The sequence below is a fragment of the Streptomyces prunicolor genome, from assembly GCF_045162825.1.
GTDB lineage: Bacteria > Actinomycetota > Actinomycetes > Streptomycetales > Streptomycetaceae > Streptomyces > Streptomyces prunicolor.
Genome location: NZ_CP108676.1, coordinates 10,450,741 through 10,566,083 on the forward strand (window position 1 = coordinate 10,450,741; position 115,343 = coordinate 10,566,083).

The 115,343-nt window shown below is 69.6% G+C and carries 96 protein-coding genes and 4 pseudogenes (2 of these 100 only partly in view); 61 read left to right on the forward strand and 39 right to left on the reverse strand.

Annotated features, from left to right (window positions below):
• Window positions 1-413: the 3' portion of a TetR/AcrR family transcriptional regulator gene (locus OG588_RS47245; protein WP_405952694.1), read on the forward strand. The gene continues 274 nt to the left of window position 1, outside the view; the window shows 413 of its 687 coding nt (coding positions 275-687); its start codon lies beyond the left edge, outside the window; its stop codon occupies window positions 411-413.
• A gap of 36 nt (window positions 414-449) precedes the next feature.
• Here the strand turns inward: OG588_RS47245 and OG588_RS47250 are convergent, their stop codons facing one another.
• The 5 genes from OG588_RS47250 to OG588_RS47270 all read right to left on the reverse strand — a co-directional run bounded on the left by OG588_RS47250 (window position 450) and on the right by OG588_RS47270 (window position 6,506).
• Window positions 450-2,249, reverse strand: a complete 1,800-nt coding sequence (locus OG588_RS47250; protein WP_405952695.1) for a CocE/NonD family hydrolase — start codon at window positions 2,247-2,249, stop codon at window positions 450-452.
• A 31-nt stretch (window positions 2,250-2,280) separates the two neighbouring features.
• The gene (locus OG588_RS47255) at window positions 2,281-3,015 is read right to left on the reverse strand and encodes an acetate uptake transporter (protein WP_405952696.1); all 735 of its coding nucleotides are present in this window, start codon (window positions 3,013-3,015) and stop codon (window positions 2,281-2,283) included.
• Window positions 3,016-3,390: 375 nt separating this feature from the next.
• Complete coding sequence (locus tag OG588_RS47260; protein ID WP_405952697.1) at window positions 3,391-4,044, reverse strand: TetR/AcrR family transcriptional regulator C-terminal domain-containing protein; 654 nt, start codon at window positions 4,042-4,044, stop codon at window positions 3,391-3,393.
• A gap of 152 nt (window positions 4,045-4,196) precedes the next feature.
• Window positions 4,197-5,180, reverse strand: a complete 984-nt coding sequence (locus OG588_RS47265) for an alpha/beta hydrolase (RefSeq protein ID WP_405952698.1) — start codon at window positions 5,178-5,180, stop codon at window positions 4,197-4,199.
• Window positions 5,181-5,885: 705 nt separating this feature from the next.
• Window positions 5,886-6,506, reverse strand: coding sequence for a PadR family transcriptional regulator (locus OG588_RS47270; protein WP_405952699.1), 621 nt, complete (start codon window positions 6,504-6,506; stop codon window positions 5,886-5,888).
• Window positions 6,507-6,770: 264 nt separating this feature from the next.
• On the opposite strand from OG588_RS47270, the gene OG588_RS47275 reads away from it, so the two are divergent.
• The 3 genes from OG588_RS47275 (at window position 6,771) to OG588_RS47285 (ending at window position 9,553) form a co-directional block, all read left to right on the forward strand.
• A complete protein-coding gene (locus tag OG588_RS47275) occupies window positions 6,771-7,337 on the forward strand; it encodes a hypothetical protein (protein WP_393038818.1) in 567 nt (188 codons plus the stop codon).
• 23 nt (window positions 7,338-7,360) lie between these two features.
• The gene (locus tag OG588_RS47280; protein WP_405952700.1) at window positions 7,361-8,728 is read left to right on the forward strand and encodes a carotenoid oxygenase family protein; all 1,368 of its coding nucleotides are present in this window, start codon (window positions 7,361-7,363) and stop codon (window positions 8,726-8,728) included.
• Window positions 8,729-8,854: 126 nt separating this feature from the next.
• Complete coding sequence (locus tag OG588_RS47285; protein WP_405952701.1) at window positions 8,855-9,553, forward strand: RNA polymerase sigma factor; 699 nt, start codon at window positions 8,855-8,857, stop codon at window positions 9,551-9,553.
• Window positions 9,554-9,590: 37 nt separating this feature from the next.
• On the opposite strand, the pseudogene OG588_RS47290 reads toward OG588_RS47285, so the two are convergent.
• Together OG588_RS47290 and OG588_RS47295 are read right to left on the reverse strand one after the other, a co-directional pair.
• A pseudogene (locus OG588_RS47290) lies at window positions 9,591-10,495 on the reverse strand (SDR family oxidoreductase).
• A gap of 254 nt (window positions 10,496-10,749) precedes the next feature.
• Window positions 10,750-11,604 carry a chitosanase gene (locus OG588_RS47295; RefSeq protein ID WP_405952702.1) on the reverse strand — a complete coding sequence of 285 codons (855 nt, stop codon included), beginning with the start codon at window positions 11,602-11,604 and terminating at the stop codon, window positions 10,750-10,752.
• A gap of 410 nt (window positions 11,605-12,014) precedes the next feature.
• Here OG588_RS47295 and OG588_RS47300 point away from each other — a divergent pair, with 410 nt between their 5' ends.
• From OG588_RS47300 to OG588_RS47330, 7 genes are all read left to right on the forward strand, one after another.
• Window positions 12,015-13,052: a LacI family DNA-binding transcriptional regulator gene (locus OG588_RS47300; protein ID WP_405952703.1), complete on the forward strand. Its 1,038-nt coding sequence runs from the start codon at window positions 12,015-12,017 to the stop codon at window positions 13,050-13,052.
• A gap of 222 nt (window positions 13,053-13,274) precedes the next feature.
• A complete protein-coding gene (locus OG588_RS47305) occupies window positions 13,275-14,663 on the forward strand; it encodes an ABC transporter substrate-binding protein (protein WP_405952704.1) in 1,389 nt (462 codons plus the stop codon).
• A 2-nt stretch (window positions 14,664-14,665) separates the two neighbouring features.
• Window positions 14,666-15,577, forward strand: a complete 912-nt coding sequence (locus OG588_RS47310; RefSeq protein WP_405952705.1) for a carbohydrate ABC transporter permease — start codon at window positions 14,666-14,668, stop codon at window positions 15,575-15,577.
• Window positions 15,574-16,509, forward strand: coding sequence for a carbohydrate ABC transporter permease (locus OG588_RS47315; RefSeq protein ID WP_405952706.1), 936 nt, complete (start codon window positions 15,574-15,576; stop codon window positions 16,507-16,509). Before OG588_RS47310 ends, OG588_RS47315 begins: the two co-directional genes overlap by 4 nt.
• Before the next feature lie 51 nt (window positions 16,510-16,560).
• Window positions 16,561-18,717, forward strand: a complete 2,157-nt coding sequence (locus tag OG588_RS47320; RefSeq protein WP_405952707.1) for a beta-galactosidase — start codon at window positions 16,561-16,563, stop codon at window positions 18,715-18,717.
• Between the two features lie 56 nt (window positions 18,718-18,773).
• Window positions 18,774-20,528, forward strand: a complete 1,755-nt coding sequence (locus tag OG588_RS47325; RefSeq protein WP_405953395.1) for an RICIN domain-containing protein — start codon at window positions 18,774-18,776, stop codon at window positions 20,526-20,528.
• Between the two features lie 63 nt (window positions 20,529-20,591).
• A complete protein-coding gene (locus OG588_RS47330) occupies window positions 20,592-21,026 on the forward strand; it encodes an NUDIX domain-containing protein (RefSeq protein WP_405952708.1) in 435 nt (144 codons plus the stop codon).
• A 14-nt stretch (window positions 21,027-21,040) separates the two neighbouring features.
• Here the strand turns inward: OG588_RS47330 and OG588_RS47335 are convergent, their stop codons facing one another.
• A complete protein-coding gene (locus OG588_RS47335; protein WP_405952709.1) occupies window positions 21,041-21,631 on the reverse strand; it encodes an ester cyclase in 591 nt (196 codons plus the stop codon).
• A gap of 48 nt (window positions 21,632-21,679) precedes the next feature.
• The gene (locus tag OG588_RS47340; RefSeq protein WP_405952710.1) at window positions 21,680-22,744 is read right to left on the reverse strand and encodes a medium chain dehydrogenase/reductase family protein; all 1,065 of its coding nucleotides are present in this window, start codon (window positions 22,742-22,744) and stop codon (window positions 21,680-21,682) included.
• 151 nt (window positions 22,745-22,895) lie between these two features.
• Between OG588_RS47340 and OG588_RS47345 the strand changes: the two genes are divergently transcribed.
• The 4 genes from OG588_RS47345 (at window position 22,896) to OG588_RS47360 (ending at window position 27,962) form a co-directional block, all read left to right on the forward strand.
• A complete protein-coding gene (locus tag OG588_RS47345) occupies window positions 22,896-23,543 on the forward strand; it encodes a TetR/AcrR family transcriptional regulator (RefSeq protein ID WP_405952711.1) in 648 nt (215 codons plus the stop codon).
• 127 nt (window positions 23,544-23,670) lie between these two features.
• Entirely contained in the window at window positions 23,671-24,174 is a 504-nt protein-coding gene (locus OG588_RS47350) for a hypothetical protein (protein WP_405952712.1), read from the forward strand.
• A gap of 290 nt (window positions 24,175-24,464) precedes the next feature.
• A complete protein-coding gene (locus tag OG588_RS47355) occupies window positions 24,465-25,637 on the forward strand; it encodes a DNA gyrase subunit B (protein WP_405952713.1) in 1,173 nt (390 codons plus the stop codon).
• Between the two features lie 267 nt (window positions 25,638-25,904).
• The gene (locus tag OG588_RS47360; RefSeq protein WP_405952714.1) at window positions 25,905-27,962 is read left to right on the forward strand and encodes a GH92 family glycosyl hydrolase; all 2,058 of its coding nucleotides are present in this window, start codon (window positions 25,905-25,907) and stop codon (window positions 27,960-27,962) included.
• On the opposite strand, the gene OG588_RS47365 is transcribed toward OG588_RS47360, so the two are convergent.
• Entirely contained in the window at window positions 27,951-28,433 is a 483-nt protein-coding gene (locus OG588_RS47365) for a winged helix-turn-helix transcriptional regulator (protein WP_405952715.1), read from the reverse strand. The two genes, OG588_RS47360 and OG588_RS47365, sit on opposite strands and share 12 nt — an antisense overlap.
• A 93-nt stretch (window positions 28,434-28,526) precedes the next feature.
• Between OG588_RS47365 and OG588_RS47370 the strand changes: the two genes are divergently transcribed.
• From OG588_RS47370 to OG588_RS47405, 8 genes and pseudogenes are all read left to right on the forward strand, one after another.
• Window positions 28,527-29,021, forward strand: a complete 495-nt coding sequence (locus OG588_RS47370; protein ID WP_405952716.1) for a PaaI family thioesterase — start codon at window positions 28,527-28,529, stop codon at window positions 29,019-29,021.
• A 359-nt stretch (window positions 29,022-29,380) separates the two neighbouring features.
• Window positions 29,381-29,665 carry a hypothetical protein gene (locus tag OG588_RS47375; protein ID WP_405952717.1) on the forward strand — a complete coding sequence of 95 codons (285 nt, stop codon included), beginning with the start codon at window positions 29,381-29,383 and terminating at the stop codon, window positions 29,663-29,665.
• A 21-nt stretch (window positions 29,666-29,686) separates the two neighbouring features.
• A complete protein-coding gene (locus tag OG588_RS47380; protein ID WP_405953396.1) occupies window positions 29,687-29,860 on the forward strand; it encodes a response regulator transcription factor in 174 nt (57 codons plus the stop codon).
• Between the two features lie 502 nt (window positions 29,861-30,362).
• Window positions 30,363-31,589 carry a cysteine desulfurase-like protein gene (locus OG588_RS47385; protein ID WP_405952718.1) on the forward strand — a complete coding sequence of 409 codons (1,227 nt, stop codon included), beginning with the start codon at window positions 30,363-30,365 and terminating at the stop codon, window positions 31,587-31,589.
• Window positions 31,590-31,957: 368 nt separating this feature from the next.
• Complete coding sequence (locus OG588_RS47390; protein WP_019056133.1) at window positions 31,958-32,845, forward strand: sugar phosphate isomerase/epimerase; 888 nt, start codon at window positions 31,958-31,960, stop codon at window positions 32,843-32,845.
• A gap of 141 nt (window positions 32,846-32,986) precedes the next feature.
• On the forward strand, window positions 32,987-33,835 hold the full coding sequence (locus OG588_RS47395; protein ID WP_405952719.1) for a sugar phosphate isomerase/epimerase family protein: 849 nt from the start codon (window positions 32,987-32,989) through the stop codon (window positions 33,833-33,835).
• 280 nt (window positions 33,836-34,115) lie between these two features.
• Window positions 34,116-35,129 carry a sugar ABC transporter substrate-binding protein gene (locus OG588_RS47400; RefSeq protein ID WP_405952720.1) on the forward strand — a complete coding sequence of 338 codons (1,014 nt, stop codon included), beginning with the start codon at window positions 34,116-34,118 and terminating at the stop codon, window positions 35,127-35,129.
• Between the two features lie 5 nt (window positions 35,130-35,134).
• Window positions 35,135-35,515 (forward strand): annotated as a pseudogene (locus tag OG588_RS47405) (ABC transporter permease subunit); the annotation flags it as partial.
• On the opposite strand, the pseudogene OG588_RS47410 reads toward OG588_RS47405, so the two are convergent.
• Both OG588_RS47410 and OG588_RS47415 read right to left on the reverse strand, forming a co-directional pair.
• Window positions 35,511-35,987, reverse strand: a pseudogene (locus OG588_RS47410) (SDR family NAD(P)-dependent oxidoreductase); the annotation flags it as partial. The pseudogenes OG588_RS47405 and OG588_RS47410 sit on opposite strands and share 5 nt — an antisense overlap.
• Window positions 35,988-36,016: 29 nt before the next feature.
• Window positions 36,017-37,195 (reverse strand): phytanoyl-CoA dioxygenase family protein, encoded by a 1,179-nt coding sequence (locus OG588_RS47415; protein ID WP_405952721.1) that lies wholly within the window; start codon window positions 37,193-37,195, stop codon window positions 36,017-36,019.
• A gap of 109 nt (window positions 37,196-37,304) precedes the next feature.
• Here OG588_RS47415 and OG588_RS47420 point away from each other — a divergent pair, with 109 nt between their 5' ends.
• A complete protein-coding gene (locus tag OG588_RS47420; protein ID WP_398843090.1) occupies window positions 37,305-38,351 on the forward strand; it encodes a LacI family DNA-binding transcriptional regulator in 1,047 nt (348 codons plus the stop codon).
• Between the two features lie 28 nt (window positions 38,352-38,379).
• On the opposite strand, the gene OG588_RS47425 is transcribed toward OG588_RS47420, so the two are convergent.
• From OG588_RS47425 to OG588_RS47445, 5 genes are all read right to left on the reverse strand, one after another.
• On the reverse strand, window positions 38,380-38,952 hold the full coding sequence (locus OG588_RS47425) for a YbhB/YbcL family Raf kinase inhibitor-like protein (protein WP_405952722.1): 573 nt from the start codon (window positions 38,950-38,952) through the stop codon (window positions 38,380-38,382).
• Window positions 38,949-39,524 carry a cysteine hydrolase gene (locus OG588_RS47430; protein ID WP_405952723.1) on the reverse strand — a complete coding sequence of 192 codons (576 nt, stop codon included), beginning with the start codon at window positions 39,522-39,524 and terminating at the stop codon, window positions 38,949-38,951. Before OG588_RS47430 ends, OG588_RS47425 begins: the two co-directional genes overlap by 4 nt.
• 63 nt (window positions 39,525-39,587) lie before the next feature.
• The gene (locus OG588_RS47435; protein ID WP_405952724.1) at window positions 39,588-41,345 is read right to left on the reverse strand and encodes an MFS transporter; all 1,758 of its coding nucleotides are present in this window, start codon (window positions 41,343-41,345) and stop codon (window positions 39,588-39,590) included.
• Window positions 41,346-41,374: 29 nt separating this feature from the next.
• Entirely contained in the window at window positions 41,375-41,815 is a 441-nt protein-coding gene (locus OG588_RS47440; protein WP_266866769.1) for a MarR family winged helix-turn-helix transcriptional regulator, read from the reverse strand.
• Between the two features lie 75 nt (window positions 41,816-41,890).
• A complete protein-coding gene (locus tag OG588_RS47445) occupies window positions 41,891-42,268 on the reverse strand; it encodes a hypothetical protein (RefSeq protein WP_405952725.1) in 378 nt (125 codons plus the stop codon).
• A 133-nt stretch (window positions 42,269-42,401) separates the two neighbouring features.
• Here OG588_RS47445 and OG588_RS47450 point away from each other — a divergent pair, with 133 nt between their 5' ends.
• From OG588_RS47450 to OG588_RS47465, 4 genes are all read left to right on the forward strand, one after another.
• Window positions 42,402-43,598 carry a histidine kinase gene (locus OG588_RS47450; RefSeq protein ID WP_405952726.1) on the forward strand — a complete coding sequence of 399 codons (1,197 nt, stop codon included), beginning with the start codon at window positions 42,402-42,404 and terminating at the stop codon, window positions 43,596-43,598.
• A gap of 50 nt (window positions 43,599-43,648) precedes the next feature.
• Complete coding sequence (locus OG588_RS47455; protein ID WP_405953397.1) at window positions 43,649-44,230, forward strand: LuxR C-terminal-related transcriptional regulator; 582 nt, start codon at window positions 43,649-43,651, stop codon at window positions 44,228-44,230.
• 268 nt (window positions 44,231-44,498) lie between these two features.
• The gene (locus OG588_RS47460; RefSeq protein ID WP_405952727.1) at window positions 44,499-45,725 is read left to right on the forward strand and encodes an MFS transporter; all 1,227 of its coding nucleotides are present in this window, start codon (window positions 44,499-44,501) and stop codon (window positions 45,723-45,725) included.
• A 9-nt stretch (window positions 45,726-45,734) separates the two neighbouring features.
• Window positions 45,735-48,866 (forward strand): ATP-binding protein, encoded by a 3,132-nt coding sequence (locus OG588_RS47465; protein ID WP_405952728.1) that lies wholly within the window; start codon window positions 45,735-45,737, stop codon window positions 48,864-48,866.
• Here the strand turns inward: OG588_RS47465 and OG588_RS47470 are convergent.
• The 3 genes from OG588_RS47470 to OG588_RS47480 all read right to left on the reverse strand — a co-directional run bounded on the left by OG588_RS47470 (window position 48,847) and on the right by OG588_RS47480 (window position 51,580).
• Window positions 48,847-49,638 carry an ABC transporter permease gene (locus OG588_RS47470; protein ID WP_366097608.1) on the reverse strand — a complete coding sequence of 264 codons (792 nt, stop codon included), beginning with the start codon at window positions 49,636-49,638 and terminating at the stop codon, window positions 48,847-48,849. The genes OG588_RS47465 and OG588_RS47470 overlap by 20 nt on opposite strands.
• A complete protein-coding gene (locus OG588_RS47475) occupies window positions 49,635-50,639 on the reverse strand; it encodes an ATP-binding cassette domain-containing protein (protein WP_405952729.1) in 1,005 nt (334 codons plus the stop codon). Before OG588_RS47475 ends, OG588_RS47470 begins: the two co-directional genes overlap by 4 nt.
• Before the next feature lie 95 nt (window positions 50,640-50,734).
• The gene (locus OG588_RS47480) at window positions 50,735-51,580 is read right to left on the reverse strand and encodes a helix-turn-helix transcriptional regulator (protein WP_405952730.1); all 846 of its coding nucleotides are present in this window, start codon (window positions 51,578-51,580) and stop codon (window positions 50,735-50,737) included.
• Window positions 51,581-51,776: 196 nt separating this feature from the next.
• Here OG588_RS47480 and OG588_RS47485 point away from each other — a divergent pair, with 196 nt between their 5' ends.
• From OG588_RS47485 to OG588_RS47495, 3 genes are all read left to right on the forward strand, one after another.
• Window positions 51,777-52,874, forward strand: a complete 1,098-nt coding sequence (locus tag OG588_RS47485) for an alpha/beta hydrolase family esterase (protein ID WP_405952731.1) — start codon at window positions 51,777-51,779, stop codon at window positions 52,872-52,874.
• A gap of 112 nt (window positions 52,875-52,986) precedes the next feature.
• Window positions 52,987-53,433: an SRPBCC family protein gene (locus tag OG588_RS47490; protein WP_405952732.1), complete on the forward strand. Its 447-nt coding sequence runs from the start codon at window positions 52,987-52,989 to the stop codon at window positions 53,431-53,433.
• A gap of 35 nt (window positions 53,434-53,468) precedes the next feature.
• Entirely contained in the window at window positions 53,469-54,212 is a 744-nt protein-coding gene (locus OG588_RS47495) for an MBL fold metallo-hydrolase (protein ID WP_405952733.1), read from the forward strand.
• On the opposite strand, the gene OG588_RS47500 is transcribed toward OG588_RS47495, so the two are convergent.
• The gene (locus OG588_RS47500; RefSeq protein WP_405952734.1) at window positions 54,196-58,269 is read right to left on the reverse strand and encodes a discoidin domain-containing protein; all 4,074 of its coding nucleotides are present in this window, start codon (window positions 58,267-58,269) and stop codon (window positions 54,196-54,198) included. The genes OG588_RS47495 and OG588_RS47500 overlap by 17 nt on opposite strands.
• Before the next feature lie 222 nt (window positions 58,270-58,491).
• On the opposite strand from OG588_RS47500, the gene OG588_RS47505 reads away from it, so the two are divergent.
• From OG588_RS47505 to OG588_RS47555, 11 genes are all read left to right on the forward strand, one after another.
• Window positions 58,492-60,648 carry a glycoside hydrolase family 27 protein gene (locus tag OG588_RS47505; RefSeq protein ID WP_405952735.1) on the forward strand — a complete coding sequence of 719 codons (2,157 nt, stop codon included), beginning with the start codon at window positions 58,492-58,494 and terminating at the stop codon, window positions 60,646-60,648.
• Between the two features lie 132 nt (window positions 60,649-60,780).
• Window positions 60,781-62,070 carry an ABC transporter substrate-binding protein gene (locus OG588_RS47510; protein ID WP_405952736.1) on the forward strand — a complete coding sequence of 430 codons (1,290 nt, stop codon included), beginning with the start codon at window positions 60,781-60,783 and terminating at the stop codon, window positions 62,068-62,070.
• A gap of 1 nt (window position 62,071) precedes the next feature.
• Window positions 62,072-63,007, forward strand: coding sequence for a carbohydrate ABC transporter permease (locus tag OG588_RS47515; RefSeq protein ID WP_405952737.1), 936 nt, complete (start codon window positions 62,072-62,074; stop codon window positions 63,005-63,007).
• On the forward strand, window positions 63,007-63,855 hold the full coding sequence (locus OG588_RS47520; RefSeq protein ID WP_405952738.1) for a carbohydrate ABC transporter permease: 849 nt from the start codon (window positions 63,007-63,009) through the stop codon (window positions 63,853-63,855). Before OG588_RS47515 ends, OG588_RS47520 begins: the two co-directional genes overlap by 1 nt.
• On the forward strand, window positions 63,852-65,918 hold the full coding sequence (locus OG588_RS47525; RefSeq protein ID WP_405952739.1) for an alpha-galactosidase: 2,067 nt from the start codon (window positions 63,852-63,854) through the stop codon (window positions 65,916-65,918). Before OG588_RS47520 ends, OG588_RS47525 begins: the two co-directional genes overlap by 4 nt.
• Before the next feature lie 84 nt (window positions 65,919-66,002).
• The gene (locus OG588_RS47530; protein ID WP_405952740.1) at window positions 66,003-66,776 is read left to right on the forward strand and encodes an SDR family NAD(P)-dependent oxidoreductase; all 774 of its coding nucleotides are present in this window, start codon (window positions 66,003-66,005) and stop codon (window positions 66,774-66,776) included.
• 34 nt (window positions 66,777-66,810) lie between these two features.
• Window positions 66,811-67,584, forward strand: a complete 774-nt coding sequence (locus OG588_RS47535; protein ID WP_405952741.1) for a FadR/GntR family transcriptional regulator — start codon at window positions 66,811-66,813, stop codon at window positions 67,582-67,584.
• Window positions 67,581-68,726 carry a galactonate dehydratase gene (gene dgoD / locus OG588_RS47540; RefSeq protein WP_366097626.1) on the forward strand — a complete coding sequence of 382 codons (1,146 nt, stop codon included), beginning with the start codon at window positions 67,581-67,583 and terminating at the stop codon, window positions 68,724-68,726. The genes OG588_RS47535 and dgoD overlap by 4 nt, the downstream gene beginning before the upstream one ends.
• Window positions 68,723-69,544 (forward strand): hypothetical protein, encoded by an 822-nt coding sequence (locus OG588_RS47545; RefSeq protein ID WP_405952742.1) that lies wholly within the window; start codon window positions 68,723-68,725, stop codon window positions 69,542-69,544. The genes dgoD and OG588_RS47545 overlap by 4 nt, the downstream gene beginning before the upstream one ends.
• A 30-nt stretch (window positions 69,545-69,574) precedes the next feature.
• Window positions 69,575-70,222 (forward strand): bifunctional 4-hydroxy-2-oxoglutarate aldolase/2-dehydro-3-deoxy-phosphogluconate aldolase, encoded by a 648-nt coding sequence (locus tag OG588_RS47550; protein ID WP_405952743.1) that lies wholly within the window; start codon window positions 69,575-69,577, stop codon window positions 70,220-70,222.
• Window positions 70,219-71,214 carry a sugar kinase gene (locus OG588_RS47555; RefSeq protein WP_405952744.1) on the forward strand — a complete coding sequence of 332 codons (996 nt, stop codon included), beginning with the start codon at window positions 70,219-70,221 and terminating at the stop codon, window positions 71,212-71,214. The genes OG588_RS47550 and OG588_RS47555 overlap by 4 nt, the downstream gene beginning before the upstream one ends.
• Before the next feature lie 19 nt (window positions 71,215-71,233).
• Here OG588_RS47555 and OG588_RS47560 read toward each other — a convergent pair whose 3' ends face one another.
• The 11 genes from OG588_RS47560 to OG588_RS47610 form a co-directional block, all read right to left on the reverse strand.
• Window positions 71,234-71,593 (reverse strand): hypothetical protein, encoded by a 360-nt coding sequence (locus tag OG588_RS47560; protein ID WP_266866800.1) that lies wholly within the window; start codon window positions 71,591-71,593, stop codon window positions 71,234-71,236.
• 28 nt (window positions 71,594-71,621) lie between these two features.
• Window positions 71,622-72,293, reverse strand: coding sequence for a SigE family RNA polymerase sigma factor (locus OG588_RS47565; protein WP_405952745.1), 672 nt, complete (start codon window positions 72,291-72,293; stop codon window positions 71,622-71,624).
• 154 nt (window positions 72,294-72,447) lie between these two features.
• Entirely contained in the window at window positions 72,448-72,849 is a 402-nt protein-coding gene (locus OG588_RS47570) for a hypothetical protein (protein ID WP_405952746.1), read from the reverse strand.
• 185 nt (window positions 72,850-73,034) lie between these two features.
• Window positions 73,035-74,762: an MOSC domain-containing protein gene (locus OG588_RS47575; RefSeq protein WP_405952747.1), complete on the reverse strand. Its 1,728-nt coding sequence runs from the start codon at window positions 74,760-74,762 to the stop codon at window positions 73,035-73,037.
• 118 nt (window positions 74,763-74,880) lie between these two features.
• Complete coding sequence (locus OG588_RS47580) at window positions 74,881-77,862, reverse strand: glycoside hydrolase family 2 TIM barrel-domain containing protein (RefSeq protein WP_405952748.1); 2,982 nt, start codon at window positions 77,860-77,862, stop codon at window positions 74,881-74,883.
• A gap of 57 nt (window positions 77,863-77,919) precedes the next feature.
• Window positions 77,920-80,652 carry an alpha-mannosidase gene (locus OG588_RS47585; protein ID WP_405952749.1) on the reverse strand — a complete coding sequence of 911 codons (2,733 nt, stop codon included), beginning with the start codon at window positions 80,650-80,652 and terminating at the stop codon, window positions 77,920-77,922.
• A gap of 29 nt (window positions 80,653-80,681) precedes the next feature.
• Window positions 80,682-81,488, reverse strand: coding sequence for a carbohydrate ABC transporter permease (locus OG588_RS47590; protein ID WP_405953398.1), 807 nt, complete (start codon window positions 81,486-81,488; stop codon window positions 80,682-80,684).
• Window positions 81,489-81,565: 77 nt separating this feature from the next.
• Window positions 81,566-82,513 (reverse strand): carbohydrate ABC transporter permease, encoded by a 948-nt coding sequence (locus tag OG588_RS47595; RefSeq protein ID WP_405952750.1) that lies wholly within the window; start codon window positions 82,511-82,513, stop codon window positions 81,566-81,568.
• Window positions 82,514-82,520: 7 nt separating this feature from the next.
• Entirely contained in the window at window positions 82,521-83,855 is a 1,335-nt protein-coding gene (locus OG588_RS47600; RefSeq protein ID WP_405952751.1) for an ABC transporter substrate-binding protein, read from the reverse strand.
• A 256-nt stretch (window positions 83,856-84,111) separates the two neighbouring features.
• Entirely contained in the window at window positions 84,112-85,119 is a 1,008-nt protein-coding gene (locus OG588_RS47605) for a LacI family DNA-binding transcriptional regulator (protein WP_405952752.1), read from the reverse strand.
• A 119-nt stretch (window positions 85,120-85,238) separates the two neighbouring features.
• Window positions 85,239-86,492, reverse strand: a complete 1,254-nt coding sequence (locus tag OG588_RS47610; RefSeq protein WP_405952753.1) for an ROK family protein — start codon at window positions 86,490-86,492, stop codon at window positions 85,239-85,241.
• Between the two features lie 139 nt (window positions 86,493-86,631).
• Between OG588_RS47610 and OG588_RS47615 the strand changes: the two genes are divergently transcribed.
• The 4 genes from OG588_RS47615 (at window position 86,632) to OG588_RS47630 (ending at window position 91,183) form a co-directional block, all read left to right on the forward strand.
• Entirely contained in the window at window positions 86,632-87,918 is a 1,287-nt protein-coding gene (locus OG588_RS47615) for an MFS transporter (RefSeq protein WP_405952754.1), read from the forward strand.
• Between the two features lie 58 nt (window positions 87,919-87,976).
• On the forward strand, window positions 87,977-89,413 hold the full coding sequence (locus OG588_RS47620) for a carboxylesterase/lipase family protein (RefSeq protein ID WP_405952755.1): 1,437 nt from the start codon (window positions 87,977-87,979) through the stop codon (window positions 89,411-89,413).
• Between the two features lie 69 nt (window positions 89,414-89,482).
• Window positions 89,483-90,079: a hypothetical protein gene (locus tag OG588_RS47625; RefSeq protein ID WP_405952756.1), complete on the forward strand. Its 597-nt coding sequence runs from the start codon at window positions 89,483-89,485 to the stop codon at window positions 90,077-90,079.
• 180 nt (window positions 90,080-90,259) lie between these two features.
• On the forward strand, window positions 90,260-91,183 hold the full coding sequence (locus OG588_RS47630; protein WP_405952757.1) for an expansin EXLX1 family cellulose-binding protein: 924 nt from the start codon (window positions 90,260-90,262) through the stop codon (window positions 91,181-91,183).
• 6 nt (window positions 91,184-91,189) lie between these two features.
• Here OG588_RS47630 and OG588_RS47635 read toward each other — a convergent pair whose 3' ends face one another.
• Complete coding sequence (locus OG588_RS47635; RefSeq protein ID WP_405952758.1) at window positions 91,190-92,083, reverse strand: helix-turn-helix transcriptional regulator; 894 nt, start codon at window positions 92,081-92,083, stop codon at window positions 91,190-91,192.
• Between the two features lie 97 nt (window positions 92,084-92,180).
• Between OG588_RS47635 and OG588_RS47640 the strand changes: the two genes are divergently transcribed.
• Both OG588_RS47640 and OG588_RS47645 read left to right on the forward strand, forming a co-directional pair.
• Entirely contained in the window at window positions 92,181-92,879 is a 699-nt protein-coding gene (locus OG588_RS47640) for an SDR family NAD(P)-dependent oxidoreductase (protein ID WP_405952759.1), read from the forward strand.
• Window positions 92,880-93,015: 136 nt separating this feature from the next.
• Window positions 93,016-94,794 (forward strand): FAD-binding dehydrogenase, encoded by a 1,779-nt coding sequence (locus tag OG588_RS47645; protein ID WP_405952760.1) that lies wholly within the window; start codon window positions 93,016-93,018, stop codon window positions 94,792-94,794.
• Window positions 94,795-94,863: 69 nt separating this feature from the next.
• Here OG588_RS47645 and OG588_RS47650 read toward each other — a convergent pair whose 3' ends face one another.
• Together OG588_RS47650 and OG588_RS47655 are read right to left on the reverse strand one after the other, a co-directional pair.
• On the reverse strand, window positions 94,864-95,520 hold the full coding sequence (locus tag OG588_RS47650; RefSeq protein WP_405952761.1) for a maleylpyruvate isomerase N-terminal domain-containing protein: 657 nt from the start codon (window positions 95,518-95,520) through the stop codon (window positions 94,864-94,866).
• A 62-nt stretch (window positions 95,521-95,582) separates the two neighbouring features.
• Window positions 95,583-96,308 carry a TetR/AcrR family transcriptional regulator gene (locus tag OG588_RS47655; RefSeq protein ID WP_405952762.1) on the reverse strand — a complete coding sequence of 242 codons (726 nt, stop codon included), beginning with the start codon at window positions 96,306-96,308 and terminating at the stop codon, window positions 95,583-95,585.
• A gap of 214 nt (window positions 96,309-96,522) precedes the next feature.
• Between OG588_RS47655 and OG588_RS47660 the strand changes: the two genes are divergently transcribed.
• From OG588_RS47660 to OG588_RS47670, 3 genes are read left to right on the forward strand one after another with little or no spacing between them, the layout of a single operon-like run.
• On the forward strand, window positions 96,523-98,742 hold the full coding sequence (locus tag OG588_RS47660) for an MMPL family transporter (protein WP_405952763.1): 2,220 nt from the start codon (window positions 96,523-96,525) through the stop codon (window positions 98,740-98,742).
• A gap of 46 nt (window positions 98,743-98,788) precedes the next feature.
• A complete protein-coding gene (locus OG588_RS47665) occupies window positions 98,789-99,241 on the forward strand; it encodes a MarR family winged helix-turn-helix transcriptional regulator (RefSeq protein ID WP_405952764.1) in 453 nt (150 codons plus the stop codon).
• Window positions 99,241-100,173: an NADP-dependent oxidoreductase gene (locus tag OG588_RS47670; RefSeq protein WP_405952765.1), complete on the forward strand. Its 933-nt coding sequence runs from the start codon at window positions 99,241-99,243 to the stop codon at window positions 100,171-100,173. The genes OG588_RS47665 and OG588_RS47670 overlap by 1 nt, the downstream gene beginning before the upstream one ends.
• Window positions 100,174-100,185: 12 nt before the next feature.
• Here OG588_RS47670 and OG588_RS47675 read toward each other — a convergent pair whose 3' ends face one another.
• Entirely contained in the window at window positions 100,186-101,148 is a 963-nt protein-coding gene (locus tag OG588_RS47675) for a GlxA family transcriptional regulator (RefSeq protein ID WP_405952766.1), read from the reverse strand.
• A 115-nt stretch (window positions 101,149-101,263) separates the two neighbouring features.
• Here OG588_RS47675 and OG588_RS47680 point away from each other — a divergent pair, with 115 nt between their 5' ends.
• Window positions 101,264-101,560 (forward strand): putative quinol monooxygenase, encoded by a 297-nt coding sequence (locus tag OG588_RS47680; protein ID WP_405952767.1) that lies wholly within the window; start codon window positions 101,264-101,266, stop codon window positions 101,558-101,560.
• A gap of 96 nt (window positions 101,561-101,656) precedes the next feature.
• Here the strand turns inward: OG588_RS47680 and eno are convergent, their stop codons facing one another.
• Entirely contained in the window at window positions 101,657-102,940 is a 1,284-nt protein-coding gene (gene eno, locus OG588_RS47685) for a phosphopyruvate hydratase (RefSeq protein ID WP_405952768.1), read from the reverse strand.
• 100 nt (window positions 102,941-103,040) lie between these two features.
• Here eno and OG588_RS47690 point away from each other — a divergent pair, with 100 nt between their 5' ends.
• Both OG588_RS47690 and OG588_RS47695 read left to right on the forward strand, forming a co-directional pair.
• Window positions 103,041-103,907 carry a winged helix-turn-helix transcriptional regulator gene (locus tag OG588_RS47690; protein WP_405952769.1) on the forward strand — a complete coding sequence of 289 codons (867 nt, stop codon included), beginning with the start codon at window positions 103,041-103,043 and terminating at the stop codon, window positions 103,905-103,907.
• A 245-nt stretch (window positions 103,908-104,152) separates the two neighbouring features.
• A complete protein-coding gene (locus tag OG588_RS47695) occupies window positions 104,153-104,890 on the forward strand; it encodes a dienelactone hydrolase family protein (protein WP_405953399.1) in 738 nt (245 codons plus the stop codon).
• Window positions 104,891-104,986: 96 nt separating this feature from the next.
• Here OG588_RS47695 and OG588_RS47700 read toward each other — a convergent pair whose 3' ends face one another.
• Entirely contained in the window at window positions 104,987-105,763 is a 777-nt protein-coding gene (locus OG588_RS47700; RefSeq protein ID WP_405952770.1) for an SDR family oxidoreductase, read from the reverse strand.
• 136 nt (window positions 105,764-105,899) lie between these two features.
• Window positions 105,900-106,835, reverse strand: a complete 936-nt coding sequence (locus OG588_RS47705) for a hypothetical protein (RefSeq protein ID WP_405952771.1) — start codon at window positions 106,833-106,835, stop codon at window positions 105,900-105,902.
• Between the two features lie 144 nt (window positions 106,836-106,979).
• On the opposite strand from OG588_RS47705, the gene OG588_RS47710 reads away from it, so the two are divergent.
• The 7 genes and pseudogenes from OG588_RS47710 to OG588_RS47740 all read left to right on the forward strand — a co-directional run.
• Complete coding sequence (locus OG588_RS47710; protein WP_405952772.1) at window positions 106,980-107,810, forward strand: phosphotransferase enzyme family protein; 831 nt, start codon at window positions 106,980-106,982, stop codon at window positions 107,808-107,810.
• Window positions 107,811-107,998: 188 nt separating this feature from the next.
• On the forward strand, window positions 107,999-109,027 hold the full coding sequence (locus OG588_RS47715) for a hypothetical protein (RefSeq protein WP_405952773.1): 1,029 nt from the start codon (window positions 107,999-108,001) through the stop codon (window positions 109,025-109,027).
• 240 nt (window positions 109,028-109,267) lie between these two features.
• Window positions 109,268-110,263, forward strand: a complete 996-nt coding sequence (locus OG588_RS47720) for a LacI family DNA-binding transcriptional regulator (protein WP_405952774.1) — start codon at window positions 109,268-109,270, stop codon at window positions 110,261-110,263.
• A 489-nt stretch (window positions 110,264-110,752) separates the two neighbouring features.
• The gene (locus OG588_RS47725; protein ID WP_405952775.1) at window positions 110,753-112,282 is read left to right on the forward strand and encodes an ABC transporter substrate-binding protein; all 1,530 of its coding nucleotides are present in this window, start codon (window positions 110,753-110,755) and stop codon (window positions 112,280-112,282) included.
• Window positions 112,283-112,372: 90 nt separating this feature from the next.
• Window positions 112,373-113,314 (forward strand): ABC transporter permease, encoded by a 942-nt coding sequence (locus OG588_RS47730; RefSeq protein ID WP_405952776.1) that lies wholly within the window; start codon window positions 112,373-112,375, stop codon window positions 113,312-113,314.
• Window positions 113,311-115,161: a dipeptide/oligopeptide/nickel ABC transporter permease/ATP-binding protein gene (locus OG588_RS47735; RefSeq protein ID WP_405952777.1), complete on the forward strand. Its 1,851-nt coding sequence runs from the start codon at window positions 113,311-113,313 to the stop codon at window positions 115,159-115,161. Before OG588_RS47730 ends, OG588_RS47735 begins: the two co-directional genes overlap by 4 nt.
• 20 nt (window positions 115,162-115,181) lie before the next feature.
• Window positions 115,182-115,343, forward strand: a pseudogene (locus OG588_RS47740) (ABC transporter ATP-binding protein) (it continues 754 nt past the right edge of the window).

Consider the following 115,343-nt stretch of genomic DNA (forward strand, 5'->3'; position numbering starts at 1 on the left):
CCGATCCCTGGGAAGGGTTCGTGGACTTCCTGGCGGAGATGGGCGCCGACCTCGCCGAGAACCGTGGCCTGCAAGAAGTGATCATGCTGGGCAGCCACAGTTCCGAGCCCATCGAGACGGTGCGGGGCGGGATGCTCCCCTTCCTGGAGGCCCTGATCAAGCGGGCGCAGGAGAGCGGGGATCTGCGTACGGAGATCACTCCCTCCGACATTCCCGTCGTCGTCCAAATGCTCAGTGCGGCAAGCCAGTTCACCCAGGGCAAGCGGCCCGATGTCTGGCGCCGCTACTTCGAGATCATCCTGAACGGCATCCGGCAGCGGCCCGACAACCTTCCGCTGACGACACCGAGTTTGAGCAACGAGACGGTGGAGCAGGTGATGGGTCTGGTCCGGCCCGCCTCGGCACAGGAGTAGCAGGTCTGCCGTACGTACAGACCTGCCACCCGTGTTTCAGGAGGACGGTCCCCAGTCGGTGTCGCTGGGCGTGGCCGAACTCGGCGTCGTCAGAGGCAGGTTGACGAAGGACGCCGCCTGCGGGGAGCGCTCGACGGTGTAGCTGCCGCCGGCCAGGTTCGCCAGTTCCTGCGGGGTCGGGGCGACGGGGAAGTGGAAGTCGGCCGGCGGTTGGCTGTTGATGCTGATCTGGATCCGGTAACCCGCCGGGATCTTGGTGAAGTTGGAGAGCAGGGAGATGTCGTAGCGGGTCGTCTGCCCGGGTGTCACGGGGTGTTGCGACGCCTGGGTGAAGGGGTGAGCGGGTTTGAGCAGGGTGCCGTTGTCGCCGTACCAGCTCTCCTCGGTGTCCAGGGCGCGTTGGCTGCCCAGGAGGATTCCGTCGGCCTGCTTGGTCACCGTCCCGTCCGGCGCGACGATGCTCAGCTTGGCCGACAGTTCGGTCTCCGGTGTCGTCGACTTGGCGTAGAGGGTGACGTCGGTCGGGCCGTTGAGCAGGGCCGCCCTGGTGAGCGGGGCGGTCGTGTAGGTCAGCGTGTTGGCCGTGGTCGCCGCGCTCCAGGAGAGCGTGTCGCTGCCCTCGTCCGTCGGTTTGCTGGGGGTGAGGGAACCGTCGCCGAGGTAGTAGGTGCGGGTGTCGGAGGACAGGGGCCAGGCGGCGCTGTCGACCCAGGTGTTCGCGCCGTTCTCGAACAGGTGCAGGGGAGTCGATGTGTTCGCCATGCCGGTGGGCGCGTTCTTGAGCCAGGTGTCGAACCACTCCAGGCGGATGCCCTGCAGCGTCGCCTCGTTGACGTGCTCGCCGTGGGTCCAGGGTCCGACGATCGCCTGATAGCGGCCGGTGACGGGGTCGTCCGACGAGATCGGATCGGTCAACGGCCGGTGGTAGTAGGCATTTTGGGCGGACACGTACGCACCGAGGTTGCCGCCGGGGAAGAGGTCGTTCCAGCCGGCCTCGGTCAGTGCCGGAATGTTGTTGCCCACGATCTTCGGCACGAGCTTCTTCTGGACGTTCAGGGACTGCCAGTAGGCATCGTTGTACGAGCGTGAACCGCCCGAGGCCTGCTGGGCGATGGTCACCGACTGAGGGTCAGTGGCGGGATCGTCCTCGGGGCCGCGCGGCTCGGCCTGGGCGATGCCGGCCACGAAAGGGGTCGGGATGCCGCCGTTGCCCGTGAGGTCGTTGTAGAAGTCCGAGTCGGTGCAGAACGGTGTGATGGCCTTCAGCGCGGAGCTCTTGCCCACGGCCGCCGCCGTGAACCACTGGTCGACCCCGAGATAGGAGCAACCGTCAAGCCCCACCTTGCCGTTGGAGCCCGACAGGGTGTGGGCCGCCCAGTCGACGAGGTCGGCTCCGTCCTTGCCCTGCCGGTCCCCGAACCAGTCGACCTGCCCGCCGGACTCACCGGTGCCGCGCACCGCGGAGGCCACGTAGATGTAGCCCCGCTGCACGAAGTAGGTGCCGCTGTCGGTGGGGTCGGAGCGCTGGGCGCCGTAGGGATTCTGGGTCAGGAGCACGGGGAACGGGCCCGACGCGCGGGTGCCGGTGCTCGGGTCGGTCGGATAGACGACCTCGACGGCGATCTTCACGCCGTCGTCCATGGTGACGGTGGTGTGGACGGGCGCGCTCGCCGCGTAACTGGCCGCCGGTGGCTGCCAGTTGGTCGCGTGTGCGGGGAGCGCGGTAGCCGTCGTCTGGCCTGCGGCCACGAGCAGGAGCACCGCGGATGCGCTGCTCAGTATGGAGAATCTGTGCGGCAGCTTGATCCGGGGGTCTGCTGCCTTGGGCGTATTCATGCGGCTCCTTGAGACGGGTGGGGGTTCCGCGTCACGCCGCCTGCGCGGCGGCCTGCGGGGCGCGGTTCAGGGCGAAGAGCGGGAGCACGGCACGCCCGCGGATGTCGTTGGTCAGCTCCGCCAGGACCAGATAGAAGGCGACGGCGGCCAGCACGATCTCGACGTAACCGGCGGTGTGCAGTACCGAATCGCTCGGGACGCCCGCACTCGAAGCGCCCAGGTAGGCGGTCACCAGCAACACGATCGTCAGCGTCAGCAGGGAGAACGCGCTCACGATCACCGCGTTCGTGCCCAGACTCGCGATGCCGAAGACCAGCGTGACGACCAGCCAGCCGATGAGGAACAGTCCCAGCGACTGCATCACGGCGTGTCCGCCCGCCGCTGCCGACGCCTCCGCCGACGCCCCGCCTGCCTTCGCCGCTGCCGCCGCGGCGCCCGCGATGTGGGGTGCCGCCCAGAACTCGATGACGGTGTAGCCGAACCAGAACGCCCCGTACGCCGTCAGGAACGCGGCCGCGAACGTCGCGCCGGACGCCAACGCGAAGAAGCCCGCGATGAGTTGGACGAGGCCGCCGTAGAAGAAGGTCCCCGCCAGGATGATCGTGCCGTCGGCGGCGTCGATGATCCCGGCGGTGTGCAGGCCGAGGATGAGCGAGCACCACGCGAATCCGGCCGCCCCCACGGCTGTCGCGTGACCGATGTGGGAGGTGGTGGTGACGGTCGGGACCGGCGGGCTCTGGGCAGCATGAAGCGACACTTCGGTCATGGTGATCAACCCTTCTGGAATGTCGACAGCGGGGCGCTCGGCCCGAGCCGTCTACCGAATGGTCGGTAGTTTGGGAAGGCCGGTTGGGGCTGTCAAGGGATCGAACCGAAGTGGAAAACGGCCTGGATGCCGCCTCGGTGGCGACTGTCGGCGGGTCGAACGCGGCGCGTGGGCGGCTTCAGGGGTGCGCCCTCGGTGCGCGGATCTCAGGCATCGTCCCTGGTGAGGAGGGGTTCCTGAGACGCCGACCAGAGTTGCCGGGTGGGTGGTGAGTGATCGTTCGGGAGGGGTGAGTCGCGGGGCTTCCCGGGTCGAAGAAAGTGGAGATATATTCTCCGAAACGAGGGTGGGGAGTCCTCGAAACGCGGGGCGGTGCTACTGGGCGAGCTGCCCGCGGAGGCCGCCGAGGATGAGCCCGAGTCCGAACTCGAAGCGGTCGTCGAAGTCGAGGATCTTCTCGACGGGGGTGGAGAACAGTTGCGGGTACGTCTCGCTCGCGTCCGGGAACGGGAGTCTGTCGCGCGCGTCGTCGGTGAGGCCCTGCTGCTCCAGGGCTTCCCCGAGGACGTAGCAGAAGACGGTGGACGTGGCCCAGAGCGCGGCGACCCCGTTGAATCCCGCGCGTTGCATGACGCCGACGAGGCGCTCGGCGAGCGTCAGGCTGTGTCGTTTCGCGGCGTAGCTGCCGCCGACGATCCTGGCTCCCTCGCGCTGTGCCAGCAGAGCCTGCCGCAACTGTCCTGCGAGGAGGGCGACTTCGGCCTCCCAGGCGCTCTCGCGGCTGTCCGGCAGGGCCTTGGCCAGGATCGCCTCGGCCATCTCGTCCAGGAGGGCCTGCTTGTTGCTGAACACGCGGTAGATGGCGGGCAGTTGGAGCTTGTTGGCGTCCGCCAGCCGGCGCATGGTGAGCGCCTCCAGTCCGCCCTCGTCGACGATCCGGAGCGCGGCGGTCACCAGCGCGCGGGCGCGGGTCGCGGGCGGCGGGGGGCTCGCCGGTGCGGGAGAGGGAGCGTCATGACCCAGGGGCATGGTAACGATGTTATCGCCCCCTTTGGGGAGTCGCGAAGAGGGGAGCCGCGACGGCGGATTCGACGTCAGCTGATGACGAGTGGGGGAACGGGGCCGGTCGTGTCGCGCCGACGGGTGTGGAGCGCCGACCGGCCCCGAACGGTGTGAGGTGATCAGCCCTCGCTCTCTCCCAACAGCCTGCGCAGCCAGTCCAGTTGGGCGACGAGGGCCGACCGGGACAATCGCGCCTGCGGAGCGAAGCCGGCGAAACTGTGGAAGCCGCCGGGCCAGACGTGCAGTTCGGCCGTGCCGCCGGCCTGCCAGATCCGGTCGGCATAGCCGACGACCTCGTCGCGGAAGGTCTCGGCACTGCCGACGTCCAGGAAGGCCGGCGGCAGGCCCGCGAGCTCCTCGGCGCGGGCGGGCGCGGCATACGGGGACACGTCCGGGCCGCCGCGCGATGCGCCGAGCAGCGCGGTCCAGCCGGTCTCGTTGGCCGTACGGTCCCAGATGCCGACGCCGGTCATCTGGTGGCCGGACGGGGTGTCGTTCCGGTCGTCCAGCATCGGGCACATCAACAACTGGCCGATGATGAGCGGGCCTTGGCGGTCCCGGGCGAGCAGGGCGAGCGCCGCGGCGAGTCCACCGCCCGCGCTGGTGCCCGCGATCACGATCCGCTCGGTGTCCGCGCCCAGCTCCGCCGCGTGTTCCGCCGTCCAGAGGAGCCCGGCGTACACGTCCTCGATCGGCGCAGGATGCGGATGCTCCGGGGCCAGCCGGTAGCCCACGGACACGACGACCGCGTCCAGTTCCCGCGCCCAGCCCAACGGCACGGTCACGCCTGACCTGTTGTCGCCGATCACCATGCCGCCGCCGTGCACGTAGTAGAGGACCGGGCGAGGGTGCGCGGGGGCCGGCTTGGTGGGGCGGCAGATGAGGAGCGGGATGTTCGGGGCGTCTTCGGGTCCGGGCACGGTGCGGTGCTCGATGGCGAAGGTGCCGCCCATCGTGAAGTCGATGTCGGCGAGCGCGGCCGCCGCCGGACCATTGCGGAGGCCGTCGATCTCCTCCAGCGTCAGGCCGGGCGTGAGCACCTCCTTCAACGAGTCGAGGACGGTGGCGAGTTCGGGGTCGAACGGGGGCGGTGTCAGAGGCATGGCTTCTCGCTCCGTGCGGGCGGTCGTGGGCAGTAGGGGGGAGGGCGGTGATCGCGGTCAGCTCGGGGGGCACGGAGAGCCGCTTCCACGCTGAGCGTGAACGCGTTCGACCTGTTGATCTGGCTCGGGATCAGAACGTCCTTGTAGGGAACGCGACTTGCCGGCCGGACGAGGTTGTTGCGGAACGCGATGCCGTGCGCGGTCCGGGGTGTCATCGTCTTCCCGGAGTCGGGAGCCGACCGCTCGATCTGCCCGATCCACGGGCGCCGTTTCCGCTCGTACCGGGTGAACGCACCCGTGATGTCCTCGCGTGTGCCCGCCAGTTCGCCGGCGAGGACGTACGCGCCGACCATGGCGATCGTGGCGCCGTGACTATGTGGTGCAGGTGGTCGGTCTCCGGGCGGAACGGCGTCTCGACCTCCGCGATCGGTCCGGCACCGCCGAACTGGTCGGCGTGGAGCGCTCCCCTGGGACGCCCTTGGTCGTCCACGAAGGAGAGGCCGAACTCGCCCCGGAGATCAATACCTTGAGTCGCCCCGTGGCCGGCCTCGCTTCACTGAAGGGTGCCCCACACGTGTTAACGGCGTTATCGCCGAAGGTAACGTTCACGGCGTTACCGTGTCAACGGAGCGAGATCATCCTTGGGGTGTGCGAGTGCGGGGAGTCGTGGTCCACCGGGTGAGGGCAGGTGTCGGCGGGTGCCTCTCAACGACCGGAGTGCGCCTGATCGTTGGAGTCCGCGACGACGCCGGGACCCGTGGTGTCGGCGTCTGCGGTGTCGGTCCCCGCGGAGTCGGGTCCCTTGACGTCTCCCGCGCGGAGCTGCTCGGCGGCCCAGTGGGCCCACTCCTGCTCCAGCACCCGCTGGCGGATGCCGTGTTCCAGGACGAGCCTGCCGCACACGGTGAGCATGTCCTTGTCCCACTCCTCCGTGTCCCGGAGGGAGACCAGGGTGTCGTGCTCCTTGGCCGAGGCCTCCGCGTGGTCGAGGAGTCGCTGTACCGCTTCCTCGCGCGGGAGGAGACCCAGGAAGAAGGTCTGCAGAAGCATCGGGTTGCGCAGCGGCCTGCTCTCCCGGGTCTCGGAGAGCCAGCGCAGGGTCTCCGCGTGCCCTTCGGGGGTGAGCGAGTACTGCTTGCGTCCCCGTGGGCCCTCCTCGGTGACCTTGATCAGGCCGGTCGCGTCCAGCTTGGTCAGCTCGCCGTAGATCTGGCTCTGCTTGGCGGGCCAGACGTAGCCGAGCGAGGTGTCGAACATTTTCAGCAGGTCGTAGCCACTGCCGGGGCGGAAGACGAGGAGGCCCAGGAGGGCGTTGCGAAGGCTCATGCGGGCAAGCCTAACGCCTGTCACTCCAATATTGACAGGTCGAAAACTACCCATGCGGATTCTGTGCGTCCGGGAAGGGGGTCGCGTGGAGGTCGGACGCGGCCGTGCGGGTTTGCGCAGGTAGGGGCTGTCCGGGTCCCTGAGGGTGCCGCCGCGGTGGACTTTCGTTCAATATTCCATTCTTGACATGTTGATTACGGAGCATCTAGCTTCCACCTGTCAAAGTTGGAACATCGAGTTGCGAGGAAGTTCAACGTGGGAATCATGGGCTATTTGCGCGGTTTCTACCCATGGATCGCGGCAGGCTTCGTCTCCGCCGTCGACTGGCGCTGGGGCGCGGTGGCCGGCGTCGTCGTCGGGGTCCTGCTGCTTCTCCAGGACCGGCGCAGGGGAGTGGCGATGGACGCGATGGTGCTGGAGATCAGCACCATCATCTACTTCGTCATCATCGGGGCGATCGCCTTCAGTTCACCCGACTCGTCCATCCAGCACCACAGCGACGTCATCTCGTTCGTCTGGCTCGCCGGTACGGCCTGGGGCAGCATGGCGCTGCGCAGCCCGTTCACGCTCGGGATCGCCCGTCGGCAGGCGCCCGAGGAGTACTGGGACACCCCGGGTTTCCTCGCCGTCAACAACCACATCACGGCCGCCTGGGGATCCGGGTTCACGTTCATCGCCGTCGTCCTGGCCATCAGCAACGCGACCGACGCCCCCGCCTGGGTCGGCATCACCGCCCACGTCGTCGGCCTGGTCGCCCCCGCGGCCTTCACCTCGATCTACCCCAAGCGTGTCCAGGCGCGCCTCGAAGCCATGCAAGCAGCGCAAGCCTGACCAGCCAACCCAAGGACTTCCCCATGAGTACGGACAAGACCCCACCACCTCCGCACCTGGCCGGCAACTTCGCCCCGGTCCCCGACGAGATCACCGTCACCGAACTCGAGGTGACCGGAGCCATTCCGCCGGAGCTCACCGGCTGGTACCTGCGCAACGGCCCCAACCCGCACGAGGCCGCCTCGGCCCACTGGTTCACCGGCGACGGGATGGTGCACGGTGTCCGCCTCGACGCCGGCAAGGCCACCTCGTACCGCAACCGCTGGGTCCGCACCCCCACCCTCGAAACGGGCGTCCAGGTCTACGGCCGCGACGGCGAGATGAACCTCGCCGCGGGTGTCGCCAACACCCACGTCATACGGCACGCGGGCCGTACCCTCGCCCTCGTCGAGACGTCCTTCCCGCAGGAGTTGAGCTGCGCGCCCGGCCGCGAACTCGACACCGTGGGGCCCTACGACTTCGACGGCCGCCTGCGCACCCCGATGACCGCCCACCCCAAGACCTGCCCTGTCACAGGGGAGTTGCACTTCTACGGGTACGGCGGGCTGTCGGCGCCGTACCTCACGTATCACCGTGCCGACGCCGACGGCGAGTTGACCGTCAGCCGGCCGATCGACGTGCCGGCGCACACGATGATGCACGACTTCTACCTCACCAGGAACCATGTCGTCTTCATGGACCTGCCCGCCGTGTTCAGCATCGAGCGGGCCATGGATCCGGACGGAGGTATGCCCTACGTCTGGTCCGACACCTACGGAGCCAGGCTCGGCGTACTGCGCAGGGACGACCCGTACGGCGACATCCGCTGGTTTGACATCGACCCCTGCTATGTCTTCCACACCCTCAACTCCTATGAGGAGAACGAGGGTCGGCGCCTGGTTCTGCTGGGCATGCGCTACCCCTCCCTGCGCGACGGTGTCACCGTGGAGACGGCGGCACACCTGTGGCGGTGGACGATCGACCTCACCACCGGGGCCATCGCCGAGGAGCAACTCGACGACCACCCGGGGGAGTTCCCCCGCATCGACGACCGACTCGCCGGCCTGCCCGCGGACTTCGGTCACGCCACCGCGGCACCCGTTCCGGAACTCGCGCAGTACGACCCGAACGAGTCGCGTGCCGCGATCCACCGGTACGACCTGCGCAAGTCGAGCGTCGCCAGCCACTACTTCGCGCCCGGACGCTTCCCGGGCGAGGCGGCGTTCGCCCCCGCCGACGATCAACCCGGTGGCCCCGGCTGGCTGATGACCTACGTCTACGACGCCTCGACCGACCGCAGCGACCTGGTCGTCCTCGACGCCGACAACCTCACCCGGGAGCCGGTGGCCACCATCCACCTGCCCCGCCGGGTACCCGCCGGATTCCATGGCAGTTGGCTGGCGGACGCCTGACGGACCGCACCCTGTCGAACCGGTGAACGGTGAGCCGTCCTCCGAGCCCGAACGCTGGGGTTCGGAGGACGGCGCCCGCCAGGGTGCCCTCGACGGCCGACCGGAACCAGGTGCCGAAGGGAACTCATGATGGGCGATGTCGCGGGGGCGGCACGCACGGAGGACGCGTCGTTGACGCGGGCGGCCCAGGCGGGTGAAGTCGCCGCGCTGGTACTGCTGTTGGAGCGGCACCGGGCGGGGATGCGCGCCGTGGCGGTGAGCATTCTCGGCCCGGGCGCGGACGCCGACGACGTGATGCAGGACGCGGCGCTGACGGCGCTGCTGCGGATCGGGGACGTACGTGATCCGGAGGCCGTGGGCGCGTGGCTGCGGATGATCGTGCGCAACGCCGCCCGGCTGGTGCTGCGGGAGGCGGGGGTGGTCCAGCCGGTCGATGAACTGCCGCTGCGGTCAACGCATGTGGGGCCGGAACAGTGGCTCGAACGCAACGCGCTGCGCGACTGGGTCTGGGCGGCGCTGGAAGAGCTCTCTCCGGCGTTGCGTATGCCGTTGGTGCTGCGTCACTTCGCCACCGGGGTCACCTCGTACGAACGGATCGCGGAGGTCTGTGGGATTCCGGTCGGCACGGTACGCAGCCGACTGAGCCAGGGCCGGGTCAAGTTGGCGGCAGCTCTCGCGGCCACGGCGGACGCTCCGCACGGTGACGCCGAACAACGGGTCCGCGCAAGCCGGTTGGAGGCGCGTGAGCTGCTGGCCGCGGCGGCACAGAAGGGCCCTCGACCAAGCCCTGATCTCACGCCGGATCGGATCAGCGTCCTGCGCTGAACTCCCCGAACTGGCTGAGCTACCCGAAAGAGCCGAACTACCCGAAGTAGTGGCCCTCTTCGATGTCCGGGACCAGCGCGGGGTGCGTCGGTCGCCATCCCGTGCGCTGCCGCGTCAGTGCGCTCGACGCCGGGTTGTCGAGCGCGACCAGGGGAGCGAGGAAGCCTGCGAAGTGCCGGCTGGCCTCCTCGGGGGTCAGGCTGACGGCCGGGACCTTCAACTGGCGGCCGATGGCCCGCGCGATGTCCCGGAACGGCACCCCTTCCTCGGCGACCGCGTGCAGGGGCGTACCGGCCGGGGCGGATTCCAGGGCCAGCCGGTACAGGGTCGCCGCGTCGCGTCGGTGCACCGACGGCCACCGGTTCGACCCGTCGCCGACGAAGGCGGACACACCTGTCGTACGGGCGACGCCGATGAGCGTCGAGATGAATCCACGGGCATCCCCCGGGCCGTGCACGGTCGGGGCCAGCCGCACCGAGGACGACCGCACGCCACGCTCGCCCATGGAGAGGACGGACAGCTCCACCTGGAGCCGTAGAGCCGTGACGGGGTTGGCGATGGAGGGGGTCTCTTCGGTGAGCAGGTGGCCCGGTGTGCGGCCGATGACACCCGATGTGACCACGAAGGGTCTGCCCGTGCCTTCCAACTCCGTGCCGATCGCCTCCACCGCGTTCCGTTCGGCCTTCGCGCGTGCGGCCGGGTCGGTCGTCTCGGAGATGTGCTGGTTCGCGGCGTAGATGACGCCGTCCGCCGCCGCTGCTCCGGCGAGGAGGCTGTCGGCGTCGTCGATGTCGCCACGGTGCACGGCGACGCCGGATCGCGTCAACGTGTCGGCGGCAGAGTCCGAGCGGGCGAGGCCGAGCACCTGATGCCCGCGTCGAGGAGTTCGCGGACGACCGCGGATCCGATGTAACCGGTCGCGCCCGCGACGAAAACACGCACAGTGGAGATCCCCCAGGTCGGTTCTGGTTGCCCCGGCGACAGCAGTCGACGGGCTCACGGACCACGCTAGGAAGGGCTCGCGGGAGTGTCCAAGTCCTGTGTCGCATAGGGCGATACGCGACAGGCATGACCTCAGGTGGGTGCGCGACGGTGGCTGATCCGGAGGGAAACGACAGTGGCGCCAGAACCCGTACCCTCAGGTCCTGGCGCCGCACCGTCCGCCGAGTTGCCTCCCAACCAGGCTGCAGGACAGGTTAGTTGATGGTGTAGCTGTCCCCGTAGACCTTCCAGTTCAGCGGTGTGTTGAGGTCGAAGTTGCCGTTGCGGAGGAAGACGCGCTGTTCAGTGTCGACGCGGGTGGTGTCGCTGTGGGCCTCCTCCTGCTGCATGGCCCACACGCGCGCGTCGAGGAAGGCGTTGAGGTACGTCGTCTCGTTGCCGCCCTGGGCCGGCGGCTTGGCCGAACGCAGGGCACGGGCGCGGATGTTGCGGAAGCTGGTGGGATCGTCGCCGTCGCCGTGCATGACGATGGCGTCGTAGTACGTGAACTGGCCCAGCACGCGCAGCCCGTCGGTCTTGCCCTGGCTGACGGCGGGGTTGAAGTACACGCGGTCGCGTTCGTCGTTCTGCGCCTGCTGGAACACCGCGTCCTGCGCCGCGGTGCGCCAGTCCTTGGGGAAGTTCGGGTCGAGACCGGAGTGCGAGTCGGTGCCGTTGACGTTGCGCAGCGCGGGCAGGTACTTCGCGAGGACGTTGCCGGGCTTGCGGGTCGCGTAGAGCTGGACGAGGTCGAGCATGTCGCCGGTGCCGGAACAGAAGCCGATGATGCCGGCGGTGTAGCCGCGGCCGTCGCCTATGTCCTCGATGTACTTGTACTGCGCCTTCCAGTCGAGCGAGGAATTCTCCGCGCTCGACACCAGCTTCATGGCGATCTCCTTCTTCGCCGGGTCGTCGAGGCCGATCGCCGCGGCGGCCCTCGTGGCCGCCGAGGCCTGCGGGGTGCGCAGCAGAGGTGCCGCCGCGAGGGACACACCGAGGAGCGCGAGGAGGGTGCGGCGAGAGGGGTTCGCCGGATCGGAGGTCACAGAATCGTGGAACGGGTGGACCACGGGGACTCCAAAGGGTGGTGGGGGGTGGGGAGTTGGTCGTACCGCCGAACTGATAGGAAAGTTAACTATCAGAGGATCGGCGCCGAGGGCACCCACCTGGAGCCAAGTTCGTAGCTATGAACGAGAGTCGTACGCCTGCGCGAGGGTGATGCTTGACGATTTGCCCACGCTTGTCGCGTCGGCCATCTCGGCGACGTGTGAACTTCGGGCTCTGGATGGTCCTGGTGGCGGCGGGCGGTTTCACCCTCGCCGTGTCGCTCGCCGGGTATCCGTACTCCCGTATTTCGCGGATGTTGCGCGAAGTCTTGACGCGCCCCGTCCCGTTGCGTAGATATGACTGCGCAGTCATGACAGCGCAGTCATAGTCCGGAGCCGGGCTAGGATGCGGCTGCCGGAGATCGGGAGACACCATGACACCAGTGGCAGGACGTGGCGCGGGAGCCGCGCCGCGCAGCGTGGACGTGGCACGCCTCGCGGGCGTGTCGCAGAAGACGGTGTCCCGGGTCATGAACGACGAGCCGTACGTCTCCGAGGACGTACGCCGTCGTGTCCTCGCGGCGGCCGGGGAACTCGGCTACCGCTCCAACAACGCCGCCCGCGCACTCGCCTCCGGACGCACCCGGTCCATCGGCGTCGTGACGCTCGGCACCGCCCTGTACGGTCCCGCCTCACTGCTCATGGGCGTCGAACGGGCCGTACGGGACACCGGCTACGCGCTCCGTGTCGTCAACACGATGGAGGGCGAGTCGGCGGGCATCGCCGGAGCCGTGGACTCGCTCCTCGACCAGGGCGTGGACGGCATCGTCATCTCCGAGCCGATCGACGAGGAGGGCGGCGCGGAGTTGTCCGCGCGGGTCGACGTGCCGGTCCTCGTCCTGGGCGCACCCCCGCCCTTCGCCGCCCCGCACGTCGTGACGGGCGGGATCGTCTCCGGTCAGATGGCGCGGGCGGCCACCGAACATCTGCTGGAGCTGGGCCACACCACGGTCCATCACCTGGCGGGTCCCCAGCGCTGGTACTCGGCGCGGGATCGTCTCGACGGCTGGCGGGCCGCGCTCGCCGCGCACGGGCGGGCGGAGCCTCCGGTTGTCGAGGGGGACTGGTCGGCGGCGTCCGGATACGCGGCCGGGCGTGCACTTGGCGTCGACTCCACCGTTACCGCGGTGTTCGCCGCCAATGACGACATGGCGATCGGGCTGATCCGTGCGCTGACGGAGGCGGGGCGGCGTGTTCCGGACGATGTCAGCGTGGTCGGGTTCGACGACACGCCGGTCGCCGCGTATGTGACTCCGCCGTTGACCACGGTGCGGCAGCCGTTCGATGCGATGGCGCAGGACGGTCTGAAGTTGCTGGTGCATGCCATTGAGAACCCTGGGTCGGATCCGTTGCCGATGACCGACCCGCCGGTTGAGCTTGTTGTTCGGGCGTCTACGGCGGCGCCGCGCTAGTTGCCTTGCTGGGTCCGCGGTTCTTTCGTCTGCGGGCCGGTGGGGGCTGGTCGCGCCCACGCGGCGGAGCCGCATATCGATACAGCCCCGCGCCCCTGAAAAGCGGGGCGATCGCGGCACCGGTGACTCTCGGGGCCGCCTCATCCACACCACGCCAAATACACCTTCAGCACGCCGTCGGCCGGTGTGCCGGTCACCTATACCCTCTCTCGGGAGTTCATCATGTCCGGACCCTTCTCCAACTCGCCCTCCTCTCTGAGCCGTCGGGGTTTTCTCGCCGCCACCGGCGCGCTGTCGCTGGCCGCCACGTTGTCCGCCTGTGGCGGGGGTGGTGGCGGTACGAGTGGCTCGTCGAGCAAGCCGGTCAGCCAGGCCGACATCGACAAGGCGATGAAGACGCCGACCCAACTGACGTTCTGGACTTGGGTTCCGAACATCGACAAGGAGGTCGCGCTCTTCGAGAAGAAGTACCCGGCCGTCAAGGTCAAGGTCGTCAACGCCGGTCAGGGCACGCCTCAGTACACCAAGCTGCGTACCGCGCTCAAGGCGAACAGCGGTGCCCCGGACATGGTGCAGATCGAGTTCCAGGCGATCCCGACGTTCACCATCACCGACAGCCTGCTCGATCTCCGCCCCTACGGCGCCTCCGCGCTCAAGTCGACGTTCGTGGACTGGACTTGGGGGCAGGTCAGCGGCAGTGGCGGCGAGATCTGGGCGATACCGCAGGACACCGGCCCGATGGGCATGTTGTACCGCAAGGACATCTTCGACCGGCACGGCATCCAAGTCCCCACCACCTGGGACGAGTTCGCAGCCGCCGCCCGCAAGCTGCACAAGGCCGACCCGGACGTCTACCTCACCAACCTCGCGGCCAACCAAGTCGCCGCGTGGCATGGTCTGTTGTGGCAGGCGGGCGCCAAGCCGTATGTCACCTCCGGCAAGAGCGACATCACCGTCAGCGTCGACGACGCGGTCTCCAAAAAGCTCGGCGAATACTGGGGCACCCTCGCCAAGGACGGCGTGATCGGCGTGGAGCCGGACTTCACCGACGCCTGGTACGCGGCCCTCAACAAGGGCAAGTACGCGACCTGGCTGACCGGCGCCTGGGGGCCGGCCTTCCTCTCCGGTTCGGCGAAGGCCACCTCCGGCAAGTGGCGCGCGGCCCCGCTCCCGCAGTGGGACGCGGCCAAGCCCAGCTCGGGCAACTGGGGTGGCTCGACCACAGCCGTCATCCGCTCCACCAAGAACCCCATCCAGGCAGCGGTGTTCGCCCAGTTCCTCAACAGCGACCCCACCAGCGCCAAGATGTTCGCCACCGAACAGTTCTTCTTCCCCGCGACCAAGCCCCTGCTCGGCGAGGCGAGTTTCCTCGCCGACGCGCCCGCCTTCTACGGCGGCCAGAAGGTCAACCAGGTCTTCGCCGACATCAGCGCCCAGGTCGACCCCGCCTTCCAGTGGCCGCCGTTCCTCGACCGGGTCGCCACGGACTGGACCGAGACCGTCGGCAAGTCCCTCGCCGACAAGACCGACACCGTCCGCGCACTCGGCTCCTGGCAGTCACGCATCACGACCTTCGCCAAGAGCCAGGGCTTCACGGTCAAGGGAGGCTGACGATGGCCACCACCACGGCGAACACCCCGGTCAAGTCACCGCCCCGACGGCGCCACGGCAGTGCGGGCGCCCTGTTCATCGCCCCGTTCATGGTGCTGTTCCTGCTGCTCTTCCTCGCCCCGCTCGGCTACGCCGCCTACCTGAGCCTCTTCCAGGAGAAGCTCATCGGTGGCTCGACGTTCGTCGGCCTCGACAACTACGTCACCGCCCTCAAGGACCCCCAACTCCTCAAGGGACTGGGCCGAGTCGCCCTGTTCTTCGTCATCCAGGTCCCCGTGATGCTGCTGCTCGCCCTGTGCTTCGCACTCGCGCTGGACAGCGGCCTGCTACGGCTGGCCCGGGTGATCCGCCTCGGCATCTTCGTCCCGTACGCCGTCCCCAGCGTGATCGCCACCCTGATGTGGGGCTACCTCTACGGCCCCGACTTCGGCCCCTTCGCCCAGATCAGCCACGACCTCCACCTGCCGGCCCCGCACTTCCTCACCGACGGCTGGATGCTCGGCAGCCTCGCGAACATCGTCACCTGGGAGTTCGTCGGCTACAACATGATCATCCTGTACGCCGCGCTGCGCACCATCCCCGCCGAGCTGTACGAGGCGGCGGCCATGGACGGCGCCGGCGCCTGGCGGATCGCCTGGTCCATCAAACTCCCCGCGCTGCGACCGGCGTTGACCCTCACCGTCCTGTTCTCGGTGATCGGCAGCTTCCAGCTCTTCAACGAACCGAAGCTGCTCATGAGCGTCGCCCCGGACGTCATCGACAGCTCCTACACCGCCAACCTCTACGCCTACTCCGTCGCCTTCATCAGCCAGCAGACCAACTACGCGGCCACGGTGTCCTTCATCCTCGGGCTGGTCATCGTGATCGTGTCGTACGCCTTCCTGCTCACCGCGAACCGCAGGAGGGCCGCATGACCACCGTGACGTCCACCGCCTCAACAGACGTGTCAGTGAAGCGAGTTGATGCCGGGACCCGCGCGCCGCGCCGGTCGTCGACCCGTCGCCGCAGCACCCCGTTGACCATCGCCATGCTGGCCGTCCTGGCGTACTTCCTGCTGCCTCTCTTCTGGCTGCTGATCGCCTCGACCAAGAGCACCCAGGACCTGTTCAACAGCTTCGGCCTGTGGTTCTCGCACGCTCCGCAACTCCTGTCGAACATCAAGGCCACCTTCACTCAGGACGACGGCGTGTTCGGCCGCTGGCTGCTCAACACCGTTCTGTACGCCGGGGCGAGCGCGCTAGGCGCCGCGCTGCTCGCGGCGGCGGCCGGCTACGGCTTCGCCAAGTACCGCTTCCGCGGTCACGGCGCGGCGTTCAACCTGGTCCTCGGCGCCATCATGATCCCGACCACCGCGCTGGCGATCCCCACCTACCTGCTCTTCGCCAAAGCGGGCCTGGTGAACACCCCTTGGGCCGTCATCCTGCCGTCCCTCATCAGCCCGTTCGGCCTCTACCTCATGCGGATCTACGCCGAGGACACCGTCCCCGACAGCCTCATCGAGGCCGCCCGCATGGACGGCGCCGGAGAGTTCCGGATCTTCTGCACGATCGGGCTGCGGCTGCTCGCGCCGGGCCTGGTGACGGTCATCCTCTTCACGCTCGTCGCCACCTGGAACAACTACTTCCTGCCGCTGATCATGCTCAACGACCCGAATCTGTACCCCATCACGGTCGGGCTCTCCTCCTGGGCCGCCCAGGCGCAGAACGGCGGCGCCGGAGCCAGCAGCGACATGCTCGCCCTCGTCGTGACCGGCTCCCTGATCTCGATCATCCCGCTCGTCCTGGCCTTCCTGCTGCTCCAGCGGTACTGGCAGAGCGGCCTGGCCACCGGCGGCGTCAAGCAGTAACCCCCACCGCACCATCCCCCCCAACACCCCCTGCACTCCGGAGGTTTGTCCATGGCGGATCTGCCCGCCCGTGTTCTGTTCGGTGCCGCCTACTACCACGAGTACCAGCCCGCCTACGGCCCGGACGTACGGCCCGACGAGCAGCTCAAGACCGACCTCGACCTGATGGCCGAAGCGCACTTCACCGTGATCCGGATCGGCGAGTCGGTCTGGTCGACCTGGGAGCCGGAGAACGGCCGCTTCCAACTCGACTGGCTGCAACCGGTGTTGGACGGCGCCCATGAACGCGGCATCTCCGTCATCCTCGGCACCCCCACCTACGCCGTACCGCCGTGGCTGGCCCGCCAGTACCCGGAGATCACCGGCGAGCGGCGCACCGGCGAGCGCATCGGCTGGGGCGCTCGGCAGGAAGTCGACTTCACCCACCCGGCGTTCCGCTTCCACGCCGAGCGGATCATCCGGAAGGTCGTCGCCCGGTACGCCGACCACCCGGCCGTCATCGGCTTCCAGGTCGACAACGAACCGGGCCTGGAACTGTTCCACAACCACGGCGTCTTCCAGCGCTTCACCGACCACCTGCGCGAGAAGTACGGCGACGTCGAGACCCTCAACCGTGAGTGGGGCCTGGTCTATTGGTCCCACCGCCTGTCCACCTGGGCCGACCTGTGGACCCCCGACGGCAACGTACAGCCCCAATACGACGTCGCCTGGCGGGAGTTCCAGGCCCGCCAGTGCACCGAGTTCATCGGCTGGCAGGCCGACATCGTCCGCGAGTACGCCCACCCCGAGCACTTCGTCACGACCTGTATCTCCTACACCCGCCCCGCAGTCGAGGACGACGAGCTCACCGACCGCCTCGACATCGCCACCGGCAACCCGTACTACGACATGCAGGACGGCCTGCTCCTGCCCGACCCGACCCCGGACACCCACGAGCAGAAGTGGAAGACCACCGGCGTCTGGTCGCTCTACCAGACCGCCGACTGGATGTTCTCCTCCCGTCAGGAGCCGTTCCTGGTCACCGAGACCAACGCCAACTCCATCGGCATGGCGTGGGACAACAAGCCCGCCTACGACGGCCAGTGGCGCCAGGCCGCCTGGGCCCTCGTCGGCCGCGGCGCTCGCATGATCGAGTACTGGCAGTGGCAGACCCTGCGCTTCGGCGCCGAGACCTACTGGGGCGGAGTCCTCCCGCACAGCGGCCGACCGGGCCGGACCTACGCCGAACTCGCCCGGCTGGGCGAGGAGTTCGAAGCCGTTGGACCGCTCGTCGCGGGTCTCGAACCGGACGCCGACATCACCATCGTCTACTCCACCCCCAGCAAGTGGCTGATGCAGAAGCACCCGCCCCTCGCGACCCCGGACGGCGAACCGGACCCCGCCGCCTACCACCGCATCCTCGACCCCTTCTACCGCGGTGCCTTCGACGCCGGACGCCAGGTTCGCGTCGTCCACTCCCGCCAACTCCACGACCCGCGTGGCGAACGCGAAGGCATGGCCCCGGAGCAGGCCGCCCGCCGCCACCCCGTGCTCGTCGTCCCCGCCCTGTATCTCGCCGACGACACCACGCTCGACTGGCTCGCCGCCTACGCGCAGGCCGGCGGCCACTTGGTCCTCGGCCCCCGTACCGGCTATGCCGACCAAGAGGCACGAGCCCGACACGAGCCGGCCCCCGCCCGTCTCACCGACGCGGCGGGAGTGTCGTACGACGAATTCAGCAACCTCGCGCAGGCCGTGCCCGTGCGTACCGCGCCCGGCAGCGCGCTCGTGCTGCCGGAGGGCGCGACGGCGACGCACTGGGCGGACGGTCTGACCGTCGCCGACGCCGAGGTCCTCGCGGTGTACGAGCACCCGCACTTCGGGCGCTGGCCCGCCGTGACCACCCGCCGTCACGGGGAGGGGCGGGTCACGTACGTCGGCACCGTACCCGGCCGTGATCTCGCCCGTGCGCTGGCCGAGTGGCTGGCGCCGGCCGCCCGTAGTGGGTGGGGGGATCTGCCGGCGTCCGTCACGGCGGCGACCGGTACCTCGCCCGACGGCCGGCGGGTGCACATCGTCCACAACTGGAGCTGGGAGCCCGCTCGTTCGGCGGTTCCGGTCGATCTCGCCGACGCCCTGGACGGTACGTCCCTCCCCGCGGGTGCGGTGCTGGAGCTCGGCCCGTGGGACGTACGCGTACTGGTTTCCCCGATCGACGCGAAGGAGTAGCTGTGCGAAGAAGCAGAGCGGTGAAGGCGCTGGGTACGTTCGTCGGGGCCGCGGCGATGCTGGCGGTGCCCATGGCCACCGGTGCGCAGGCGTACAACCCGACGGGCGGAATCCTCTATCAGCTCGGCAACGAACCGTGCTTGAAGGGGCGGGGCAACTGCGCCGTCTACCCGAAGTCGACGCAACTGCCCGGCGGGCGGCTGGTCGCGTCGTTCGAGAAGTCCACCGTCGTGTCGGCCACGGGTACTGCCGACGGGCAGACGCTCCCGGTCTACAAGAGCGACGACCACGGGACGAGCTGGCAGCCGCTGTCGGAGGTCGAGGCGCCCGCGTATCTCTCCAAGGACCCCAAATACGCGAAGTACACGAGCAATTGGACCAACCCCTACCTCTACACGCTTCCGCAGAGCGTCGGAAATCTGAAGCGGGGGACACTGCTCCTGGCGAGTGTCGTGTCGGGCGACGACGCGTACTACAAGGAACACAAGGCGGCCGACCCCAACTGGACGCCCTCCAACGACGGTGACCGCAGCGACCTCGCCATCGCGCTGTACTCCAGCACCGACGGCGGCGCCTCCTGGAAGGTCGTCAACGTCATCGCGACCGGCGGCTGGCAAGGTGGCAGCGCGGGCGCGATCGGGCAGAACGTCGCCACGGCCAACACGAACCAGCAGGTCGACCCCATCTGGGAGCCGTACCTGATGGTCTACAAGGGCCAACTCCTCTGCTACTACTCCGACGAGAACGACTACACCGGCTTCGACGCGACCACCGGCGTCCCGACACTCGACCCCGCCAACGACACCGCCGCGGACTCACACGGGCAGATCCTCGCCCACCGGACCTGGAACGGCCGCAGCGCCAAGTGGAGCGGACCCGTCGTCGACGTCGCCGGACTGACCCAGAGCATGGGTGGCGGCAAGACCGAGATCGGGGGCGGGCGGCCGGGCATGACGAACGTCGTGCGGACCACGGACGGCAAGTGGCTGCTCACGTACGAGTACTGGGGCGGCGGAGCCAACACCAGATACGTGCTCGCCGACAACCCGCTTGATTTCTACCGGAGTTCGGCGACCGGCGGTGCCGTCACCTCACTGCCGGTCGACACCGGCTCCCGTCCCCTCGCGACGGGCGGCAGTCCCGTCGGCATCAGGCTGCCCGGGGGAGGCCTGGTCTACAACGCGGCCGGCAGCGGCAACGTCTGGGTCAACAAGAGCGGTCGTAGCGACGGGGTCTGGAAGGAGTACCAGACGACCTCGCGGGCCGGATACAGCCGCGACCTCCAATACGTCGACGGCACCGGCCGCATCGCGATCCTCAACAACCAGGGCACCTCGACGATCGCCTACGCCGAGGTCGACCTCGGACGGTCGAAGGGCGCCTACTACCGGCTGGTGAACCGGAAGACCGGCCAGGTGATCGGCACCGGTGACAAGACGAACGACGCGAACATCGGCAACGGGAACGTCCCCGACGTCGTCCTGGAGGCCCGAGGCTCCGCCGCGAACCCGGACACCCAGTACTGGCACGTGGTGACCGAACCGAACGGTGGGGTAACGCTGTTGAACAAGTCGGGCGGTCGTGCGGCGGCGATCTGGACCGGTAACGCGACGGTCGGTCAGCGGATCGGTCAGTGGGTCGACAACAGTGCCACCGGCAGCTGGAACCTGGTGAAGACCGGTGACGGGTTCTACCGGTTGCAGTCGGTCAAGAACACCGGTCTGTATCTGACCGGTGCGTCCGACGGGGCGCCGTTGACCTTGCAGAACACGGCGGCGGACGGTTCGCAGGAGTGGCGGCTCGTGCGGTAGGGGGGTGGACGGGCCGGCCGACTTCGAGGGTGAACTGCCGGTCGGCCCACTACCGTTGAGGACATGAGGGTTCGTCACAAGGCGCGTGTCGTTCTGCTCGACCATGGTCATCTGGTGTTCCTCAGGCGAGGCTGGCCGGGTGGCGATCCGTACTGCACGACCGTCGGCGGGAGTGTCGAGCCGGAGGACGCGGACCTCGAAGCGGCTCTGCGCCGCGAGGCGTTGGAGGAGATCGGGGCCACGATCGGTCCCGCCACCGAGTTCCTGACCCTGACCGAACCGCGCGGGACGTGCACCGTCGTCCAGCACTACTTCCTCGCGGACCTGCTGGACATGGACCCGGACCGCCGTCACGGTCCCGAACTCGACGACCCCGACACGGGCGTCTTCGAACCGGTCCGGGTCACCCTGAGCCGCCAGGCCGTGGTGTCCCTCAACCTCCAGCCCGCCGAACTGGCCGACCATGTGCTCGCGCATGTCGAGGCCTGGGGCGCCTGACACCCGCACGGTGGTCACAACACCTCGAGCTGGGTGAGGAGCTGGAGGGTGTCCGTGTTGACCCAGTACTCCACGAACCTGCCGTCGCGCATCCGGAGTGTGTCGGTGCCGGTGAACGTGACCACCGTCCCGGGCTCGGCCCTGGCGCCGGGGAAGCCGCCGGCGTAGGTCCCGGTGGCCGTCCAGCGTATGGACGCGTAACGACCGTCGACCAGCGGGGTGACCTGCTCGGTGAAGCGGAGGTCGGGGAAGGCGGCGCGGGTCTGCGCGATCCACGCGACCAGTCCGTCGACACCGCGGATCGAGCTGCCGTCACCTCCGTCGAGCAGCGCGGCGTGGACGCGGAAGGCGGGGGAGATGATGCCCGGCGCCCGGTCGTAGTCGCCGTTCCAGAGTCGGAGCCAGTCGGCGAGAATCGCCTTGGGCTTCTGCACGCCCTCGTGCGGGCTTTGGACGCTCGTGATCGCTGTCGTCGCGGTGGTCTTGGGCGACGCGTCCGAGGCGGTGGCGGTCATGGCCGTGCAGAGCAGGGCGGCGAGCGCCGCCGGGACGAGGAGCCGGGCGCGGGGACGGCGGGCGGTGTGGGCGGGCGGGACGGTGGTCACGGCAGGTCCTTTGGATCGGGGCGGGGGAGAGGGGAGGGGCGGGGCACGTCACGGCGTCAGGACGACCTTGCCGGCGACCGTGCCGGACTCGGCCAGGCGCATGGCGTCGGCGGCGCGGGCGAGCGGCAGTTGGGCGGCGATGCGGGCGTTGACCTCGCCGCGCTGGAGGGCCGCGAATACCTGGGTGAGGTCGGCGCTCAGCTGGGCCCGGAACTTGTTGTTGCTCAGGGCCCGCCCGGCCCAGACGTTGAAGAAGTAGGCGTGGCGGCCGTTCGGCAGCGCGTTCCACACCCAGACCCGGCCCAGGATCTTGAGCACGGGCAGCTGCTTGGAGCCCTCGTCGTCGCGGGTGGAGGCGCTGCCGTAGGAGACGAGCGTGCCGCCGGGGGCGAGGAGGTGCCAGGACCGGGCGACGCTGGGGCCGCCGACGTGGTCGAAGACGGCGTCAACGCCGCGTGGGGCGAGCTCGCGGACGCGGGCGGTGAGGTCGGGGGTGCGGTAGTCGATGGGCTCGACGCCCTGCTCGCGCAGTGCGTCGTGGTGGCGCGGGGACGCGGTGCCGATCACGTTCACCCCTGCGGCGTGGGCGAGTTGGACCAGGACGGTGCCGACTCCGCCGTTCGCACCGTGCACCAGGATCGTCTGGCCGGCGCGGACGTGGGCCTTGCGGTGCAGCATCTGCCAGGCGGTGATGCCGTTGACGACCACGGTCTCGGCCTCGGCCGCGCCGATCCCCTCGGGCACCGGCACCACGTCGGCCGCGTCGACGAGGACATGGCTGGCCCAGCCGCCGACCTTGAGCAGCGCGGCGACCCGGGTGCCGGCCAGACCGGGCTCGACGCCCGCGCCGGTGCTCTGGACGGTGCCGACCAGGTCGTAGCCGGGGACGAAGGGGAACGGGGGCTGGTCGTAGTACTTGCCGCGCCGCATCTGCTGCTCGGCGAAGGAGACCCCGGTCGCCTCCATCCGGACCAGGACCTGGCCGGGGCCCGCGACGGGCACGGCCCCGTGCCGGACCTCCAGGCCTTCCGGCTCCACCTTGCCCGGCAGGACGACCTCGACGAGTGCGTCGGTGGTGTTGTCCACGTGGTTCATGTTGTCCGTGCTGTTCATGGTGACCTCCACTGCGATCCGCTGCGAGCTAGTAGCTTTCGTGTTCGTTATAAGTTGTAACTCACGCGAGAAGGGTTCGTCAATAGCGATCGTGATAGCTTCTAACTGGAGCGTGAACATGTAGTCGAGTGGGAGTGGAAGGCGGCCGGGCATGGTGGAAACGGGCACGAGGACGCCGCGCGAGCGCTATCGCGACCAGGTGCGCGCGGAGGTCAAGGAGCACGCGCGGGAACAGATCGCCACGGCGGGAGCCTCCGCGCTCTCCCTCAACGCGATCGCCAAGCGGATGGGGATGAGCGGGCCCGCCCTCTACCGGTACTTCGCCAGCCGCGACGACCTGATCACCGAGCTCATCCGGGACGCGTACCGAAGCCTCGCCGACACCTTCCGCGCGGCCGCCGAGTCCGGCGCCGACCTGCCCGGCCTGGCCCACGCGCTGCGCGGCTGGGCCCTGGACGACCCCCAGCGCTACTTCCTCGTCTACGGCACACCCGTCCCCGGCTATCACGCGCCCGCCGACATCACCGGGATCGCGTCCGAGATCATGGCGGTCCTGCTGGACGCGAGCACGGAGCTGCCGGCGGACGGTCCCACGACACCGTTCGAAGTCGACCTGGGAGCACACCGGCACTGGGCGGGCGACCACCCCGCCCCACCCGCGGCCCTCCGCCGCGCCCTGACCTGCTGGACCCGCCTGCACGGAGTCCTGTCCCTGGAACTCGCGGGCCACTTCACGGGCATGGGGTTCGACCCGGCGGTGCTGTTCGACTCGGAACTGGCCGACCTGACGGCGCCGTAGCCGCAGCGAGGTGCCGACGCCGGCAGTCCCGTACACATCCGGGTCTCCGGTTGGCCGGGCGCCGGAGGGGTATTTCGGCCATGCGATGGTGAGGTCCATTCCGGTTGGTGGGGGCGCGATGTCGAGGATGAGCAAGGAGATGCGCGATGCCGCGGTGCGGGCCGCCGGGGAGGCCGGGCTCGGTGAGCTCAAAGGCGTCTACGACTGTTCCCGGCTCGACGCGTGGGTCCTCGCGGTGTCGGGCTGCGTGTTCACGGCCTTCCTGCTGCCCGCCGTCCTGATCGACGCCCACGACAACGGCGTGTCCGCCAAAGCGATCGGGGGGATCGCCCTCTGCCTGGTGGTGACTGTCGGTATGTTGTTCGCCGCCCGCGTCCTGTGGCGGAACGCCGAGGGCGGCATCGTCCATTTCGAGGGCGGCATGGTCGAGACGTACGGTGCGGGCAGCGAAACGGTCTGCGCCTGGCGCGACGTCACCGAGGTCCGACGACTGGTCAGGAACCCGATCATCCCCATGTACAGCGTCACCGCCGCGGGGCGTCGGCACTCGGTGGCCCGCGAAGACTTCTCCCACTGCCGACCTCTTCTCAAGGACATGGCGAAGCTACGGGTCCAGGAACCGAGCGACTGAACATCGCCCGTCGTATCCACGTCATCACCGTTCATCGCAACGTCTGCCTCCCCGATTGGCTTGCCACAGGCCGGAATTGAAGCCCTCGGAGGCGTCCGGAACGGGGTCGTACGCGGCTTCGGCGGGCCCTCGGACACGTTTCGGGTACGGTGCGCGACGGCGGAGTCGCCCGCATCCTGGCACGCCCTCACCCGCTCGTCTGTGGCCTTCCCAGAACACCTTTGACCTGGTGTTTTCCTTGATTCCGCCTACGCTGGGGTGATCTGCCGAACGCCATGGGAGGGGTCTTCGTGAGTGCGGAGGGCATGGAGTACGACGCTACTGATATCGAGGTGCTGGACGGTCCGGCAGCCGTTCGGAGGTCGCCCGGTATGTACGTCGGCTCGACCGGCGAACGCGGCCTGTACCACCTCGTGTTGGACGTCGTCGACCGGGCCGTGGGCGAGGTCTTGGCGGGCCGCGCCGGCTCCGTCGACGTCACGCTCGCGTCCGACGGCGGTGTGCGGGTCGCCGACGACGGGGCAAGGAGCGGAGGGGCCTGCGATCCGGACCTCGAAGCGCAGTTGACCAGCTTGCAGATGAGTTCCGGCTTAATTGGTCGGCGCACTGCGGTCATTGCCCCTTTCGGCTTGGGGCTCTTCGTCGCCAACGCTCTGTCGAGTCGGCTGACGGTCGATATCCGGGGCGAGGGGACCCGATGGGCCAAGGAGTACGCGCGCGGTGTCGAGGCCGAACAGCGCAGCACTGTGGGGCCGTTGACCGGAGACCTGGGTTCGGCGACCGGAAGCGGGACGACCATCTCCTTCTGGCCCGACACCGAGATGTTCGAGACGACATGGTGCTCGTTCCCCGTACTGGCGGAACGCTTCCGGCAACTGGCCTTCCTCAACAGGGGTCTGGCCATCTCGCTGACCGACGAACGCCCGGCGGACGGGGTTCGGCGGGTGCTGTACCAATTCCCGGACGGAGTACGGGACTTCGTGGCCGCCCTCGATGCGGAAGCGGGAGCGAGCCTCCATTCGGACGTCTTCGGCTTCGAGGGGGAGGACGCGAGAATGGCGGGGACGATGGAGGTGGCCCTCCTGTGGGGACACGCTCGCGGCGCGCGGATACGCGGCTTCGCCAACAGCCTGGCCACTCGCGAGGGCAGCACGCACCTGGACGGCTTCCGCGACGGAGTGGTGGCGGCGGTCACCGAGTTCGCACGGGAACGGGGGCTGCCGACCGCGTCCGTCCTCGATGCCCGCGCCGACCTGATCGTCGAGAGCCTCACGGCAGTCGTCTCGGTGAAGCTCGATCAACCCGAATACCTCGGCGCGACATGCACGTTGCTGGGCAACGCCGAGGTGCGGATCTGCGTCGCGGAAGCGGTCCGGGAGCACCTCGGCAACTGGTTCGCGGAACACCCGGAGCGGGCTGCGGAGATCGTGAACCGCATTGTCCGGGGCCGCGATCAGGACTGAACAGGAGCGGACCGGCCGTCAGGAGCAGTTCAGTCTCCGGACGCCTGGAACGTTGCCGCTCACCCCGAGCGAAGCCCCCAGGTCTCCAGAGGTCCCGCCTCCCCTTCACACCCCCTCGGCGATGCCGGCAGGCGAAGCAGCGATAACCCGACCGGTTGGTCCTCGCGACCGGACGGTGTGGCGGCACCGCGGTCGCGGCCGGGTTGGGGACACTCGCGGTCCGGCGCCGCGCGGGCGGCGGGTTCCCTGTCTGGCTGGAGAAACGTGGTGCGACTTCCTCTGTTTCGGGCCGTCCTGGCGGTCTCGGTGCTCGTGGCGTCCGGAGCGGCCGCCGCCCCGGTCCGGGCGGACGGGACGCCCCGGCCCCGGGCCGTCGACGATCTCGCGCGATACGTCAACCCGTTCGTCGGCACCGCCCCCGGCGGCCCCGACTTCGGCCACGGCGGCGGCGCGGGCAACACGTTCCCGGGGGCCTCTGCACCGCTCGGCGGAATGCAGTGGAGCCCCGACACGGTGACGTACCAGCACGGCGGCTACTCCTACGGCGACAACCGCATCCGCGGCTTCAGCCTCGCGCACATCTCCGGGGCCGGCTGCGCCGCCTACGGCAACGTCCCCTTCATGCCCACGCAGGACGCCGTACCGCCGTCGTACGCCACCTTCTCGCACGCCAACGAGCAGGCGGCGCCCGGCAGTTACCACGTCACTTTCGACAACGGCATCGGCACCGACCTGACCACCACCCAGCGTTCGGGCATCGCCCGCTTCACCTACCCGGCGACCGATACCCGCCCCGCCGCCGTGAGCATCGACGCGGCGAAGGCGTTCACCGCGGCCACCGGATCCGTCGACATCGGGACCGACACGCTCTCCGGGTACAGCGACAGTGGTGCCTTCTGCAAGGCCAAGAACCGTTACCGGCTCTACTTCCACGTCAGCTTCGACCAGCCCTTCGCCCAGGCCTCCCACCCCGGCGGCAAGGCGGGCGCGGCCATGGTCTCCTTCGCGCCCGGCGTGCGCACGGTGACCGCCCGGGTCGGGGTCTCCTTCGTCGACGTCGAGGGCGCCCGCCAAAACGCACTGACCGAGCAGAAGGCGCAGTCGTACGACACGATCCGGCAGGCCGTGCGGGCCGACTGGAACGGGTGGCTGAACCGCATCACCGTCGGCGGCGGGACGGACGCCCAGCGCCGGGTCCTCTACACCGCCCTCTACCACGCCCTCCTGCACCCCAGCGTCTTCAGCGACACCGACGGCCGCTACACCGGCATGGACGGGGCCGTCCACCGCACCCAAGCCGGACACGTCCAGTACGCGAACTTCTCCGGCTGGGACGTCTACCGCTGCCAGGTCCAGCTGCTGGCGCTGCTCGCCCCGCGTGAGGCCTCCGACATCGCGCAGTCCGTCCTCAACCAGGGCCTCCAAGCCGGTTACTTCGACCGTTGGACTCTCGCGAACGGCGGCAGCGGCGTCATGGTCGGCGACCCGCTGCCCGCCATCGCGTCCACGATCCACGCCTTCGGCGGCACCGACTTCGACGCCGCCACCCTGCTGCGCACGGCTCTCGCGGACCGCCAGGACAACCGTCAGCGCCCCGGACACGAGCAGTACGACACCCTCGGCTACGTCCCCGCAGGCACCAAGGGTGTCTGGGGCTCGGTCTCCACCACCCTTGAGTACGCCGTCGCCGACTACGCGCTCGCCCAACTCGCGCACCGGCTGGGCGACTTGACCGCGTACGGCACCCTGCTGCGGGCCTCCGGGAACTGGCGCAACCTCTTCAACCCCGCCACCGGATACCTCCAGCCCCGCGCCGCCGACGGCACCTGGCCCGCCTTCACCCCGGCCCAGAAGACGGAGTACGTGGAGGGCAACGCGGCCCAGTACACATGGATGGTTCCGCAGGACCTGCCCGGACTGTTCGCGGCGATGGGCGGCGACGCCGCCGTGACCACCCGCCTCGACACCTTCTTCAGCAGCCTCAACGCGGGCGCCGATCAGCCCTACGCCTACCTCGGCAACGAGCCCTCGTTCGGCACTCCTTGGGCATACACCCACGTCGGCCACACCGACCGAGCCGGAGCCGTCGTGCAGCGCGCCCTGTCCACGCTGTTCACCGACGCCCCCGGCGGACTCGTCGGCAACGACGACCTCGGCGCCATGTCGTCCTGGGCGGTGTGGGCGAGCCTCGGCCTGTACCCCGAGGTCCCCGGCACCGCCCAACTCACCCGCACCGCACCGCTGTTCCCCACGGCCACCGTCCACCGGGGCGACGGCACCGAGCTCACGGTCGGCTCCGCGTCGCGCAGGCACTCACTCCGTTAGCAGGCTTCGTAGGGGCCGCGCCGCGGGTCCGGGCGCGGCCGTGACCTCGGTCGGTGCGAGTGCGCCGTGCGGCCCGTCGCACTCCACCACCACACGGACCGGCGCGCCGCACTCGGTGTGCCGTACGTCGAGGACCGGGCCTTCGGGGGCGGCGGCGTACGTCTCGCCCCACTGCCGCAGGGCCATGAGGATCGGCCACAGATCGCGGCCCTTGCTCGTCAGCCGGTACTCGTGCCGGGTCCGGCTTCCCGCCTGCTGGTAAGGCACGGCCGTCAGGATGTCGGCCGCCACCAGCTTGCGGAGCCGGTCGGCGAGCACCGCGTCCGAGAGCCCGAGATGGCGCCGGAAGTCGTCGAAGCGCCGGACCCTGATGAACGCGTCCCGCAGGATCAGCAGGGTCCACTTCTCGCCGACGAGATCGAGTGTGCTCTGGACCGGGCAGTTCTCCGTGCTCACGTCGAGCCATTCCATGCGGCCAGCGTAGCCACCTGGCTCTGTCATTGACAGTCAGCCGCGGGCGGATCTAGCTTCTTTTCAGGAAGTCAGCCTGGGAGGTAGCGCCGTATGGGTCGGTCACGCACGTACGAGTGGGAGGACCCGGGGGTCTCGGCAGCCGCCGTAGGGCAGTCCACGGGTCTGGAGTTCCTGCGGGAACTGATCGGCGGGCGCCTGCCCGCGCCGCCGATCGGGGCCACCCTGAACTTCACGCTCGACGAGGTGGAGCACGGGCGCGCGGTGTTCTCCCTGATACCGGGGGAGGAGCACTACAACCCCATCGGCAGCGTGCACGGCGGGGTCTTCGCCACCCTGCTCGACTCGGCGGCCGGGTGTGCGGTGCAGACCACGTTGCCGGAGGGCATGGGGTACACGTCGCTCGACCTGAGCGTGAAGTTCCTGCGCCCGGTCACCGTCGACACCGGCCGGATCCGTGCCGTAGGGACGGTGTTGAACGGCGGACGGCGTACCGCGCTCGCACAGGCCGAGCTGTTCGACGAGAAGGACCGGCTGCTCGCGCACGCCACCAGCAGCTGTCTGCTGTTTCCCGTCCCGGGCTCCTGAACCCGTGACGACCGAAATCCGCCTGTCTCCCGCGCAGGCGGATCCGTACCGTCAACTCCCTTGATCCATACGGTCGAAGGCGTCGCCGGAACGCTGAGCAGTCTGCCGGACGCCGTGGTCGTGGTGGTATGGGGAGAAGTACGTATGCGCCTACGTGGGTACGTGCATACGCGCGTACGGGGAAGTCACACACGCGGGATCGTGAGGGCGTATGGCGGGCCGGCCGGGGCGTACGAACGCATGCTGGCGGTCGCGGTTGCGGCGCTGCACGAACGGGAACCCGAGCGGCTGTGGCCGATGGTCGCCGCGGTCCTGCCGGGCCTGTGCGGCGGAGAGGCGCTGATCTGCAAACTCGGCGAGTGGACGGACCGGACCGGGCCGGGTCGATGGGGCTCTCGCCCGCCGCCGCGGCGCATCTCGGGCGGATCGAGGCGATACCCCTGCCGGGCGCGACCACGCCGGTGACCGGCTGCCTCGTCTACCGCGCGGGCGCCCACTTCACCGAGGACCAGGTTCGGGCCGCCGAGCAGCTGCAACCTCTGCTGGCCGGTGTGGAGCAGCAGCGGCAACTCCTTGAGCGCCTGCGCGCGAGCACGGCGGTGCGCGAAGCGTCGCAGGCGACAGCGGACTCCCGGCTCACCTAGCGCCAGGTCACCGTCCTGCTGCTGCTCGCCGACGCGCTCACGGCCTCGGCCATCGCCCGGCGCCTGGGGATCTCCGTGGCTACGGTGCACAAACACGTCGAGAGCCTGTACCGGAAGCTGGGGACGCGCGATCGCGTGAGCACGGTGTTGCGGGCGCAGGAGATGGGTCTCCTTCCGCGTCGAGGGGGACGCTGAGGCCCTGGGCTGTTGCGTCGCCGGGTGCTCAACCAGGTTTTTGGGGAAGGGAGTTGTCGGCATCGGGGGGCTTGGGGTTGTGTGGTGGGTGCGGGTCGGTGGGGGCTGGTCGCGCAGTTCCCCGCGCCCCTGAAAGATCGGGCTTCGCCGGTCTGCGAGGGGCGCGGCCGCGCGGCGGAGCCATATGCAGACGCAGCACCGGGCCACCGCTTTGCCGGGGGTTTGGGCCGTCTGGTGAGTGCAGGTCGGTGGGGGCTGGTTGCGCAGTTCCCCGCGCCCCTGAGGGGCACGGTGGAGCCGCATATCGGCACAGCCATCCGCCTCTGTGGGGCGTTGGGACGCGTCGTGGAGCGCCGACCCGACGCGTGCAGTCCGTCGATATTCGCGCTGAACGGGACGGTGAGCCCTCGCCCTCTGCCCCGAAACCCCTCCATGTCCGATGATCGTTGTGGACACCCGGGGCCCCGAGGCCCGCACTCGGCATCGACAGGAGTTCAATTCCGTGGCCTACGACATCACCGCCCTGCGCGCCCTGTTCCCTGCCCTGAGTGGTGCGCCCGCCCACTTCGACGGGCCCGGTGGCACCCAGACCCCGCGACCGGTCATCGAGGCCATCACCGGGGCGCTGGCCAACCCCCTCTCGAACCGGGGGCAGGTGACCGTGGGGGAGCGGAACGCCGATGGCATCGTCACGCGGGCCCGTGAGGCCATGGGTGACCTGCTCGGGGCGCAGGCCTCGGGGATCGTGTTCGGGCGTAGTGCCACGCAACTCACCTACGACTTCTCCCGCACGCTCGCCACGACCTGGTCGGCCGGGGACGAGGTCGTCGTCACCCGCCTCGACCATGACGCCAACATCCGTCCTTGGATCCAGGCCGCCGAGCGGGCGGGTGTCACCGTGCGGTGGGCGGACTTCGACCCCGCGACCGGCGAACTGACCCTCGACCACCTCCGCGCCGCCCTGTCCGACCGCACCCGGCTGGTCGCCGTCACCGCCGCCTCCAACCTGATCGGTACCCGGCCCGCGATCGCCGAGATGTCCCGGCTCGCTCACGAGGCGGGCGCCCTGGTCTACGTCGACGGCGTCCACTACACCGCGCACGCCCTGGTCGACATCGGCGCACTCGGTGCGGACTTCTTCGTGTGCTCGCCGTACAAGTTCCTCGGCCCGCACCACGGCGTCCTCGCCGCCCGGCCCGAACTGCTGGAAACCCTGCGGCCGGTCAAGCTTCTGCCGTCCTCCGACGCGGTTCCGGAACGCTTCGAACTCGGCACCCTGCCCTACGAGTTGCTCGCCGGGACGAGCACCGCGGTCGACGTCCTCGCCGGTCTCGACACGGCAGCCGTCGGCAGTCGCCGCGAGCGCCTGGCAACGAGCCTCGGGGCGCTGCATCAGCATGAGGAGAGTCTGCGTACGCGTATCGATCAGGGGCTCGCCGCGCTCGACGGGATCACCGTCCACTCGAAGGCGGGCGACCGGACACCCACGGTGCTCCTGACCCTGGACGACGTCTTCGGCGCACACGGCACGCAGGACGCCTCCCGCTTCCTGGCGGAACGCGACGTCTACGCGCCCTCCGGCTCCTTCTACGCCGTCGAGGCCTCCCGCCGACTCGGCCTGGGCGACTCCGGCGGCCTGCGCATCGGCCTGGCGCCCTACACCAGCACCGACGACGTCGAACGGCTCCTGGCCGGACTGGAACTGTTCCTGAAGCGCGCGCCTCACTGAGACGGATGAGGGAAAAAGAGGTGCCCAATGAAGGATTAATGATGGGTTTGACCCCTTCAACAATGCCCTGCGCCGCACCTACCGTTACGCCCATGTGAACAACCCGGCGACCGACTGATCAGCGAGCTTGTGGTCGGCTGTGACGGTTTCTGGAGGGAGAGGGCGATGGCGCCTGCGGCGGACTCGGCAATGGTCCTCGGGCCCGTCGGCATCGGCGTGGGCGCAGTCCTGGGGGAGCGGGTCACCGCCTTCGGGGTGTCGACGCGCGCCCACGACCCGTTCAGCCTGCGATCAGCCGCCGTCCGCTCGTCCCGACGTGGTTCCCACCCCTCGTCCCACCCCGACCGGAATCTCAGAAAGGCCACAGCATGACCACCTCCCCCCAAAACAGGATCGCCGGTGCCCCCATCTCCTGGGGCGTGTGCGAAGTCCCCGGCTGGGGCTACCAGTTGACGCCCGAGCGGGTGCTGAACGAGATGCGTGAGGTCGGCCTGGCCGCCACCGAGTTCGGCCCCGAGGGATTCCTGCCCGCCGAACCGGGCGCCATGGCCCGCACCCTCGCCGACCACGACCTGCACGCCGTCGGCGGCTTCACCCCGCTGCTGCTGCACGTGCCCGGCCACGACCCGCTGCCCGAGGCCGAACAGCTCCTGGCGGGCTACGACGCCTCGAAGGCGGAGGTGCTCGTGCTGTCGGCCGTCACCGGTCAGGACGGCTACGACTCCCGCCCCGAACTCGACGCAGACGGCTGGAAGTTGCTGCTGTCCAACCTCGACCGGCTCGCCTCGCTGGCCGCCGAACGCGGTGTCCGCGCCGTTCTGCACCCGCACGTCGGCACGATGATCGAGAACGGCGACGAGGTCCGGCGCGTCCTGGAGCACTCGGCGATCTCCCTCTGCCTCGACACCGGCCACCTCCTCATCGGCGGCACCGACCCCGCCGAGCTCACCCGGCAGGCCCCCGAGCGCATCGCCCACACCCACATGAAGGACGTGGACGCCTCCCTCGCCGCCAAGGTCCAGGACGGGCAGCTCAGCTACACCGACGCCGTGCGCAAGGGCATGTACCGCCCGCTGGGCGCCGGGGACGTGGATGTCCAGGCCATCGTCACCCACCTCAGCGCACGCGGCTACGACGGCTGGTACGTCCTCGAACAGGACACCATCCTCACCGAGGAGCCCAAGGCGAAGGGCCCGGTCGAGGACGTGTGGGCCAGCGCCGAGCATCTGCGCTCGGTGCTGCGCGGTGTCGCGTAGCCGAATTCGGGCCTGATGTGCCTTTGATGTGTTCCGAGGAATTGACCGATGTGCGGGTCCCATCTCAGAATTCCGGAGCGATCGGGCGCCGTGTCTTTGTGAACTCAAGGAATCCGACCATGAGGGATCCGGGAAACAGAAATGACCGCTGACCAATTTCTGGCCACGTGCTGGACCACGGCGGGCGACGCGGCTCCCGACGAGGCGGATCAACGCAGTCCGTTGAATCTGCGGGACCGGGTGGAGGCGTCACGCGACGCCGGATTCACCGCCTTCGGACTGCTCTACGCGGACCTGGTGGAGGCCGAGCGTGAATTCGGCATCGCCGGTATCCGGTCCCTCTTCGAGGACAACGGGATCAGCCATGTCGAGTTGGAGCTGCTGACCGACTGGTGGGCCGACGGACCCCGGCGGGCCGCGTCGGACACCGTCCGGGTCGGCATGCTGAGAGCCATCGAGGCGCTCGGCGCCCGCACCTTCAAGATCGGCCCCGACGTGTCCGACGAACCCTGGGAACTCGACGTCTGGGCCAAGGAGTTCGCCGTGCTGGCCGCGCAGGCCGACGGGGTGGGCGCCCGGCTCGGGGTCGAACCGCTGCCCTGGTCCAACCTCAGGACCGTGCACGACGGCCTACGGCTAGTGGAGGCCGCCGGCCACCCGGCGGGCGGCCTCATCATCGACGTCTGGCACACCGAGCGCGCCCACACCCCGCCGGCCGAGCTGGCGGACGTGCCGGGTGCGCGGATCGTGGGTGTGGAGCTCAACGACGCCGACAGCCAGGTCGTCGGCACGCTCTTCGAGGACACCGTCCACCGCCGCCTCCTGTGCGGAGAGGGCTCGTTCGACCTGCCGGGCATCATCTCCGCACTCCGTACGGCCGGCTTCCGGGGCCCCTGGGGCGTGGAGATCCTGTCCGACGCGCACCGCGCGCTGCCGGTGCGGGAGGCCGCCGCGGCGGCCTATCGGAGTGCTGCGGCACTCGTGAACTGAAAAGGGCCACAGGGGTGGCGGGAGCGAAACCGCGGTCGTTCCCGCCGCCCCTGTTTTCATTTCCATTTCGGTGTACGGGGCATGTTTTAGCGGCGGTCAAGAAATTGTTCAGACATCTTGTCGTGATGGATAAATGATGTCATTACAAGCGTTGACCCCGGGGTGGCATGACGGTTCTATCTCGTCATAAGCAACAGCCGTGTTAACGGCATGTGATCCGCAGCCTTCGCTCGGCCAGCCGCTTCTCCGTTTCCCCCGCAGCACAGTGAGGTGCCGGAAGATGGACCGTACATCCCACCCCCGCAGAATCGTCCCCGTCGTCGCGGCGGCCGCAGCCGCCGCACTCCTTGTGGCCGGCTGCTCCAGCAGCTCCGGAGGCAAGCAGTCCACGGAGGACACCTCCGGTGTCTCGGCCGGCAAGGCCACCACTCCCCGTATGACGATCGCGATGATCACGCACGCGGCGCCCGGTGACACCTTCTGGGACACGATCCGCAAGGGCGCCCAGGCCGCCGCGGCCAAGGACAACGTCAAGCTGATCTACTCGTCCGACCCCAACGGCCCCAACCAGTCGAACCTGGTGCAGAACGCGATCGACCAGAAGGTCGACGGCATCGCGGTCACGCTCGCCAAACCCGACGCCATGAAGTCCGTGATGGGCGTCGCCGAGAAGGCCGGCATCCCTGTTGTCGGCTTCAACACCGGTGTGCAGGACTGGAAGAAGCAGGGTCTGATCGAGTACTTCGGCCAGGACGAGAGCATCGCCGGCGAGGCATTCGGCCGCAAACTCAACGCCGCCGGCGCCAAGCACACCATCTGCGTGATCATGGAACAGGGGCAGGTGGCCCTGGAGGCCCGCTGCGCCGGCGTGAAGAAGACCTTCACCGGCAAGACCGAGATCCTCAACGTCAACGGTACCGACATGCCGTCGGTGAAGTCGACGATCACGGCCAAGCTCCAGCAGGACAAGACCATCGACTACGTGACGACGCTCGGCGCCCCGTTCGCGATGACCGCCATCCAGTCCATCGCCGACGCCGGCAGCAAGGCCAAACTCGCCACGTTCGACCTCAACAAGGACGCGGTCGGCGCCATCAAGGCCGGCAAGATCCAGTGGGCCATCGACCAACAGCCTTACCTCCAGGGCTACTTGGCCGTCGACTCGCTGTGGCTCTACAAGACGAACGGCAACTACAGCGGCGGCGGTGAGGCACCTGTGCTGACCGGCCCGGCCTTCGTCGACAAGACGAACGTCGCCAAGGTCGCCGAGTTCGCCGCCAAGGGAACGCGGTGACGCCCATGACCCAGCTCACGGCACCGGCGACGGACTCCCCGTCGCCGGCTCCGCCGGTCCCGCAGACCGACGGGCGGACCGCTGAACGGCCCCTGGCGCTACGGCTGTTGGCCCGCCCCGAGGTGGGTTTCTTCCTCGGTGCCGCTGCGGTGTACGTGTTCTTCCTGGTCGCTGCTCCGCCGGTGCGGGACGGCGCCTCGATGGCGAACATTCTCTACGGTTCGTCGACGATCGGGATCATGGCGTTGCCGGTGGCGCTGTTGATGATCGGTGGGGAGTTCGACCTCTCCGCCGGTGTCGCGGTGATCACCTCGGCGCTGACGGCGAGCATGGTCAGCTATCAGCTGACCATGAAGGTGTGGGTCGGTGTGGTCGTCGCGCTGCTGGGCCCGCCTTGGCCGCAGAGTACGGGGCGAGGTGAGAGGGCCCGCCGTGGGCGCAGTTGGAGCCGATGTTGACGATCGTCCCGGGCGCTGAGCGGGAGGTCATGTCGGCCACGGCCGCCTGCATGGCGAAGAACGGCGCCTTCAGGTTGATCGCCATGTGCTGGTCGAACAGCTCCGGTGTGGTGTCCAGCAGCGAGCCGCGTGACGTCAGCCCCGCCGCGTTGACGAGGCAGTCGACGCGCCCGTGGGCCTCGACGGTCTGTACGACGCTGTCGCCTGCCTGTGCCGGATCGGAGAGGTCCGCCCGCACGAAGCACGCACCCGTGTCCGCGGCGAGCTTCTCGCCCACCTCCGGGCGACGGCCGGTGAAGACGACGGTCGCGCCTTCACCTACGGCCGCCCGTACGACACCGGCGCCGACGCCCTGGCTGCCTCCGTTGACGAGGACAACTCTGTCCTCAAGCAGTCCCATGAGTGTGATGTGTCCTTTTCGGCTTCGGTTCAGCTCTGGCGGCGCTTGGCGGCGGCCTGCAGTTCGTGGCGCAGCCGCTCCGTGTCCCACTCCTCCGTTACGGCCTGGTGGAGGGTGTCCGCCTGCGAGGGCGGGGCGAGACCCTCGACCGGCGGGTCGAGGTCGAGGTTGGTGGGGAAGGGGTAGCCCTCGGCGGTGGCGGCGATCACATGGCGCAGCCAGTCCTCGGAGACGCCCTCGGCCTTGCGGCTCAGCAGTACCGGGAACAGGGCGTTCGACATCGCCTCGCGGTCCACCGTTTCCATCGCCCGGCCGAAGGCGGAGGAGATCTGCAGCAGATTGGCCATGCGCTTGATGTCGGCCGAGCGGTTGTGGCCGGCGGCGTGGAAGAGCGCCGGGTTGAAGAAGACCGCGTCGCCCTTCTCCAGCGGCAGCTGCACGTGGTGCGTCTCGAAGTACTCGACGAACTGCGGGAGCCGCCACGCGAGATAGCCGGGCTCGAACTTCTGAGAGTGCGGCAGATAGAGCGTCGGGCCGGACTCGACGGGCATGTCGACGTGGGCCACCGCGCCCTGCAGGGTCAGCACCGGCGAGAGCCGGTGGACGTGCGCCGGATAGGCCGCCGCCTGCTCCTGGGAGAGGAAACCGAGGTGGTAGTCACGGTGCACGCTCTGCGCCGCGCCGCCCGGGTTGACCACGTTGAGCTGCGAGGTGACCTGGTAGGCGGGGCCGAGCCAGGCCTCCGAGATCAGCTCCAGGATGTCGTTGGCGTAGTAGTCGGCGAACGCCTCGGGCGCCCGTACGGCGATCTTGTCCAGGGCGTTCCACACGCGGTCGTTCGCGCCGGGCTTGGCGAAGTGGTCGCCGCGGGCCGCGCCGCTCGCGCGCTCCTCCTCGATCAGCGCGCGGAAGGCCTCGGACGCCCGGTCCACGACGGCCTCGTCCGGGAAGGCACCCTTGAGGACCACGATGCCGGGCCCGTCGAGCAGCGCCCCCACCAGCTCGCTCTGCACGTCCCGGCGGCCCTCGGCGGTGGCCGTGAGAGCACGGAGCCGGGCGCTGTCGTAGAGCGGGACGTTCTGCTCGATCCGCTCGGCCGAGGGATGGTCGGCGATGTCGGTGCGCTGCTCCACGAGTGAGCGGAACGCGTCGAGATCGCAGTCCGCCTCGGTCAGCCAAGTCCGCGTCCTTGCGGTGATGGGAGACATCCGGGTCCCTTTCGCTGTCAGTGCGTTTCTGCCAGTCTTGATAAAATAAACCCATCATTCAATGCCTCTCGCAACATCAAAAGTGCATCATCGGTCTGGGGGATCACTCATGCGTCACCGGTACCCGATCAGGGAAATCGCCCGTCAGGCCGGGCTGTCCACGGCCACTGTCGACCGTGTCCTCAACCAGCGGGGCAATGTCACGGAGAGCACCATCAGGGAGGTCCAGGAAGCCATCAACGACCTGGACCGCCAGCAGAGCCAGATCCGGCTCGGCGGCCGCACCTTCATGATCGACATCGTGATGCAGACGCCGGAGCGGTTCTCCACCGCCGTACGGGACGCACTCGAAGCCGAACTGCCCTCCCTGCATCCCGCCCTCGTGCGCTCACGCTTCCACTTCCGCGAGACCTGCCCGCCCGCCGAACTGACCGGAACACTGGACGGGATCGCGAGGCGCGGTTCGCAGGGTGTGATCCTCAAGGCCCCCGACGAGCCGGAGATCGCCGCCGCCGTCGGGCGGCTGATCAGGGCCGGTATCCCCGTCGTCACCCTGGTGACCGACCTGCCCCACAGCGCACGCCTTGCCTACGTCGGCATCGACAACCGCGCGGCCGGCGCCACCGCCGCCTACCTCCTCGGACAGTGGCTGGGCAAGCGGCCCGGCAACGTGCTCACCACCATCAGCCGGGGCTCCTTCCGGGGCGAGGAGGAACGCGAGATGGGCTTCCGCAGCGCGATGCGCCTCGCCGACCCCAGGCGGTCCCTGGTGGAGGTCACCGACAGCGACGGCCTGGACGCCACCCAGCACGAACTGGTCCTGGAGGCGCTGAAACGGGACGAGGACCTCATCGCCGTCTACTCCGCGGGCGGCGGCAACCTCGCCACCCTCGACGCCTTCGACGCGCTCGGCCGGGAGTGCGCCGTGTTCATCGCCCACGACCTCGACCACGACAACACCCGCCTGCTGCGCGAGCGCCGCCTGTCCGCGGTCCTCCACCACGACCTGCGCCAGGACATGCGCCGCGCCTGCCAGATCGTCATGCGCGCCCACAAGGCCCTCCCCGACGACGGCCCGACACTGCCCTCGGTGATCCAGGTGGTCACCCCGTTCAACATGCCGCCGGGGGCACCGTCCGTACCGGTCGTCGACTGAACCGGTCGCACACCGAGGGGAGTTGGGGTCAGCGTTCGTAGACCCCGGTCAGTCGGCCCCGGCCGAGGACGGGTGCGGTGACCGTGGGCAGGAGGGCGCGGGGGCGTGCCCGGTCCACCGGCGTCGTGCCGGAGGCGCCGTCCACGACGGCCGAGAGGGCGAACAGCTCGAAGACGTAGCGGTGCGGGCCGTGGCCCTTGATGGGTGCGGGACCGTGGTAGCCCCGTCCGATCGTGGAGCGGAGTATCCGCACCCCGGGACCGGGCTGCCGTGCGGACAGGGCGCCGGGCTCCAGGTGCCCGGTCGCCGGGTCGATCAGGGCGAGGCAGTGCACGGCGGGCCTGGGTATGGGGACGTCAATGTCTTCTACGACCAGGAGGAGTTGCGCGGTTCCGGGCGGGAGCGGGGTCCAGGCCAGGTGCGGGGACAGGTCGTCGCCGCCGATCTGTTTCGCGCAGTGCTTCAGCGGCATGGTGTCGCCGTCGCCGAAGTCCCGGCTGGTGAGCGTCAGTTGCTCGGGGCCCTGGAAGTTGGGCAGGTTCCACGCCGTGTGGGTCTCGCCTGCTCTGCGGTTGTGGAGGAGTCGGCCCAGCAGGGTCATCGGGTCGCCTCCACCATGTCGATGACCTCGGCGGTGGTCGCGGTCTCGCCCAGCTTGGGGAAGACGCGCTCGACGCTGTGGCGATGGGCCTCGGGGTCCGGATCGCCCATGGCGTCGGTGACCAGGACGACGTGATAGCCGTGGTCGGAGGCCGAGCGCGCCGTCGACTCGACGCCCGAACTGGTCGCGACACCCGAGAGTACGACCTGCGTGACGCCCAAGTCCCGCAGGAGCGTGTCGAGTCCGGTGTCGTGGAACGCGCTGCGCCGACGCTTGGTGATCAGATGGTCGGTCGGCTGTACGTCGAGTTCGTCGATGAGGTCGGCCCAACCGGCGGGCGGGGCCGCGCTGTTGACGGACCGTCCGGTGTCGGTACGTCCCGGAGCGCGGCCGGTGACGTTGACCAGGATCACGGGAAGTCCGCGTCGCCGGAACTCGGTGGCCAGGTGGGTCGACCGCTTGACGGCGTCGGCGATGGCGGTGGTCGGATCGTCGGTGCGGGCCGAGACGATGCCCTTCTGCAGGTCGATCACGACGAGGGCGGACGCGGGGTCGATCGTTGTCAGTGGCATGGGGGTTGCTCGCTTCTCCGGTGTCGGCCGGTTTGCTGAGGGTGGGGAAGGGGTGCCGCCGGGCTACCTGTCCGGTCGGGCGAGCGTGTCGCCGGTGGCGGCCTTGTGCGGTCCCGGTGTCCTGGCCGTGGGACCGGTGCCCGCGCCGCGCAGCAGGGAGGCGATCGCGGCGAGGAAGGCGAGGGTGGCGCCGAAGGCGAACACGATGACCAGGCCGGAGTGGAAGGGCCCGGAGATCAGGCTCGGGAAGAACTCGCTGCCGGTCAGGGTGTGTTGCTGCGCCGCCGTCAGATGGGTCAGGACGCCGCTGGGCTGGAGCAGATGCTGGATCGGGTTGACGCCCAACTGCGCGGCGAACAGGGACGAGACCGGCGGCAGGCCGCCGACCTGGGCGGCCAAGTGGGCCGGAACTCCCTGCTGTTGCAGTCCGGCGGTGAGCGTGTGCGGGAGGCTCCTGGCCAGCCCGGCGATCATCAGGGAGAAGAACACCCCGATGGAGACGGCGGTACCGGAGTTCTGGAAGGTGGCGCGCATACCGGAGGCGACACCGCGCAACCGGGCGGGCACACTGCCCATGATCGAGGAGGAGTTGGGGGAGGCGAACATCCCGCTGGCGATCCCGTTGAGCGCGATCAGCACCGCGAAGATCCAGTAACTGAAGTCGATCGGCAGGCACATCAGGCCCAGGAAGGTCGCGCCGAACAGTGCCGCGCCGCCGGTGGCCAGCCCCCGGGAACCGAGCCGGTCCGACAGATACCCGGAGACCGGTCCCGCCGCGAGGAAGCCCGCGGTCAGCGGCAGCATGAAGATGCCGGCCCACAGCGGGGTGTCGCCGTAGTCGTAGCCGTGCAGCGGGAGCCAGATGCCCTGCAGCCAGATGATCAGCACGAACTGCATCCCGCCCCGGCCGATCGAGATGGCCAGGCCCGCCAAGTTGCCGAAGGTGAAGGCCCGTTGACGGAAGAGGCTCAGCTGGATCATCGGCGCCGAGGTGCGGTTCTCGATCACGACGAAGGCCGCCAGGAGGAGCAGGCCGCCGGCGATCAGCACGTCGACGAGCGGGTTGGTCCAGCCCATGGTGTGGCCGCCGTAGGGCTGGAGGCCGAAGGTGATCGCGATCAGGGTGGCGCTGAGGCCCACGGCGAAGGTGATGTTGCCCCACCAGTCGATGCGGCCGCCGTCGTGCTTCGCGGTCTCGCGCAGGGTGCGGTACGCCCACACGGTGAAGAACACACCGATGGGCACGTTCACCCAGAACACCGCCCGCCAGTCCCAGGCCGACAGCAGTCCGCCGGCGACCAGACCGATGAACATCCCGCCCAGGGCGGCGACTTGGTTGATGCCCAGGGCGAAGCCGCGCTGCTCCTCGGGGAAGGCGTCGGTCAGGATCGCCGCCGAGTTCGCGGTCAGCATCGAGCCGCCGACGGCCTGCAACACCCGCCAGCCGATCAGCCACATCGCTCCATGGCCGCCGTCGAAGGGGTCGAAGGACAGCAGGACCGAGGCGAAGGTGAAGACGGCGAACCCGGAGTTGTAGATCCGGACCCGGCCGTACATGTCGCCGAGCCGCCCCACCGTGACCACCAACACGGCCTGGACCAGCCGGTATCCCATGATCATCCACAGCAGATACGCGATGTTGCCCGGTGCGAGCGGGTCCAGGTGGATGCCCCGGAAGATCGTCGGCAGGGCGATCAGCACGATGGAGCCGTCCAGCGCGGACATGAAGACCGCGGCGGTCGTGTTCGTCAGCGCCGTCCACTTGTACCGGTCGTCGACGGTCGGGTGGCGCGGGGCGCGCGTCTTGGAAGGGTCTGTCATCGGTCAGCTTCCTCGTGGCTCCGTCGTCGTCAGATGTTCTGGGCCAGCCGCTCCAACAGCGGTGCGGCAGCGGCGAGTTGCTCCAGCTCCGTCGGGGTGAACGCGCCGCTGGTCAGGGCCCGCGCGAGGAGTTCGGCCCGCGCGTTGCGCTTGTTCCGCAGCGCCTGCCGGCCCGCGTCCGTCACCGTCAGCACCGCGCGCCGGCCGTCGTCGGGATCCGGCCGACGTTCGACCAGCCCACGGGTCCGCAGCGCGTTGAGCGTCGCCCCCATGGCCTGCGCGGTGATCTGCGCCTCCCGGGCCAGCGCCGAGGAGGTCGTGGGGCCCGTCCGGTCCAACTGAGCAAGGGCGGTCCTCTCGGGCATCGTGAGCCCGCCCTCGACCGGCTGCTGGCGGGCCCGTCGCACCAGCACGCCGATGCTCGCCAGCAGGGCCGAGGCGACCGCGTTCGGGTCCAGATCGTCGTTCATATGCTAAGGCTAGTTTATAAAGCTGCCTTAGTAAATGGCGGCCGAGCTTCCGGCCGCGAATCGGAGCCTCCCGAGCTACGGCAGTCGCGGAGGCAGCGCGCGCAGGGCGTGCCATGCCACCGCCGTGCACAGCGCGGCGAGCGGCAGTTCGAGGCAGACGGCCATCAGCAGCGCCGCGAGGACCGCTCCGGGGCCGGCGGTCAGTACGTCGAACCACGCGTCGACCGTCAGGAGGACGGCGGTGGCCGGGGCCACGGCGACCCGCCGCCGGTCGCGGCGGGCCAGTAACAGGCCCGTACCGACAAGGCCCATCGCCTCCATCGTGTCCAGGCCGACCCACGCCACGGGGCAGGCGCCGGCCACTCGCGCCAGCACGAAGATCCACGGAATCAGTGCCACTCCGGCGGCGGTGAGCACCCGGGCGGACCAGTTCCAGCACGTTGTCGTCGTCATGAGGACAAGGCTTCTCGGAATGAACTCCCAGGTCAGTAACGTGGATTTCCGACCTGGGGGTGGTGCTGGCTACAGCATGAAGCGGGCACCATCTGCATGGTCCGGCGATCCACCCGCGTTCTACGGTGTGCGTATGCCCCTTCTCACCGCGCTGCGCGGCGTGTTCGCACGCGTGGGCCGCGCGACGGTCTTCAACCTCGCCGGCGTACCGCTGCAGTTGCTTCCGCTCCTGCTGCTCGTGGAACCGTGGCTGATCTTCGCCACCGGCGCACTGACCGCCGTCCAGCGCCGCAGGTTCGCCTCGCTCGCGGGTGTCGACATACCGCTGCTCCCCGTCGCGCAGCGCAGGCCCACACTCCGTGGAGCGATGAACTGGCTCCGGTCCGGCGGGACTTGGCGACAGCTCGCCTATCACCTGCTGCTGGGGCCAGTGGTGTCGTGCGGGACGGTCGTCACCGTCGTGCTGTGGAGCTGGGGCGTGTTCGCGGGAACCGCCCTCGTGTGGATGTGGGGTGTGCCCCTTGGACAGCGGCTGAAGTTCCTGGAGACCTCCACGGAGGCCGTCTGGATCAACACGTCCGGTATCGCTGCCCTGTTGCTCGCCGGGTGGCTCACTCTCGTCCTCGTCCGCCTCGACACCCGTGCCGCCCTGGCGCTGCTGGGCCCCAGCCGGACCGAACAGCTCACGCGACGGGTTGAGGACCTCACCGAGAGCCGGGCCGGAACGGTGGACGCGGCCGACGCCGAACGCAGGCGCATAGAACGGGACTTGCACGACGGGGCACAACAACGCCTGGTCTCCCTCGCCGTGAACCTCGGTATCGCCAGGGCCACGCTCACCGACCTCCCCGACGAGGCCAGACAGGTCATCGACCAGGCCCACCGGGAGGCCAAGGAAGCGATCGACGAGCTGAACAACCTGGTGCGAGGCCTGCATCCGGCCGTGCTGGACGACCGGGGACTGGACGCGGCCCTGTCCGGCATCGCCGCGCGCGGCCCGTTGCCGGTGCGGCTGCGCGTCGACGTACCCCGGCGGCTCGCCCCGACCGTCGAGGCGGTCGCCTACTTCACCGTCTCCGAGGCGCTGGCCAACATCACCAAGCACGCCCCCGAGGCCTCCCGGGCGGACGTCACCGTGGAGATCCGCGAGGGTAGGCTCCGGGTCACCGTCGCGGACGACGGTCCCGGCGGCGCCGACCCCACCCACGGCTCCGGCCTGGCCGGACTCGCCCGCCGGGCGGCCTCCGTGGACGGCGCGTTCACGATCAACAGCCCCGTCGGAGGCCCGACCGTCATCACCGTGGAGTTGCCGTGCGCCGTCTCGCCGTGATCGCCGAGGACTCGGTCCTGCTCAGGATCGGCCTGGTCAAGGTGGTGGAGATGGCGGGCTACGACGTCGCCGCCGAAGCCGGTGACGCCGACGCCCTGCTGGCCGCAGTCGCCCAACACCGCCCCGCCATCGCCGTCGTGGACGTCCGCATGCCGCCCGCCCAGTCCGACGAGGGAGTGCGCGCGGCCCTGGTCATCCGCCGCGAGTGGCCGACGACCGCGGTCCTGTTGCTCTCCCAGTACGTCGAAGAGCGGTACGCCGCCGACCTGTTGACGACGAACTCCGGCGGCGTCGGCTATCTGCTCAAGCAACGCGTCGCCGACGTCGAGGACTTCATCGACGCCGTCCGTCGCGTAGAGGCGGGCGGTACCGTCCTGGACCCCGAGGTCGTGGCCCAACTCCTGCTGCGCCGCGCCAGCGACCCCCTGGACCGGCTGACTCCCCGCGAGCGCGAGGTACTGACCCTGATGGCCGAGGGCCGCTCCAACTCCGGCATCGCCCGACAACTGGTCGTCAGCGACAGCGCGGTGGCCAAGCACATCAACAGCATCTTCACCAAGCTCGACCTGCCGTCGGTCGACAGCGACCACCGCCGCGTGCTGGCGGTACTGCGGTTCCTGAGCGCCGGCTGAACGATGTGCTCAGCGGAGGGCAGTAATTGGCTTTCGCGTGAGGCCCCCAAGAGCTACTGTCCCAACCGCCACTGACCGCCCAGAAGTTGGAGCCCAGAGATGCCCGGTCGTCCGGGCGCGCGTTGACGGCATAGGCCGAGATCGGCCCGTCATCGCGTGCCGCCCTTGATGTTGCTGCGGCACAGCGAGCCTTACCCCACCCGGATCGATGGCGCCCCTTTCGTGCGCCGGGTCACGGGTCTCGTTGTCGGCAACTCAAAGGGTTCCTGTGCCGTCCACTTCGAACAATGACTTCCGCTGGCTCTGGCTGGGGCAGACGGTCTCCCAACTCGGCGAACAGTCAAGCCTGGTGGTCCTACCGCTCTTCGCTGTGCTGACGCTCGACGTCGGTGCCGGACAGTTGGGTGTCCTGCGTGCGGTCGAGCAGGCGCCGATCCTGCTGCTCTCGCTCCTCGTCGGCGCCTGGGTGGACAGGTGGCGGACGCGCACGGTGATGGTGGTGGCCGACGTCGGCCGAACCCTGGTGCTGGGCGCCGCCGCCGTAGCCGGATCGCTCAACTGGCTCGGTCTGCCCGCACTGTTCGTGCTGGTCTTCGTCGCCGGGGTCCTGTCCGTGTTCTTCGACGTGGCCTATCAGTCCTCCCTCGTACGGCTGGTGACATCCGATCAGTTGGTGCGGGGCAACAGTGTGTTGGAGGGCAGCCGGTCCGCCGCTCAGATCGGTGGGCCCGCTCTCGGCGGCGCGTTGGTGACCCTGCTGTCGGCGCCGGTCGCTGTCGCCTCCAGCGCGTTGTTGTTCGCCCTGTCGTTCCTGTCGGTCCGACGGATCCGCCGTACCGAGTCCGTCCCGGAGCACTCGGAACGTTCCCCTCGCGTATGGCGGCAGGTCCATGAGGGTCTGCGTTTCGTCGCCGGCGATTCCTCGCTGCGGGCCGTGTGCTTCGCCGCGGCCGCCTTCCAGTTCTTCTTCGCTGCCACGATGACCGTCTATCTGCTCTTCCTCCCCCGGGAACTGCACCTCTCGGGCACCGCCGTGGGCCTGGCGCTCGCGGCGACCGGTCCGGGCGCGCTCGTCGGCGCGCTGCTCGCCGCCCGGCTGCCGGGCCGGTTCGGATACGGCCGGGTGATCGTGCTGACGGCGGCACTCGGCGACGGCGTGTTCGCGTGTGCGCCCGCGCTGCACGGTTCGTCCGCGACGACGATGACCGTACTCCTCGCGGTCAACTTCGTGTTCGGGATCGCCGGGCAGCTGGTGAGCGTCACGGTCATGGCCGTCCGGCAGGCCGTGACTCCGCACGGGTTGCAGGGGCGGGTGGCCGCGACGATCACCTTCGCCGGCATGGGGCTTGCGCCGCTGGGCTCGCTGTTCGGCGGGTTCCTCGGGCAGGAGTGGGGGCTGCGGACCGGCTTGCTGGTCATGGCCGTTGGCATGTTGCTGTCCCCGGCGCTGATGGCGCTGTCCCCACTCGCGCGCCTGGGGCGGGACCTTGGTTAACCTGCACGGGTGACCATCGACCTGACCCTGCTGCCGCGTGTCGCCCATCGAAGACAGGAGGTCACCGCGCCCCGTCTCCGCGGTCTTCTCGCGTTGCTCGCGGGCGACCTGCGCACCGGCTGCAGCACCGAGCGGCTGGTGGAAGGGCTGTGGCCGGACGAGTTGCCGGAACGGCCGGGGAAGGCGCTCCAGGTCCTCGTGTCCAGGGCCCGGGCCCAGCTCGGCGCTGACCTCATCGTCAGCACGCCGACCGGATACCGGCTCGCCCTCGCCGAGGACCAGGTCGACAGCTCAGCCCTGCTGCTGCACGCCGCCGCGAGCGCGGACCGGGCCAGGGCCGGGGACCACGGGGGATCGCTGGCCGCGGCCAAGGCCGGACTCGCGCTGTGGGAAGGCACCCCCGACCAGGGCGGCGACACCGACGACCCCGTGGCCGCACTGCGCGCCGAACGTGCCCCCGTCCACGACACACTCGTCCGCGCACAGGCGCTCGCGCTCGCCCGCCTCGGACGGCACGCGGAGGCCGCCGGACCGCTCGCCGCGGCAGCCGTGGCGCATCCGCGCGACGAGGAGGTGCTCGGTGAGTTGCTGCGCGGCGAGGCGGCGACGGCCGGCCCGTCCGCCGCGCTGACCCGGTACGAGGCGTACCGCCGGGAGCTGCGCGACGAACTCGGCACCGACCCGGGCGCCGGACTCAAGGCCGTACAGCAGGAGTTGCTGCGTGGTGAGGCCCCGGTGGCCAGGCACGGTGTGCCGCACGAGCCGAATCCGCTGCTCGGCCGCGACGAGGACATCGCGGCGGTCGAAGGGCTGCTCCGCTCCTCGCGCGCCGTCACCGTCGTAGGACCCGGCGGCCTCGGCAAGACCAGGCTCGCGCACGCCGTCAGCCGCCGGGCCGAACAGCGCGTCGTGTACTTCGTGCCGCTCGCCGGTGTCACCCAGGACGCGGACGTCGCCGCGGAGGTCTCCTCCGCACTCGGCGCCGGTGCCCTGAGCGGGTCTGCCTCGGGCGACCCGGTCACCGTCATGCTCGGCGTGCTCGGCTCCGGGCCCGCGCTGCTGGTCCTCGACAACTGTGAGCAGGTCGTCCGGGGCGCCGCCGACCTCGTACAGGCACTCGTCTCGTCGTCCAAGGACCTGCGGGTGCTCGCCACCAGCCGGTCTCCGCTCGGTCTCACCTCCGAGGCGGTGTACGCGCTGCCCGAACTCGGCCTCGGTGTCTCGGTCGAGTTGTTCACGCAGCGGGCCCGGGCCGCCCGGAGCGGGGTGGAGCTGCCGCCGGACGCGGTGGCCGAGCTGTGCCGGCACCTCGACGGGCTGCCGCTCGCCGTGGAGTTGGCGGCGGCACGGGTACGCGTCCTGTCGGTCCCGGACATCGCCCGCCGCCTCGGCGACCGCTTCGCGCTGCTGCGCGGCGGGGCACGGGACGTGCCGGAACGTCACCGCACCCTGCACGCGGTCGTCGAGTGGAGCTGGAACCTGCTCGCCGAGGACGCCAGAGCGGCGCTGCGCACGCTGTCCGTCTTCCCCGGCGGCTTCTCCGGCGAGGCGGCCGAACAGGTGCTGGGCGACGACGCGTTGGTCCTGCTGGAGCAGTTGGCCGACCAGTCGCTGCTCACCGTCGCCGACACCCCGGCCGGTGTGCGGTTCCGGATGCTGGAGACCGTACGGGAGTTCAGCGCGGCCCGGCGTACCGAGGCGGGCGAGGACGAGGCGGCCGTAGACCAATTCCTCGTCTGGGCGCGGGACTTCGGGGTCGCGCATCACGACTGGTTCTTCGGGTCGGAGCCTCGGTCCGCCTGGGAGCGGATCAGGGGTGAGCAGGACAATCTGGTGCTGGCCCTGCGGTATGCCCTGGCCCGTACGGACTGTCCCACCATCGCCGCCCTCACCGCCGTGCTCGCCGCCCTGTGGTCCACCGGTTCCAGCTACCCCCGCCTCACCGCGCTCGCCGCGGACACCGGCCCGCCGTTGTCGCACTACTACCCCGAGCCCGAGTACGTCGAAGTCGCCCGCGCCGCCGCGGTGTTGTGCACGGCGAGCCTGTTCATGGGCTACGGTCCGCAGGTCATACGCCAGCTCGTCACCCTGCGACGGCTGCCCGCGGCTCCGCCGGACACCCTGCTGCGCGCCATCTCGGCCGTGCTGAGCGCGGTCCCCGAGATGCTGCCCCCGGACTACGAAGTGCTGCGGGAGCTCTGCGCCAGCGAGCAGCCGCTGCTGGCCGGCATCGCCGAGTGCGTCGCCACCTATGTCTGGGAGTACGAGCACGACATCGACCGCTCGCTCGCCTCGGCCCGTCGGAGCATCGAGGCACTGGCGCCGGTCGATCACCCCTTCCTCCAGGTCCTGGGGCACGCCCGGCTGAGCGAGCTGTGCCTGCAGACGGAGCAGGGCGAGGCCGCGTACGCACATCTCAGGGCGGCGCTCGCGGCACTGCCGCGCCTCGGCGACGAGCACGACTCCATCGGCGTCCGCTGGGGCCTCGTCCTCGCCTGCCTCCAGCGCGGTCAACCCGACGAGGCCGAGTACTGGCTGCGGCAGGCGGAGGACCACAACCCCGCGCAGAAGGACGACGTCTACAGTCCCGACTTCGGCGGCCGTGCCGAGATCGCGCTCGCCCGTGGGCTGACGGAGGTCGGGCTCGGCCTGTGGCGGCGCAACGTGGAGGCGATCCCCGAGGCCGGCTCGACGCAGAACGACGACCCCTTCTTCGACCGGTGGCTGCTCCAGGTCCAGTCGGCTGCGGTGACGGCGCACGCGCACGCCGGCCGGCTCGAACTCGTCGCGGACGTGGTCGACCGGCTGCGGCAGCGGATGCGGACCCTGCTCGCAGGACCGGTCCGATCGCCCATGGAACTCCCCGTGTTCGGGACGGGGTTGCACGCCCTCGGCATGGCGGGGCTGGTCTCCGGCGACGCCTCCGCCGCACGGCTGATCGCGCTGGCCGAACGGCTGCGGGTGCTGCGCGATTTCCAGCCGACCATGTCGGCGGACCGTGCCCGGCGGGCGGTCGGGGACGCCGGGAACGCTGCCGGGGCGGCGTACGCCGACGCGGTGTCGGAGTACGCCGCCCTGGAGCGCGACGAGTTGCGGGAGGCGGCCCGCGCTGCCATGACGGCTACTTCAGGCCGCGGTTGAACTGTGACGTCGACCAGCGGTAGCCGAGCACGGTCAGGCCGACACACCAGGCGAGCGCGATCCACCAGTTGTTGCCGATCTCGGTGCCGAGCAGCAGGCCGCGCAGGGTCTCGATGGTCGGGGTGAAGGGCTGGTACTCGGCGATCGGCCGGAACCAGCCCGGCATCGTGTCGGCCGGGGTGAAGGCGCTGGAGATGAGCGGGAGGAGGATCAGCGGTGTCGCCATGTTGCTGGCGGCCTCCGGGTTGGGGCTGGCCATGCCCATTCCGACCGCGATCCAGGTGAGTGCCAGGGCGAACAGCACGAGCAGTCCGATGGCCGCCAGCCACTCCAGGACCGTGGCGTCCGTGGACCGGAAACCGATGGCCACGGCGACGGCACCGACGAGCACCAGGCTGGCGAGCACCTGCAGCACACTGCCGACGACGTGCCCGATGAGTACGGAGCCGCGGTAGACCGCCATCGTGCGGAAGCGGGCGATGAGGCCCTCGGTCATGTCCATGGAGACGGAGATCGCGGCTCCGATCACGGTGCTGCCGATGGTCATCACCAGAAGGCCCGGGACGAGATAGGCGATGTAGTCGGAGCGGTCGGCGCCACCGCCACCGATGCCCGCGCTCATCACGTTTCCGAAGACGTAGACGAAGAGCAGCAACAGCATGATCGGCGTGAGCAGCAGGTTGAGGGTCATGGACGGATAGCGCCGTACGTGCAGCAGGTTGCGGCGGAGCATCGTGGACGAGTCGCGGACCGCGAGGGAGAGGGTGCTCATCGGACGTTCTCCTTGGGCTGGTTGGGCACGCTGGTCTGGCTGGTCTGGCTGGGCTGGTGGGCGACCTTGGCGCCGCCGGTCAGGGCGAAGAACACGTCGTCGAGGTCGGGGGTGTGCACGGTCAGCTCGTCCGCCTCGATGTCGGCGGCGTCCAACCAGTCGAGGATGGACCGCAGTTCGCGCTGGCTGCCCCCGCTGGGGATCTGCAGCGAGAGCGTCTCGTCGAACCGGGTGACCTCGCGCAGGGCCGCGGCGGCGGAGCGGTAGGTGTCCGGGTCGGTGAAGCGGAGCCGTACGTGCCCGCCGGGGACGAGTCGCTTCAACTCCTCGGCGCTGCCCTCGGCGACGAGCTTGCCGTCGTTCAACACCGCGATGTGGTCGGCGAGTTCATCGGCCTCGTCGAGATACTGGGTGGTGAGGAAGACGGTCGTACCGCCCGAGACCAACTCCCGGATGATTCCCCACATGTTGTGACGGCTGCGGGGGTCGAGGCCGGTCGTCGGTTCGTCGAGGAAGATGATCCGCGGGTCGCCGACCAGGGTCATGGCGAGGTCGAGGCGGCGCTTCATACCGCCGGAGTAGGTGGAGGCGGGCTTCTTCGCGGCCTCGGTGAGGTCGAAGCGCTCCAGCAGCTCGGCGGCGACCCGGCGCCCCTCCTGCCTGGACAGGTGGTGCAGGTCCGCCATCAGGAGCATGTTCTCCTCGCCGGTGATCAGCCCGTCGACGGCGGAGAACTGCCCGGTGACACCGATCGCCGCCCGCACGGCGTGCGCGTCGGTGGCCAGGTCGTGACCGCCGACCCGCAGCTCGCCGGCGTCGGAGGTCACGAGGGTGGAGAGAATCTTGACGGCGGTGGTCTTGCCGGCGCCGTTCGGACCGAGCAGGGAGAAGACGGTGCCGGTCGGCACGGCCAGGTCGATGCCGTCGAGGACCGTCTTGTCCCCGTAGGCCTTGCACAGCCCGCTGGCTGAGATCGCGAGTTCATGGGTCGTTGTCGTCATGCCGCAGAGCTTGCGGCAGGGCGCATTCAGCTCGGTTTCACGGTGGTTTCAGTGCCCTGGAACCGGGCGGTGCCGCAGGTCGCACGGCAGGTGGATCAGGTCGCGACGTCCATGCGTTGCGTACCGATGACCTTGAGCAGCTGCAAGGTCCGGTAGGCACGGGAGTTGGGTTCGGCGGTGAAGATGATCAGCTGCTGGTCCTGGCCGGGCACGGTCAGGACGTCGAAGTCCAGGTCGATCGGCCCGACTTGGGGGTGCTGGATCTCCTGGTGGTTGTGGTGCTCGATGCGCAGCTCGTGCGAGTTCCACAGCCGGGCGAAGTCCTCGCTCCCGGCGAGCAACTCGTCGACGAGGGCGCGGAGTTCGGCGTTGTCCGGGTAGCGGGCGGTGGCGACACGCAGATAGCTGACGGCGGCGGTCACGAACCGGTGGGGCTCGGTCATGCCGTAGGCGTGGTGCCCGGGGTGCAGGAAATAGCGCCGGATGACGTTGCGGTCCGAGCCGGTCAGGGTGGAGAAGTCCTCGAACAGGGCTGCCGCCAGCGGATTCCAGGCCAGTACCCGGCAGGTGTTGTCGAGCACGAGGGCGCCGGCGTCGGTGAGGCGCGCCAGCAGGTTCAGGGTGCCGGGGTCCACGTCACGGGAGGGCCCCTGGGCATGCTCGGGCGCCGTCTCTCCGGCGAGGCGGAAGAGGTGGGTGCGTTCCTGGTCGGACAGGCGCAGCGCGCGGGCGATACCGGTCAGCACGGCGCGCGAGGGATGCCGTCCCCGGGCCTGCTCCAGGCGGCTGTAGTGGTCCACGGAGATGTGCGCGAGCTGCGCGACCTCCTCGCGGCGCAGCCCGGGGGTACGACGCCTGGGCCCGTGCGGCAGACCGACGTCCTCGGGCCGTACGCGTTCCCGCTTGCCGCGCAAGAACTCCGCGAGCGCCTGCTTGTCCATGGTCACCACGGTACGGCGGGGCGCACCGGCCAGCCACGGACTCTCGGTCCCTGGATACCGCCCGGGCCGCGACCGCAGGGTGAAAGCGCAGGCAGAACGTCCCGGAGTACCGGACGTACGGGGAACGACGTGAGGACAAGGCCATGCGGGTACGGCGGGTATGCACGACAACCACGAATGACCAGGGGGCACACCGATGAGTGCCTCGGTGACGGCACTGGCCGCGATCGGTGCGGTGGTGCCGGCAGGTGCCGCCGCGTACGGGTATTTCCTGCACAGCGCCAAGCCCGCCGAGCCGCGGCTGAGCGCCCCGGTGACGGTCGACACGATCACCGTGGCCGACCGGACACGCTCGTACCGCGCCTTCGTGCCCGCGGATCTGCCGCCCGGCGCGCCCCTGTTGTTCGTCCTGCACGGCTCACAGCAGGACGGGAAGACCATTCGTGCGGTCACCGGATACGGCTTCGACAAGCTGGCCGAACGCCACAAGTTCGTGGTGATCTATCCGGACGGCTACAAGCGCGGCTGGAACGACGGCCGCACCGCCGCCGTCACCCCCGCCCGCAAGGAGGACGTCGACGACGAGGGCCTGATCGCCGCGCTCGTCGAACGGTTCCGGCAAAGGCACGGCATCGACCCCGCCCGGGTGTTCGTCACCGGCTTCTCCAACGGCGGGCAGCTGGCCTTCCGGCTCGCCGCCCGGACGCCGGAGCTGCTCGCGGGCATCGCGGTGATCGGGGCGGGCCTGCCCACACCGGACCAGTGGGCCGTCACGGAGCCGAAGTCCCCGTTGCCCGTGCTGCTCATCGCCGGCACGCGCGACCCGATCATGCCGTACGAGGGCGGCGAGGCGAGCATCTTCGGTTTCCAGAAGCGCGGCACCGTACTGTCCGCCGAGGCGACCGCCCGTGCCTTCGCCGAGGTCAACGGCATCACCCGGCCCCCGACCAGCTGGCCACCCACCGGATCGCCCCTCGACGGATCGGACGCCCCGTCGGTGATCGAGACCCGCTACACCGAGCCCGGCAAGCCCCCCGTCGTGGCGTTCACGGTCACCGGCGGCGGGCACACGATCCCCAATCCCGACTACCGCTTCCCCCGGCTCATGGGCAGGACCGACGACAGCCTCGGCCCCGCCGATCTCGACGTCCTGGCCGTCCAACTCACCGCCGCCCTGGACGGCCCTCTCCTGCTCTACCTGTCGACGACCGACCTCACCGAAGCCGCCCGTCGGATCGAGGAACGGGTCGGACAGGGCTGGCAGGACCTCGTGCACCGCGTCTGCCGACCTTGACGGAGCTGTAGTGCGCATGAGGAGCACGGGTGGACCCGCGCCGATAGGCTGAGGACGCTCGGCACAACGGCGCGCACCCAGCCGGAACTCCAACCGCAGCACAGGAGGAATCGTGGCCGGTCAGTTTGAGGCGACAGCCGAGGTCAACCGCTCTGTCGAGGAAGTCTTCGCCTTCCTTTCCGACGGCACGAACGACCCCAAGTTCAGCCCGAGGGTCCAGGAGATCACCAAGACTCCGGAGGGGCCGACGGCAGTGGGCACGATCTTCACGAGCACGGTCAAGGACGCCGGCATGAAGACGGGCCGGAAGTTCCGGATCACCGAATTCGAGGCCCCCAACCGAATCCGCTGGACGGAGACGTCGAAGAACGTGGTGACGGCGGACGAGGGTGGCTACGATCTCGAAGCCACCGGCCTGGGCACGACCAAGGTGAGGATCTTCAACGTCCTCGAAGGCCACGGCATCGGAAAGCTGCTGGTGGGTTTCGCGCTGGGCGCGGCACGCAAGGACGCGCCCGCGTTCGGGCAGCGGATCAAGGCGGCGGTGGAGGCGTCCTGAGACGCTGCTCCCCGGTGCGGTCAGGGAGAGAGAGTATGCGGATCACCGTACTGGGGGGCTGTGGTGCGTGGCCGTCGGCCGGTCTGGCGTGCAGTGGTTTCCTGGTGGAGCACGAGGGATTTCGGCTCGTCATCGACCTCGGATACGCCGCCCTTCCCCGACTGCTGGAGCACACGCCCGCGCACGGCGTCGACGCGGTGCTGATCAGTCATGGACACCCCGACCACTGCGCCGACCTGAACCCGCTGCTGCGGGCCAGGGCGCTGGACGACGACCCGCCGTCCGCGCTACCGGTCTTCGCCCCGCCCCGGGCTCTCGACGCGGTCCTCGCACTGGACCGGCCGGGAATGCTGGACGCCTCCTACCTGCTGCACGAGTTCACACCGGGCGCGGAGTTCGAGATCGGTCCGTTCGCGGTAGCCACCCGGTTGTTGCCGCACTGGGTGCCCAACGCGGGCATGCGGCTGACAGCCGGCGGGCGGCGGCTGGTGTACACCGGCGACACCGGGCCGTGCCCCGACATCACGGACCTGGCGCGGGACGCCGATGTACTCATTGCCGAGGCCACCTACGCCGAGGAAGTGCCCGAGCACTCCTCGGAGTACCTTTCCAGCGCGCGGCAGGCCGGCCAGTACGCCGCTCAAGCGCATGTGGGTCGTCTCGTACTCACCCATCTGTGGCCCGGATCGGACCCGCACGACTTCGTGGACGCCGCCCGCCGGGCCTACGACGGCGACATCACGGTCGCGGACAGCGGTCTCGTCATCGACCTCCGCTGAAGGCCGTCGAGGGGCGGCTGTTGTACGCCTCCACCTCCAGGAGCGGATGACCTGAGGGCAGGGCGCGGCTCGGCCAGGACAGGGTGACGGTCTGGGACTCGTCGGGCAGCAGCCACAGGTAGTTGTGGCTGTACAGCGTCGGCAGTACGCGCCGGCCGGTCGCACCGTTCTTCAGCGAGAGGCGGACCATCGCGGCGACGACCGGACCGTGATTGCGGACGGTGGCGGTCAGTTCGGTACGGGCTCCGGAACGGGACACGCGCCCGAGCGTCGCGGAGACCTTCGTCCGCGGCGCCTTGCCCAGTGCTCGCATGGCTGCCGGTGTCCGATAGCGCCAGTAGGTGTTGCGCGACAGGACCCGGCCGTCGCCGCCGGTCAGCGTCAGGCGCAGGAGATGCAGGTCCGGCAGGTCGTCGGTCCAGGCCGCGCTGAACGCCTTCACGGTCGCGGCCGGTGCCACATCCAGCCGGGCGCTCCTGCTCCCGCCGAGCCGACGCCCCGTCAGATCGATCAACTGGGCTGAGACCACGGCGTTCTTCAGGCCCTCACGCGTGTGGTTGACCGCGATGACCCGCCCTTCGGGATCGGCCTGGACGTGCAGGGGTTCGCAGGCCGAACGGGCGCCGTAGTACGTGCCGTTGACGTCGAAGTCGTAGTCGTAGGTCTGCCAGACCGTGCTGTGCCACGCGGGGTGGGACATCCACAGCATCAGACCGCTGGCGTTGTCCCAGAGGTTCGCGTTCCACGCCTCGAACATGGCGCGCGTGTTCTCGTAGTTGACGAACTGGGCCTTGCGGGCGAAGTCGTCCAGGTCCGTGGCCGTTCCAAGGCGCGCTTCTACGGCCGCCTTGTACGTCTGCGGTGCCTGGTTCCCGCGTTCGCTCCAGTCGTGGTAGTACCACGCGCCGCGGATCGGCCACTCGGGCTCGTCACCCGTCATGTTGCGCATGCTGGCGGCGGTCGAGACGACGGGCATACCGATCTCCGTGTGGAAGCCGAAGTCCTTGCTGCCGTAGGTAGTTGGGTCGAAGTACTTCTCCGGTTCCACCCAGCCGTACGGTCCGCCGCCGGTGATGATGCCGCCGGCCGAGTTGTTCTGGTAGAGGATGCCGGGCGCCTGTCCCTCCACGGCCTCGCGCATGCCCTGGTCGATGGCGGCGGGTGGGTTGCCCTCGTTGGCCCCGCACCAGATGACCACGCTGGGGTGGATGCGGTAGCGCAGCACGGTGTCCCGGGCGATCGAGTTGAAGGCGTCGTGGTCCGGCGGGTCCATGCCCCACGCGTTGGGGAAATCGTTCCACACCAGGATGCCGTGCTCGTCGCAGGCCGCGAAGAACTCCTCCCGGTCGGACGTGCCCACCCAGTTGCGGATCATGGTGAAGTTCATGTCGCGGTGCATGCGGACGGCCGCATCCATCCGCTCCGGCGGCATCCGGCGCAGCAACTCGTCCCAGCCCCAGTTGCCGCCCCGGGCGAGGACCCGCACCCCGTTCACGCTGATCTTCAACGGGTCGGGGGTGTTGGACACCGACTTCACATCGGTCCACGTGTCCGCGTCGTCCGACACCTGGATCACGTAGGTCTTCGGGTACGCCGACTCCCAGAGGACGGCGACCCGGTCGAAACGTTGTGCGGCTCCGAGGTCGACCTGGATCCACTGGTGGTCCTCGTACTCCGAGGACCAACGGGTGCTCGTGTCACCGTCGGTGGCGTGCGCGGCCGGGTGGTCCGGATCCTCGGTGGACGCGGTCGTCTTCTGGCGCAGGGCCAGGTCGGTTCCGGGTACGGCGCTGTCGATGACGCCGAGGGACCACAGTGAGTTACCCCAACTGGTGTTGCGCAGCCCGCAGTTGATACGGACGTAACGGGCGGTCCGGGCAGCGAAGTCCTCCACCTGGAGGCTCGCGTTGCCGTTGTTGAACGGCAGCGGAACCGCGCTGTTGTCCACCGACACGGCATCGGTCCAGGTGGCGTTGTCGGCGGAGACCTGCACCAAGTAGCTCTTCGCGTAGGCCTGTTCCCAGGTCAGGTCGACCCCGTCGAGGGACTGCACGGAGCCCAGGTCGACCCGGATCCACTGGTCGTCCGCGTAGGCCGAGGACCAGCGGGTGCCGGGATCGCCGTCGGTCACGTGGCCGGCGGTGTGGTCGTCCCCGTCCGTGCTCGAAGCGTCGGCGTACGCGTGCAGGGCGAGATCGGTGGCGGGCCGAGCGCTGTCGCGTACGGCCAGGGTCCACAGGGAGTAGCCCCAACCGGACGCCCTGGTCAGGCACTTGATGCGCACGTACCGGGCCTGTTGCCGGGCGAAGGACACGGACTGGGTGTACGCGTCACCGGAGTTGGCGAACGGCAGCGGCACCTCGTACTCGTAACCGAACTGGCGGATGCCGAAGCGGGTGGTGCGGCGATCGCTCTCGGCACCGTCGAGTGTGGCGACCAGGGTGAGCTTGTGGAGAGCGGGGTCACCCAACCCGTTGGGCCACCACAATGTCGGGTTGAGTACCCGCAGTTGACCGAAGGCGTCAGGAGTGAACGTGACGTCGACGCTCTCGCCCGCCGGCACGGTGACGACCTTGCTGACCCGGACGTCGTCGAAGGCGGCGGAGATCGTGGTCCGGTGGTCGGTGGTGTCGGCGTTGCGCACCGGGACGACGATCGTCAGCTCGGCGACCGACACCTGAGGCAGGTCCGGCAGCACGGTGTCGACCCGCGGATCGCCGATCACGACATGGCCGGTCGATCTCAGCCGGACGTGGTTCCAGATGCCGGCAGCCCGGTCGCGTACCGCCGGCATCCAGTCCCAGCCCGAAGAGGCCAGGTAGGTGGGGGAGTTGAGGTTCATCTGGTTGGCGCCCGCGTCCACCCAGGACTCGCCCGCCGGGCCCTTGTCGCCGGGGCTGCCGGGTACCGGCATAGGCGTGATCTTCACGGCGAGCGCATTTGCCCCGCCGCCGCCCGTGGCGAGCAGCTCGGTCACGTCATGGGCCGAGCGGGCGAACGGGTAGGTCAGACCGCCCACTTGGTGCCCGTTGAGCCAGATATCGGCCGTGTGGTTGATGCCGTCGAACTCCAGCCAGGTCCGGCGCCCGGTCCCGGTGCGCAGACCGCGCGGCAGCTCGAACTCCCGCCTGTACCACCACGAATGACGTGACAGGGCCTCGGGGATGTGGAGGTTGTTCAGTCCGACCACGGGGTCGGGCAGCTTGCCCTGGTCCACGAGTGAGCCGAGTACCGTGCCGGGGACGGTGGCCGGCAGCCAACTACTGGTGTCCGCGGACGTCTTCGACAACTTCGCGCCGTCGCCGTCGGCCCAGTCGTCCAGTGTCAGTCGCCAGCCCGACTCCACCGGGACCGTGCCGTCCTCGGCCACCGTCAGCTTGGGCGCCGGACCGGAGTGGGTGCCCCAGTCCGTCCAGCCCGTTGCCGACGGCCGGTGGCCCGCGACGGTGCCGTAGACCTCGAAGCCGTTGAGGCCAAGAGGGTTGGGGTTGGAGCGCCGGAGCGAGGTCAGGCGTATCCAGCGGGCGGTGACCGGGCGTGGGGGCTGGATGTTCACCACTCCGCCGGTGCCCGCCGTGGTGCGGTACACGCTGGTCCAGGACGTGTGATCGGTCGACGTCTCGACGACGTACTCGACCGAGTAACTGGACTGGATCTCCTTGCCTGTTGTGCCGTCGGCCGGGTTGCCGGTGGTGGGAGGCGTGAACACCGGGTCGCTCGCGTCGGCCTCGAAGGTGACGCGGATCGACGTGACGGTGCATACGGCCTGCAGATCGATCGCGATCCACTGCGGATCGCCCGCCGCCGCCCGCCATCCGCTGCCGCGCACCCCCGGCGAGGTGAGCCGGTCCACCACGAACGAACCCGGGGTGGGTGCGTAGGCCGTCGAGGAGACGGACACGGGGCGGTGGAGGGCGAGTTCGCCGGGCGTGGCGGGGGAGGAGGGCGCGGCCGACGCGGGCAGGCGGAGACCGAGGCCGAACCCCGCCAGGAGGCTGGAACCCGTGGTGACGACGGAGCGGCGCGACACGTGCGGCGAACCCGATTGAGCTGTCATGAGCGTGATGTCCCATCAAACGTCGGCGGCATTGACAACGTTGCCAAAGGCTGTGACGCGAGGGAAGCTGTGTCAACCCCTGAAGCAGCGTTCTAATAAATTAGGAATTAATATTGACAGGGTTTCGGCCGCGCGCCACAGTCGTCGCCGTGACGCCGGAAGCCCCTGTCGCAGTGCGGCCCGGGTCACGTCCTCCTGCTTCCCAACCCTCGGGAGAGGCAAGTGACTTCACATCCGCAGGTCCGCACACCCGCGGCTTCGAGACGGACCCGCCGTGCCACCGTCGTCGCCATCGGGACCGTACTGGCGGCGACCGCCGCTCCGGTGGCCACGGCGCAGAACACGGCCTCCGTGGCCACGGCGCAGACCGGCGTCGACCAGGGCGCACCCGACTACTACGACAGCGGCCTCGCGCCGACGCCCTACATGGGCTGGAACACCTACTACGGTCTCGGCGCACCCACGGAGCAGCAAGTGCGCTCCGTCGCGGACAAGCTGGTCAACAGCGGTCTGCGGGACGCCGGTTACGACATCGTGTGGCTCGACGGCGGCTGGCAGGCCGACAACCCGCGTGACGCCAACGGGCAGTTGGTCGCCAACCCCACCCGCTTCCCCTCCGGCATCCCCGCCCTCGTCTCCTACCTGCACCAGCGCGGCCTGAAGGCGGGCATCTACACCGACGCCGGGACCTACGACGGCGGCAAGAGCTGTGGCCTCGGCAGCAGGGGCCACTACGACGCGGACGCGCGGCAGTTCGCCGGCTGGAAGATCGACGCGGTCAAGGTCGACTTCCTGTGCGGCATCGGCGCGAAGCTCGATCCGGGCCCGGCGTTCAAGGAGTTCAGCGACGCGGTGGCCAAGTCCGGCCGCAAGATGCTGCTCAACCTGTGCAACCCGCTCACCGACGACTGGGGCCTGCCGCACACACCCGAGCAGGACGCGCACAACACGTACGTCTACGCCCCGACGATCGCCGACTCCTGGCGTACCGGCACGGACATCGCCTGGGGCACCCCGAGCCCGGGTCAATGGCCCAACATCCTGCGCAACATGGACGCGAACGCCTGGCACCCCGAGGCGCAGGGACCCGGGCACTACAACGACCCGGACTACCTCATCCCGATGCGCCAAATGGCGGACGGCACCCTGGAGTTGACCCAGGAGGAGTCCACCACGCAGTACGTGATGTGGGCCGAGATGGGCTCGCCGCTCGTCCTGGGTTCCGACCCGCGCACCCTGTCCGACTCGATGCTCGCCACCCTGCGCAACCCGGAGATCATCGCCGTCGACCAGGACCCGCTCGCGGTCCAGGGCGTGCGGGTGGCGAGTGACTCCGTCGGGGACGTGTACAGCAAGGTGCTGGAAGGACACGGGCAGCGCGCGGTCGTCCTGCTCAACCGGTCCGACCAACCGGCCCTGCGTACCGTGCAGTTCGCGGATACCGCACTCGGTGGACCGGTCCAGGTGCGTGACCTGCGGGCCCGCGTCGACCGGGGCACGCACACGGGGTCGTACACCGTCGAGGTCCCCGCGCACGGCACCGCGCTCCTCAAGCTGACCGGGGCTGACGCCCTGCCCGGCACGAACCTGGGCGCGAAGGCCACGGCGAGCCCGGCCGTCGTCCGCGACGGCGACACGCTCACCACCTTCCTGCGCGGACCGCACGGCTCGCTCGTCCAGCGGACCGACGGCGGGACGAAGGACCTCGGCGGCCCCGCGAAGGGCACGATTCTCGGCCAGCCCGCCGCCTACTCCTCGGCCGGCGGCCGGATCGACGTCTTCGTTCGCGGCGCCGACTCCCGCGTGTACCGGCGGGTCTACGTCGGCGGCCGTTGGGGCGCGTGGCAGAGCCTGGGCGGCCGGGTGACCGACGCACCGTCGGTGGCCTTCGCCGACTCCGCGCACTGGACGCTGTTCGCCACCGGCTCGGACGGGCAGGTCGTGCAGCGCGGCCCCTCGACCGGCTGGACCTCGCTCGGCGCACCCGGTGGCCGGGCGGTGTACGGGCGGCCGTCCGCCGCCGTGGACGCCCAGGGGCGGGTGCATGTGGCCGTGCGCACCGCGGCCGACGACGTGTGGACGCGGACCCGGGACACGTCGGGGGAGTGGTCGCCGTGGGCGTCGCTCGGGGGGACCCTCAGCGGGAGTCCGACGCTGGTCGCCGTAGGGGATGCCGTGGTGCTGTACGCGCGGGCCGCCGACTACACGCTCTGGCAGCAGCGGTACGAGAGCGGTGCGTGGCAGGGCTGGACCAAGCAACAGGCGTTCCCCAGCGCCGCGTTCGACGGTGCGCTCGGGGCGGTGGCCGGGCCGGACGGGACGGTCGACGCGGTGTTCCGCGGAGTCGACGGCTATGTGCACCTGGCCCAGTTCAACTAAGTGCACACCTGACCCAGTGCAACTAAATTAGTAATTATTCTTGACGTGGTGGGGACGCCACGTGAATCTGGAACCGCGTGCATCCGGATCTGCTTGCATCCGGATCCGCGCGGGATCCACAGGGAGCCATCCATGACGAACCATCAGCCAGACCGCCGCCGGTTCCTCGCCGGACTCGGTGCCGCGGGGGCGACGGCGCTGCTCAGCGGCTGTGTCACATCGACCTCCACCGCCAAGAGCTCCTCGAAGGGCGCGGTGAGCCTCCAGTCCAACCTCTCCGCCCCGCAGGCCAAGGCCGCGATGCAGGACCTCGTCGCCGCCTACGCCAAGAAGGGCTCCGACCGCGCAAGCCTCAACACGGTCGCGGCGGAGACCTTCCGCACCCAGCTGCCGACGTACCTCACCTCGGCCAACCCGCCGGACGTGTACACCTGGTACCCCGGCTCGGTCGCGGACGCCTACGCCAAGAAGAACCTGCTGCTCGACCTCGACGAGGCGTGGACCTCCTCGCCCGACCTCAAGCGCTACTCCAAGGCGCTCAACTCGCTGTGCACCGCGAGCTCCGGCAAGAAGGTCTTCGTGCCCAACACCTACTACTGGTGGGGCATGTTCTACCGGAAGTCCAACTTCGCCAAGTGGGGCGTGAGCGAGCCGAAGAGCTGGGACGAGTTCCTCGACCTGTGCGACAAGCTCAAGAGCAAGGGCGTCACACCGATCGGGCTGGGGGCCGGCGGCGGCACGGCCTGGGTGGCCTCGGCCTGGTTCGACTACCTCGACATCCGCATCAACGGCGCCGAGTACCACCGCCAACTCCTCGCGGGGAAGCACCGGTTCGACGACCCCGAGGTGCGCAAGGTCTTCGACCGCTGGCAGGAGGTGCTGCCGTACTTCGACCCGAACGGCGCCGCCGTCGCCTTCCAGGACGCGTCGACCTCCATGCTCAACGGCCGCAGCGCCATGATGCTCATCGGCACCTTCTTCGCCGACGCGGCACCCAAGAACGCCCTGGACGACATCGACTTCTTCCGCTTCCCCGTCATCGACTCCAAGGTCCCGCTCGCCGAAGAGGCGCCTGTGGACGGCTACTTCGCCAGCGCCCGCACCGGCCGCCACGACCAGGTCATCGACCTGATGAAGTACCTCGCCACCGCCGAGGCCCAGGAGATCTACATCAAGGGCTCCTCCGGCACCGTCCTGCCCTGCAACCCCGACGCCAAGGACGCCGGTACCGCGCTCGTCAAGAAGGGCCGCAAGCACGTCGATTCGGCCCTGGAGATCACCCAGTTCTTCAACCGGGACTCCAGCGACGCCCTCCAGCCCACCGCCGACAACGCGTTGATCAAGTTCCTGGCCAAGCCCAAGTCGATCGGGAGCATCCTCACCGACTGGCAGCGCGACGCCGAGAAGATCTGGAACGCGTGACATGGCCGTCCTGACCGCGCCCGAACGGAGGTCCCCGACCCCAACGCCCGCCAAGGGCAAGCGGGTTCGGGGACCCCGGCGGACACCCCCGCTGGTACTCGCCTTCGTCCTCGTCCCGCTCCTCGTCGAGGCGGTCTGGGTGTTCTGGCCCGCCGTGCAGGGCTTCTACCTCGCCCTGACCAAATGGGACGGCGTCTCCCCACCGCAGTTCGTCGGCCTGGGCAACTTCCGGGAGATGGCCCACGACGACGTCTTCCGCAGCGCGGCCGGCCACACCGTCCTCTGGCTCGTCCTCTTCGGCGGCCTGTCCGCCGTGCTCGGCCTCGCCGCAGCCCTGCTGCTCCAACAGGAGCGCCGCGGCGTCGGCTTCTACCGCGCGGCCCTGTTCCTGCCGGTTGTCTTCTCCTTGGTAGCCACGGCCCTGGTCTGGCAGGCGATCTATCAACCCGACGGCGTCCTCAACCAACTCCTGCAATCCGTCGGCCTCGGCAGCCTCCGCCACGCCTGGCTCGCCGATCAGGACACCGCCCTCTACGCCGTGATCGTGCCCGCGCTCTGGCGGCAGATCGGCTACGTCATGGTCCTCTACCTGGCAGGCCTCAAGGGCATCGACCCCGCCCTGTACGAGGCCGCCAAGGTCGACGGCGCCAGTGCCTGGCAGCGCCTGCGGCACGTCACCCTGCCCCAACTGCGCAGTGTCAACGCGGTGGTTCTGTCGGTCATTGTCATCGACTCGCTCCGCTCCTTCGACGTCGTCTGGTCGCTGACCCGCGGCGGCCCTTACCACTCCTCCGAGCTGCTGAGCACCTACATGTACTCAACCGCCTTCCAGTCCCTACGACTCGGCTACGGTTCCGCACTCGCCGTCGTCATCTTCGTGCTGGCCTTCGGCGTCATCTGTTCCTACCTCGTCCGCGCGTTCCGGGAGGCCGACTGATGTCCGCCAACTCCACGGCCCTGCGCCGAAGGCGTGCCGCGACCGCCGGATTCCACCTGGGCGCAGGCGCGTTGGCGATCCTGTGGCTGCTGCCCATCGCCCTGGTCCTGGTGACCAGCCTGCGCTCCTTCGACGACATCGCCGCGAACGGCCTGGGCAGTTGGCCGCACTCCTTCACCCTCGGCAACTTCCACCAGGCCTGGGTCGACGGCGGTCAGCAGCGCGCCCTCATCAACAGCCTGATCGTCACGATCCCCTGCGTCCTGATCACGCTGGCCCTCGCCGCCATGGCCGCCTTCGCCCTCAGCCGCTACGATCTCCGCTTCCGCCGCTCCCTGTTGCTCCTCATGCTCGGCGGCAACCTCCTCCCACCGCAGATCCTCCTCATCCCGGTCTCCAAGCTCAGCGAAGTGATGGGCATCTTCGACACCCTGCCCGCACTCGTCGGCGTACAGATCGGCTTCGGCGTCGGCTTCTACGTCTTCGTCCTGCACGGATTCATGCGCTCGATCCCGACTGAGATCCAGCAGGCGGCGGTCGTCGACGGCGCCGGCCCCTGGCAGATCTTCTGGCGGATCATCCTCCCGCTGACCCGCCCCGCCCTGGCCGCGCTCAGCGCCCTCTCCTTCACCTGGATCTTCAACGACCTGCTGTGGGCGATCACCGTGCTGCGCAGCGATACCAAGATGCCGATCACCGCCGCGCTCATCGGACTTCAGGGCCAGTTCGTGTCGATGTGGAACGTCATCGCGGCCGGCTCCGTCATCGCCGCCGCACCCACGGTCGCCGTGTTCCTGCGCTTCCAGCGGCACTTCGTGGCCGGGCTCAACCTCGGGGCGGTCAAGTGACCTACCAGCGCTGGACCTTGCGCACGGAGAACACCAGCTACACCGTGCGCCTGTCCCCGGACGGCCCCTGGGCCGAACTCGACGCATGGGGACCACTCGGCGTCGAGGACGGTCCGTCCGCGCTGGACTGGTCCAGGCGCACGCACTTCATCACACCCGCCGACGCGGCGCCGGCCGAGTATCTCCCGTACGGGCTGAGGCCGTTCACCGGGTCCGAGCTGATTGCGTCGCGTCCGGACGGCGAGGACCGGGGCATGTGGTGGGAGTTCGTCGGGGCGGAGACGGACGAGGGCACGCTCCGACTCGCCTTCCACGACGAGCTGTTGGGCCTCCGGACCGTCCTCCACTACGAGACCGTGCCGGGCACGGACGTGATCCTCCGCCGGACAGAGTTCACCGCCGCCTCGCAGGAACTCCGTCTGGAGCGGCTCGACTCGGCCGCCGTGAACATCCCCGTCACCGGAGTCGCCCGCCTGACGTACCTCACGGGCCAGTGGTCGCAGGAGTTCCAGCGCACCCAACTCGATCTGCCCCGGGGCACGTTCAGCATCGGCAGCCTCCAGGGCGCACCGGGACACGCTTACGCACCCTGGCTCGCGGTGCAGGACGGCGAGGCGCCGGCCGCGTACGGCATCGCCCTCGCCTGGCCCGGCAACTGGCACATCACCGCCGAGGCCGAACCCGGCGGTGCCGTGCGGGTGCGGGCGGGCCGCGTCCCACACGAAGACGCGGTGATCCTCGCCCCCGGCGAGACCCTCGCCACCCCCCAACTCGCCTGTGCCTTCAGCCCGGAGGGACTCGACGGACTCTCCCGCGTCTGGCACCGCTACGAACGACACCTCTCCGGCGAGCGCCTGCACCGCCCGCGCAAGGTCCTCTACAACTCCTGGGAAGCCACCGGCTTCGACGTCGACGCGGACGGGCAGTTGGAGCTGGCGAAGACGGCCGCCGATATCGGGGCCGAGCTGTTCGTCGTGGACGACGGCTGGTTCACCGGGCGCGGCGACGACACCGGGGGACTGGGGGACTGGTGGCCGGACCCGGCCGCCTTCCCGCAGGGCGTCGACCAATTCATCGCGGACGTAAGGGCGTTGGGCCTGGACTTCGGTCTGTGGATAGAGCCCGAGGCCGTGAGTCCGGGGAGTCGTCTGTACGCCGAACACCCCGAGTGGGTCTACCGGATCGAGGGCCGTCCCGGCCGACTCGTCCGCAACGAGCTGCTCCTCGACCTGGGCCGGACCGACGTCCAGGACTTCGTGATCGGGACACTCGACCGGCTGCTCGGCACCTACGCCATCAGCTATCTCAAGTGGGACATGAACCGCCCGCCCACCGAACGAGGACGCCCCGGTGCCGGCCGGGTCGACCTGGACGCCGAGCATGTCGCCGGATACCTGCGCGTCCTCGACTACCTCCGTTCCGCCCACCCCGATGTCACCGTCGAGGGCTGCGCGGGCGGTGGCGGACGGATCGAGCATGCGACGATCGCGCGCACCGACGTGGTCTGGCCCAGCGACAACACCGCACCGCTGGACCGGCTTTCGACCCAGTACGGCTTCCTGCACGCGCACGCCCCGCACGTCATGAGTTCCTGGGTCACCGACGCGCCCGGCATCTTCGATCCGCGCCCGCGCAGTCTCGCCTTCCGGTTCGTCAACGCCATGTGCGGAGTGCTGGGCATCGGCGCCGACCTGCGCGCGTGGACGCCGGAGCAGCGGGCCGAGGCCGCCAGGTGGATCGGCCGGTACAAGGAGGTGCGGGACGTGATCCACCATGGTGAGGCACGGCTCCTCGGTACGCCGGAGGAGCCGAGCTGCGGGGTGCAGTACGACGCCGGGGACCGGACCGTCGTCGCCGCGCTGAGCACCGGGCGGCTCGACGGGGCCCCGCTCATGCCGGGGCGGGCGGACCGGCTCCGGTTGCGGGGGCTCGAACCGGCGGCGCGCTATCGGGACACGGCGACGGGAACGTCGTACGGCGGAGCGCATCTGTTGCACTACGGGCTGCCGTTCGCCTGGAGTCGCGATCATGACGCCGACCTGGTCGTGCTCGTGCGCGAATGAGCGAGTGAGCCCCTTATGTTTCCAGCAAGCCCTTACTCGTGAAAGACGCGAAGGACCCGAAGGTCGCGAAGGAGTCGAACCTCGATGGAGCAGTCCGTACGACGGATCGGTGCCCGTTTCACCGGGCGCACGGCCGTGGTCACCGGTGCGGCCTCCGGCATCGGAGCCGCCACGGCCGTACGCCTCGCCGAGGAGGGAGCCGCCGTGGTGCTCGCCGACGTAGCCGAGGAGCGGGGCGAGGCGGTGGCGGAGCGGATCGGCAAGGACGGTGGGCGGGCGCGGTTCGTGGCCGCAGATGTCGCGGGCGAGGACGACTGGGCGCGGATCGTTCGCGTCGCCCACACTTTCGGGCCCGTCGACGTGCTTGTCAGCAATGCCTACACCGTCGATGTCACACCCGCCCACGAGATGACCCTGCCGTCCTGGCAGCGGCAGCTCGACGTCAATCTGACCGGCAGCTTCCTCGGGTTCCGGGCGGTGCTGCCCGATCTGGAGGAACGGCGGGGCGCGGTGGTGCTGACCTCGTCCGTGCACGCCCACAAGGGCATCCCCGGGCATCCCGCCTACGCCGCCGCCAAGGGCGCCCTGCTCTCCCTGTGCAGTCAACTAGCCGTCGAATACGGGCCTGTTGTTCGCGTCAACGCCGTCCTGCCGGGACCGATACTGACCGCGGCCTGGGACAGAGTGCCGCCGGAGGAACGGGAACGCAGCATCGCCGAGACGGCCGTACGCCGCTTCGGCACGCCCGAGGAAGTGGCGGCGGCCATCGCGTTCCTCAGCGCCGACGAAGCCTCCTTCATCACCGGGACGAGTCTCGTGGTGGACGGCGGCTGGAGCGTCGTCAAGGCCTCCGCATGACCACGCTCCCCAACCAGCAGAAAGGCTGTACGACATGACGCCCTATGCCCGTCGAGGCGTCCACGGCCAGACCGTGGAACTCCTCGCCCGCCGCATCCTGGGCGGTGAGATCGCCGAAGGGGCCACACTCGATCTGGTCGCGCTGCAGAGCGAGTTGGACGTGAGCCTGACCGCGCTGCGCGAGTCGCTGAAGGTGCTCGCCGCCAAGGGGATGGTCGACGCCCGGCAGCGTCGCGGCACGTTCGTGCGCCCCCGCGCCGAGTGGAACCTGCTCGACGCCGACGTACTGCGCTGGCAGTTCGAGGGCGCCTCCACTTCGGAGTCCGACCAGGCGCTGCTGCACAACCTCGCCGAAGTCCGCTCCATCATCGAGCCCGCCGCCGTACGCCTCGCCGCCCAGCGCCGCACCGACGCGGACCTGGCCGCCCTGGACGGCGCCCTCGACGTCATGGGGGAGCAGGGCAACGGCGCCGCCCACGCCGTCGAGGCCGACCTCGCCTTCCACCGCGCGCTGCTCGCCGCCACCCACAACGAACTCCTCGAACGCATGGAGATGGTGATCGAGTCCGGCCTCGCGCACCGCGACCGCATCGTGCACAGCGCCCCGCACAGCGAGGACCCGGTCCCCGCCCACCGCGCCGTCCTGGACGCCGTACGCGACCAGGACCCGCAGGCCGCCGAGGCCGCGATGCGTGCCCTGCTCGACCAGGCCGGCCGCGACCTGGACCGGCTCGGCGACGCGGAAGAGGGTTCCCCAGCGGACTCCGCTCAGGACTCCGAAGAAACGGAAGGCTCCCGGTCTCAGTGAAGATCACCCGTGTCGAGACCTTTCTGGTCCCGCCCCGCTGGCTGTTCTGCCGTGTCGAGACCGACGAGGGCGTGATCGGCTGGGGCGAGCCGGTCGTCGAAGGACGCGCCGAGGTCGTGCGTGCCGCCGTCGACGTGCTGGCCGAACACCTCGTGGGCCAGGACCCGTTGCGCATCCAGGACCACTGGCAGGTCATGTCCAAGGGCGGCTTCTACCGGGGCGGCCCGATCCTCTCCAGCGCCGTCGCCGGCCTCGACCAGGCGCTGTGGGACATCGCCGGGAAGACCTACGGCGCCCCCGTGCACGCGCTGCTCGGCGGCCCGGTGCGCGACCGCGTCCGGGTCTACGCCTGGGTCGGCGGCGACGAACCCGCCCAGCTCAGCGAGCAGATCGCCGCCCAGGTCGAGGCCGGTTTCACCGCGGTGAAGATGAACGCCGCCGGAGCCACCTCACCGATCCCCACGCCCGCCGAGACCGCCGCGATCGTCGCCCGGGTGGCCGCCGCCCGCGAGGCACTCGGCCCCGACCGTGACGTCGCCGTCGACTTCCACGGCCGCTTCACCGCCGCCGGCGCTCGCCGCGTCCTCGCCGAACTCGCCCCGCTGCACCCGCTGTTCGTCGAGGAACCCGTCCTGCCCGAGCACGGCCGTCAGCTGGCCGGCCTGGTCGAGTCGAGCCCGGTACCGCTCGCCACCGGTGAACGCCTTTACGGACGCGCCGAGTTCCTGCCCGTGCTGGCCGCGGGCATCGCCGTCGCCCAGCCCGACCTGTCCCACGCCGGCGGCATCTCGGAGGTCCACCGCATCGCCTCCCTCGCGGAGGCCTACGGCGCCCAACTCGCCCCGCACTGTCCGCTCGGTCCGATCGCGCTGGCGGCCAGTCTGCAGGTCGCGTTCGCCACCCCCAACTTCCTCATCCAGGAGCAGAGTCGGGGCATCCACTACAACAAGGACGCCGACCTGCTCTCCTACCTCGTCGATCCTGCGCCGTTCCGGTTCGTCGACGGCCACGCCCTGCGCGGTGACGCCCCGGGCCTCGGCATCACGATCGACGAGGCCGCCGTACGCGCCGCCGACCGCACCGGTCACGCCTGGCGCAACCCGGTGTGGCGGCACCCCGACGGCTCCTTCGCGGAGTGGTGACCGTGCCGTTGGACATCGTTATCGACCGTGCCCACGGCGGGCGTTGGACCTCGCTGCGCACAACGGCGGGGCGCGAGTGGCTGTGGCGGCGCGAGGCACCTGAGCGCGACAACGTTTCCCCCGGCGACGCCTTCGTGGACGCGGGCGGACTGGAGGAGTGCATACCGACGGTCCGGGGCGCGCCCGACCACGGTGACGCCTGGTCAAGACCCTGGCGGCGAGAGGGAGTTGCCGACGTCCTCCACTGCGACCGGTTCACCCTGGCGCGTACGGTGCGTGCCACCACCGACGGAGCTGTGGCCGACTACGTCCTGACGGCCGACGCGGGCTTCCGCTTCGTATGGGCCGCCCATGCTCTGCTCGACCTCTCCGACGGTGCGGATCTGCACATCCGCGACGGGGCGCGCACCCGGCTCTTCCCCGAGGCGGCGCCGCTGTTGGAGCCGGCGTGGCCCACCGGCGCCCCATGGGTGGAAGGCGGCTGGCCCACGCCGTGCGGACTGCGCCTGGACCGTTTCGGTCCGGACGACGGGACCGCCGTAGGAGCGGTCGTGGACGCTTCCCACTGCTGCGTCCACGACCAGGACGACCGACTCGCACTCGCCCTCGAAGCCGACGGGCAGCCCTTGTCCATCGCGCTGTGGCGCAACCTCGGCGGCTTTCCCGCCCCGCACCCCTACCGCAGCACCGGCGTCGAACCGATGCTCGGCCGCGTCTTCGACCTCGCCGAGGCGGGCCCTGATGACGCCGCTCGGGTACCCGCCTCGGGCGAGGTGCGATGGCGGCTGACGCTGACCACGAACTGCCGTTGTGCCTGAACCGACCTGTACAGGAAGGGAATTCGTCACATGGATCTGCGAGCGGCCCTGGCCGCACACCGTCTCGTCGCGATCATTCGCGGCACCGACCCGGAAGCCGCCGTACGCACCGTACTGACCCTCGCCGAGGAGGGCGTCGAACTGATCGAGGTGTCCCTGACCGGCACGGACGCCCTGTCCGTCATGGAGCGAGCACGCAAGGAACTCGGCCCCGACCGCCCCCTCGGCGCCGGTACGGTCCTGACCGCCGACGACGCCCGCGCCGCTCACCGGGCCGGCGCGAACTTCGCCGTCACCCCAGCACTCGGAGACGGCATCCGCGAGGCACACCGACTCGAACTGCCGGTGATCGCAGGGGTGTTGACCCCCACCGAGATCCTCGCCGCACGCCCCCTCGGTGTCGCCGCGCTGAAGATCTTCCCGGCGGCGGAGGCCGGCGGTCCCGCCTATCTCAAGGCGTTGCGGGGCCCGTTCCCGGATGAGGCGTTCGTACCGGTGGGCGGCGTGGACGAGTTGGCCGCGAGGGAGTACCTGAACGCCGGAGCGACCGCTGTCGGCGTCGGCTCGCCCCTGATCGGCGACGCGGCCGACGGCGGCAGCCTGACCGCGCTGCGTGCCCGAACTCGCGCCTTTCTCAACGTCGTTGAGGAAGCCTCGTTCGCGCGGGAGGCATCATGACGAGCGGATGGCAGCCGACGGAAGGTGCGGTCGTCTGTATCGGGGAGACCATGGCGGCCCTTGCCCCCGCTCCGTCCTCGTCGCTGGAGTGTGCCGACGATCTGCGGGTGTCGGTGGCCGGGGCGGAGTCGAACGTGGCCATGTATCTGGCCGACCTGGGGATCCCCGTGTCGTGGCTCTCGGCCGTGGGCGACGACCCGTTGGGACGGCGCGTGCTCGCGGAGGTCGGCGCGGCGGGTGTCGATGTGAGTGGTGTGCGGTGTGATCCGGAGCGGCCCACGGGACTGCTCGTGAAGGAACCGACCGGTGCGCGGACCCGGGTCCACTACTACCGCGGCAACTCGGCGGCCTCGGCGATGGGCCCCGACGTACTCGACGACGACAAGCTCGGATCGGCCTCCATCCTCCATCTCACGGGCGTGACACCGGCGTTGTCCCCGTCCTGCCGGAGCCTGGTGGCCACCGCGCTCACCGTCCCGGCCGCCGACCGGCCGTACGCCATCAGCTTCGACGTCAACCACCGCCCCGCGCTGTGGCCGCCCGGTACGGCCGCCACCGTGCTGCGCGATCTCGCCGACCGGGCCGACATCACCTTCGTCGGCCTCGACGAGGCGCGGGAGTTGTGGGACGCGAACCTCCAACCGGCCGACGTACGGGCGCTGTTGCCGCACCCGCGCCTTCTCGTCGTCAAGGACGGCGGCCATTCCGCCATCGCCTTCAGCGACGAAGGCGTACGGACCGTGCCCGCGCTGGACACGGACGTGGTGGAGCCCGTCGGCGCGGGCGACGCGTTCGCCGCCGGAGTCCTGACCGGGCTGCTGCGCGGTGGGGGCATGGAGCGTGCGCTGCGGCTGGGACACATCACGGCGGCATCGGCCCTGAAGGTGACCGCCGATCACGGTCCCCTGCCGGACAGCGCCCGGATCGAGTGGCTTCTTGAGCTTCCGACGAGCGAGTGGGCGGCCGGGGCCGGGACCAGTTTCTGTGGGTGACCAAGTGCGTCGCGCCCGGTCAGGGATTGAGCGACGCGGTGACCCCGCCCGACCCAGGAGGAACGGGTACGGCGTCGGTGGCGTTGGGAGTGGGTGACACCGAGGGGCGGTTCGCGGGCCTGACCGGTGGCTCCCGGACCTCGTGCATCGCCACGAACAGGACGCCGATCACCGCGGCGGCCACGACGAGCAACGCGACGGCGGTACGGCGGACCGGGTGGAGGGCCGGGAGCCGGAACAGCCGGGCCTGCCCGGTCGGCGGGGCCGGGGGACGCAGCGCGTGCACATCGACGGAGTCGGCCCGGGCGCGCAGGGCGTTGCGCAGCCGCTCTTCGAGGGGGTCCGGCGGGAGGCCGGAACCGAGGTCCTGTTCGATCATCGGGACGCCTCCGGGGTCATACGTGTCGTCATGAGGACGCCTCCAACTCTCGGCGCAGGGCGGCCAGCGCGCGGCTCGCGGTGGATTTGACCGCCCCGCGGGACAGACCCAGGGTGTCGGCGATCTGGGCCTCGCTGAGATGGGACCAGTACCGCAGGACCAGCACTTCACGTTGCCGCCGGGTCAACCGGTGCAGGGCGGCGATCACTTCACCGTGCTCCTCGCGCAACAGCACAGGCTCTTCGGCCGAGGGCGCGTGCCCTTCGCGCTCGGGCACGTGGGCCCGTACCGTACGGCGGCGACGCAGGACCGAGCGTGATGTGTTGACCACGCTGGTGCGCAGATACGCGTCGGGGTTGTCCAGGCCGGTCAGCCGCTCGCCGTGACGGCGGTAGAGCGCGGCGAATACGTCCTGCACCACGTCCTCCGCCGTGGGGAGGTCGTCCACCAGGAGCAGGGCCAGGCGGACGAGGGGCAGGCGGCGGTGGGCGTAGAGCTCGTCGATACCGGGTTCGCCGAGGTCGGCAGGTACGGCCGGTGCGTCGGGCGCCACCGGGAGGTCCTCGCGTGGCCGAGACACCCCGCGCACCAGGTGCCGTAGCGCCTGTCGCAACGCGTCCGACCAAGTGCGAGCAGGGAAGTGTCGGGGTCGGTAGCCGCCCGGCGGTACACCGTAGGCCGGGGTCGTCGCCGCGTTCATGCATCTCCAGGACAGCAAGGTCTTCGTACATCCGCCCGGAATCACCGGACGGGCGGTGGAGTCGCCGGGCAGGTACCCGGCGGCTCCACCTCGGCACGGGCCGCCGAATGGCCCGTAGCCGATCAGCGGCGCTCGGCCGCGTCCGTCTGCTCCGTCACCGCTTGGCGGGAACGGGCTTGGCGTCCCTGGCGGAGTGGTCCGGGGCGGTGTCCTTCCCGTCGGGTGTCGCCTCGACCGGGTCGCCGACGTTCGGGCCCGGGTCCACGCACTCGCCGCCCGGCACCGCGTCGACCGGGTCCTCGCCGAGCGTCGTGTACGACACCTGGTTGTCCTTGACACTGTTGTCCACCCCGTTCGGCACCGCCTCGACCGGCGCCGGGCACAGCTCGGTGTACGTCACCTGGGTGGGCACCGGCTTGGGCTCGGACGCGGAGTTGTCGGCGTGGGCGGTGAACGAGCCGCCGATGGCGAGCGCGGCGGCGGCGCCGGTGACGCCCAGGGCGATCCGCACCCGGCCCGCGCGGAGGCTGCGGCGGACGGTCTGACCTGCAGACATGTGATTCCTCGAATCGTCGATGCTGACGGGACTGGCGGGCCGCCGCCACGGCTGGCTTCCCGTGGCAAGGGCCCTGGCTCGGAGGCGCCTCCACCCGGACAGACGTTCCGAGGGCATCGAGGTTGCAGGTCGGAAGAATCTTTTCTACGGGGCGAATCTTTTCTACGGGACGTGCGTGACGGCCCTTACATGTCCAGGACGAGGTCCGTGCCGGGACGGGCGCAGCAGATCAGGATCTCGCCGTCGGCCGGTGGCTCCAGCGGGTCGGGGGAGTAGGTGATCGTGCCGGACAGCAGGGGCGTGACGCAGGCGTGGCAGACGCCGGTGCGGCAGCTCCAGCGGGTGGGTACGTCGCAGGCGTCGGCGAGTTCGAGCACACTGCGGTTGTTGTCGGCGTCGAACGGGACGGCGATGCCGCTGCGGGCGAAGGTCACCAGCGGGCCGGTTCCGGGCGGGCCCGGGGGCTGGTGAGGTGCGCGGGCGGGGTGGTCGGTGAGGCCGGGGTTGATCGCGCCCAGGGTTCCGAACAGCTCGGTGTGGATGTGCGCCGGGTCGATGCCGGCCTCGGTGAGGGCCTGCCGCATGTCGGTCATGAAGGGGGCGGGGCCACAGACGTACGCGGTCGCGTCGGCCGGGACCGACAGCGCGAGCAGCTTGTCCTTCGTGAGGCGTCCCGGGGTGGCATGGGCGTGCCGAAGCTCCTCGGGTGCGGCCGCGCTGTAGAAGACGTGCTCGTGCGCGTCCGGCAGCGAGGTGAGCAGGTCGTGGGCCTCGGCGGCGAGGGGGTGTTCCCGGGGGCCGCGGGCACCGTGGATCCACCAGACCTCGCGCTTGCTGCCCTGCGCGGCAAGTTCGTGCAGCATGGACAGCACCGGCGTGAGACCGATACCGGCGGAGACGAGGAGGACCGGTCCAACGTCCTCGGCGTACACGAACTCCCCACGGGGCGCGGCGACTTCGAGGACCGTGCCCGGTCGTAGCCGCGTGGTGAGGTAGCCGCTGGCGGTGCCGTGGGGCTCGTGTTTGACGCTGATCCGATAGCTGCCGGCGTCGGGTGCGGCAGACAGCGAATAGCTGCGCACGGGGGCGGGGCCGGTCGTGGCGGGGATGCGCAGGGTCAGGTACTGGCCCGCGCGGGCGGCCGGGAGCGGGGAGTCGTCCGGGGCGGCCAGCCGGATCGAGGTGACCGTCGTGCTCTCCGGGACCACGTCCGTCACGCGCAGCGCGCGGAAACCGTTCCAGGCCGGGCGGGCGGTGGTCGCCGTACCGTCGGCTGCGGCGAGCAGTTCACGGAACGACCCCTGCCAGCCGGGGCTCAGCGCGGGCACGTCCAGCGCGAGGCGCAGCTTGGCGGGGTCGCGGCCGGGGAGGTAGAGCAGCGCGTCGGTGTCGGCCACGCTCAGCTCGCCTGGACCGGTCCAGGTTCGTACGATCCGGTCGCCGGCCTGCACCCGGCCCTCCCGCACGACCCGCATGTAGAACCCGGGACGGTGATGGCTCACCAGCAGGGCGGCCAGCTCGGGTTCGCCGAAGCGCATACCGACGCGGTAGCAGGTGACGCGCGGCTGGGTGACCTCGAACTCGGCCTCGCCGATGCGATACCGGTCGCCGATGCACACCTCGTCGTCGAGCAGACCGTCCACGGTGAGGTTCTCGCCGAACTGGCCGTAGCCGAGGTCGTCCCGGCCGAAGTGCCGCTGCCAGTGCCGGTACGACTGGATCTGGTAGACGAGCACGGCCCGCTGCTCGCCGCCGTGGCCCGCGGTGTCGCCCTGGCCGTCGCCGTCGATGTTGAGCCGACGGACCATCGCGGGGCCCACCACCGGGTACTTCCACACGCCTGTACAGACGTTCTTGCCCTGCCAGGGAACGTCCTTCGGCATACCGACATTCACCGACAGCAGGGTGGGCACGGGGAACTCCTTCCCACGGGGAACTCTTCCCACAGGACGACCGGTACGGCAGGCCGTCCCCTCCCATACTGAGGGCGCGGTCCCCGCTGTGCGAGACCGCGCCCTCAGCCGCGCCGTTCTAGCGCGGTGCCGTGATCCGGAGCCTGATCGTCCGGGCTTCCGGGCGCAACGCGAACTCGGGCCACACGTCCGGACCGCAGGCCCGGGAGCCGAGCCCGTGCTGGGCGGCGTCGACGAACAGCCGGCTCGTCGTCGATTCCGGCAGCTCGTACGGGTGTCCGGCCTTGGCGATCTCCTGCGGGGTGTGCCGGCTGAGCGTGAAGCCGGGACGGCGACCGTGTGTGTCGGGGAGTGCCTCGATGTGCAGCACCTCGGTGTCGCCGCTGGTCAGGGCCAGTCGACGCAGTTCGGAGCGGTGACCGGTCTCCTGGGGGCGCGCGTAATCGACCGAGAGGTCGCCGATGGTCGCGGAGAAACGGCCGGTGCGGGCCGCGCGGACACTGTCCGGGTAGGACTCCAGCGGGCCGAGGCCGAACCACTCGGCGCCGTCGACCGCAGCCGCGCCGTCGGGCAGGTCGAAACGCACCCCGATCCGCGGCCACACCGTCCGCCAGCCCCGCGAGGGCTGGATCTCCACCCGCAGCTCTACTTGGTCGTCGCTCTCGCGCGACCAGACGGACTCCACCAGCACCGACAGGGCAGAGTCGGCTGCCGACACCTTGTCGACCGTGCGCAGCGCGTCCGCGCTCTGCTCCACGGACACCCGGCGGGAGGTCAGCCGGTCGAGCCCGTCACGAAGCCACAGCTCGGCGTTGGACACTCCGGAGACACTCGCGTCACTCTCGTCGACCTCGCCCCACGCGCCCTTGTCGTTGTCGGTCGGCGCGCGGAACAGCTCCAATCTCGGCCCCGCTACGGCCCGTTCGCCCAGCCTGACGAGAGACCCTCCGACGAACTCCGCGACGCCGAGCGCGAGCGTCCCGTCGCCGGGTTGCCAGTCGAACCGGCCACGGCCACCGGGTACCGGACGGCGAACCGACCGGTCCAGCTGGGCAGTTGCGACGACATGACCCGCGGGCGCCCAAGGGGTTGCTGTCGCCAGCACCGCGTCCACCGTCACCCAGGTCTCGGCGTCCGGCGACACCGGGACCGCCGGCAGCGACACCCGGCCCGAGTCGCCCGCCGCGACGAGGGGGACCGCCAACTCCCGTGATTCCACGGGCACTCCGTCATGCTCGACCCGCCAGCGGAAGCGCAGGTCCGACGTGTCGGTCGTATGCCGGAGGTTGGTGATCGCGACCTTGTCGCCGTCGAAGGCGAAGCGCACCGGTGCCACGACGGCCTTGAACTCGTGGAGGCTCGGGGTCGGCACGTCGTTGCTCAACACCATGCCGTCCATGACGAAGTTGCCGTCGTGGACGACCTCGCCGAAGTCGCCGCCGTACGCGTAGTACGGCGTCCCGTCCGCAGCCGTGGCCAGGATGCCGTGGTCGCGCCACTCCCAGACGAACCCGCCGTGCAGGCGCGGATGTTGGTGCACCAGCGCCTCGTACTGGTCGAACGCGCCCGGCCCGTTGCCCATCGCGTGGGCGTACTCGCACAGCAGGAACGGCCTGGTGCGCTGCCTGGCGCCTTGTGCGGGCGTGCAGTTGAGGAGCGGGGCGCGTGAGCCGTCGGTGCCGATCTGCTCGGTCTCCAGCACGGACGCGTACATGCGCGAGTAGACGTCGGTGTACTCGCCGGTGTAGTCGCCCTCGTAGTGCACGGGTCGTTCGGCGTCACGGGCGTGGACCCACGCCGACATGGCGGCGAGGTTGCTGCCGGTGCCCGCCTCGTTGCCGAGGGACCAGATCACGATGCTGGGATGGTTCTTGTCCCGTTCCACCGTGCGCTCGACACGGTCCAGATACGCCTCGCGCCAAGCCGGGTCGTCGCTGGGGTTGCCGACCCAGCCGACCTTGTCGAAGCCGTGCGTCTCCAGATCGCATTCCAGGATCACCCAGAATCCGAGCTCGTCGGCGAGGTCGAGCAGCCGGGGATGCGGCGGGTAGTGGCTGGTGCGGATCGCGTTCACGTTGAACCGCTTCATCAGCGCCAGGTCCGCGCGTGCGTGCTCCTCGTCGAAGACACGGCCGCGCTCGGGGTGGGTCTCGTGCCGGTTCACGCCGTGGAACACGACCCGCCGCCCGTTCACCAGGAACTGGTCCCCGCGGATCTCGACCGTACGGAAACCCACCCGCAGGGTGATGGTCTCCGCGGCAGTCGACACCGTGGCGTCGTACAGGCGTGGCAGCTCGGCCGACCAGGGCTCCACCTCGGCGATGTCGACGGCGGCCACCTCGTCCGGCGTCGCCCAGACCCGCTCGACGCCGAGTTCGGGAATGCGCAGGGTGACCGGGAACGCCGTGGCGTCGGCGACGACCTCGGCCTCGACCCGCCCGCGCCCGTCGTCGAAGCCGGTCCGCAGCCAGACGTCCTCGATGCCCCCGGCGGGACGGGCGGTCAGGGTGACGTCCCGGAAGATGCCCGGCAGCCACCACTGGTCCTGGTCCTCGACATAACTGGCCGCCGACCACTGGTGCACCCGCACGGCGACGACGTTCTCACCAGGGCGTACGGCGGACGTCACGTCGAACTCGTGGGCCAGCCGGCTGCCGCTCGCGCCGCCGATCCCGACCCCGTTGACCCACACGCGGAAGAGGGACTCGACACCGTCGAAGCGCAGGACGACCCGCTCGGCGTCCGACCAGTCGGCGGGGACGTCGAAGGTGCGGCGGTAGTCGCCGGTGGGGTTCTCGTCCGGGACGTACGGCGGGTCGATCGGGAACGGGAACTGGACGTTCGTGTAGATCGGGCGGCCGTACGCTCCGTCGCCCTCCAGCACCCAGTGGGCGGGCACGGGGATGCTGTCCCAGCCGTGGTCGTCGAAGCCGTCGGCCGCGAAGTCCTCCGCCGCCGACGCCGTGGGGGAGAGGCGGAAACGCCAGGACCCGTTCAGGGAAAGGGACTTCGCGTCGGAGTGCAGCCACGAGCGCGCCGGACGCAGGGCGCCGCGCCCGGGGGCGAGGTCGGAAACATGAGGGGAGAACTCGGGAAGCACGAGGTCACAACGCTTTCGTGAGAGCAGAACGGGCGTATTGCATTCGATCACGGCGGCCTACCGGAGCACGAGGCTGTGGATCTCCCATGGGCCGAGGACGAGTTCGAGCGCGTCCTGGACCTGGGTGCGGGAAATCGTCCGGCCCAGCAGATCGACCGTGGCGGCCTCGCTGAACGACCCCGTCACACGGACCGTCGTCGCCGCTCTGTCGCTCATCGCGGTCAGCCGTACCTCGGTACCTGACCCGTGCTGGTCGTCGGTGACACGGCGGAGGGCCGAGACGAGAACGTCCTCGCCGTCGACCCGCAACCCGACGGTGTCGGGCGGTAGTTGACCCCCTACTGGTGCCGTCCCGCGGGTGACCAGTACGTCGTTGCGGAACTCCTCGGCGAGGGCGACCGCGTGCGCGTCACGCCAGCCGGTCGCCGAGGGGACGACGGCGAACCGGTTCTCGATCCGCATTCCGAGGTCCTGCGCACCGGGTACGGGGATCTCGCTCGCCGCCGGTTCGTCGCGCAGGGGGTGGATGTTGACACTGATGGAGCCGATCGCGCGCAGCAGCGTGATCGCGAGTTCGGAGCCGTCGCCGACGAGTTCGTACTCGCTGGAGTGGTCGAGCAGGACGTTGGCGGCACCGGCCGACACGAACGAACCGGCCGGGAACGTCGGCAGCGGATACTCGCCCCAGCCGCCCTCGGCGGTCAACCCGCGCTCGGTGACGGCGAATTGACCGGCCGACGCGGAGGTGGCCACCGGCTCGGGCAGCGGTACGTGGAAACGCAGCCGGTGATCGGCGGACTGGTTGAGGAAGGACGTGGAGACTCGTACGAAGGGCTCGCCCGCCCGCACTTCCACGAGCGTCTCCACCGGCGTCGGCACGCTCCGTTCGTCGCGCACATCACGGTCGGCGGAGAGCGCGACCGGCCACGCGTAGACACGGGTGACCCGCAGCCGTGCCCGCAACGGGCCGTTCTCGACCAGCTCGACGGTGATCTCCGTCGGCTCCGACACGAGGACGTCGTGCGCCGGGGGAGCGTAGTTGTAGCTGTCGCCCCGGTCACCGCCGTCGACGAGGCGGCCGACTCCGTACAGCACGGCGCCGTCCGGTCCGGTCAGATCCAGCGTGCCGTCGGCGGCTACCGCGACCTCGACCAGGCCGTTGGAGAGGGCGCGGTCCGTCGCCGTGGCGGGCGCGTGCGAGGGTACGGCGACGGAGGCGCGGTCGCTCGGCTCGACCCGGAAGGATGCCAGCCCGGAGGCGGGGACGTTCACAGGGACGAGTGCGGTGGCCCGGGCCTCCTCCAGCGTCAACACCCCCCACTCACCCGGATGTTCGGCCGCTGCTGTGGCGACCTCGCGGCGCAGGATCAGCAGGTCGAAAGGCCCGCTGGTCGGCACCTCGGCGAGGTGGAACACGAGGGCGCCGGGGGTGAGTTCGTAGTGGTCGATCTGGCGGCCGAAGAGTTCGCGGCGGTGGATGCGGCGCAGGACGCGTTCGAGTTGCGAGGCGTCCATGCGCTCGTCGCTGAGGACGGTCGGCGCCTCGGAGATCAGTTGGACGGGAGCTGTCGAGCCGTCGGCGGTGGTCGCGATGAGCCCGCTTCCTTCCGGCGGGGCCACGACGTCCACCTCGACCAGTACCGAGCGGTCGAACGGCAGCGGGTTGGCAACCAAATAGCCGTCGCTCGGGACCAGTTCGGCGGGATCGGTGAGCGCCGCGTCCCGTACGGCACGCGCTGTCTGTGCGGCTTCGGCGAGGCGGGCGGCGACCTGGTCGCAGGTCTCGTCGGTGCCGGAGCCGACGACCGAGTCGTGCGCGGTCGACTCGATGATCTTGTGCCAGGCGAGGTTCAGGAACGGCGCGTCGTCGCGCCGGGACCAGAGGGCATTCATGCGCTCGGCGTGGTCGATGGTGCGCTCCGCGACGGCCATCCGCTGCTTGAGCCCGAGCCGCACGGAGAGCACGCCGGGGAGGATGTTGCCGCGCACATGGCTGCGCAGCTCACCGGTGACGGCGGGGGACACCTCGTCGCGGACGTGCTTGCGGAGGTACTCGTCGAGGGTGGCGATGGTGATCGCGCGACCCTCTTCCGCGGCTTGCCTCAGCCAGGACGCCAGTTGGGGGTCGGGTGCGTTGTGGTCGGTGCCGGCCATCGCCAACACCGGGTCCCCGCCCCAGCGTTCGGCCGTCATCTCGGCGTAGTCGCCGAGCGCGCGGCCGATCCGGTCGGGTACGAGCAGGACGTCGAGGCCGTTGTCGTAGCCGTCGAAGAGGAACTCGGTACGGACCTGGGAGCCGTCCGGCGCACGCCAGTTGAAGGCGTGGCCGTCGACCGAGCCGGGCACTCCGCGCCACAGTGCCGCGTGTTCGATACCGGCGCGGGCGAGGATCTGCGGCATCTGCGCGACGTGGCCGAACATGTCCGGCAGATAGCCGATCGGCATGGCGCCACCCAATGCGGCCGCCGCCGCCCAGCCCATCTGGAGGTTGCGCACGATGGTCTCGCCGGAGCAGAGGAACTCGTCGAGCAGGATCAGCCACGGCCCGACCGCGAGCCGGCCCTCGCCGACCAGGGCCGCGACCCGCGCGCGGTTCTCCGGCCGCATCTCCAAGTAGTCCTCGATCGCGGCCATTTGACCGTCGACGGTGAACCGGAAGTCCGGGTCCGTCTCCGCCGTCTCCAGCACGGTGTCGAGAGCGGCGACGAGCCGGTGCCGGAACACCTGGAAGGGCTCGTACCACTCCCGGTCCCAGTGGAAATGGGGCACGAACACGGCGGAGTCGGTCATCGCGAGTGGCACCTTCTGTGCGGGGACGGTCACTTGAGGGAACCGGCGGCGAGTCCGGTGCGCCAGAACCGCTGGAGCAGGACGAACAGGATGATCACGGGCACGATCGACACCAACGAGCCGGTGATGACGGACTCCTGGAGGAGTGGGGCGCGGGCCGTCTGGCCGTTCCACTCGTAGAGGCCGAGGGTGATCGGGAAGAGGGACTCCTTCTGGAGCATCACCATCGGCAGGAAGAAGTTGTTCCAGATGGCGACGAACTGGAACAGGAAGATCGTCACCAGCGAGGGCGTCATCAGCTTGAACGCCACCGAGAAGAACGTGCGGAACTCACCGGCACCGTCAAGACGCGCCGACTCCAACAGCTCCTGCGGGACAGCCGCGTTGGCGAAGATCCGCGCGAGATAGACACCGAACGGGCTGACGATGCTGGGCAGGAACACCGCGAAGTACGTGTTGACGATGCCTGTCGCGGAGAACAGCAGGAACAGCGGGAGGGCGAGCGCGGTGGTCGGGACGAGGACGCCGCCGAGGATGACGGAGAACAGGAACTCCCGGCCCCGGAACCGGAACTTGGCGAGCGCGTAGCCGCACAGTGCGGAGATCAGCGTCCCGACGGCCGCGCCCAGCACCGCGTAGATCACGGTGTTGACGGCCCACCGGCCGAAGATGCCGTCGCTGCGGGTGAACAGGACCCGCAGGTTCTCGAACAGGTTGAAGTGCGAGAACGTCAGGCCGTTGGTGGCGGCGAGGTCGCCCTGCGGCTTGGTGGCGGCGACGATCAGGAAGTAGATCGGCAGCAGGAAGTAGAGCGCCAGGAGGAGCATCAGGGCCATGGCGGCCGTACGGCTGACCTGGCTTTCGCGGTTCACGGAACGGCTGCTCGTGGAGAGGCTGTTGATGGTTCGGTTGCTCACAGGCCGGCCCTCTTCGACGTCAGTCGCATGAACCCGAAGCTCAGGACGAAGGTGATGACGGCGATGACCACGGAGATCGCCGCGGCCTGCTGGTAGTTGTTCCCGGAGGCCACCGCGTAGGCGAGCATGTTCGGCGTGAACGTGCTGGAGATGTTCGAGGAGATCTGCCGCAACACGGCCGGTTCGGCGTAGAGCTGGAGGGTGCCGATGATCGAGAACACCGTGGTGAGGATGATCGACGGGGCGATGATCGGGACCTTGATCTGCCAGGCGATGGCCCAGTTGCTCGCGCCGTCGAGCTTGGCGGCCTCGTACAGCTCCTGCGGGATCGACTGCAGCGCCGAGAACATGATCAGCATGTTGTAGCCGGTCCACAGCCAGGTGGAGATGTTCGCCGCCGACCACAGCACGGCACCTGGGCCGAGGAAGTCGGGGTGGAGCCCGATGCCGTTCAACAGGTCGACGACGGGGCTGAGTTGGGGCGAGTAGAGGTACGACCACATGATCGCGGCGATCACACCGGGTACGGCGTACGGCATGAACGCGGTGATGCGGAAGACCGACTTGAGCCGCAGCAGGGGAGTGTCGAGGAGCAGCGCGATGACCAGCGCGACGAACAGCATGACCGGCACCTGCACGATGCCGAACAGGCCGATGCGGCCGATGCTGGACCAGAACTCGCTGTTCTGGAAGACCTTCTCGTACTGGTCGAAGCCGCCGAACGTCGTGTACGAGGTGCCGTACTGGCCGCCGGTGCGGCGGACGACGCGGACGCTCTGCCACAGCGCGTAGCCGACCGGCACCAGGTAGAACAGCACGAACGGGAGGAAGAACGGGATCACGAACGCGAAGATGGTGCCCGCCCGGGGGCCGCCGCCGTTGAGTCGGCGACGGCCCCCGGGTGACTGCACCACGCGCGTCGGGCGAGTGGCGATGTCGGTCATTGCGCGGTCACTTGCCCGCCGCGGCCGGGATCGCCTGGTCCTTCATGGACTTCAGCGCGGCTGCCTGCGCCGTCGTCAGCGCGTCGTAGAGCGTGCCGTCGCCGGCCGCCGCCTTGGCCATCGCGTCCTGGAGCGCGAGGTTCACCGTCTTCTGGGTGGGTCCCCACGCGAAGCTGGTGTTGATCTTCTTGGACGAGTCGGCGAAGACGTCGAAGATCTTCTCGTTGTTGTAGTACGGAACTCCCTTGGACAGCGCGGGCAGTTGGAGCCCCGCGTTGGCCGCCGGGTAGAGGCCGCCCAGCTGGTTCTCCAGGGCGAGGGCCTCGGGGTCGGTGTTGAGCCAGGTGTTGAACTTGACCGACTCGTAGAGGTGCTTGCTGCCCTTCATGAACGCGACGGTCGAGCCGCCCCAGTCACCGGACGCGCTGTTCGAACCCCACGTCGGCATCGGGACGATCGTCCACTTCCCGGACTGCTTGGGGAGGTTGTCGCGGAACATGCTGTAGCCCCAGGCGGCGCCGACGTAACTGGCGATCTGGTCCTTCTGGTACGCGGCGTACATCTGCGTCGAACCGTTGGCGAGGTCGGTGCGCACGAGCTTGCCGGAGATCAGCTTCTGCCAGTAGTCGGCGACCTGCTTGCTCTGCGCCGACGCGACCGTGACCTGCCACTTGTCGCCGGAGTAGCTGTACATCTGGGAGTCGTTCTGCCAGAGGAGCCCGTTGAACCACTCGGCGTTGTTCGGGTCGAAGAACGTGATGTCGAGCTGGGAGTCCGCCTTGTGCAGCTTGGCCGCGGCGGCCGCGTACTCGTCCCAGGTCGTGGGGATCGCGATGTCGTACTTCTTGAAGATGTCGCTGCGCACATAGAGAGCCATCGGGCCGGTGTCCTGCGGCAGGGCGAACACGCCGGTGTTGCCGAAGCTGGTCTGCGACCAGGTCCACGGCACGAACTTCGACTTGGCGGCGGTGGCGGCCGAGCAGGCGGAGGCGTCCACGAAGGCGTTCTGCGTACGGAGGTTGGGCAGTTCGTCATAGCCGACCTGCGAGAGGTCGGGGGCCTTCCCGGCCTTGAGGGCGTTGCTGAGGGTGCCGTACTGGTCGTTGGAGATGTTCTTCGTCTCGACCTGAATGTTCGGGTTCTTCTTGTTCCACAGGGCCACGACCTTGTCCATGCCCGGAACGGTGTTCCAGTACTGGAGGGTGACCTTGCCCTTCGCCGGTGCGCAGGAGGCCGCGGATGTCTTCGTCGACGGCGAGGACGACGAGCATCCGGCGAGTACGGCGACACTGGCGGCCACGGCTACGGCGCCGAGGCGGATGCGCGATCTTGTGCTGCTCATGGTTTCCGTTCCAGACAACGACTAGCGGCGGTGCTAGGCGGCTCGATGCTGATCCCGAGGGCGGGATGCCTTCTGGGTGGAAGGGACGTGGGCACACCATTTTCCCGAGGTCTAAGAGCGTCCCGTGAGCGCTCCCGTGAGCGCTCACGGGAATGCTTGCAGATAGACCTCGACATGCATTTTGGAATGTTCGGAAGTCTGCGCTTCGGCCCGGGCGAGTGTCAAGACATTCGGACCGGATGCGCACGGGTGGCGGTCAGGCGGAGCCGCTCAGCCGCAGTTCACCCCGTACGACCAAGTCGTCGGCCGCAAGCGCTTCCCCTCCGGAGAGCAGCCGCGCGACCTGCTCGATGGCGAGTGCGCCGAGCCGGCGGGTGTCGAGGGCGACGCTGGTGAGCGGGGGCTCGACGAGTGCCCCGAGCTGCAGACCGTCGAAGCCGATGACCGCCAGCTCCTGCGGGATGCTCCGGCCGAGGCGGCGGGCCTCGCGCAGGGCGCCGATCGCGATGATGTCGTTGAACGTGAAGACCGCGGTGACGTCGGGATGGTCGGTGAGCAGTTCCCTGAGCGCCGATCCGCCGCCGTCGGCCGTCTGGTCCGCGGGGACCATCAGACCGGCCTCGATCCCGTGGGCCGTGGCGGCCGTGGTGAACCACTCGTGCCGGATGCTCGGTTCGGCCCGGGTGTGGTGGTCGAGCATGCCGATCCGGGTGTGCCCTTGCGCGACCAGGTGGGCGACCGCGGCATGGACCCCGGCCGCGCCGTCGATCTGGATCGCGCTGAACCGCGTGCGCTGTTCCCGGCCGATGAGCACCACCGGCATGCCGCGCGTGAACTTCTCCAGTTCGCTCTCGGGACAGCTGAAGTAGCCGATGACCGCGTCCACTTGGGAACTGATCACCTGGAGCGTGCCGAGCTCCTCCTCCGCCCGGTCCCCGGTGTCGTACACGACGACCTGCCAGCCCCGGGTCCTGGCCGCCTCCAGCGCGGCGGCGGCGACCTCGGTGAAGAACGGGTTGAGCAGATCGGGGATCACCAGCCCGATGGTCATCGTGTCCTGCCGGACCAGACCCCGGGCGAACCGGCTCGGGCGGTAGCCGAGCGCGCGAGCGGCGTCGAGCACCCGCTGTTTGGTGACGCTGTCGATCTCGTCCTTGTCGTTCAGCGCCCGTGACACCGTCTGCCGGGACACCCCGGCGGACTTGGCGACGTCATTGATCGTGATTTTCCGGGGTTCCGTCCCCGTTGCCGACGGCACCACCATCGCCCACCTCCCGCTTCTCGCGAACGCCGGTGCGCGCGCAGAGCCCGAGTATGCATGTACGAGGGCGGCCGTACGAAGCGACGACCGGAAGCCGGGAAGGCGCCGGCGAGGATGCCGGGCTACTGGGACGGCACCGTGACCGGGGTCCGGGGGAGCGCCGGAACGCCGGTGGGATCGTCGAGGAGGGCGTCGCGGCAGGTCTGGAACGCGCCGCGCAGTGTCGCCTCGCCGCCGAGGACGCCGAAGGTGATGGCGGGTTGCATGTCGGGTGCCAGGGCGCGGCGTCCGGCGAGGCGTGCGTCCAGGCCGGGCCGGAGCCAGGAGGCCCAGGTGGCGAGGTATCCGCCGAGGATGATCTCGCCGGCGTCGGTGACACCGGACACGCCGAGGACGGCGGCGCCCAGCGCGTGCCCGGCCGCGTCGAGCGCGGCGACCGCGGCCGGATCGCCCGCGCGCAGCCGGCGGTCCAGCTCGGCCAGCGCCGCCTCGCCACCCTCCTCCTCGGCCACGGCGTCCAACCCGGCCGCGTGGATGAGGGGTTCGGGACCTATGTACATTGCCAGGCAACCCCGTGTGCCACAACGGCAGTCGGGACCGTCGAGGGCGATCGGCAGATGTCCGATCTCGCCCGCCATGCCGTGACTCCCGCTGTGCACACGGCCGTTGACGAGCAGCCCGCCGCCGACTCCGGTGTCGGCCTTGATGTAGGCGACGGTGTCGGGATGCTCCACGCCCTGGGCCGCGAGGGCGTGGTACTCGGCCAGCGCTGCCATGTTCGCGTCGTTCACCACGTCAACTGGGCAGTCGAGCAAGGGCAGTTCGGCGGCGACCAGGGCGCGCAGGTCGGTGTTGTGCCAGCCGAAGTCGATGGCTGCGGCGACGAGATGGGCAGGCCCGACGACCGGTCCGGCCATGGCGACGGTGAGTTGGGCGAGGTGGGCGTGTGGTGTCGCGTCCCGTACCGCGGCCTCGGCCGACCGCACCACGCAGGCGATGACCGCGGCCAGGGCGAGCGGATCGCCGTACGGCGCGTGGTGGGGTGCCGACTCGCGGTGCAGGACGTGACCCTGGAAGTCCGCCGCCATCACGTGCACGGACTCAAGACTCACCTGCGCGGCGAGTACGACCACGCGCTCGGGGACCAGGCGCAGCAGACGCCTGGGGCGGCCCCGCCCGGCGGACGGCACGGAACCCGCCTCGGCGACCAGACCGCGGTCGATGAGCTCCGCCACCAGCGCGGTGACGGTGGCGTGCACCAGTCCGGTGCCGACCGCGACCTCGGTACGGGCGCACGGCCCGTGGGCGTCGAGGTACCGCAGCACGAGGCCCAGATTGCGGCGTCGTACGTCGGCGGAGTCGGCGGGGGCGTTCACGTCAACGATTGTGCCCCCGCCTGACGGGATCCGGACATGGTGGCGAAGATATTTTTTTTCGACTCTTGAAATAAATAAATCGGCGTGGCCATACTCCCGGCACCGGCAACGGTGCCGGTCCGTCCCCGTGGAGGCGTCCTTGTCCGCTTCGACCTCTTCCGCCCCCGCCACTTCCCGTACGGACGACACCCTGGGCAGCTCCCAGGTGAACGTCCTGATGTGGTCGATGGGTGCGGGATTCGCCGCTCTCTACACCGCTTACGCCGGTCTCGTCGTGGTTCTGCTCCCCGCTCAGATCCAGAACCTCGACGCCGCCGCGAAGGAATCGAACCTCGCTCTGGTGACGATGACCTCGTCGATCGTCACGCTCTTCGCCCAGCCGATCATCGGCGCCATCTCCGACCGCACCCGAGGCCGCCTCGGCCGCCGCACCCCCTGGATGCTGTTCGGCGCCATCGGCTCGACCCTCTCCCTGCTGGCCATCTCGCACGCCACCACCCTGCTCTGGCTCACGCTGATGTGGGTCGCCGTCCAGGTCCTGTTGAACGTCATCCAGGCCCCGCTCACCGCCGTCATGGCCGACCGCGTCGCCCCGCGCCGGTTCGGCATCGTCTCCGCCTTCGTCGGTCTCGGCTCCAACCTCGGCGCCACACTCGGCGTGATCCTCGCCGCCCGCTACGCCGGTCAACTCGGCCTGGGCTACGGCGTGATAGCCGCGATCGTCCTGGTCGTCGTGCTCGCCTTCGTCCTGCTCAACCGCGACCGGACCCGCCCCGAGCCGCCGGAGCCGTTCTCCTGGCGGGAGTTCCTCACCGGCTTCTGGGTCTCGCCTCGCCAACACCCCGATTTCGCCTGGGCGTTCGTGGCCCGCATGACCTTCATCCTCGGCTACTGGGGAGTCGCCACCTATCAGCGCTACGCCCTCCAGGACTACGTCGGCCTGGACGGCGGCGCGGTGGACAGCGCCCAGCAACTGATGTCCGTGCTCGCCTTCGTAGGCACCCTCGCCGGCGCCATCCCGGCGGCGAAGATCTCCGACCGCACCGGCCGCCGCAAGATCTTCGTGATCGGCGCGTCGGTCCTGCTCGCCCTGTCCATGGCCATCCCGCTGGTCAGCCCCACACTGCCCGCGATGTACGCGTACGCGCTGGTCAGCGGCATGGGATTCGGTACGTACATGTCGTTGGACATGGCCTTGATGACCGAGGTCCTGCCCAAGGGTGCGGCGGCGGGGAAGGACCTGGGCATTCTCAACATCGCTACCAACATCCCGCAGGCCCTGGGCCCGATCATCGCCTCCGTGCTCATCACCTCGTTCGCCGCGGGCTCCGACAAACTGCCGGGCTACCGTGTCCTGTTCGCCTTCGCCGCCGCCGTCGTACTGATCAGCGCGCTCGCCATCCGGCCGATCAAGGGCGTCAAGTAGCAGGTCGGGTATCGATCACCATCTCCCGAACCCCCCACCTCCACAAGGAAGTTGATCCGTGCCCCAGTCCGTACTCGCTGTCACGTCCCAGGGTCCTGTCCTCGGGACGTGGCAGCACGCCACCGCCCGCTTCCTCGGCATCCCCTACGCCGAGGCCCCCGTCGGCGACCTCCGCTTCGCCGCCCCCGTCCCGACCAAGCCGTGGACCGAACCCCTCGACGCCACCGAGTACGGGCCCACCGCGCAACGCCGCCCCTTCATCCTCGACGGCCCCACCACCATCCCCGAACCGTCGATACCGGGCGACGGGGTACTGAACCTCAACGTCTTCACCCCGGACCCGACCCCGGGCGCCGACCTGCCGGTCCTCGTCTGGATCCACGGCGGCGGCTATGTCGCCGGATCCGCCGCCAGCCCCTGGTACGACGGCTCCGCCTTCGCCCGCGACGGCATCGTCCTCGTGTCCATCGGCTACCGGCTCGGTATCGAGGGCTTCCTCCACCTCGACGACGCCCCCGACAACCGCGCCGTGCTCGACTGGATCGCCGCACTGGCCTGGGTACGCGACAACATCGACGCGTTCGGCGGCGACCCCGGAAAGGTCACCATCGCCGGCCAGTCGGCGGGGGGCGGTGCCGTACAGACCCTGATGGCCACTCCGTCCGCGCATGGCCTCTTCCGCGCCGTGATCTCCCAGTCCGGCGCCGTCAAGTCCCCCCAGCATCGCAGCGACGCCCTCGCCGACTCGGCCCGCCTTACCGAACGCACCGGCGTCCCCGCCCTCGCCTCCGCCCTCCGCGACCTCACCGCCGACGAACTGCTCGCCCTCCAGGACGCTTTGGCCACACCCGAGGCAGGCCTGACTCTGGCGCCTTTCGCGGACGGGGAGTTGATCCCGGTCACCGTGCCCGACGCCTTCGCGGAGGGCAGCGCCGCCGCTGTCCCGCTCCTGCTCGGCTTCACCCAGCGCGAGTTCTTCCCTCCGGCCGGGAGCACGCCAACACCCGTACCGACCGAAGCCGTTGACGCCATGCTGATCGGTCACGGCCTGGGCCCCGACGCCGTGACCCTGTACACAGCCCTCCAGGACCGGGCGGACCCGTCACTCCGCATGGGCCAGGCCCTGACCGACGCCATCTTCCGCGGCCCGTCCCTCGCGCTCGCCGAGAACCACGCCCACCACGAACTCCCCACCTGGCTCTACCACTTCACCTGGGGCAGCGCCGCCCACTGCGTGGAGATCCCCTTCGCCTTCGACCTCCTGGACGCCGAACGCGTCACGGCGGCGACGGGCCCGAACCCGCCTCAGTCCCTCGCGGACGCGATGCACGGCGCGTGGGTCGCCTTCATCCGCGACCTGGACCCGGGCCCGAACTGGCCCCGCTACACCAACAAGCGCCGTACGACGATGACTTGGGACACCGTCCCGGAGGCCCTGGACGACCCGCTGAGCGCTGAACGCCGTATCTGGACCATGTCACCGGACACGCCATGAACCGGCTGGACGTCCTCCACCGCCACGGCGAGCCTATGCTGCGCTGAGATGAGGCGACGGGAGGCGTGTATGCACAGGCCCGGCATTCAAGTGCTGGTCAGGACGGCGGTGACGGTGTCCTCGATGATCGCCGCGGCGGCATGCTGTGGTCATCAGGACCCGGCGACGACAGCCCCTTCTGTGAGCGCCTCCCCGGATTCCTCCGTGTACACCGCCGAGTTGGAGAAGAGCGACCTCTCCTGGAGCGGCAGCCCCAGCCCGTACAACGCCGTGGTGAAACTCGACGACGGTCGCCGCGTAGCCATGCACTACCTGCGTGGCAAGGGGCTCGTCGAGCAGCACTACAGCCCCCGGGCGAAGGCCTGGACCGAACCCAAGGTCATCTACCGGACCAGGACCGACGCATGCCAGGGCATCGAACTGCGCACCAAGAACGGAACCGTCGCGGCGATCGCCGACTTCGGGTCCTACTGCTACGACGGTGAACCGCCGACCGAGTCCATCGCGGCCGTGGGGGTCAACAGCCTCACCGAGTGGAGCATCAACGTCACGAAGAACTTCGACGGTTGGGAGCGGGCGTCCGTCTCCGCCGACGGGCAGCAGGTCGTTTTCGGGAAGGGCACTACGCTCCGCTGGAGCAGGGCCGACGGGTTCGAACGCAAGTAACCGGCCTTCAAGCCGGAGGAGCCGACTCCGGTAAGCATCATCAACCCCGTAAGCACGACGACACCACACCTGTCCCCAACTACGCCTCCAGAGAAAGGGCTTGCCGCCGTCACTCGGTGGCTGGCACGATCGCTGCCTTCCTCACCCCGAGCAACGGGTGGCGGTCATCTAGGAGGTCCGGTGTCCAAGCGGTGGCTGTTCCTGTCGGCGGCCGCGGTGCTCATCGTCGTCTCCCTGGCCCTGGTGCTCCTGCCCGGCCACAAGGACGACGAGACCGTGAAGGCCGAAGCGGGACGCGCCGTGACCGAGCCCTCCGCGACCAGCTCCAGTCCGGCCAACTTGCCGTCCCCGAGCGGCACTTCGACCGCCTCCGCACGGGCGACCGCCGCATCGAAGAAGCCGTCGGCGACGCCGTCCGCCCATGCGACCACCAAGCCGGCCGCTACGTCTGCCACGAAGACCGGCCAACAGGCCTCCGGCAGCGCCTCGTTGGCCGGACGCATCCGCCCCGGCGTCACCTACCGAGGGGTCGCCACCTTCTACGACGCGGACGGCGGCGGCGCCTGCATGTACGACCCGAGCGGCGACGTCATGACCGGCGCGATGAACTCCACGGACTACGAGTCGTCGAAGGCATGCGGGGCGTACGTGCTCGTCCACGCGGCCAACGGCGCGACCATCACGGTCCGCATCACCAACGAATGCCCGGGGGACTGCGCCCCCGGCCAGATCGACCTCAGCGCCCAGGCCTTCGCCAAACTCGCCGCCCCTTCGGCCGGCCGGATCCCGATCACCTGGAACCTGGCGAGCCCCAGCACCTCCGACACGATCTCGATCCGCTACAAGACCGGTTCCACCCGCTACTGGTGCGGCATCCAGGCGATCGGCCACCGAAATCCCCTGGCCCGCCTCGAAGTTCGCGCGGGCAGCGGCTGGCATCAGTTGGAGCGCACCGACTACAACTACTTCCTCTCCGAGGACGGCAGCGGCTGCGGCGGCGCGCTCAGGCTCACCGACATCTACGGCCAACAACTCACCGTCCCCGCACTCGCGGTACGAGCGAACGTCACGCAGCCCACGCAGGTCCAGTTCGCCAAGCACTGACCCGCCTCAACCGGTGGGCGCGCGCAAGCTGTCACCGGCCAACGTCCGGCGCAACTTCGTCTCGTCCGAACTCCCGGGCGCCGCAGTCAGGATGACGATCTTCAGGTCCGAATCGCCGTCCGTCAGGACGTCACAGTCCACATCCACCGGTCCGACCTCGGGATGCTCGACCGTCTTGCGGTCCTCGCGATGCGCGGCGACCGTGCCGCTCGCCCACAGCCGGGCGAACGTCGCGTTGCCCGCGGTGAGTTGACGGACCAGCTCCGTCAAGCGCACGTCGTGCGGGAAGCGACCGGTGGCGCGGCGCAGATCGGACACGATCGCGAGATCCGAGGCCTCGCCGTTCCGCACCAGCACCGGCCATGAGGCGATACGGACGTCACGTACGCCGTCGCCGGAACCGACCGGGAACCGCTCGCGGGCGAAGTTCCGCTGCTCGGGCGGCTTGGCCGACGGGTCACCCAGCAGCGCCGCCCACCCGGGGTTCCACCAGATCAGCTGCCAGTCGGCGGCGAACACGGCGACGGCGACGTCCCCGAGCCGGTTCAGCACACGATGCACCCCTGACGGCAGGTGATCCGGGATCGGCTCGTCGTTCGGCGGGACCAGCCCGGCCATGCGGTAGAGGTGCTCCCGTTCCACGGCGGTCAGCTGGAGCGCTCGCGCGAGCGAGGCGACGACCTGGGCCGAGGGCGCCGTGGACCGCCCCTGTTCCAGGCGCACCACGTAGTCCACCGACACCCCGGCCCGCTCGGCGAGTTCCTCACGGCGCAGCCCGGCCGCACGCCGGGACCGACCGGACGGCAGCCCCACGTCCGCCGGGGACAACCGCTCCCGCCAGGCACGGATCGTCGCACCCAGCCCCATTCCGGTCCCTTCATGCGTCGCCATGCCTTCCATCTTCCACCCCCAACCCCCAACCTCCGGTCCTGGTACTGCCGTTCCTACGGTCGAAGCGTCCCTGGCAGTGCTCCCACGCGGTGGGGACGATGGCCGCATGACCACCACATTCATCACCGGAGCCAACAAGGGCCTCGGCCACGAGACCGCCCGCCGCCTCCTAGCCCTCGGCCACACCGTGATCGTCGGAGCCCGCGACGAGGAACGGGGCAAGGAGGCCGCCGCCGCACTCGGTGCGCGGTTCGTCCGTATCGACGTCACCGACGACGCCTCCGTCACCGCCGCCGCGGCCGATGTCGCCGCGCACGAAGGCGTCCTCGACGTCCTGATCAACAACGCCGGTGTGCACGGCCCGCACGGCGACCCCGCGGACCTGACCGGCGCCGACGCGCTCGGCGTGTTCGACGTCAACGTCTTCGGCGTGGTCCGCACGATCACCGCGTTCCTCCCCTTGCTGCGCCGCTCACCGGACCCGGTGATCATCAACGTCAGCAGCGGCATGGGTTCGCTCGCCATCACCCACGACCCCTCGCGGATCGAATCGTCCGTCGTCGCGCCGCTCTACACCGCGTCCAAGGCCGCCCTCACCATGCTGACCACCCAATACGCCAAGGCACTCAAGGAGGTTCGCGTCAACGCCGCCGACCCCGGTTACACGGCGACCGACCTCAACGGCCACAGCGGCCCCCAGACGGTCACCGAGGGAACCGACGCGATCGTGCGCCTAGCGACGGAAGAACCTGGTGCGGGCTCGGGCCGTTTCATCGACCGCGACGGCCCGCTCGCCCTGTCCTGAACCTCACTCACGCAACACGGCCGACACAGCTTGGTTTCCCTAGGTGCTACCGGCGGTAACAACTGTGGTGTCGCGGCACGTTCCACGTGTCGGACACATCTCCCGCACCTCCCGTACCTGACCCGGAAGGCACCCCATGGAGAACTCGGCCCCCACAACGATCAGCCGACGAAGAGCCCTGACCGTGGCCGGCGGTGTCGCCGCAGGTGCCGCCCTCGCGGCGCACGCGGTACCGGCGTTCGCGGCCGACGCCTCGTCAGCCGACGCCATCGTCGTCGGACACGGCCTCGCCGGTCTCGTCGCGACCGCCGAACTGGTCGCCGCAGGAAAGAAAGTGCTGCTCCTGGACCAGGAACCCGAGTCCAACCTGGGCGGCCAGGCCTTCTGGTCCTTCGGCGGACTGTTCCTGGTCGACTCCGACGAGCAGCGGCTCATGGGCATCAAGGACACCCAAGAGCTGGCGTGGCAGGACTGGTTGGGCACGGCCGGCTTCGACCGCGGCGTCGACGACCCGATCGGCCAGGACTACTGGGCCCGCAAGTGGGCCGAGGCGTATGTGGACTTCGCTGCCAACGAGAAGCGGTCCTGGCTCTACGGCCTCGGCATCCGCTGGTTCCCGATCGTCGGCTGGGCCGAGCGCGGCGGCGGCCTCGCCGACGGACACGGCAACTCGGTGCCCCGCTTCCACGTCACCTGGGGCACCGGTCCGGCCGTCGTCGAGCCATTCGAGAAGCAGGTGCGGGCCGGGGTCGCCAGCGGCAAGGTGACTTTCAAGTTCCGGCACCGCGTCGACGAGATCGTCCGCACCAACGGCACCGTGACCGGCGTGCGCGGCGCCATCCTCGAACCCAGCACCGCCCAGCGCGGCAAGGCCACCTCCCGCACGGTGGTGGGCGACTTCGAGCTCAACGCCCCTGTGGTGATCGTGACTTCGGGCGGCATAGGCGCCAACCACGATCTCGTACGCCAGAACTGGCCGGCTCGGCTCGGCACCCCGCCCAAGACGATGATCACCGGTGTGCCCGCCTATGTGGACGGCCGGATGCTGGGGATCACCGCGTCGGCGGGCGGCCGTATCGTCAACCCCGACCGGATGTGGCACTACACCGAGGGCCTCAGGAACTACGACCCGATCTGGCCCAACCACGGCATCCGCATCCTCCCGGGACCGTCGTCGATGTGGTTCGACGCCACCGGCAAGCGGTTCTCCGCCCCTGACATGCCGGGCTACGACACCCTCCACACCCTGGGCTCGATCACCGCGAGCGGCTACGACTACTCGTGGTTCGTCACCACGAGCAAGATCATCGCGAAGGAGTTCGCGCTCTCCGGCTCGGAGCAGAACCCGGACCTCACCAACAAGGACATCCTGATGCTGCTCTCGCGCATCTGGCAGACGCCGGAGCCGATCGAGAAGTTCAGGAAGAACGGCGTCGACTTCATCACCGCCACCACCCTCTCCGAACTGGTCCTCGGAATGAACAAGCTCACCGGCGACGGCCTGATCAAACTCGCCGACCTGCAACGGCAGATCGAGGCCAGGGACCGGGAGATCGACAACGCGTACTCGAAGGACGCCCAGGTGATGGGCATCCGCAACGCCCTTTCCTATCCAGGGGATTCACTCAGCCGTACGGCCGCGATCCACAAGATCCTCGACCCGAGCGCCGGGCCGCTGATCGCCGTCCGCCTCAACATCCTCACCCGCAAGACCCTCGGCGGCCTCCAGACCGACCTCTCGGGCCGCGTCCTGGATGCCACCGGTAAACCAGTTCCCGGTCTGTACGCGGCCGGTGAGGTCTCCGGCTTCGGTGGCGGGGGAGTGCACGGCTACCGCTCGATGGAGGGCACCTTCCTCGGTGGCTGCCTGTTCTCCGGCCGCCAGGCGGGCCGCGCGGCGGCTGCCGCGCTCTGACCGGCCACGGCAGCTGTCCGCCCCTCGGTAACTCGGCTCGCTCCGGCCCGAGTTGCCGAGGGGGTGCGACTATCCCAGGACGAGGGGCAACTTGGCGTCCAGGGAGCCCAGTTGAGACTGCTCCTCGCCGGTCGGGGCGCGCCGCCCGGTGCCGACGAGGAGCGCATTCGTATCGGAGAACGACGACGGGAAGGCTGCCCCGGCGATTCTCTCCAGCAACTCCCTTGCACCGGCGAGCACTTCAGTCGACGGCCCCGCCGCGTCCGGGAGGTGCGCGACCAGGTCGAGGTGGTGCAGGGTGGACTCCAGGACGTACGCGGAGAGGTAGTCGCCCGCGGTGAGCACCTCGCCCTGCGTGCTCACCCGCAGGGCGGGATCGGCGAGCCGGGCGGCGCGGCCCGCGGCCGAACCGACGTCGTCCAGATGGAACTTGAGCAGCCAGGGTTCCTCGTACGCGGCGGCCAGCCGGACGATCAACGCGTCGAGCGGATCGTCGCCGGTGGGCGGTGTCTGTGAGACGGCCCAGTAGGTCACCGCGTCACGGGTCGGTTCCGTGTCGGCGGGCGTCACGAGGGTGATCAGCACGTCCTGGGCGTCGATGACCAGATGACAGACCAGGTCCCGCACCAGCCACCCGGCACAGCCCGACGGCCGCGCGAAGCCTTCGTCCGAGAGGTCTGCCACCGCCGCGAGCAGGGCCGTCCACGAGCGTGAGAAGAGATCCACGTCGGCAAGCTAGTGCGACGCCAACGCGGGCTGCAAGCACCGGTGTTCTCAAGTGGACCGTGTCACGGGATCCTGCGGTGGATGTCCGCCAGCAGGTTCCGCATGGCCATGCGGAAGAGCTCGGCCTGATGCTCACCGAGGAAGGACGTGTGCCCGAACACCTCAAGCGCGACAAGGCCGTGCAGGTGTCCCCACGCGCTCATCAGCAGAGCGGTCGCGGGGGAGGGCAGGTACCCCTGGCCGTAGTGCGGCAGTTGCTCCAAGTAGGCCTGGAGCGACGGCGAGAGCACGGGGACCTCGGCCGCGGCCAGTTGTTCCGCGCTGTACCCCTCGAACAGCTCGCGCTCGAAGATCTCGCTCATCCGGCGCGAGGCCTGCGTGGTCGGGCCGTCGGTGGGGGCCACGTAGTCCCGCAGGGGTGTGCCGTAGAGGAGTTGGAAGCGCTCGGGATGGGCGATGGCCCAGTGGCGATAGCCCTCGGTCGCGATCACCAGGCGGGGCAGGTCCGGGTCGTCCGGCGGGGTGTCGACGGCGGCCTGCACGGCATCGGCCAGGTCGTCGTACGCCTTGGTGACGAGCGCGGTGACCAGGGCGTCCCGGCTCGGGAAGTAGTGGTAGAGCGCCTGCACGGTCATGCCGAGGCTGCGGGCCACCGCCCTCAACGACAGGGCGGCGGGCCCGTGTTCGGTGAGATGGCGCTCGGCCGCGTCCACGATCTCCTGCGTGGCGGCGGCCCGGCGCCGCTGGCGCAGTGAGGGCGGGGCGGTCGTGTCTTCGTCGACGGGCATGCACCGACCGTACGACGGCAACTCCCGCCGCGCGTCGCGAAGTTCCAAGATGTGAGGAAAATCTAACACTGCCAAATCTTCTTGCTCCTCACTAACGTCGTGCGCGGCGACGAAGAGTGCCCAGTTGTTCAACTCCGGCTGGTTCGCGCCTTTTTCGCCATATGGGCATCGAACGTATGGACATCAAACGTTCGGATATCTAAGGAGAACAGGCGTGTTTGAACGCATAGCCGAACTGGCGATCCGCCGCTCCCGGCTGGTACTCGTCGTCGCCGTCGTGGCTGTGGCCCTGATGGGCGTCCTGGGCGCCGGCGCGTTCGCCAAGTTGTTGGGAGGCGGCTACGACGACCCGGCCTCCCAGTCCTCCCGGGCCGCGAAGGTCATCGACGAGAAGTTCGGCGGGGAGACGAATCTGGTCCTGCTGGTCCGCGCCGACGAGGGCCGCGTCGACACCCCGGGCGCGCGGCGCAGCGGCCGGGACCTGGTGGCCCATCTCAAGGAGGAACAGCACCTCGAGAACGTCATCTCGTACTGGGACACGGGCAGTTCGGACCTCCGCTCCAAGGATGGTCGCGACGCCATGGTGCTCGCCCATGTGAAGGGCGACGACACCGAGCGGGACGAGAACGCGAAGAGCGTCATCGACGCCTACACCGGACCGTACGAGAAGACGCTCACGGTCCGGGCGGGCGGCGGTGCCGCCGTGACCAGCGACATGGGCACCCAGTCGGCCAAGGACCTCGTCCTGGCCGAGTCCATCGCTGTGCCGCTCACCCTCGTACTGCTGCTGCTCGTCTTCGGCAGCATGGTCGCGGCCCTGCTGCCGCTGGCCATCGGGACCATCGCCATCGCGGGCACCTTCGCGGAGCTGTACGTCCTCGGCAGCGTCACCGACGTCTCCGTCTTCGCGATCAACCTGACCACCGCGCTGGGCCTCGGTCTCGGCATCGACTACGCCCTGCTGATGGTCAGCCGGTTCCGCGAGCAACTCGCTTCAGGAGCAAGCGTGGAGGACGCCGTCCGGCGCACGGTGAGCACCGCGGGCCGTACGGTCGCGTTCTCCGCCGCGACCGTGGCGGCGGCGCTCGCGGCACTCCTGGTGTTCCCGCAGTACTTCCTGCGCTCCTTCGGCTACGCCGGTGTCGGTGTCGTCGTCATCGCGGCCGTCAGCACGCTGTTCGTCATGCCGGCGCTGTTCGTCGTCCTGGGCCACCGGGTCAACGGCGGGCGGCTGCCGTGGGCGAACCGTCGCCGCCCCGCCACCCGTGCACCCCTGTGGGGACGGCTGGCCGGCACCGTCATGCGGCGCCCCGCGCTCACCGCCCTGCCCGTCCTCGCGGTCCTGCTGCTCGCGGCGAGCCCGCTCCTCGGCATCACCTTCGGCACACCGGACGAGCGTGTCCTGCCCGAGGGCGCCACCAGCCGCCAGGTCTCCTCCGTACTGCGCGAGAAGTTCGACGGCAACGAGGACTCCGCCCTCCACATCGTCATCGGCACCTCCGTGAGCAGGACCCCGCTGGAGTCGTACGCGACCGAACTGTCCGGGCTCAAGGGCGTCGTCCGCGTCGAGACCAGCACGGGAACCTACGCCGCCGGACAGCCGACCGCGACCGGCGCCGGCAGCAGCGCCCTCGGCCGCTCCGACGCGCAACAGATCAACGTGGTGAGCACCCTGACACCGAAGTCGGACGAGGCCCAGAGCCTGGTCCGGGACGTGCGCGCGGTCGCCCCGCCGACCGGAACACACCCTCTGGTAGGCGGAGTTGACGCCGTACTCGTCGACTCCAAGCACTCCGTCGGCAGCCGGCTTCCGCTCGCCGTGGCCCTGGTCGCCCTCACCACCTTCCTCCTCCTCTTCCTCTTCACCGGCAGCGTCGTGCAGCCGCTGCGCGCGCTGCTCCTCAACCTGGTCAGCCTGGGCGCGACCCTCGGCGTCATGACCTGGATCTTCCAGGACGGGCACCTCTCCTCCCTGCTCGGTTTCACGGCACAGCCGATGGACGTGTCGATGACGGTGCTGATGTTCTGCATCGCCTTCGGGCTCTCGATGGACTACGAGGTCTTCGTCACCAGCCGGATCAAGGAACTCCACGACCTGGGCGAGGACAACGAGTCCGCCGTGACCAACGGCCTCGGGCACACGGGACGCATCGTCACCGCGGCCGCCTGCCTGCTCGCGGTGAGCTTCTTCGCCTTCGGGACGGCGAAGCTCAGCTTCATGCAGCTCTTCGGCCTGGGCAGCGGGTTGGCCATCCTCATCGACGCCGTCGCCGTACGCGGCATCCTCGTCCCCGCCGCGATGCGCGTGCTCGGCCGCTCGGCCTGGTACGCGCCCGGCTTCCTCCGGAAGTTCCACCAGCGGTTCGGTCTGAGCGAAGGCGGTCCCACGTCCGAGCCCGGACTGGTCGAGAGGGATGCGTCCACAGTGCATTAGCCCTAATATGATTAGAGCTAATGCATCTAGCAGGGAGGGCCCGCTCGTGGACCTGCGGCAAGTGTTCGACGACCTGGTGCGCTTCGAGACCGACCTGTGGAACGGGATCGACGCCCGGCTCCGACAGGAGTGCGACGTGACCCTGGGCGGCCTGAACGTGATGCTCGTCGTGGAGCGCGCGGGTTCCTGCCGGGTGAACGACATAGCCGCAGCCCTCTCGATCACGGTCGGCGGCGCCAGCCAGGCCGTCGACCGGCTGGAGCGGCTCGGCCACTGCACCCGGCGGCCCCACCCCGCCGACCGCCGTTCCTCGATCGTCGAACTGACGCCGTCCGGGCGGGAGTTGGTGGCGGTGGCCGGTCCGGTCCTCGACGGCGAACTCGCGACACGGCTGGCCGCCCCACTCCCGGACACGGCGCTCGGGCACCTGGCCCATGCGCTCGCCGTGCTCCGAGCCGCCACCCCACTCAGCCCAACACCCCTGACGAAGGAGACCTGATGAGCCCCGCACAAGCACGAGCCGTGCGCTTCGACGAGTACGGCGACCGTGACGTCCTCCACGTCACCGAGGTACCGATGCCCCGACCCGCCGCAGGAGAAGTCCTCGTCGAGGTACGGGCGGCCGGCATCAACCCCGGTGAGGCGGCGATCCGTTCGGGCGCGATGCACGAGCGGTTCCCCGCGACCTTCCCGTCCGGCCAGGGCAGCGACCTCGCCGGCATCGTCACCGAACTCGGCCCGGGCGTCACCGACTTCGCCCTCGGCGACGAGGTGCTCGGCTTCTCCTGGCAGCGCTCCAGCCAGGCCACCCACGTCGTCGTACCGGTGTCGCAGCTCATCTCCAAGCCGGACGCCCTGAGTTGGGAGGTGGCCGGCTCCCTCTACGTCGTCGGCTGCACCGCGTGGGCCGCCGTCGAAGCGGTGGCCCCCAAGCCCGGTGAGACCGTCGCCGTCTCGGCCGCGGCGGGCGGGGTGGGCACGGTCGTCGTCCAACTCCTCGCCGTACGTGGCGCGCAGGTCCTCGGCATCGCTTCACCCGCCAACGCCGACTGGCTCACCGCCCACGGCGCGACCCCGGTCCCGTACGGCGACCAGCTCGCCGATGCGCTCGGTGCGGCGGCGCCCGGCGGGATCGACGCGTTCATCGACCTCTTCGGCCCCGAGTACGTCCAACTCGCCGTAGAACTGGGCATTTCCAGGGACCGGATCGAGACGATCATCTCGTTCCAGAAGGCACAGGAACTCGGCACCAAAAGCGCGGGCAGCGCGGATGCCTCCACCCGCGAGGTCCTCACCGAGATGGCCGACCTCGTCGCCTCCGGCCGTATCGAGATCCCCATCGCCGCGACCTACCCGCTCGACGGTGTCCGCGACGCGTTCGCCGAACTGGAGAAGCGGCACACGCGCGGAAAGATCGTGCTCATTCCCTGAAGCGACCTGGCGTCACTTGCTGCCGCGGAGGGCCGACGTGGTCTTCCCGGTGCGTTCGCGCAGAAGCACCCGCAGGGTGTTGGGGTGCTCGTATCCGACCTTCCTGGCGATGGTCTCCAGGGACAGGCCGGTGGTGCGCAGGAGGTGTGACGCGCGTTCGATCCGCAGGTCCTGGACGAAGCGGATGGGAGATGTCCCGACCGTGCGCTGGACGGAGCGTTGCAGGGTCCGCTCGCTGACGCCGATGGCTCTGGCCGCCTCGGGGATGGTGATGGGCTCGGCGAGATGCTCGCGGGTCCAGACCTCGAAGGCCGCGACGGTGGGATCGCTCTGGGCCAGCGCGCTGGGAATGGTGTACGCGGCCTGCGAGGGGCGTTCGTCGACCACGAGATAGCGGGCGACCAGGTCGGCGAGCGCGGGGCTGCCCGCCCGGACGATCGACAGTGCGAGATCGACATGGCCGAAGGCCGCTCCGGCGGTGGTGATGCCTTCGCAGCTGATGACCATCTGGCTGTGATCCACCACGACTTTCGGATACCTGTTCCGGAACACCGGCGACAGCCACCAGGTCGTCGTGGCGCGCACGCCGTCCAGCACGCCCGCCTCGGCCAGCAGGAAGGTACCCGCGCATGCCGAGGCAATCGGCGTGCCCCGCACCCGAGTTCGCGTGATGAGGTCGCGTACGGGACGGGACACGTCACCGCCGACATGGTCGAGCAGCGCCGAAGCATCGCTCTCCCCGAGCGCCGGTACGACCAGGAGGTCCGCCGTCTCGGCCGCGTCCAGCGGCTCGGGCGCCACGACGAGCCCCGCGCGGGTCCGCACCTGCGGAGCGGGGCCGACCAGTGTCACGTCCCAGGTGGGCGCCGACTCGTGGATCTGCCCGCCCAGCGCGTTGGCGTTGCTCAGCACGTCGAGGACCACGGAGAGCCCCGAGTCGAACACCCCGTCGTAGACGACGACCGCTACTCGCATGGCGGGAACACTATCAACCGTGTCGTTTCTGCCGCTGATGTGATCACCGGCCGCCACCATAGGTTCGTGGTGCGCCGGGATTCCGGCGGTACGTACGCAGCAAGGAGTGGTCACAGTGAAGGTCGGTCTGTTGGTACGCATCGAGGCCAAGCCGGAGTACGCCGACGAGGTGGAGGCCATGCTGCGCGGCGCACAGGAGTTGGCCGAGCAGGAGGAGGGCACGGTGACCTGGTTCGCGTTCCGTGAGGACGCCACCACCTTCGGGGTCTTCGACACCTTCGAGGACGAGCAGGGTCGCCAGGCACACCTGACGGGCCGGATCGCCGCGGCACTGGGGGAGGCGGCACAGACGAAGCTCAGCGCGCCCCCGGTGATCGCCCCGGTGGACCTGCTGGGGGCCAAGGTCTCCTGATCCGAGCGGACGCCGGTCCACCCGGTTTCGGGGAGGCCCCGGTCGGCCGCTGACGTGGAGACGACCCCGCGCGATGCACGACGGTCGTTCCCGCTGTCAGCGGCGCAGCCCCAGCGCGGCACGTCCCGCGTAGCGTGCCTGGTCGCCCAAGTCCTCCTCGATGCGGACGAGTTGGTTGTACTTGGCGGTGCGGTCGGAGCGGGAGAGCGAACCGGTCTTGATCTGGCCGCAGCCGGTGGCGACGGCGAGGTCGGCGATGGTGGTGTCCTCGGTCTCGCCGGAGCGGTGGGACATGACGACGCTGTAGCCGGCCCGGTGGGCCGTCGCCACGGTGGCCAGGGTCTCGGTGAGGGTGCCGATCTGGTTGACCTTCACCAGGATCGAGTTGGCGATCCCGTCCCGGATGCCCGCGCTCAACAGCGTCTCGTTGGTGCAGAAGACGTCGTCGCCGGTGAGCTGGCAGCGCTTGCCGAGCCGGGCGGTGAGCGCCTGCCAGCCGTCGTGGTCGTCCTCGGCCATCGGGTCCTCGATCGACGCGATCGGGTAGCGGTCGACCAACTCGGCCAGGTAGTCGGCGTGTTCGGCCGGGGTGCGGCGGACGCCCTCGCCCGTGTAGTCGTAGACGCCGTCGTGGAAGAACTCCGAGGTGGCCGGGTCCAGGACGAGGGTGATGTCGGTGCCGGGCTTGTAGCCGGTCTTCTCGATGGCGTGCACGACGAAGTCGAGGGCCTCGTCGGCGGTGCGCAGTGCGGGGGCGAAGCCGCCCTCGTCGCCCACGTTCGCACTGTGGCCGGCGGCGATCAGGTCGCGGCGCAGGGTGTGGAAGACCTCCGAGCCCATCCGGACGGCCTCGGCGAAGGTGGCCGCGCCGATCGGCGCGATCATGAACTCCTGGAAGTCGAGCGGGTTGTCGGCGTGCGCGCCGCCGTTGACGATGTTCATCATCGGCACCGGCAGCAGGCGGGCGTCGACGCCGCCGATGTAGCGGTACAGGGGCAGTCGGTGGGCGGCGGCGGCCGCCTTCGCGGTGGCCAGGGAGACGCCGAGCAGGGCGTTGGCGCCGAGCCGTGACTTGCTGTCCGTACCGTCCAGCTCGATCATGGACCGGTCCACGGTGGCCTGGTTCTCGGCGTCGAGCCCGATCACGGCGTCCGCGATGCTCTCGTTCACGGCGTCCACGGCGCGCCGAACTCCCTTGCCATGGAAGCGAGTCGGGTCCCCGTCGCGCAGTTCCACCGCCTCCCGGGCGCCGGTGGAGGCGCCCGACGGTACGGCGGCCCGGCCGAGCGAGCCGTCCTTGAGTTCGACGTCCACCTCGACGGTGGGATTGCCCCGGCTGTCGATGATCTCGCGTGCGACGACCCGGCTGATGGCGGTCACGGTGCGACTCCTCACGCAGGGCCCGCGTCTCTGGCATCGGCGGGCAGTAAGTTCCACTGAGATACAAAGTGGGTCCTGAAAAAGAACTTACTATGGGTGCATGAGGAAGCACAACGCAGATGAGACCTGCGGCATCGCCGCTGCCGCCGTGGTTCTGGGTGACTGGTGGAACGTGCTGATCCTGCGGGAGATCGCCCGCGGACACGTCCGCTTCGACGCGCTGGCCGCCGAGATCGGCCTGTCCCGCAACGTCCTCACCGAGCGCCTCGGCCGGCTCGTCGCCCACGGCGTCCTGCGTCGCAGCCTCTATCAACGACGCCCGGTGCGCTACGAGTACGTCCTCACCGACGCCGGGCTCGCGCTGCTGCCGCTGCTCGTCGCGATGCAGGACTGGGGCGACCGGTGGATGCTCGGCGACGGAGGCCTCACCGCCACGGCCGACACCGACAGTGCCGAGCACACCCGGGTGCACGCCCTCACCGGCACCCGCCTGCCCGAAGACCTCGCACTCCCCGGCACCCAGGGCACGGACCTGCCCGTCGTCCCGCCGGACGCCGCCGCGACCGTACTGTTCACCTACCCCGGAACGGGCATCGACCGGGACGAGCGGATCCCCGGAGTCGCCGGCTGCACACTGGAGAACCGGCTCTTCCGCGACGCCTGGCCCGACTTCCGCCGGGCGGGCGTGGACGTACGCGGCATCAGCACCCAACTCCCGCACGAGCAGGCCGAGTTCGCCCGCGCGGAGGAGATCCCGTACCCCCTCCTCTCCGACGCTCACCACCACTTGGGCGCGGCCCTGCGACTGCCGACCTTCCGCAGCGCCGGCCGCCTGCGCCACAAACGCCTGATCCTGGTCGTCGACGCCGAACGGACCGTACGGCATGCCCTGTTCCCCGTCGACGACATACAGCACGCCGTTCGGCAGAGCCTGCGGCTGGCCGAGGACTGCGCGCGTGCCGCCTGAGAACCCATCTTCAAACCGGTGAGAGGCCTGACCCGAAGATCCGGGTCGAAGGGGCAACGGGATGGACAGCTGCCGTGGGGGCGAGGTCTGTGACGGTTCTTATGAGCCATCGCCGCATTTCATGGGATATCAACGTTTCAGGGAAGATATATGCGTATCGGGGAGATGTGTGCGCTGCTCTGCCAGCGGCAGAACAGCGGACGGGCCGGGCTCGACGATCACTACAGTCCAGTCTCATGACGGCGATTACGACGATTACGACGCGTACGGTCGAGTACCCGGCCGACGGTCTGACGATGATCGGGCACCTCGCGCTCCCGGCCGGTGTCGACCGCCGACCCGCGGTGCTGCTCGGGCCAGAGGGACCGGGGCTCGGCGACGTCGAACGCCGCCGGGCCGATGCTCTCGCCGAAATGGGATACATAGCGCTGGCCTTCGACCTCCACGGCGGGCGCTATTTGAGCGACCCTGAGGAGATGCTGGCCCGTTGCCTGCCATTGCTCGCCGATCCCGACCGGATGCGGAGCATCGGCCATGCGGCACTCGACGTGTTGCGCACCGAACCGCGGACCGACCCCGACCGGATCGCCGCTGTCGGCTACGGCACCGGGGGCGCCGTCGGGCTGGAACTCGGACGCGACGGCGTCAACCTGCGCGCGATCGGCACAGTCAACGCACTGACCACGGGCCGACCGGGCGAGGCGGCGCGCATTCGCTGCCCGGTGTGGGCCGGGGTCGGGTCGGAAGACCCGATCATGCCGCCCGCGCAACGGAACGCGTTCACCGCTGAGATGCAGGCCGCGGGCGTCGACTGGCGCCTCGTGGTCTACGGCGGCGCCCTGCACGCCTTCCACCATCCGTCGGTCGACCACTCCACGGTCCCCGGCGTCGGCTACCACCCGCAGCACGCGCAGCGAGCTTGGCGCGACGTCGTCGACCTGCTCGCCGAGTGCCTGCCCGTGACGGAGGATCTGGGGGCATGACCCGGGCGGACATGCCGGCCCCGGGCTTGGTCGGCGTCATGCCAGGGATGCCTCAAGCACAGGTTCAAGGATGGGTTCTGAGGCAGGCGGGCGGTGTTACGCGAACCCGCCGTTGCTCATGAGGAGTTGGCCGTTGATCCACTGGCCCTCCGGTGAGCAGAGGAAGTCGACGAGGTGGGCGGTGTCCTGCGGGGTGCCGAGGCGGCCGAGCGGCGTCCGGCGGAGCACGTGCGCGCGCCCTTCCTCGGTCATCCAACCAGTGTCCACCGGGCCCGGGTTGACCACATTGGCGGTGATGCCGAGGTGGGCGAGTTCGTGCGCGGCGGCCAGGGTGATGCGGTCCAGGGCGCCCTTGCTGGCGCCGTAGGGAAGGTTGTCGACGGTGTGGTCGCTGGTGAGGGCGATGATCCGACCGCTGCCCGGAGCGGCGGCGAACCGTCGGCCGTACTCCCGGATCAGCAGCCAGGTGGCGCGGGCGTTGACCGCGAAGTGCCGGTCGAAGCTCTCGACGGTGGTGTCCAGCAGACCCGAGTCCACCGACTCGAAGTGGCACATCACCAGGGCCGTGACACCGCCCAGATCGCGTTCGACCTCGTCGAAGACGCGCGCCGGGGCCTCCGGGTCGGCCAGGTTCGCCTCAACTGCCTTGGTGGCGGCGCCGTGTTGAGCGAGGGCGTCGGTGATGGCCGAGGTCGCGCCGGGCTCGGAGCCCCAGGCCATGCGTTCGTCGTAGGGGGTCCAGTAGGTGAAGGCGAGGTCCCAGCCGGAGGCCGCCAACCGACGGGCGATACCCGCACCGATGCCGACGGTCCGCCCCACTCCGGTGATCAGAGCGAGCGGGCGGGCAGTTGGGCGGGCCGGGCGCGGCATCATGGTCCGAGATCGTTCATGACCGGATCCGGTTCGGCAACTGCCTTTTCCGTGGCGCGTGTTGTGCGCGCGGAGGCGTCTGTTCGGTGCCTTGGTCGAGCGGGCGGGTTTCGGCACTCGCGTCGTTCGGCGCGGTGCATCAGGCCTCGATGCGAAGCCAGGTGTCGCCGGCGCGAAGCCACAGAGATCCGTCACGCCCTTGACCGCAGTGCTTGACGACCCTCCCGGGCACATGGACCTTGTGCCGCTCTGTCACGGTCCAAGTGTCGCCGAGCAGCTCGGCCCGGACCACTTCGGTTGTCCGTTCGTTGTGATCGCGCCTGGTCAGGACCGCTCGGTCGCCGCGTACGGCGAATCCGTCCGGTTTGGGCAGGGGACTGGGCCAGCTCGTCACCTCGCCCGTGGCGGGGGTGATCCGCGTGAGGAACGTGCCGCCGCGACGAGTGCCGGAGTACCAGATCAGCCACACCAGGTCGCCGTCGGTGGCGGCGGTGCAGCCCTCCAGAGGCACGTCGGGAAGCCGGCCTTCAGGCGCCCAGATCGCTTCCCCTGCGCCACTCCATCCGGCGAGCCCGGCCCCCGACTCCGGATGCCCGCCGTAGATGCCTTCGTCACCGTGGGCCGTCCAGATCGATCCGCTGCGGTCGGTCACCAGGGCGGGGAGATCGTCGCCGACGCAGAAGGCGTTCTCCTGCGCGCCGCTCTCCAGGGAGAACACCCGGGCGTTCGGCTTCCACGCACCAGTGTCGTCCTTCTGCGTACGACCGCCCGCGACGAGGAGCCGGGAGTCCGGGAGCAGGGCGATGTGACTGGGCCGGACCTGCACATCCTTGATCGGCCGCCGCCGAACCGATCCGTCGGCTTGGCGCAGCACCAGCGTCCCGTCGAACGGCAGCTTCGGGCCCCACCCCACCCAGCCCTTGATGTAACGGATCTGGTGGAGGTGCCTCCGGTGAACGAGCAGAACGGCGAGTTCTCCTGTGGGGCCGGCGGTCCACCACAGAGGGCGTCGCCCTGCCCAGAGGTCGATGGCAGGCGGTGCCCAGACCCTCTCCACCTCGACGATCGCCGACATCGCGTCCCCCGTTTTTTGCGTGGCACGGCAACAGGCCGTCTGCATAAGCTACTTGATCGGAAAGCAGCCTTCGCCGTCGCTGCCCGGCGTCGCAAGTCCCGGACCACGGCGACCAGAACATCCCCGGCACGCAAGGAGATCCCCATGTCCGCCGACCCCGGCCGGTACTCCGACAAGGCGGAGGCGGAGGAGCACGAGCTGACCGGCGGCGGCACCGCCCGTGTCTTCCGTATCGGCGAGACCGTACGCAAGCCGGTCATGCCCTGGACCCCCGCCGTGCACCGGCTGCTGGACCACCTCGAACGCCAGGGCTTCGAAGGCGCTCCCGCCGCGCACGGGACCGACGAACACGGCCGGACGATCCTGACCTACCTGGCGGGCGACGTCGGCAACTACCCACTGCCCGACGCGGTGCGCAGCAGTCAGGCACTCGCCACCTCGGCCCGTCTGTTGCGCCGCTACCACGATGCGACCACCGGCCTCGCCCAACACCCCGGCGGAGACTGGCAGTTCTGCGCGCTCGCGCCCGTCGAAGTGATCTGCCACGGCGACTTCGCCCCGTACAACTGCGTCTTCACCGGCGAGCGGGCCGTAGGGCTCATCGACTTCGACGCCGCCCGCCCCGGCCCCCGCGCCTGGGACCTCGCCTACGCCCTCTACCGCTACGCCCCCCTCACCCACCCCGACAACCACGACGGCTGGGGTGCGACCGAGCAACAGGCCCACCGCGCCCGGGAGTTCCTCGACGCGTACGGCTGCACCCGTGAGGAACGGCAGTCGGTGATGGACATGGCCGCACCACGGCTGGAGTCCCTCGCGGACTTCATGCGGGAAGGGGCCGCCGCCGGTGACGAGAACTTCCGGCGGCACATCGAGGAGGGTCATCTCGCTCTGTACGTAAGGGACATCGACTACATCCGGGACCACGCCGAGGTCTGGTCACACCTTGTCGTCGCCCGGACTCCGACGACCTGACGCCTCACGGTCGTGCCCCTGTGGGCAGTTGGAGTGGATCTTCAGCGGGGATCCTTGCCCCGGAGGACCTGGCGGGGGCATCCCGTCTGCGGTTAAACAACGATGATCGCGACTCCAGGCCAGGAAGTGAGTACGTGCACGCCCGAGACGAATTCCGCTCGCAGGAAGCCGGAGTCCGGCGTACCCCGGTGAGCGGCCCCGCAGTCAATACCGTCACGCCTTCGCACGAGTTGCTGTCGCTCCAGGGCAGGGCGGGCAATGCCGGGGTCGTGCAGATGCTCAGCGAAGGAGGGCACTCCTGGGCCGGACGGGCAGCTGATCCCGCTCCGGCCGTGCAGCGGGCGGTGGTTCAGCGGAGCAAGTTGTCGCACGGGAACATCTCGTTCACCAACGTGGCCCTCAAGTACCCGGAATCGCAGGGCAAGGCCACCCGGGTACTGGAGCTGCTGGTCTCCAACACGCAGATCAAGTCCTTTCTCGCTGACCGGACTTGCCGGATCACGCTGGAGAAGCGGACGACGGAGACACCGGCGAACGTGGTCGACAAGGGAGCCGAGGGCGTCTTCGTCACGCTGGCCTCCTACTACCTCGAGAACTACGACATCGGCTACATCGTGGGCATGCTGTGCCATGAGTTCGGCATGCATCCGATGGCGCAGGCCGCCCCCAACATGGGCCGGGAGGAGGAGAACTTCCGGGGCATGCCCTACCCGGTGCCGGGCCTCGAAGGGAAGGACGTTCCCGACGGATTCGCGTCGATGAACTCCGACACCGCCAAGCAGCCCGATCATGTGCTCGGCGTCATCCCCGGAAGCCCGCGGTACACCGTCTACCGTGACGTCACCCTGGAAATGGCGGACCTGCTGCTGCGCGACGTGCACAACAAGGAGGACGGCGCCCGCGAGCGGGACGTCACCGACCTGATCGACTGCTTCCTCATGGACGTGGCGTCGATCGCCGCGACGAACGACAACCGTGTGCGCGGCATGCCGATCCCGGGCAACAGCGAGGGCGAGACGGTCCGCAAGGACATCGCGGCGGTGTACAACGCCTACAAGGCCCGCCTCTCCCAGGACCTGCCACTGGGGCGCCAGCCCGTCAAACCCCTGTTCCCGCCGGACAAGACCCCGGAAGCCGTCAAGGCCGACTTCGCCACCCTCCTCAAGCGCATCGCCAAGGGCAGACTCTGGGCCTGGAGCATCGACAACAGCGACTGATGCCAACGGCGACTGAGGCCGCGACAGCGACCGGGGCGAATGGTGACCGGGGCCGACAGCTGCCGACACCGACGCCGAGGCCGACGCCGGTCAGAGAGTCGCGCGCACCGGATTTTCACGGGTCGAGGCGTCCGGAGTATCGGACATCCCGCATGCTCACTGTTACGATTCAGTAGAGTTCGCTGCTCAGTCGCACACCTTGCGACGCAGGCTGTCCAAGACCTTCCCCAGGAGACTCCCATGGCGCGTAGGACCGGCCGCGTGACGGCGACCGACGTCGCCAAGGAGGCGGGGGTCTCGCAGACCACGGTCAGCTATGTGCTGAACGACGTGTCGCACCAGAAGATCTCCGACCAGACCCGGCGCAAAGTGCTCGACGCGGTGGCGAAACTGGGTTACGAACCCTCGGCCGCCGCACGCGCCCTGCGCCTGGGCCGCAGCGACCTGGTGCTGCTCTTCCTTCCCGACGTTCCCGTGGGCGGCACGCTGACCGCCCTGGTCGAACTGCTCGGCGACGAACTGGAGCGGCACGGCCTGAACCTCGTCACGCGGCGCGAGCGGCACGCCCCGCTCAAGGCGCTGTGGCGTGAGCTCATGCCGGCGGCCGTGATGACGGCCTTCGACGTCGCCGACGACGACGTGGCCGGCATGCGGGCGGCCGGCATCCACGTGGTCAGCGCCGGGATGGGCCCCGTGGTCGCCCCGGGTGTCCTGACCGTTCCCCAGACCCTGATCGGCACGATGCAGGTCGACCGGCTCGCGGCGACGGGACACACCCGCATCGGCTACGCCGCTCCCGGGGACCCCCGACTCAGGGACTTCCTGGACCTGCGGCTCGACGGCGCCCGTACGGCCTGCAAGGAGCGCGGTCTTGAGCCGCCGGTCGTGCTGGAGGTGCCCCTCGACATCTCGGCCGCCGCCGCGGCGGCCGAGCAGTGGCACTCGACTGTCCCCGCCGTCACGGGGGTGTGCGCCTACAACGACGAGACGGCCTTCGCCCTCCTCGCGGGTATGCGCAGGGTCGGCCTCGCCGCCCCCGGCGACCTGGCCGTGATCGGCGTGGACAACGACAAGTTGGCGCCGTTCGCGGTGCCGCCGCTGACGACGATCGACAACAACCTCGATGTCGCCGTGGGCCGTCTCGCCCGCATGATCGTCAGCGGCGTGACCGGTCAATCCCAGCCACAGACGCCCCAGGTGACTCCGCTGACGCTGGTGGTACGCGAGTCCGCCTGACACCGACGGGCCCGGCCCGGGTTGGACCGGTCCCACGGAGACCGAGCCGGTCCTGACGCAGGCCAAGTCGGTCTGACGCGATCCGAGTTGATCCCAGTCGACCCGAGTCGATCCGACCCAGGCCGCTCTGGCCAGGACGTCTTCGCCCGCTTCCGGGAAAGACCTTCTCCCCGCGCGCCATGGCGCCGCCGCCTGTTGCGGATCGCCGCCCTTCGTCCGGAAAGCCGCTTCCCAAAAAGCTGATGCACGGCCCTTGTGGTCCACCCACCGCGGGGCTACGTTACGCATACGTTTCACTTGTACGTATCAGTGGCTGATTTCGGACCCACCGAAAAACGGTGGACATATAGCCCCCTTCCGCCAGGAACGGCTGACCGCCAAGAACGGTCCAGGCCGCGTCAGGACCTGGTTTCCCACTTCCTCCGAGGCCCTTGAGGGCGGCTCGCCCGCGCGATGCCGTCCGGTCAACCACTCACCAGCGGAGCACCCATGCGAAGAATCGCGCTGACCGCCGTATCGGCTGTCCTGATGTTGTCCGCGGCCGCGTGCGGCTCGGGATCGGGATCCGGTTCGGGCAAGGCGGCCACCGGCGGCACCCTCACCCTGGCCCCCCTGGTCGCGGCCCAGCCGTGGGATCTGGCCGACGCCGGTCTCGGCAACAACGCGCAGTACTACCAGCCCGTATACGATTCGCTGCTCCGGCTGTCCCCGACGGCCGACGTCAAGCCCAACCTGGCCACCAAGTGGTCGTACAACGCGGCCCGTACGGTCCTCACGATGACCCTGCGCTCCGGCGTCAAGTTCACCGACGGCACCGCCCTGAACGCGACGGCCGTCAAGACCAACCTGCTGCACACCGAGAAGGGCACCAGCGAGGCCGCGGGCCAGCTCAAGGGCATCACCGGCGTCGACGTCGTCAACGCCACCACGGTCGCGATCAAGCTCTCCGCCCCCGACCCCTCCCTCGTGCCGAACCTCGGCAACGTGGCCGGCATGATCGCCAGCCCGAAGGCCATCGCCGCGGGCACGATCAAGACCACCCCGGTGGGCTCGGGGCCGTACACCCTGGACAAGTCCGCGACCACGGACGGCAGTACGTACACCTTCGTGCGCAACCAGGACTACTGGAACAAGGCCGCCTTCCCCTTCGACAAGATCGTCCTCAAGCCGCTGACCGACCCGACCGCCGTGCTCAACGCGCTGCGCTCGGGGCAGGTCAACGGCGCCCTGCTGGCCAGTGCCAAGAACGTCGCGCCGGCCAAGAGCAGCGGGCTGACCGTCACCAAGTACACCTCCGGTGACGTCGAGGGCGTCTACATCTGGGACCGCGAAGGAAAGATCGTCAAGGCGCTCGGCGACGTCCGGGTCCGGCAGGCCCTGAACTACGCCTTCGACCGTTCCACGATCGTCAAGACGGCGAAGCAGGGGCTCGGCAAGGCGACGACCCAGATCTTCAACCCGGGCGGTTCGGCCTTCGACAGCTCGCTCGACTCGAAGTACTCCTACGACCCGGCGAAGGCCAAGCAGTTGCTGGCCGAGGCCGGCTATCCGAACGGCTTCTCGGTCACCGTCCCGGACGTGTCGTCCGTCTTCCCCGACCAACAGGCCGCCATGGTCCAGCAGTTGGAGGACATCGGGATCAAGGTCAAGGTCGACAAGATCCCCGTCACTCAGTTCATCAGCGCCCTCCTCGCGGGCAAGTACCCGCTGTCGTACATGACGTTGGCCTCCTTCCGCCCCTGGGACACCATCCAGATCGAGGTGGGAAAGAGCGCGCTGTGGAACCCGCTGCACAGCTCGGACCCGAAGGTCACCGACCTCATCACCAAGGCGCAGTCCGCGACCGGTGCCGCCCAGGACGCGCTGTTCAAGCAGCTCAACACCTACCTCGTCGACCAGGCGTGGAACGCGCCCTGGGACTCCGTGGAGAACACCTACGCGACGACCAAGGGCGTGACCTTCACCCCGCAGACGTTCGCCGCCGTCCCGCCGATCTACAACTTCAAGCCCACTGGCTGACCCGGACGGCGCGCCGGGCGGGTTCGGTGGTGCCGCCCCCGCCCGGGCGCCGGTCAACACCGGTCAGGGAAAGGCAAGGTGGAGAGACTAATGATCGTTTTCTTGGTCCGGCGCATCGCTGCCGGGTTGGTCCTGGTCCTGGTGATCGCGACCACGACCTTCGCGCTGATGGGCCTCACCGGTTCCGACCCGGTGCGCCAGATCGTCGGACAGACCGCGGCCCAGCAGCAGGTGACCGCCAAGTCCGCCGAACTCGGGCTCGACCAGCCCTTCGTGGTCCGCTACGGCCACTGGCTCGCGGACGCGGTGCACGGCAACCTCGGCAGCTCGTGGTTCAGCGGTGAGTCCGTGACGAGTTCGCTCGAGAACAAACTGCCGGTGACCCTGTCGATCGTGCTCGCCGCGCTCCTGGTGTCGGCCGTACTGAGCACGGTGCTGGGCGTCGCCGCCGCGGTCCGCCGGGGCGCCCTGGATCAAGTGGTGCAACTGCTCGCGGTGTTGGGGTTCGCCGTACCCAGCTTCCTGGTGGCCCTGGTGTTCGCCGTCGTGATCGGCGTCGACCTGGGCTGGCTGCCCGCGACCGGCTATGTCCCGCTGGCGGACTCGGCGGGCGGCTGGCTGCGGTCGATCACTCTCCCCGCGCTGTCGCTCTCCGTCGGAGCGATCGCCGCCACCGCCCAACAGGTGCGCGGCTCCATGGTCGACGTCCTGCGCGCGGACTACGTACGCACCCTCCGCAGCCGTGGCATCAGCGAGCGCAGCCTGCTGTTCCGGCACGCGCTGCGCAACGCCGCCCCGGCCGCGCTGACCGTGCTGGCGCTTCAGTTCATCGGCCTGGTCGGCGGCGCGGTGGTGGTCGAGAAGGTCTTCGGCCTCAACGGGATCGGCAGCCAGGCGACCAGCGCCGGCTCGCAGGGCGACACTCCGGTGGTCATGGGCGTCGTCGTGGTCATGGTCGCCCTCGTCGTGGTGGTCAACATCCTGATGGACCTCGCATACGGCTGGCTCAACCCGAAGGTGCGTGTGGGATGAAACTTCCCGACTCCGACGACACGACGGGCGCGGTCGGCCCGGCCGTGGCCGCGCAGGGACGGGCGGGAATCATGCGCCGGCTGCTGCGCAACCCGGTGGCCGTGACCTGCCTGGTCCTGCTCGCGCTCATCTCCCTGGCCAGCCTCTTCGCACCCCTGCTGACCAGCCAGGACCCGGCCCGCTCCTCACTGACCGACAGCCTCGCCCCGATGAGCGGCAAGCACCCCTTGGGCGGCGACGGCGTCGGCCGTGACGTCCTGGCCCGACTCCTCTACGGCGGCCGCACCAGCCTGCTCGGCGCGCTGCTCGCGGTGGCCGTCGCCGTGGTGATCGGCGTGCCCGCCGGTCTGGTGGCCGGCTACTACCGCAAGTGGTTCGACGCCGTGAGCAGTTGGGTCTCCAACCTGCTGATGGCCGTGCCGGCGATCATCGTGCTGCTCGTCGTGATGTCCGCGGTCGGGCAGAACACGTACCTCGCCATGGCGGTCTTCGGCGTCCTGATGTCGCCGGGCGTCTTCCGGCTGATCCGCGCCTCGGTGATCTCCGTACGCGAGGAGCTGTACGTCGACGCGGCACGGGTGTCCGGCTTGACCGACGCCCGGATCATCCGCCGGCACATCCTGCCCGTCGTACAGGCGCCGACCATCATCCAGGCCGCCCAGATGCTCGGCCTCGGCATCGTCATCCAGTCCGGGCTGGAGTTCCTCGGTCTGGGCTCGGCGACCCAGGCGAGCTGGGGCTCCATGCTCAACGACGCCTTCGGCAACATCTACACCAAGCCGGAGTTGATGGTCTGGCCCGGGCTCGCGCTCGCGGTGACCGTCGCCGCGTTCGGCCTGTTGGGCAACGCCCTGCGGGACGCGCTGGACGGGACCGCCGTAGCCGGGCGGAAGCCGTCGCGTGGCGCTACGACCCGTAAGCCGGCCGTGGACAAGAAGGCGCCGCCCGTCATCTCCGAGGCGCAGGACACGGACGATGCCCTGCTCGTCCTCGACGGCCTGACGGTCTCCTATCCGACGGCCCAGGGCGAGAAGACCGTCGTCGACGGCGTCTCCTTGACGGTGCGCCGGGGCGAAGTCCTCGGACTCGTGGGGGAGTCGGGCTCGGGCAAGAGCCAAACCGCCTTCGCCATCCTCGGGTTGCTGCCCAGGGAAGCCCAAGTCGCCACCACCCGTCTGGTGTTCGACGGCACAGAGCTGGGCCGCCTCGGCCGCGCGGCCATGAACCGCTACCGCGGCCACCGCATCGCCTACGTCCCGCAGGAACCCATGTCCAACCTCGACCCCTCCTTCCGCATCGGCGCCCAACTGGTGGAACCGGTACGCCGACACCTCGGACTGTCGGCCGCCGAGGCGAGGACCAAGACCCTCGGCCTGCTGGAGCGCGTCGGCATCTCCGACCCGGAACGGGTCTTCCGCGCCTATCCGCACCAGATCTCCGGCGGTATGGCGCAGCGCGTCCTCATCGCCGGCGCCGTGTCCTGCGAACCGGACCTGCTCATCGCCGACGAGCCGACCACGGCCCTCGACGTGACCGTGCAGGCCGAGGTGCTCGACCTGATGCGGTCCCTGCAGAGCGAGCGGAACATGGGCGTGATCCTGGTGACCCACGACTTCGGCGTGGTGGCCGACCTCTGCGACCGCGTGACGGTGATGCAGACCGGCGCGGTCGTGGAGTCCGCACCGGTGGACCAGTTGTTCGCCGCTCCGCAACACCCGTACACCCGCATGCTCCTGGCGTCCACGTTGGAGGACGCCGAGCCGCGGTCCGCGCTCAGCCTGAGTCGCACCGTGTCGGCGAGCGCCGCAGGCATCACGCACACCGGACGTCAGGAGGGTCCGGCATGACCGGGACAGTGAACGGGACCATGAACGGGACACCGAACAAGGAACGCCCGGCCGAACCCCTGTTGGTAGTCGACGATTTGATCGTGGAGTACCCGTCGAAAGGCTGGCGCAAGCCGCCGTTCCGGGTGCTCAAGGGCGTGTCGATCAGCATCGGCGCCGGCGAGACGCTCGGGCTGGTCGGT

Excerpts from the sequence above, each read along its gene's own strand:
- OG588_RS47625 (WP_405952756.1), top strand. The coding sequence starts at position 89,483 with ATGCACAGGCCCGGCATTCAAGTGCTGGTCAGGACGGCGGTGACGGTG.
- OG588_RS47690 (WP_405952769.1), top strand. The coding sequence starts at position 103,041 with ATGAGGAAGCACAACGCAGATGAGACCTGCGGCATCGCCGCTGCCGCC.
- OG588_RS47255 (WP_405952696.1), bottom strand. The coding sequence starts at position 3,015 with ATGACCGAAGTGTCGCTTCATGCTGCCCAGAGCCCGCCGGTCCCGACC.
- OG588_RS47570 (WP_405952746.1), bottom strand. The coding sequence starts at position 72,849 with ATGTCTGCAGGTCAGACCGTCCGCCGCAGCCTCCGCGCGGGCCGGGTG.
- OG588_RS47535 (WP_405952741.1), top strand. The coding sequence starts at position 66,811 with ATGACGCCCTATGCCCGTCGAGGCGTCCACGGCCAGACCGTGGAACTC.
- OG588_RS47550 (WP_405952743.1), top strand. The coding sequence starts at position 69,575 with ATGGATCTGCGAGCGGCCCTGGCCGCACACCGTCTCGTCGCGATCATT.
- OG588_RS47640 (WP_405952759.1), top strand. The coding sequence starts at position 92,181 with ATGACCACCACATTCATCACCGGAGCCAACAAGGGCCTCGGCCACGAG.
- OG588_RS47730 (WP_405952776.1), top strand. The coding sequence starts at position 112,373 with ATGATCGTTTTCTTGGTCCGGCGCATCGCTGCCGGGTTGGTCCTGGTC.
- OG588_RS47440 (WP_266866769.1), bottom strand. The coding sequence starts at position 41,815 with ATGAACGACGATCTGGACCCGAACGCGGTCGCCTCGGCCCTGCTGGCG.
- OG588_RS47700 (WP_405952770.1), bottom strand. The coding sequence starts at position 105,763 with ATGATGCCGCGCCCGGCCCGCCCAACTGCCCGCCCGCTCGCTCTGATC.
- OG588_RS47595 (WP_405952750.1), bottom strand. The coding sequence starts at position 82,513 with ATGACCGACATCGCCACTCGCCCGACGCGCGTGGTGCAGTCACCCGGG.
- OG588_RS47675 (WP_405952766.1), bottom strand. The coding sequence starts at position 101,148 with ATGCGAGTAGCGGTCGTCGTCTACGACGGGGTGTTCGACTCGGGGCTC.
- OG588_RS47280 (WP_405952700.1), top strand. The coding sequence starts at position 7,361 with ATGAGTACGGACAAGACCCCACCACCTCCGCACCTGGCCGGCAACTTC.
- OG588_RS47510 (WP_405952736.1), top strand. The coding sequence starts at position 60,781 with ATGACGAACCATCAGCCAGACCGCCGCCGGTTCCTCGCCGGACTCGGT.
- OG588_RS47370 (WP_405952716.1), top strand. The coding sequence starts at position 28,527 with ATGGGTCGGTCACGCACGTACGAGTGGGAGGACCCGGGGGTCTCGGCA.
- OG588_RS47710 (WP_405952772.1), top strand. The coding sequence starts at position 106,980 with ATGTCCGCCGACCCCGGCCGGTACTCCGACAAGGCGGAGGCGGAGGAG.
- OG588_RS47605 (WP_405952752.1), bottom strand. The coding sequence starts at position 85,119 with ATGGTGGTGCCGTCGGCAACGGGGACGGAACCCCGGAAAATCACGATC.
- OG588_RS47495 (WP_405952733.1), top strand. The coding sequence starts at position 53,469 with ATGCGGATCACCGTACTGGGGGGCTGTGGTGCGTGGCCGTCGGCCGGT.
- OG588_RS47285 (WP_405952701.1), top strand. The coding sequence starts at position 8,855 with ATGATGGGCGATGTCGCGGGGGCGGCACGCACGGAGGACGCGTCGTTG.
- OG588_RS47445 (WP_405952725.1), bottom strand. The coding sequence starts at position 42,268 with ATGACGACGACAACGTGCTGGAACTGGTCCGCCCGGGTGCTCACCGCC.
- OG588_RS47565 (WP_405952745.1), bottom strand. The coding sequence starts at position 72,293 with ATGAACGCGGCGACGACCCCGGCCTACGGTGTACCGCCGGGCGGCTAC.
- OG588_RS47300 (WP_405952703.1), top strand. The coding sequence starts at position 12,015 with ATGACACCAGTGGCAGGACGTGGCGCGGGAGCCGCGCCGCGCAGCGTG.
- OG588_RS47430 (WP_405952723.1), bottom strand. The coding sequence starts at position 39,524 with ATGCCACTGACAACGATCGACCCCGCGTCCGCCCTCGTCGTGATCGAC.
- OG588_RS47515 (WP_405952737.1), top strand. The coding sequence starts at position 62,072 with ATGGCCGTCCTGACCGCGCCCGAACGGAGGTCCCCGACCCCAACGCCC.
- OG588_RS47705 (WP_405952771.1), bottom strand. The coding sequence starts at position 106,835 with ATGTCGGCGATCGTCGAGGTGGAGAGGGTCTGGGCACCGCCTGCCATC.
- OG588_RS47420 (WP_398843090.1), top strand. The coding sequence starts at position 37,305 with ATGCGTCACCGGTACCCGATCAGGGAAATCGCCCGTCAGGCCGGGCTG.
- OG588_RS47585 (WP_405952749.1), bottom strand. The coding sequence starts at position 80,652 with ATGACCGACTCCGCCGTGTTCGTGCCCCATTTCCACTGGGACCGGGAG.
- OG588_RS47470 (WP_366097608.1), bottom strand. The coding sequence starts at position 49,638 with ATGAGCACCCTCTCCCTCGCGGTCCGCGACTCGTCCACGATGCTCCGC.
- OG588_RS47480 (WP_405952730.1), bottom strand. The coding sequence starts at position 51,580 with ATGGACAAGCAGGCGCTCGCGGAGTTCTTGCGCGGCAAGCGGGAACGC.
- OG588_RS47265 (WP_405952698.1), bottom strand. The coding sequence starts at position 5,180 with ATGCCTCTGACACCGCCCCCGTTCGACCCCGAACTCGCCACCGTCCTC.
- OG588_RS47340 (WP_405952710.1), bottom strand. The coding sequence starts at position 22,744 with ATGAACAGCACGGACAACATGAACCACGTGGACAACACCACCGACGCA.
- OG588_RS47415 (WP_405952721.1), bottom strand. The coding sequence starts at position 37,195 with ATGTCTCCCATCACCGCAAGGACGCGGACTTGGCTGACCGAGGCGGAC.
- OG588_RS47305 (WP_405952704.1), top strand. The coding sequence starts at position 13,275 with ATGTCCGGACCCTTCTCCAACTCGCCCTCCTCTCTGAGCCGTCGGGGT.
- OG588_RS47310 (WP_405952705.1), top strand. The coding sequence starts at position 14,666 with ATGGCCACCACCACGGCGAACACCCCGGTCAAGTCACCGCCCCGACGG.
- OG588_RS47485 (WP_405952731.1), top strand. The coding sequence starts at position 51,777 with ATGAGTGCCTCGGTGACGGCACTGGCCGCGATCGGTGCGGTGGTGCCG.
- OG588_RS47435 (WP_405952724.1), bottom strand. The coding sequence starts at position 41,345 with ATGACAGACCCTTCCAAGACGCGCGCCCCGCGCCACCCGACCGTCGAC.
- OG588_RS47555 (WP_405952744.1), top strand. The coding sequence starts at position 70,219 with ATGACGAGCGGATGGCAGCCGACGGAAGGTGCGGTCGTCTGTATCGGG.
- OG588_RS47275 (WP_393038818.1), top strand. The coding sequence starts at position 6,771 with ATGGGCTATTTGCGCGGTTTCTACCCATGGATCGCGGCAGGCTTCGTC.
- OG588_RS47345 (WP_405952711.1), top strand. The coding sequence starts at position 22,896 with ATGGTGGAAACGGGCACGAGGACGCCGCGCGAGCGCTATCGCGACCAG.
- OG588_RS47560 (WP_266866800.1), bottom strand. The coding sequence starts at position 71,593 with ATGATCGAACAGGACCTCGGTTCCGGCCTCCCGCCGGACCCCCTCGAA.
- OG588_RS47455 (WP_405953397.1), top strand. The coding sequence starts at position 43,649 with ATGGCGGGCTACGACGTCGCCGCCGAAGCCGGTGACGCCGACGCCCTG.
- OG588_RS47520 (WP_405952738.1), top strand. The coding sequence starts at position 63,007 with ATGTCCGCCAACTCCACGGCCCTGCGCCGAAGGCGTGCCGCGACCGCC.
- OG588_RS47635 (WP_405952758.1), bottom strand. The coding sequence starts at position 92,083 with ATGGAAGGCATGGCGACGCATGAAGGGACCGGAATGGGGCTGGGTGCG.
- OG588_RS47500 (WP_405952734.1), bottom strand. The coding sequence starts at position 58,269 with ATGACAGCTCAATCGGGTTCGCCGCACGTGTCGCGCCGCTCCGTCGTC.
- OG588_RS47325 (WP_405953395.1), top strand. The coding sequence starts at position 18,774 with ATGCTGGCGGTGCCCATGGCCACCGGTGCGCAGGCGTACAACCCGACG.
- OG588_RS47530 (WP_405952740.1), top strand. The coding sequence starts at position 66,003 with ATGGAGCAGTCCGTACGACGGATCGGTGCCCGTTTCACCGGGCGCACG.
- OG588_RS47315 (WP_405952706.1), top strand. The coding sequence starts at position 15,574 with ATGACCACCGTGACGTCCACCGCCTCAACAGACGTGTCAGTGAAGCGA.
- OG588_RS47365 (WP_405952715.1), bottom strand. The coding sequence starts at position 28,433 with ATGGAATGGCTCGACGTGAGCACGGAGAACTGCCCGGTCCAGAGCACA.
- OG588_RS47270 (WP_405952699.1), bottom strand. The coding sequence starts at position 6,506 with ATGAGCCTTCGCAACGCCCTCCTGGGCCTCCTCGTCTTCCGCCCCGGC.
- OG588_RS47390 (WP_019056133.1), top strand. The coding sequence starts at position 31,958 with ATGACCACCTCCCCCCAAAACAGGATCGCCGGTGCCCCCATCTCCTGG.
- OG588_RS47590 (WP_405953398.1), bottom strand. The coding sequence starts at position 81,488 with ATGGCCCTGATGCTCCTCCTGGCGCTCTACTTCCTGCTGCCGATCTAC.
- OG588_RS47670 (WP_405952765.1), top strand. The coding sequence starts at position 99,241 with ATGAGCCCCGCACAAGCACGAGCCGTGCGCTTCGACGAGTACGGCGAC.
- OG588_RS47720 (WP_405952774.1), top strand. The coding sequence starts at position 109,268 with ATGGCGCGTAGGACCGGCCGCGTGACGGCGACCGACGTCGCCAAGGAG.
- OG588_RS47250 (WP_405952695.1), bottom strand. The coding sequence starts at position 2,249 with ATGAATACGCCCAAGGCAGCAGACCCCCGGATCAAGCTGCCGCACAGA.
- OG588_RS47600 (WP_405952751.1), bottom strand. The coding sequence starts at position 83,855 with ATGAGCAGCACAAGATCGCGCATCCGCCTCGGCGCCGTAGCCGTGGCC.
- OG588_RS47450 (WP_405952726.1), top strand. The coding sequence starts at position 42,402 with ATGCCCCTTCTCACCGCGCTGCGCGGCGTGTTCGCACGCGTGGGCCGC.
- OG588_RS47400 (WP_405952720.1), top strand. The coding sequence starts at position 34,116 with ATGGACCGTACATCCCACCCCCGCAGAATCGTCCCCGTCGTCGCGGCG.
- OG588_RS47330 (WP_405952708.1), top strand. The coding sequence starts at position 20,592 with ATGAGGGTTCGTCACAAGGCGCGTGTCGTTCTGCTCGACCATGGTCAT.
- OG588_RS47645 (WP_405952760.1), top strand. The coding sequence starts at position 93,016 with ATGGAGAACTCGGCCCCCACAACGATCAGCCGACGAAGAGCCCTGACC.
- OG588_RS47320 (WP_405952707.1), top strand. The coding sequence starts at position 16,561 with ATGGCGGATCTGCCCGCCCGTGTTCTGTTCGGTGCCGCCTACTACCAC.
- OG588_RS47655 (WP_405952762.1), bottom strand. The coding sequence starts at position 96,308 with ATGCCCGTCGACGAAGACACGACCGCCCCGCCCTCACTGCGCCAGCGG.
- OG588_RS47425 (WP_405952722.1), bottom strand. The coding sequence starts at position 38,952 with ATGACCCTGCTGGGCCGACTCCTCCACAACCGCAGAGCAGGCGAGACC.
- OG588_RS47260 (WP_405952697.1), bottom strand. The coding sequence starts at position 4,044 with ATGCCCCTGGGTCATGACGCTCCCTCTCCCGCACCGGCGAGCCCCCCG.
- OG588_RS47735 (WP_405952777.1), top strand. The coding sequence starts at position 113,311 with ATGAAACTTCCCGACTCCGACGACACGACGGGCGCGGTCGGCCCGGCC.
- OG588_RS47395 (WP_405952719.1), top strand. The coding sequence starts at position 32,987 with ATGACCGCTGACCAATTTCTGGCCACGTGCTGGACCACGGCGGGCGAC.
- OG588_RS47725 (WP_405952775.1), top strand. The coding sequence starts at position 110,753 with ATGCGAAGAATCGCGCTGACCGCCGTATCGGCTGTCCTGATGTTGTCC.
- OG588_RS47475 (WP_405952729.1), bottom strand. The coding sequence starts at position 50,639 with ATGACGACAACGACCCATGAACTCGCGATCTCAGCCAGCGGGCTGTGC.
- OG588_RS47350 (WP_405952712.1), top strand. The coding sequence starts at position 23,671 with ATGAGCAAGGAGATGCGCGATGCCGCGGTGCGGGCCGCCGGGGAGGCC.